Annotated in this window: 98 protein-coding genes, 1 tRNA gene and 1 pseudogene; 42 read left to right on the top strand and 58 right to left on the bottom strand. The window is 48.2% G+C overall.

What is annotated here, in order from left to right; genetic code table 11:
• Nucleotides 1-169 precede the first annotated feature (169 nt).
• The 3 genes from brnQ (EKM73_RS03530) to EKM73_RS03520 all read right to left on the bottom strand — a co-directional run bounded on the left by brnQ (EKM73_RS03530) (nucleotide 170) and on the right by EKM73_RS03520 (nucleotide 4,757).
• Nucleotides 170-1,549, bottom strand: coding sequence for a branched-chain amino acid transport system II carrier protein (gene brnQ, locus EKM73_RS03530; protein ID WP_125700607.1), 1,380 nt, complete (start codon nucleotides 1,547-1,549; stop codon nucleotides 170-172).
• 353 nt (nucleotides 1,550-1,902) lie between these two features.
• The gene (locus EKM73_RS03525; protein WP_125700606.1) at nucleotides 1,903-3,162 is read right to left on the bottom strand and encodes a Fic family protein; all 1,260 of its coding nucleotides are present in this window, start codon (nucleotides 3,160-3,162) and stop codon (nucleotides 1,903-1,905) included.
• Between the two features lie 266 nt (nucleotides 3,163-3,428).
• Nucleotides 3,429-4,757, bottom strand: coding sequence for a replication-associated recombination protein A (locus tag EKM73_RS03520; protein ID WP_125700605.1), 1,329 nt, complete (start codon nucleotides 4,755-4,757; stop codon nucleotides 3,429-3,431).
• Nucleotides 4,758-5,081: 324 nt separating this feature from the next.
• Between EKM73_RS03520 and EKM73_RS03515 the strand changes: the two genes are divergently transcribed.
• A complete protein-coding gene (locus tag EKM73_RS03515) occupies nucleotides 5,082-6,005 on the top strand; it encodes an exonuclease domain-containing protein (protein WP_125700604.1) in 924 nt (307 codons plus the stop codon).
• A 134-nt stretch (nucleotides 6,006-6,139) separates the two neighbouring features.
• Here the strand turns inward: EKM73_RS03515 and brnQ (EKM73_RS03510) are convergent, their stop codons facing one another.
• On the bottom strand, nucleotides 6,140-7,513 hold the full coding sequence (gene brnQ / locus EKM73_RS03510) for a branched-chain amino acid transport system II carrier protein (RefSeq protein ID WP_382387192.1): 1,374 nt from the start codon (nucleotides 7,511-7,513) through the stop codon (nucleotides 6,140-6,142).
• 415 nt (nucleotides 7,514-7,928) lie between these two features.
• On the opposite strand from brnQ (EKM73_RS03510), the gene EKM73_RS03505 reads away from it, so the two are divergent.
• The 3 genes from EKM73_RS03505 to EKM73_RS12740 all read left to right on the top strand — a co-directional run bounded on the left by EKM73_RS03505 (nucleotide 7,929) and on the right by EKM73_RS12740 (nucleotide 8,979).
• The gene (locus EKM73_RS03505) at nucleotides 7,929-8,117 is read left to right on the top strand and encodes a type II toxin-antitoxin system HicA family toxin (RefSeq protein WP_318531130.1); all 189 of its coding nucleotides are present in this window, start codon (nucleotides 7,929-7,931) and stop codon (nucleotides 8,115-8,117) included.
• 46 nt (nucleotides 8,118-8,163) lie between these two features.
• Nucleotides 8,164-8,559, top strand: coding sequence for a type II toxin-antitoxin system HicB family antitoxin (locus EKM73_RS03500; RefSeq protein ID WP_125700602.1), 396 nt, complete (start codon nucleotides 8,164-8,166; stop codon nucleotides 8,557-8,559).
• A gap of 255 nt (nucleotides 8,560-8,814) precedes the next feature.
• The gene (locus tag EKM73_RS12740) at nucleotides 8,815-8,979 is read left to right on the top strand and encodes a hypothetical protein (RefSeq protein ID WP_164508845.1); all 165 of its coding nucleotides are present in this window, start codon (nucleotides 8,815-8,817) and stop codon (nucleotides 8,977-8,979) included.
• 187 nt (nucleotides 8,980-9,166) lie between these two features.
• Here the strand turns inward: EKM73_RS12740 and EKM73_RS03495 are convergent, their stop codons facing one another.
• The 5 genes from EKM73_RS03495 to EKM73_RS03475 form a co-directional block, all read right to left on the bottom strand.
• Entirely contained in the window at nucleotides 9,167-10,204 is a 1,038-nt protein-coding gene (locus EKM73_RS03495) for a hypothetical protein (protein WP_125700601.1), read from the bottom strand.
• 124 nt (nucleotides 10,205-10,328) lie between these two features.
• Nucleotides 10,329-11,273, bottom strand: coding sequence for a helix-turn-helix transcriptional regulator (locus EKM73_RS03490; protein WP_164508844.1), 945 nt, complete (start codon nucleotides 11,271-11,273; stop codon nucleotides 10,329-10,331).
• 28 nt (nucleotides 11,274-11,301) lie between these two features.
• On the bottom strand, nucleotides 11,302-12,555 hold the full coding sequence (locus EKM73_RS03485) for a hypothetical protein (RefSeq protein WP_125700599.1): 1,254 nt from the start codon (nucleotides 12,553-12,555) through the stop codon (nucleotides 11,302-11,304).
• 86 nt (nucleotides 12,556-12,641) lie between these two features.
• Nucleotides 12,642-13,199: a hypothetical protein gene (locus EKM73_RS03480; RefSeq protein ID WP_125700598.1), complete on the bottom strand. Its 558-nt coding sequence runs from the start codon at nucleotides 13,197-13,199 to the stop codon at nucleotides 12,642-12,644.
• A 32-nt stretch (nucleotides 13,200-13,231) separates the two neighbouring features.
• On the bottom strand, nucleotides 13,232-13,429 hold the full coding sequence (locus EKM73_RS03475) for a hypothetical protein (protein ID WP_125700597.1): 198 nt from the start codon (nucleotides 13,427-13,429) through the stop codon (nucleotides 13,232-13,234).
• Between the two features lie 315 nt (nucleotides 13,430-13,744).
• Between EKM73_RS03475 and EKM73_RS03470 the strand changes: the two genes are divergently transcribed.
• The gene (locus EKM73_RS03470) at nucleotides 13,745-14,872 is read left to right on the top strand and encodes a GGDEF domain-containing protein (RefSeq protein WP_225421262.1); all 1,128 of its coding nucleotides are present in this window, start codon (nucleotides 13,745-13,747) and stop codon (nucleotides 14,870-14,872) included.
• A 115-nt stretch (nucleotides 14,873-14,987) separates the two neighbouring features.
• On the opposite strand, the gene EKM73_RS03465 is transcribed toward EKM73_RS03470, so the two are convergent.
• Both EKM73_RS03465 and EKM73_RS03460 read right to left on the bottom strand, forming a co-directional pair.
• Nucleotides 14,988-15,059, bottom strand: a tRNA-Arg gene (locus EKM73_RS03465).
• 46 nt (nucleotides 15,060-15,105) lie between these two features.
• On the bottom strand, nucleotides 15,106-15,432 hold the full coding sequence (locus tag EKM73_RS03460) for a hypothetical protein (protein ID WP_125700595.1): 327 nt from the start codon (nucleotides 15,430-15,432) through the stop codon (nucleotides 15,106-15,108).
• A 136-nt stretch (nucleotides 15,433-15,568) separates the two neighbouring features.
• On the opposite strand from EKM73_RS03460, the gene EKM73_RS03455 reads away from it, so the two are divergent.
• From EKM73_RS03455 to EKM73_RS03445, 3 genes are all read left to right on the top strand, one after another.
• Nucleotides 15,569-16,021, top strand: a complete 453-nt coding sequence (locus EKM73_RS03455; protein ID WP_020089135.1) for a MarR family winged helix-turn-helix transcriptional regulator — start codon at nucleotides 15,569-15,571, stop codon at nucleotides 16,019-16,021.
• A gap of 34 nt (nucleotides 16,022-16,055) precedes the next feature.
• A complete protein-coding gene (locus tag EKM73_RS03450) occupies nucleotides 16,056-16,706 on the top strand; it encodes an NAD(P)H-hydrate epimerase (RefSeq protein ID WP_191988611.1) in 651 nt (216 codons plus the stop codon).
• A 589-nt stretch (nucleotides 16,707-17,295) separates the two neighbouring features.
• The gene (locus tag EKM73_RS03445; RefSeq protein ID WP_125700593.1) at nucleotides 17,296-17,868 is read left to right on the top strand and encodes a M15 family metallopeptidase; all 573 of its coding nucleotides are present in this window, start codon (nucleotides 17,296-17,298) and stop codon (nucleotides 17,866-17,868) included.
• 141 nt (nucleotides 17,869-18,009) lie between these two features.
• Here EKM73_RS03445 and EKM73_RS03440 read toward each other — a convergent pair whose 3' ends face one another.
• A complete protein-coding gene (locus tag EKM73_RS03440; protein WP_125700592.1) occupies nucleotides 18,010-18,654 on the bottom strand; it encodes an LVIS_2131 family protein in 645 nt (214 codons plus the stop codon).
• Nucleotides 18,655-18,892: 238 nt separating this feature from the next.
• Between EKM73_RS03440 and EKM73_RS03435 the strand changes: the two genes are divergently transcribed.
• Nucleotides 18,893-19,849, top strand: coding sequence for a linear amide C-N hydrolase (locus EKM73_RS03435; RefSeq protein WP_125700591.1), 957 nt, complete (start codon nucleotides 18,893-18,895; stop codon nucleotides 19,847-19,849).
• A gap of 158 nt (nucleotides 19,850-20,007) precedes the next feature.
• Nucleotides 20,008-20,484, top strand: a complete 477-nt coding sequence (locus EKM73_RS03430; RefSeq protein ID WP_125700590.1) for a C40 family peptidase — start codon at nucleotides 20,008-20,010, stop codon at nucleotides 20,482-20,484.
• 158 nt (nucleotides 20,485-20,642) lie between these two features.
• Here EKM73_RS03430 and EKM73_RS03425 read toward each other — a convergent pair whose 3' ends face one another.
• The 3 genes from EKM73_RS03425 to EKM73_RS03415 all read right to left on the bottom strand — a co-directional run bounded on the left by EKM73_RS03425 (nucleotide 20,643) and on the right by EKM73_RS03415 (nucleotide 25,326).
• Entirely contained in the window at nucleotides 20,643-20,999 is a 357-nt protein-coding gene (locus tag EKM73_RS03425) for a helix-turn-helix domain-containing protein (RefSeq protein WP_125700589.1), read from the bottom strand.
• 544 nt (nucleotides 21,000-21,543) lie between these two features.
• Nucleotides 21,544-23,154: an oligosaccharide flippase family protein gene (locus tag EKM73_RS03420; protein ID WP_125700588.1), complete on the bottom strand. Its 1,611-nt coding sequence runs from the start codon at nucleotides 23,152-23,154 to the stop codon at nucleotides 21,544-21,546.
• Between the two features lie 198 nt (nucleotides 23,155-23,352).
• The gene (locus EKM73_RS03415; protein WP_125700587.1) at nucleotides 23,353-25,326 is read right to left on the bottom strand and encodes a S9 family peptidase; all 1,974 of its coding nucleotides are present in this window, start codon (nucleotides 25,324-25,326) and stop codon (nucleotides 23,353-23,355) included.
• Nucleotides 25,327-25,499: 173 nt separating this feature from the next.
• Here EKM73_RS03415 and EKM73_RS03410 point away from each other — a divergent pair, with 173 nt between their 5' ends.
• The gene (locus tag EKM73_RS03410) at nucleotides 25,500-26,432 is read left to right on the top strand and encodes a ketopantoate reductase family protein (RefSeq protein WP_125700586.1); all 933 of its coding nucleotides are present in this window, start codon (nucleotides 25,500-25,502) and stop codon (nucleotides 26,430-26,432) included.
• Nucleotides 26,433-26,613: 181 nt separating this feature from the next.
• Nucleotides 26,614-26,901, top strand: coding sequence for a hypothetical protein (locus EKM73_RS03405; RefSeq protein WP_125700585.1), 288 nt, complete (start codon nucleotides 26,614-26,616; stop codon nucleotides 26,899-26,901).
• A 243-nt stretch (nucleotides 26,902-27,144) separates the two neighbouring features.
• Here the strand turns inward: EKM73_RS03405 and spx are convergent, their stop codons facing one another.
• Nucleotides 27,145-27,543, bottom strand: a complete 399-nt coding sequence (gene spx / locus EKM73_RS03400) for a transcriptional regulator Spx (protein ID WP_125700584.1) — start codon at nucleotides 27,541-27,543, stop codon at nucleotides 27,145-27,147.
• 544 nt (nucleotides 27,544-28,087) lie between these two features.
• On the opposite strand from spx, the gene EKM73_RS03395 reads away from it, so the two are divergent.
• Together EKM73_RS03395 and EKM73_RS03390 are read left to right on the top strand one after the other, a co-directional pair.
• Entirely contained in the window at nucleotides 28,088-30,043 is a 1,956-nt protein-coding gene (locus EKM73_RS03395) for a cation:proton antiporter (protein WP_125700583.1), read from the top strand.
• A gap of 871 nt (nucleotides 30,044-30,914) precedes the next feature.
• Nucleotides 30,915-32,489 (top strand): bifunctional metallophosphatase/5'-nucleotidase, encoded by a 1,575-nt coding sequence (locus EKM73_RS03390; RefSeq protein ID WP_125700582.1) that lies wholly within the window; start codon nucleotides 30,915-30,917, stop codon nucleotides 32,487-32,489.
• A gap of 463 nt (nucleotides 32,490-32,952) precedes the next feature.
• Here EKM73_RS03390 and rny read toward each other — a convergent pair whose 3' ends face one another.
• The 3 genes from rny to EKM73_RS03375 form a co-directional block, all read right to left on the bottom strand.
• A complete protein-coding gene (rny, locus tag EKM73_RS03385; RefSeq protein WP_125700581.1) occupies nucleotides 32,953-34,557 on the bottom strand; it encodes a ribonuclease Y in 1,605 nt (534 codons plus the stop codon).
• Nucleotides 34,558-34,655: 98 nt separating this feature from the next.
• Nucleotides 34,656-35,348: a YoaK family protein gene (locus tag EKM73_RS03380; protein ID WP_191988610.1), complete on the bottom strand. Its 693-nt coding sequence runs from the start codon at nucleotides 35,346-35,348 to the stop codon at nucleotides 34,656-34,658.
• A 154-nt stretch (nucleotides 35,349-35,502) separates the two neighbouring features.
• Complete coding sequence (locus EKM73_RS03375; RefSeq protein WP_125700579.1) at nucleotides 35,503-36,447, bottom strand: alpha/beta hydrolase; 945 nt, start codon at nucleotides 36,445-36,447, stop codon at nucleotides 35,503-35,505.
• A 203-nt stretch (nucleotides 36,448-36,650) separates the two neighbouring features.
• Between EKM73_RS03375 and EKM73_RS03370 the strand changes: the two genes are divergently transcribed.
• From EKM73_RS03370 to EKM73_RS03360, 3 genes are all read left to right on the top strand, one after another.
• Nucleotides 36,651-38,459, top strand: a complete 1,809-nt coding sequence (locus tag EKM73_RS03370; RefSeq protein WP_125700578.1) for a M3 family oligoendopeptidase — start codon at nucleotides 36,651-36,653, stop codon at nucleotides 38,457-38,459.
• Between the two features lie 73 nt (nucleotides 38,460-38,532).
• Complete coding sequence (locus EKM73_RS03365) at nucleotides 38,533-38,958, top strand: helix-turn-helix domain-containing protein (RefSeq protein WP_125700577.1); 426 nt, start codon at nucleotides 38,533-38,535, stop codon at nucleotides 38,956-38,958.
• Nucleotides 38,959-39,292: 334 nt separating this feature from the next.
• Nucleotides 39,293-40,144, top strand: coding sequence for an SAM-dependent methyltransferase (locus tag EKM73_RS03360; protein ID WP_125700576.1), 852 nt, complete (start codon nucleotides 39,293-39,295; stop codon nucleotides 40,142-40,144).
• Between the two features lie 297 nt (nucleotides 40,145-40,441).
• Here the strand turns inward: EKM73_RS03360 and EKM73_RS03355 are convergent, their stop codons facing one another.
• The 9 genes from EKM73_RS03355 to EKM73_RS03315 form a co-directional block, all read right to left on the bottom strand.
• Nucleotides 40,442-41,509: a YdcF family protein gene (locus EKM73_RS03355; RefSeq protein ID WP_125700575.1), complete on the bottom strand. Its 1,068-nt coding sequence runs from the start codon at nucleotides 41,507-41,509 to the stop codon at nucleotides 40,442-40,444.
• A gap of 104 nt (nucleotides 41,510-41,613) precedes the next feature.
• Nucleotides 41,614-42,204 carry a TMEM175 family protein gene (locus EKM73_RS03350; RefSeq protein WP_125700574.1) on the bottom strand — a complete coding sequence of 197 codons (591 nt, stop codon included), beginning with the start codon at nucleotides 42,202-42,204 and terminating at the stop codon, nucleotides 41,614-41,616.
• Between the two features lie 408 nt (nucleotides 42,205-42,612).
• Nucleotides 42,613-44,412 (bottom strand): oleate hydratase, encoded by a 1,800-nt coding sequence (locus tag EKM73_RS03345; RefSeq protein WP_125700573.1) that lies wholly within the window; start codon nucleotides 44,410-44,412, stop codon nucleotides 42,613-42,615.
• A 190-nt stretch (nucleotides 44,413-44,602) separates the two neighbouring features.
• Entirely contained in the window at nucleotides 44,603-45,157 is a 555-nt protein-coding gene (locus EKM73_RS03340; protein WP_125700572.1) for a TetR/AcrR family transcriptional regulator, read from the bottom strand.
• Nucleotides 45,158-45,293: 136 nt separating this feature from the next.
• Entirely contained in the window at nucleotides 45,294-45,722 is a 429-nt protein-coding gene (locus tag EKM73_RS03335; protein ID WP_125700571.1) for a DUF5776 domain-containing protein, read from the bottom strand.
• A gap of 548 nt (nucleotides 45,723-46,270) precedes the next feature.
• Nucleotides 46,271-46,753 (bottom strand): hypothetical protein, encoded by a 483-nt coding sequence (locus EKM73_RS03330; RefSeq protein WP_125700570.1) that lies wholly within the window; start codon nucleotides 46,751-46,753, stop codon nucleotides 46,271-46,273.
• Entirely contained in the window at nucleotides 46,750-47,175 is a 426-nt protein-coding gene (locus EKM73_RS03325) for a hypothetical protein (RefSeq protein ID WP_125700569.1), read from the bottom strand. Before EKM73_RS03325 ends, EKM73_RS03330 begins: the two co-directional genes overlap by 4 nt.
• 135 nt (nucleotides 47,176-47,310) lie before the next feature.
• Entirely contained in the window at nucleotides 47,311-48,324 is a 1,014-nt protein-coding gene (locus tag EKM73_RS03320) for a lipoate--protein ligase (RefSeq protein ID WP_125700568.1), read from the bottom strand.
• Nucleotides 48,325-49,023: 699 nt separating this feature from the next.
• Complete coding sequence (locus tag EKM73_RS03315; RefSeq protein ID WP_020089097.1) at nucleotides 49,024-49,485, bottom strand: RrF2 family transcriptional regulator; 462 nt, start codon at nucleotides 49,483-49,485, stop codon at nucleotides 49,024-49,026.
• A 433-nt stretch (nucleotides 49,486-49,918) separates the two neighbouring features.
• On the opposite strand from EKM73_RS03315, the gene EKM73_RS03310 reads away from it, so the two are divergent.
• The 9 genes and pseudogenes from EKM73_RS03310 to EKM73_RS03275 all read left to right on the top strand — a co-directional run bounded on the left by EKM73_RS03310 (nucleotide 49,919) and on the right by EKM73_RS03275 (nucleotide 59,307).
• The gene (locus EKM73_RS03310) at nucleotides 49,919-50,932 is read left to right on the top strand and encodes an ABC transporter ATP-binding protein (protein WP_020089096.1); all 1,014 of its coding nucleotides are present in this window, start codon (nucleotides 49,919-49,921) and stop codon (nucleotides 50,930-50,932) included.
• The gene (locus EKM73_RS03305; RefSeq protein WP_125700567.1) at nucleotides 50,929-51,903 is read left to right on the top strand and encodes an ATP-binding cassette domain-containing protein; all 975 of its coding nucleotides are present in this window, start codon (nucleotides 50,929-50,931) and stop codon (nucleotides 51,901-51,903) included. Before EKM73_RS03310 ends, EKM73_RS03305 begins: the two co-directional genes overlap by 4 nt.
• A complete protein-coding gene (locus EKM73_RS03300) occupies nucleotides 51,903-52,862 on the top strand; it encodes an ABC transporter permease (protein ID WP_125700566.1) in 960 nt (319 codons plus the stop codon). Before EKM73_RS03305 ends, EKM73_RS03300 begins: the two co-directional genes overlap by 1 nt.
• A 16-nt stretch (nucleotides 52,863-52,878) precedes the next feature.
• Nucleotides 52,879-53,829 (top strand): ABC transporter permease, encoded by a 951-nt coding sequence (locus EKM73_RS03295; protein ID WP_020089093.1) that lies wholly within the window; start codon nucleotides 52,879-52,881, stop codon nucleotides 53,827-53,829.
• A gap of 144 nt (nucleotides 53,830-53,973) precedes the next feature.
• Nucleotides 53,974-55,800, top strand: a complete 1,827-nt coding sequence (locus EKM73_RS03290) for an oligopeptide ABC transporter substrate-binding protein (protein WP_125700565.1) — start codon at nucleotides 53,974-53,976, stop codon at nucleotides 55,798-55,800.
• Nucleotides 55,801-56,477: 677 nt separating this feature from the next.
• A pseudogene (locus tag EKM73_RS03285) lies at nucleotides 56,478-57,179 on the top strand (cation diffusion facilitator family transporter); the annotation flags it as partial.
• A gap of 30 nt (nucleotides 57,180-57,209) precedes the next feature.
• Nucleotides 57,210-57,443 (top strand): cation transporter dimerization domain-containing protein, encoded by a 234-nt coding sequence (locus EKM73_RS13060; RefSeq protein WP_449824921.1) that lies wholly within the window; start codon nucleotides 57,210-57,212, stop codon nucleotides 57,441-57,443.
• A 416-nt stretch (nucleotides 57,444-57,859) separates the two neighbouring features.
• Nucleotides 57,860-58,315, top strand: coding sequence for a universal stress protein (locus EKM73_RS03280; protein ID WP_020089089.1), 456 nt, complete (start codon nucleotides 57,860-57,862; stop codon nucleotides 58,313-58,315).
• A gap of 101 nt (nucleotides 58,316-58,416) precedes the next feature.
• On the top strand, nucleotides 58,417-59,307 hold the full coding sequence (locus EKM73_RS03275; protein WP_125700564.1) for an RluA family pseudouridine synthase: 891 nt from the start codon (nucleotides 58,417-58,419) through the stop codon (nucleotides 59,305-59,307).
• Nucleotides 59,308-60,624: 1,317 nt separating this feature from the next.
• On the opposite strand, the gene EKM73_RS03270 is transcribed toward EKM73_RS03275, so the two are convergent.
• From EKM73_RS03270 to EKM73_RS03255, 4 genes are all read right to left on the bottom strand, one after another.
• Complete coding sequence (locus tag EKM73_RS03270; RefSeq protein WP_125700563.1) at nucleotides 60,625-61,950, bottom strand: signal transduction protein; 1,326 nt, start codon at nucleotides 61,948-61,950, stop codon at nucleotides 60,625-60,627.
• A 4-nt stretch (nucleotides 61,951-61,954) separates the two neighbouring features.
• Entirely contained in the window at nucleotides 61,955-63,286 is a 1,332-nt protein-coding gene (locus EKM73_RS03265; RefSeq protein ID WP_125700562.1) for a GHKL domain-containing protein, read from the bottom strand.
• 15 nt (nucleotides 63,287-63,301) lie between these two features.
• Nucleotides 63,302-64,075: a response regulator transcription factor gene (locus EKM73_RS03260; RefSeq protein WP_225421261.1), complete on the bottom strand. Its 774-nt coding sequence runs from the start codon at nucleotides 64,073-64,075 to the stop codon at nucleotides 63,302-63,304.
• Between the two features lie 543 nt (nucleotides 64,076-64,618).
• Nucleotides 64,619-65,038 carry a hypothetical protein gene (locus tag EKM73_RS03255; RefSeq protein ID WP_125700561.1) on the bottom strand — a complete coding sequence of 140 codons (420 nt, stop codon included), beginning with the start codon at nucleotides 65,036-65,038 and terminating at the stop codon, nucleotides 64,619-64,621.
• 75 nt (nucleotides 65,039-65,113) lie between these two features.
• On the opposite strand from EKM73_RS03255, the gene greA reads away from it, so the two are divergent.
• Nucleotides 65,114-65,593 carry a transcription elongation factor GreA gene (greA, locus tag EKM73_RS03250; protein WP_125700560.1) on the top strand — a complete coding sequence of 160 codons (480 nt, stop codon included), beginning with the start codon at nucleotides 65,114-65,116 and terminating at the stop codon, nucleotides 65,591-65,593.
• A gap of 93 nt (nucleotides 65,594-65,686) precedes the next feature.
• Here greA and EKM73_RS03245 read toward each other — a convergent pair whose 3' ends face one another.
• Nucleotides 65,687-66,277, bottom strand: coding sequence for a TetR/AcrR family transcriptional regulator (locus EKM73_RS03245; protein ID WP_125700559.1), 591 nt, complete (start codon nucleotides 66,275-66,277; stop codon nucleotides 65,687-65,689).
• A 93-nt stretch (nucleotides 66,278-66,370) separates the two neighbouring features.
• On the opposite strand from EKM73_RS03245, the gene EKM73_RS03240 reads away from it, so the two are divergent.
• The 7 genes from EKM73_RS03240 to EKM73_RS03210 all read left to right on the top strand — a co-directional run bounded on the left by EKM73_RS03240 (nucleotide 66,371) and on the right by EKM73_RS03210 (nucleotide 73,363).
• The gene (locus EKM73_RS03240) at nucleotides 66,371-67,753 is read left to right on the top strand and encodes an MDR family MFS transporter (protein WP_125700558.1); all 1,383 of its coding nucleotides are present in this window, start codon (nucleotides 66,371-66,373) and stop codon (nucleotides 67,751-67,753) included.
• Nucleotides 67,754-68,189: 436 nt separating this feature from the next.
• Nucleotides 68,190-69,386: an ABC transporter substrate-binding protein gene (locus EKM73_RS03235; protein WP_125700557.1), complete on the top strand. Its 1,197-nt coding sequence runs from the start codon at nucleotides 68,190-68,192 to the stop codon at nucleotides 69,384-69,386.
• Between the two features lie 23 nt (nucleotides 69,387-69,409).
• The gene (locus EKM73_RS03230) at nucleotides 69,410-70,288 is read left to right on the top strand and encodes a branched-chain amino acid ABC transporter permease (protein ID WP_125700556.1); all 879 of its coding nucleotides are present in this window, start codon (nucleotides 69,410-69,412) and stop codon (nucleotides 70,286-70,288) included.
• 10 nt (nucleotides 70,289-70,298) lie between these two features.
• The gene (locus EKM73_RS03225; RefSeq protein ID WP_125700555.1) at nucleotides 70,299-71,258 is read left to right on the top strand and encodes a branched-chain amino acid ABC transporter permease; all 960 of its coding nucleotides are present in this window, start codon (nucleotides 70,299-70,301) and stop codon (nucleotides 71,256-71,258) included.
• Nucleotides 71,251-72,033: an ABC transporter ATP-binding protein gene (locus tag EKM73_RS03220; protein ID WP_125700554.1), complete on the top strand. Its 783-nt coding sequence runs from the start codon at nucleotides 71,251-71,253 to the stop codon at nucleotides 72,031-72,033. Before EKM73_RS03225 ends, EKM73_RS03220 begins: the two co-directional genes overlap by 8 nt.
• Nucleotides 72,033-72,737 carry an ABC transporter ATP-binding protein gene (locus EKM73_RS03215; RefSeq protein WP_125700553.1) on the top strand — a complete coding sequence of 235 codons (705 nt, stop codon included), beginning with the start codon at nucleotides 72,033-72,035 and terminating at the stop codon, nucleotides 72,735-72,737. Before EKM73_RS03220 ends, EKM73_RS03215 begins: the two co-directional genes overlap by 1 nt.
• A gap of 2 nt (nucleotides 72,738-72,739) precedes the next feature.
• Nucleotides 72,740-73,363 carry a CBS domain-containing protein gene (locus EKM73_RS03210; protein ID WP_125700552.1) on the top strand — a complete coding sequence of 208 codons (624 nt, stop codon included), beginning with the start codon at nucleotides 72,740-72,742 and terminating at the stop codon, nucleotides 73,361-73,363.
• 275 nt (nucleotides 73,364-73,638) lie between these two features.
• On the opposite strand, the gene EKM73_RS03205 is transcribed toward EKM73_RS03210, so the two are convergent.
• Nucleotides 73,639-76,023, bottom strand: a complete 2,385-nt coding sequence (locus tag EKM73_RS03205) for a phosphoketolase family protein (protein ID WP_125700551.1) — start codon at nucleotides 76,021-76,023, stop codon at nucleotides 73,639-73,641.
• 361 nt (nucleotides 76,024-76,384) lie between these two features.
• Nucleotides 76,385-77,110: a GntR family transcriptional regulator gene (locus EKM73_RS03200; RefSeq protein WP_020089496.1), complete on the bottom strand. Its 726-nt coding sequence runs from the start codon at nucleotides 77,108-77,110 to the stop codon at nucleotides 76,385-76,387.
• A gap of 152 nt (nucleotides 77,111-77,262) precedes the next feature.
• On the opposite strand from EKM73_RS03200, the gene ybaK reads away from it, so the two are divergent.
• The 3 genes from ybaK (at nucleotide 77,263) to EKM73_RS03185 (ending at nucleotide 78,996) form a co-directional block, all read left to right on the top strand.
• Entirely contained in the window at nucleotides 77,263-77,766 is a 504-nt protein-coding gene (gene ybaK, locus EKM73_RS03195; protein ID WP_125700550.1) for a Cys-tRNA(Pro) deacylase, read from the top strand.
• Nucleotides 77,767-77,769: 3 nt separating this feature from the next.
• Nucleotides 77,770-78,573, top strand: a complete 804-nt coding sequence (locus EKM73_RS03190) for a hypothetical protein (protein ID WP_125700549.1) — start codon at nucleotides 77,770-77,772, stop codon at nucleotides 78,571-78,573.
• Nucleotides 78,574-78,780: 207 nt separating this feature from the next.
• Nucleotides 78,781-78,996, top strand: coding sequence for a type II toxin-antitoxin system Phd/YefM family antitoxin (locus tag EKM73_RS03185; RefSeq protein ID WP_164508843.1), 216 nt, complete (start codon nucleotides 78,781-78,783; stop codon nucleotides 78,994-78,996).
• 29 nt (nucleotides 78,997-79,025) lie between these two features.
• Here EKM73_RS03185 and EKM73_RS03180 read toward each other — a convergent pair whose 3' ends face one another.
• Entirely contained in the window at nucleotides 79,026-80,432 is a 1,407-nt protein-coding gene (locus EKM73_RS03180) for an MFS transporter (RefSeq protein WP_125700547.1), read from the bottom strand.
• Nucleotides 80,433-80,676: 244 nt separating this feature from the next.
• Between EKM73_RS03180 and EKM73_RS03175 the strand changes: the two genes are divergently transcribed.
• Nucleotides 80,677-80,856, top strand: coding sequence for a hypothetical protein (locus EKM73_RS03175; RefSeq protein WP_020089501.1), 180 nt, complete (start codon nucleotides 80,677-80,679; stop codon nucleotides 80,854-80,856).
• A gap of 69 nt (nucleotides 80,857-80,925) precedes the next feature.
• Here EKM73_RS03175 and EKM73_RS03170 read toward each other — a convergent pair whose 3' ends face one another.
• The 16 genes from EKM73_RS03170 to EKM73_RS03095 all read right to left on the bottom strand — a co-directional run bounded on the left by EKM73_RS03170 (nucleotide 80,926) and on the right by EKM73_RS03095 (nucleotide 103,547).
• A complete protein-coding gene (locus EKM73_RS03170; RefSeq protein WP_125700546.1) occupies nucleotides 80,926-82,176 on the bottom strand; it encodes a hypothetical protein in 1,251 nt (416 codons plus the stop codon).
• A gap of 136 nt (nucleotides 82,177-82,312) precedes the next feature.
• Nucleotides 82,313-83,776: a glucuronate isomerase gene (uxaC, locus tag EKM73_RS03165; RefSeq protein WP_125700545.1), complete on the bottom strand. Its 1,464-nt coding sequence runs from the start codon at nucleotides 83,774-83,776 to the stop codon at nucleotides 82,313-82,315.
• A 51-nt stretch (nucleotides 83,777-83,827) separates the two neighbouring features.
• Nucleotides 83,828-85,411 carry a tagaturonate epimerase family protein gene (locus EKM73_RS03160; RefSeq protein WP_125700544.1) on the bottom strand — a complete coding sequence of 528 codons (1,584 nt, stop codon included), beginning with the start codon at nucleotides 85,409-85,411 and terminating at the stop codon, nucleotides 83,828-83,830.
• 73 nt (nucleotides 85,412-85,484) lie between these two features.
• Complete coding sequence (locus tag EKM73_RS03155) at nucleotides 85,485-86,969, bottom strand: glycoside-pentoside-hexuronide (GPH):cation symporter (protein ID WP_125700543.1); 1,485 nt, start codon at nucleotides 86,967-86,969, stop codon at nucleotides 85,485-85,487.
• Between the two features lie 227 nt (nucleotides 86,970-87,196).
• Nucleotides 87,197-88,204 (bottom strand): LacI family DNA-binding transcriptional regulator, encoded by a 1,008-nt coding sequence (locus EKM73_RS03150; RefSeq protein WP_125700542.1) that lies wholly within the window; start codon nucleotides 88,202-88,204, stop codon nucleotides 87,197-87,199.
• 184 nt (nucleotides 88,205-88,388) lie between these two features.
• Entirely contained in the window at nucleotides 88,389-89,348 is a 960-nt protein-coding gene (locus tag EKM73_RS03145; protein ID WP_125700541.1) for a sugar kinase, read from the bottom strand.
• A gap of 15 nt (nucleotides 89,349-89,363) precedes the next feature.
• Complete coding sequence (gene uxuA / locus EKM73_RS03140; protein ID WP_125700540.1) at nucleotides 89,364-90,431, bottom strand: mannonate dehydratase; 1,068 nt, start codon at nucleotides 90,429-90,431, stop codon at nucleotides 89,364-89,366.
• Between the two features lie 29 nt (nucleotides 90,432-90,460).
• Nucleotides 90,461-91,306 carry a 5-dehydro-4-deoxy-D-glucuronate isomerase gene (gene kduI, locus EKM73_RS03135; RefSeq protein WP_125700539.1) on the bottom strand — a complete coding sequence of 282 codons (846 nt, stop codon included), beginning with the start codon at nucleotides 91,304-91,306 and terminating at the stop codon, nucleotides 90,461-90,463.
• Nucleotides 91,307-91,705: 399 nt separating this feature from the next.
• Nucleotides 91,706-92,410 carry a GntR family transcriptional regulator gene (locus EKM73_RS03130; protein WP_125700538.1) on the bottom strand — a complete coding sequence of 235 codons (705 nt, stop codon included), beginning with the start codon at nucleotides 92,408-92,410 and terminating at the stop codon, nucleotides 91,706-91,708.
• Between the two features lie 337 nt (nucleotides 92,411-92,747).
• Nucleotides 92,748-93,467 (bottom strand): MIP/aquaporin family protein, encoded by a 720-nt coding sequence (locus tag EKM73_RS03125; protein WP_125700537.1) that lies wholly within the window; start codon nucleotides 93,465-93,467, stop codon nucleotides 92,748-92,750.
• A 347-nt stretch (nucleotides 93,468-93,814) separates the two neighbouring features.
• The gene (gene uxaC, locus EKM73_RS03120) at nucleotides 93,815-95,245 is read right to left on the bottom strand and encodes a glucuronate isomerase (RefSeq protein WP_125700536.1); all 1,431 of its coding nucleotides are present in this window, start codon (nucleotides 95,243-95,245) and stop codon (nucleotides 93,815-93,817) included.
• Between the two features lie 82 nt (nucleotides 95,246-95,327).
• Nucleotides 95,328-96,725, bottom strand: coding sequence for an MFS transporter (locus EKM73_RS03115; protein ID WP_125700535.1), 1,398 nt, complete (start codon nucleotides 96,723-96,725; stop codon nucleotides 95,328-95,330).
• Between the two features lie 66 nt (nucleotides 96,726-96,791).
• Nucleotides 96,792-99,287 carry a glycoside hydrolase family 31 protein gene (locus tag EKM73_RS03110; protein WP_125700534.1) on the bottom strand — a complete coding sequence of 832 codons (2,496 nt, stop codon included), beginning with the start codon at nucleotides 99,285-99,287 and terminating at the stop codon, nucleotides 96,792-96,794.
• A 533-nt stretch (nucleotides 99,288-99,820) separates the two neighbouring features.
• Nucleotides 99,821-100,723 (bottom strand): phosphogluconate dehydrogenase (NAD(+)-dependent, decarboxylating), encoded by a 903-nt coding sequence (gene gnd / locus EKM73_RS03105; RefSeq protein ID WP_125700533.1) that lies wholly within the window; start codon nucleotides 100,721-100,723, stop codon nucleotides 99,821-99,823.
• A gap of 116 nt (nucleotides 100,724-100,839) precedes the next feature.
• Nucleotides 100,840-102,378, bottom strand: coding sequence for a gluconokinase (gntK, locus tag EKM73_RS03100; protein ID WP_125700532.1), 1,539 nt, complete (start codon nucleotides 102,376-102,378; stop codon nucleotides 100,840-100,842).
• 176 nt (nucleotides 102,379-102,554) lie between these two features.
• Complete coding sequence (locus tag EKM73_RS03095) at nucleotides 102,555-103,547, bottom strand: D-isomer specific 2-hydroxyacid dehydrogenase family protein (protein ID WP_125700531.1); 993 nt, start codon at nucleotides 103,545-103,547, stop codon at nucleotides 102,555-102,557.
• 101 nt (nucleotides 103,548-103,648) lie between these two features.
• Here EKM73_RS03095 and EKM73_RS03090 point away from each other — a divergent pair, with 101 nt between their 5' ends.
• Nucleotides 103,649-104,320 carry a histidine phosphatase family protein gene (locus EKM73_RS03090; protein ID WP_125700530.1) on the top strand — a complete coding sequence of 224 codons (672 nt, stop codon included), beginning with the start codon at nucleotides 103,649-103,651 and terminating at the stop codon, nucleotides 104,318-104,320.
• On the opposite strand, the gene EKM73_RS03085 is transcribed toward EKM73_RS03090, so the two are convergent.
• The 4 genes from EKM73_RS03085 to EKM73_RS03070 form a co-directional block, all read right to left on the bottom strand.
• The gene (locus EKM73_RS03085) at nucleotides 104,317-105,198 is read right to left on the bottom strand and encodes an aldose 1-epimerase family protein (protein ID WP_125700529.1); all 882 of its coding nucleotides are present in this window, start codon (nucleotides 105,196-105,198) and stop codon (nucleotides 104,317-104,319) included. The two genes, EKM73_RS03090 and EKM73_RS03085, sit on opposite strands and share 4 nt — an antisense overlap.
• Before the next feature lie 49 nt (nucleotides 105,199-105,247).
• On the bottom strand, nucleotides 105,248-106,876 hold the full coding sequence (locus EKM73_RS03080; RefSeq protein WP_125700677.1) for a mannitol dehydrogenase family protein: 1,629 nt from the start codon (nucleotides 106,874-106,876) through the stop codon (nucleotides 105,248-105,250).
• Nucleotides 106,877-107,272: 396 nt separating this feature from the next.
• Nucleotides 107,273-107,932 carry an HD domain-containing protein gene (locus EKM73_RS03075; protein WP_125700528.1) on the bottom strand — a complete coding sequence of 220 codons (660 nt, stop codon included), beginning with the start codon at nucleotides 107,930-107,932 and terminating at the stop codon, nucleotides 107,273-107,275.
• Between the two features lies 1 nt (nucleotide 107,933).
• Entirely contained in the window at nucleotides 107,934-108,581 is a 648-nt protein-coding gene (locus EKM73_RS03070) for a TetR/AcrR family transcriptional regulator (RefSeq protein WP_164508842.1), read from the bottom strand.
• 174 nt (nucleotides 108,582-108,755) lie between these two features.
• Here EKM73_RS03070 and EKM73_RS03065 point away from each other — a divergent pair, with 174 nt between their 5' ends.
• A complete protein-coding gene (locus tag EKM73_RS03065) occupies nucleotides 108,756-109,655 on the top strand; it encodes an ABC transporter ATP-binding protein (protein ID WP_125700526.1) in 900 nt (299 codons plus the stop codon).
• A 5-nt stretch (nucleotides 109,656-109,660) separates the two neighbouring features.
• On the top strand, nucleotides 109,661-111,301 hold the full coding sequence (locus EKM73_RS03060; RefSeq protein WP_125700525.1) for an ABC transporter permease: 1,641 nt from the start codon (nucleotides 109,661-109,663) through the stop codon (nucleotides 111,299-111,301).
• 395 nt (nucleotides 111,302-111,696) lie between these two features.
• Here the strand turns inward: EKM73_RS03060 and EKM73_RS03055 are convergent, their stop codons facing one another.
• Both EKM73_RS03055 and EKM73_RS03050 read right to left on the bottom strand, forming a co-directional pair.
• Entirely contained in the window at nucleotides 111,697-112,884 is a 1,188-nt protein-coding gene (locus tag EKM73_RS03055) for an acetate/propionate family kinase (RefSeq protein ID WP_125700524.1), read from the bottom strand.
• A 91-nt stretch (nucleotides 112,885-112,975) separates the two neighbouring features.
• Nucleotides 112,976-113,557 carry a TetR/AcrR family transcriptional regulator gene (locus tag EKM73_RS03050; RefSeq protein ID WP_125700523.1) on the bottom strand — a complete coding sequence of 194 codons (582 nt, stop codon included), beginning with the start codon at nucleotides 113,555-113,557 and terminating at the stop codon, nucleotides 112,976-112,978.
• A 252-nt stretch (nucleotides 113,558-113,809) separates the two neighbouring features.
• On the opposite strand from EKM73_RS03050, the gene EKM73_RS03045 reads away from it, so the two are divergent.
• The gene (locus tag EKM73_RS03045; RefSeq protein ID WP_125700522.1) at nucleotides 113,810-115,204 is read left to right on the top strand and encodes a YhgE/Pip family protein; all 1,395 of its coding nucleotides are present in this window, start codon (nucleotides 113,810-113,812) and stop codon (nucleotides 115,202-115,204) included.
• Nucleotides 115,205-115,343: the final 139 nt, after the last annotated feature.

The following is a 115,343-nucleotide window of genomic DNA, read 5'->3' as shown; positions in this document are numbered from 1 at the left end:
ACCATGACTCGCTTTCAGCAAATATCGAACCGCTCCAAAATTACCTCTACACTTACTACTAATGTAAAATCCCCCAAAATTGTCTCACTTTTTTCGCAGCCTTTAGGAAAACTAAAAACATCGCACCGGAAATTAATCCGTGCGATGTCTAAATCTTCATTTACATTAACTACTTTTCAACCACCGTAGACTGTTCGTTCGCCCAGCGAAGATGACCCCAGACGATACCCAGAACGAAGCCCACGAATGTTGGCACCAACCAGCCGAGTCCCAGACTGGCAAATGGGACAACCTGATGATAGAAGCTCAGGACACTGGCGACCGGACCAAAGCTGGTGACCACCTGTGGTGAATTTGCCAACATATCCAAGACCGCTGGCACTACCGTAAAGGCAATCGTCAACTTGTAGACAATTCCGGCGTATGGCCGCTTGGCAACGGTCAATGAGGCTAAGATCAAGGCCAAGGACAGTGGGTATAACAGCATCAATACGGGCAACGACCAGGCAATGATGGTGTTCAACCCCGCATTAGCGACCAAGAAGGAAACAAACGTGGTCACCCGCAACCAGTTGAGGTAGCTGACCTTGGGGAATAATTTATGGAAGTCTTGGGCAAAGGACGTAACCAAACCCAGTGCCGTGGTGAAGACCCCTAACGTGACTAGAACACCCAGGAAGGCCGTCCCAAATCGCGTGAAGTAGTGACCGACAATTTGTGAGAGGGCCACCGCACCGTTGGCGGACAACGTCAATTTACTCAAACTGAACGCTCCCAGCAAAACCAGTCCAAAGTAGATCAGGATTTCCAAGACGATACTCAGTGTCCCGGCCTTTGCCGTCAGTTTAGTCAGCTCGCGATCGTGGTATCCTAAACCGCGGACGGCGTGGACAAACGTGACACTCAAAGCTAACAATGCCACAGCATCCACCGTGTTGTAGCCTTCCAGGAACCCACTGATCGTCGCGTTACTCTGGTAAGCCGTCGTGGCCGCATGATCCAAGCCACCCATCGGATCGATGAACGCCACAACGAAGATGACGGCCAACATCGCCAAGAATCCGGCGTTCAAATACTTACCGACAACCTTGACCAGATTATTTTGATGCGTTGCCAGCAAGTAAGCCGCGCCGAAGAATAATCCGGTGAAAACTAACATTCCTACCGTGTCGAATCGTTTAGGCAAGAATGGTTGTAACGCCATTTCATACGCCGTGGCGGCCGTCCGGGGTGTCCCGAAGAAGGGGCCGATGGTCAGGTGAACCAAGACCAGGAACAGCGCGGCGTAGTGTCGACCTACCGGCTTGGCCAGATCGTAGAGGCCGTCACTCTTGGTGACCACGACCGCCAGAATTGCCAATAACGGGAATAATGACCCGGAGATGGCGAACCCGAGAGCTGCGGTGAACCAGTGGCCCCCTGCCATTTGCCCCAGATGTACAGGGAAGATTAAGTTGCCGGAACCAAAGAACATCCCAAAAATCAGGGAACTTACCACTAATAATTGCCCAAGATTTCTGCGCGGTTTGCTAGTTACTGTCTTATCCATATTGATTCCTCCACAACTTAATTTTAGTTTTAAACGTCAAAAGAGCCCTTCTCCCACTACGGGAAAAGGGCTCTACAAGTAGAACGGTACCACCTTTTTGTGACGGTTGCCCGCCACACTCATCGCGGACTAACATCCGCTAGCCAAATAATGGTGGCCACCACGATTACCTACATATCAGCATCGAACTCGGAAATGATCTTCGTCCCCGCTTGATGGCCACTTTCCACTAACCGTGACTCACTACGCATCGCTACGGGAACTACTTTTTTCCTCAACGTTTTTTAAGTATTGATTGTATTATAGGTGGGTGGAAATGAAAATGCAATGGTAATTTTAATTATTTTCTCATTTTATTTTCTGAATTGCTTACTTAGGACATGTTGTAGTGGTCGACTCTTAACACGAACGATGATGTTTTCATCCTCTAATTGATTGATGATCCGCTTAATCACTGCGCGTGAGAACTGACGACTATTCCGTTTATTTAAGACTTCAATTAGTTCAGTGTCTTTGATCCCCAGCTCCTCATTTCCTGCGAATAAACTGGACTGTGCAAAAATGTAAGCCACTGGGAAGGCCTCTTCAGAAACAACCTGCTGTAGTTGCGCACTCACTGCTGTTAATTCATCTGACAAGTCCTGCAGTGCTCGAATAACATGATCCTGGCCGCTTTCAATTATTTCCAACATTGTTTTAACAAAAAGTGTCACATCTGCCCGATTTTCAGCATCATCTGCATCTTTAAATACCCGATAATAAGTATCACGTTGCTGATGAATTGCACCAGAAATTGATAGTCCGGTGAAAGGATCTAGCTTATTAGCTATATACGACGCCAATAAATAGCGACCCATTCGGCCATTACCATCGTTAAATGGATGGGTATTTTCAAACATAAAATGCGTCACGACGGCTTTAGTCAAATAGGCCGTCTGGTGCGAATTCATGAATGTTATCAGCGGTACCAAAGCCTCAGTAATAGCATCCTCATTCATAGGCGGCACATGGACTCGCCTCGACGCCGTTCCGATATAAACCTCATCGTTTCGAAAAAGTTCACCATCTGGCAATTCACTTTGAGCAATCTCGCCTTTCAGCAGCTCATCATAGATCCTTCTGAAATCTGCTAAAGATTGAATATTTTCAGATGTTCCCTGCAACACGGTAGCGTATTGATGAACAGTCGACTCTAAACGACGCGGTTTATGCGCCACTAACTGCTGTTGTCTTTCCGCTACGACCGTTCCAATCTCTACTCTGTCGGTCTTTACTCCTTCAATTTCATTAGTAAAATAGATTTCGGAAGTCAGTAAACGATTGCTATAGCTGGTCTTAGCAATCCCAGGAAGTTGCTTCATAATTTGACGAATCTGCTGAGAATTCCTTTTAATAATATCATCTAACTGGATGATCTCATTGATCTGAACAAAAAAGAGTGGAAAACGATTAGTCTGCTGACCCTCTCGATTCACTTCTAGCATAGGATGAAGTGCTGTCACGATGGTTGAATAGCCGTTCAGCCGATTCTGATATTCAAAATCAACTTCAGCGGCTGAGTATCGCGGACCACTGCCATTATATTTATATTTTGCTAATAATTGATAGTCCACGATATCGCTCCATTCCAAATTTTCTTATTATTGCAAATCATACCATTTTTTTGAATATAAAAGATGTAGTTTGACTTTATAAATCAAAAAAAGAGCGATTTTCGAATAAACAGCGCGTTTATAAGTACTGTTTATTTAAATATCGTTCATTTTTCAATAAACAGAACAAAATATCCTCTGATTATTCAAATATCCTCTATTTTTCAATAATCAGTATTAAATGATCCCTGTTTATTTAATATCTCATCAAGCCTTATTTAACTACCTTACTTTTTCCCATCATCCGCATGCTCACGCCGCCACTCCTTCACATAGTCCAAGCGCTTCTTGAACAAGTCTTCCCGACCCTGATCCGTAGGCTGGTAATATTCATGACCCACCAGCGAGTCCGGCAGCGTCTGCATCGTGGTCAACTTATCCTTGGTATCATGGGCGTACTGGTAATCCTTCCCGTAATCTAAGTCCTTCATCAGTTTGGTCGGGGCATTACGAATCTGCAACGGAACCGGTTCATCGCGCGTCTCCTTGACGTCCCGTTTAGCCGCTAGCCGGGCCTTGTAAATGGCGTTAGACTTCGGCGCCAACGCCAGATAGGTCACGGCTTCCGTCAGATGCACGTCACACTCCGGCATCCCCAGAAATTGACACGCTTGAAAGACGTTGACCGCCACGTTCAGGGCATTCGTATCGGCCAGACCAATGTCTTCGCTGGCAAACCGCACCAATCGCCGTGCAATGTAAAGCGGGTCTTCGCCACCTTCCAGCATCCGCGACAGCCAGTAAATGGCGGCGTCCGGATCACTGTTACGCATAGATTTATGCAGCGCGGAAATAATGTTGTAGTGCTCTTCGCCGGTCTTGTCGTAAAGCACAAACTTCTGCGAAATTAGCTGCTTCAGATCCGCCAGGTTGACGGTCACCTGGTCGCCTTGCTTGTTGCCGTTGAGCACCGCCATCTCCAGCGTGTTCAAGGCACTTCGCGCGTCCCCATTGGCAAATTCGGCAATCGCCCGCAACTCATCGTCACCAATTTTGACGTTGCCCTTAAACCCATCCGGACTCGCCAGCGCATTGGTTAGGAGCTGTTCAACGTCCTTAGTTTCCAACGCCTTGAGCACGAACACCTTGCAGCGAGACAAAAGTGCCGAGTTGATCTCAAACGACGGATTTTCAGTCGTCGCCCCGATCAACACAATACTCCCACGTTCCACATACGGGAGAAAAGCGTCCTGTTGGGCTTTGTTGAAACGGTGGATTTCATCGACAAACACGATGGTCTTCTCGCCGATTGCCATGTCGCTTGCCGCCTGCTTCATGATTTTCTTAATCTGGCTGATACTGCTATCGACGGCACTAAAGCGTAGAAACTTAGCCTGCGTCTGCCGCGCGATAATCTCCGCCAACGTGGTCTTGCCGACACCCGGTGGTCCCCAGAAAATCATCGACGAAACTTCATCATTTTCAATCAGCTCGCGAAGAATCTTGCCGGGCCCCAGTAAGTGCGCCTGACCCACGAAATCCGCAAGCGACCGCGGACGTACTCGACTGGCTAACGGCCTATTCTGTTGATTGTCAAATAACGACTCCTGCTCCACGAGAATCACCACCCTTTTAGGTCAATCATAACCCGTTTAGCCATTGAACAAAAGGCATTAAAACTAATCTCGCCACCTGCCAAATCGTAACGCGCGCTACATCAGGCTCGCTTTTAAGACCTCCTGTCGACCATCACGCCCCACCAACACTTCTTAATCCACTACCGTCCCACACTCCCTAATCGGGCAACCATATTACCCAATAAGGTCACCGTGAATTGTCTAGTATTTCTTAACTTTATACCGTATGATGGAGAAAATGTCCAGTCCGAATCTGCTAACTGTGGGTTACATTTACTGGCCAATCAAAGGAGCCTCATAACTATGGAAGACTACGTTGCAATCGATGTCGAAACGGCGAACGCCTCGCGCGCCTCAATTTGTGCCATCGGGATCGCCCAATTCAAAAATGGCCAACTGACTAACAGTTTCTACAGCCACATCAACCCACACGAACCGTTCGCCGCCCGCAACACTACCATTCATGGGATTGACGCCACCACAGTCGCCACTGCCCCAACCTTCAGCGACCTCTTGCCGCTCCTCCATCGCTGGCTCGACCACCAGTTGATCGTTTCCCACACCAACTTTGACATCTCAGCCTTACGTCAAACGTTGGCAAAACACGGGCAACCACAGCTGGCTTTCAAATACTTCGACAGCTACGTCGTCTGCCAACAACTCATCGACTACCCACATCATCGGCTCACCGACATGGCCGCCTACTTCGGCATTCATAACCCCCACGAACACCACGCTCTCAGCGACGCACAAACGTGTGGCCACATCGTCGCCGCGTTGGTCGCTCAGCTCGAAGTTCCCACGCTCAACAGTCTCCTGAACGCGGCTGGCTTTCACCAACTGGGAGTATCCTCACAACTGGAACAGAAGAAGTTTCAACGGACCAGCGTCCTCGATCTGATGGACATCTCGCATGACGTGAAAACGGCAACCTTCGAAAGGTTCACGCCCGCCGCACTCTTCTATCAACGAAACGTGGTGCTCACCGGTAATCTCCAACTCATGACCCGCGCTACCGCGTTTCAAAAAATTACCGCGGTCGGTGGCACCCCACAGCACACACTGACGGCGACCACTAACTTTCTGGTGGTCGGTCACACCAATCCACAGGTCGTTGGTAACGACGGTAAGTCGCCCAATATTCGTAAGGCTGAGGAGCTCAACCGCGTCTTTCCCGTCATCACCATTATCGGCGAATCCGACTTTCTCAAGGCCGTCGCCCAATAGATTTGGTCACTAAAAACAGAGCCCGGGAATTTATCCTAGGCTCTGTTGCTCTCTAATGTTATATGGTAGAAACGTGCACCAAAGGTAGTCGGTTCCGCTTAAAACTGCTAACCGCCTTTTGCCCCACTCTTCTCCTAACGATCACTCTCCGGCACCGTCCCGCGTTGGCCGACCCAGCGTAGACGCCCCCAGATGATGCCGATGGTAAAGCCAATCAGTGTTGGTACCAGCCACCCCAGGCCGAGGCTCGCAAACGGAATTGCTGTGTGATACAGCGTCAATAGGCGCTGAATCGGTGCCAAGCCAGAGATGGTAGCCGGTGTATTGGCCAACATATCGAGAACCGCTGGCAGAATGGTAAAGGCAATCGTGACCTTGTAGACGGTACCAGCGTACGGCCGTTGCGAAATAGTCAGCGACAACAGAATCAGTGCCAAGGCCAACGGATACATCAGCATCAGAACGGGGAGTGACCAGGAGATGATGGTATTGAGACCCGCATTAGCCACCAGGAAGGACAGAATGGTCGTTGTCCGTAACCAAGCGCGGTAACTGACCTTGGGGAACAATTTATGAAAATCTTGGGCAAACGAACAAACTAAACCGATGGCGGTGGTCAACACACCCAACGTGACCAGTGCACCCAACAACAGCGTGCCCACGCTACTGAAGTAGTGCCCCACGATCTGAGACAGCGCGATGCCCCCATTTGCAGATAACTTGAACCGATTCATGCTCAAGGCACCTAACATGACTAACCCGAAGTAGATCAATACTTCCAGTGAAATGCTGATCAGACCGGCCTTGGCCGTCAGCTTGGTCAAGGCACGACCCCGGTAACCCAAACCACGAATGGCGTGAATCAACGTTACGCTCAGCGCCAATAAGGCTACGGCATCCAGCGTATTGTAGCCCTCCAGCAACCCACCAATTGTAGCATTTGCCTGGTAGGCGGCGGTCGGCGTCTGACTGAGGTTACCCATTGGTTTGATAAAGGCCACTAGGAAGACGATGGCTAACAGCGTCAGAAAACCAGCGTTCAGATACTTACCCACAATCTTCAATAAACTGTTCTGATGGGTCGCGGCCAAGTAAGTCACCGCAAAGAATAAACCGGTAAAGAGCAGCATCCCCAGTGTCGAAAAATGCTTGGGAATAAAGGGTTCCACCGCCATTTGATAAGCCGTGGCGGCCGTCCGTGGCGTGGCGAAGAACGGGCCAATCGTCAAGTGAACCAGTACGAGGAAAATGGCGGCGAAGTGGCGTCCCAGCGGTCGCGCGAAGTCGAGCAGACCATCGCTCTTGGTCACCACAACGGCAAGAATCGCCAGTAACGGGAACAGCGAGCCGGAAATCGCAAAGCCCAGTGCTGCCAAAAACCAATTCGATCCGGCCATCTGGCCCAAGTGCACGGGAAAGATCAGGTTACCGGAACCAAAGAACATCCCGAAGATCAACGAACTGACGACTAATAATTGCCCCAAATTTTTCTGTGGTGTTGCGTTAATTTCTGCCATCTTCAATTCCTCCTGAACTTAATTTTTTACCCGTAAACGTGAAAAAGAGCCCTCTCCCATACGGGAAAAGGGCTCTACAAGTAGAACGGTACCACCTTTTTGCGGCAGTCACCCACCACACTCATCGCGGACAAACATCCGCTAGCCAGGTAATGGTGGCGACCACGACAGCCTTAGCAACTGCCGAACTCAGAATTAACCTTCACGAACGCGCGGTGGTCACTTTCCACTTCACATGACTCCCTAGGCACCAACGGATTCGCTACTACTTTCTTCAACGTTTTATAAGTATTGTTGCTTATTATAGCTAGTCGATTATTAAAAATCAATGGGTAAATTAAAAAAAGATGAGAAGCCCAGTTATCGTTACTTAACACGTGCTATACTCAACCTATTCTAAGAGGAAATCCCTATCGATTCCCGTGAAATCATCAAAATACTTCAAAAAGACGGCTGGTACCTTGCCAGAGTTACCGGTGACCATCGTCACTTCAAGCATCCGGTCAAGCCTGGCATTGTGACCGTTCCTCATCCTCGAAAAGATATTCCTAAAGGCACCCTCAACAGCATTTTGAAACAGGCTGGACTAAAGTAAGCTACAATAACCGAACGAGTTAACCACACAATTGGAGGTCCCACACATGAAATACCTATATGCTGCACTCTTTTCTCAAAATTCAAACGGGCAGGTGGAAGTTACCTTTCCCGATTTGGCACCCAATGCCGCAACCTTCGGCGAGAATATTTCAGACGCCCTGCACATGGCTAGTGACGCATTAACCGGCTATTTGCTCACCGCTGAGGATACTCAGGAACACCTACCCCAACCGTCAGACCCAATTAGCATTTCCCACACAGCACAACAATTGATTGTCCCCATCGAAGTCGACACACGAATTGCCCGCGAACGGGAAGAAAACCGGAGTATCAAAAAAACTTTGACGATTCCAAAATATCTCAATGATCTAGGGGTTGCCGCTCAAATCAATTTTTCGGCAACATTGACCGATGCTTTGCGTGCTAAATTAGAGGCCTGATTCTCTTATGCTGCGAACAAAGGCAGTCTGCAAACGTGGTAAGCTCAGCATGGTTGTACATGAATGAGCAGCTGATCTGATTGGCAAATTTACTACTTAATCATGCATCGGCTCTTTCTATAGACATAATGTGTCCATCTCTAATGCTATACTTTACTTGATTGATCGGTAATCCTTTTCAAAACTAAGCTAGGAGTCAAACAGATAACAAATGAACTCAAAAAAATTGAGACTATACTGGAGGAGTTTATTACGATGAAAGTTAAGATTACGACGACTCATATTACTGATAACGGAACTACAAGTGACTACAAAATTTTGAATATTGAAGATATGTCTGATTTATTTGAAGAAGTCGATAAACTTCAAAAAGAGCAAGGCGTTGACGATGTTGATTGGGAAATTCTTGATATTCAATAATCTATAAGGATGTTTATTGATAATAGATAAAAAACGAAAACAAGTAGAACCCTTGCTAACCGCCATAGCCAATCCTATGGCGGTTTTGTAAGCCTAAGATAATATCCATTATGAAAGAGCCAGATGATGCATAACCAACACGCATCATCTGGCTCCTATAAAATTATCGTACTTATCAGCAACTAATCTATTCGTTCACTGCATCGACATCCGTTTTCTTCAGTAACGTTTGCAGATAATTCATATAATCTAACGTGGAAGTTTTTTTGCCTTGTCTGCTGTAATGTTGTGCTTCAATCAAGGTATCCGCCAATCTGGCAACTTCCGGATTATTTTCAAAAAGCCCATCGGCTCGCATGTTTTGAACAACCTGTTGTGCTTTTTTACCTAACACAATCAGATGTTTCGGTTGGATAATCTGGTACTCTTGGATAAATAATTCGGCACTTCTACGATACTTTTGTTGATTCTCTCTGACTACGGCTTCATAGTCCTCGGAACTCTCGATAAAAGTATCAGCGCCAACATTTCGGAGATCTCGGGTATATCTGCTAATGACTTTACCATCCTCAACAACCGTTTCAACGCTGTCTGCATTCTTTACCAATTCCGATCGATACCGCTTTACGTATTTAGGATAACCTTTGACTGCAAGTTTCTTAACATTTTCATCGCTCTCGTCAAGGAACATTCCAGGCTGTTTCTCCTCCATATCCACAAAGTAATCATCGCTAATATTTGCCGAACTGCTATCCACGGTATTCTTCAAAATATCAGTGATATAACATCCCCGGAAGCGTTTGTCATTCGTCATAAAAGCAAATTTATATGTAGGCGTTTTAAACTCCATGTCATGGAACTGGCCCCAAGCACCATCAGCGTCAGGTTCCTTTTTACGAGCTGCAATATTTAACCCAACGAACATGTAGTCTGAATTAAATGGTTGGTCTCTCTGGCTCTTATCGGTAAAAATTGTGTCATCTACGCTTAAGTCGATATCAATAGACTTCTCAATATTAGTTGGCGTTACGCCATCCACTTTTTCATTATGAGCAACTGCCACTTTAATTGCATCATTAGTCGGCAGCTTTTTAAATGCAATAATTGAGCTCATATACTTTAACTTTACCTCAATTGGATTTCCTGACTTATCTTTACTACCTGGAATGAAAAAGCCTGTTTCAACCCCTTCCAATCCATTTAATACTTCACCATTAGTTGGCATAAGCGCAGCTCCTTCTATATTGAAAAATAAGTAACGGACAACTTGAAACTTTTATAATCATTTATTCTTGCCGACCACTTTCTTGAAATCAGCAATAACCACCTCCTAAACTTATCCGTTTCTATCAATACAGCGCCGCCATCTTCTTAATCTCTTCCTGAACCTCATCAACCAGAGATTTTGGCCTAATCACTTGAATATTGGAGCCTTGGCTCAGTATCCACAGGACCAATCCTTGTGAAAAGGCTTCTCCCTTAATTGTGACACTACCGTCCTTATTTGGCGTGCATGTCGACTTGGGTAATCGATCCAACGCCGTTTGAGGAAAATTCCAGTACTTGAACTCGTAATTAACCACGGTGCCACCACTTAACAAATAAGTTTTATTCAGCGATTCACCTTCATCTAGCTTCTTAGCACGTGGAACATTACTATTTTGATCCACATCTGGAACCACGTCATCCCCGAAGCGATCCAATCGGTAGAAATGGGTTGTATCATTTTTCTCGCTATACATCACCACGTAGTAATAAAAATCGGCAAACGTTAACCCCATTGGTAAACCCGCGTCTTTATTTGTCCCCTGAGTACTACTGCTGTAGGTAAACTTGATGGGCGTCCTGTTTTGAATATAACCAGCGAATTCAGCAAGCCGGGGCAACAAGTCTTGTCCTGCATTAACTGGCGTATAAGCCGTGACCGTCGTGGTAATCAGTTTCTTAGCAAGATTTTGTTTCTTTTCCGACAACAAATTCAGCAAGTGATCCTTCACTTGTGTCATCTCAGCTTGATTTAGTGACCGCGTGCCAATCAAGATTTTCAGCAATGCCAGTACTTCCTCAAAGCTCATCGTATTTATTGTAATCCAGAAGCGCTTGTTTTCTATACCAACGATTTCTTGATGAAATTCACAGTCCGGAAGCTCCTCAACCATTGACCCAATAGCTCTCATATCGCGTTTCACTGTTTGGGAAGAACGTCCAGTTTCCGCCGTCATCTCCTGAGTCGTTAACTTTTCTCCCTTCAACATCCGTATCATAAAATCCATGTTACGCGCCATCGCTGTCATTTCCTGATCCTCCATTTCCCGTATTAATTTACTTGAATTGGTCAAAGAAGTTTGCATCATTCTTCACTGCCGCCGTCAGCAAGGTCGTGACTAGATCATTGAATGGCAGATCTTGCGCCACTACCTTTCCACTTTCATCGCGAATTTCAAAAACGGTTTGCGTCACGTAGACACGCTCCGGCCCACGTGACACTGCACTCAGATCTATAATTTCATCATTTTCAATTTTGAAGTTCTCAATGTCACAAACGTTGACTTGACGGCGTTGTCGACGATAGAGATGCCAACCCATTTGATTAGCGCTTGTCACTAGCCAGTCAGACAACCGTTGTTGCCGACGAAGACGTGGTGTCAGCCCGCCACGCGCCGTTCGCTTTAAAACATCAACAATATCACTTGCTGCAAATGGCACACCCAACGTCTGACCGTTGCGACGACCATCAAAGAACCGATAGCAATAACTGAGGCCATCCCCTGGTTGGATTGGGTCATCCGCCAGCGTATCAAGATCGGGAAGCGACTTCATCTCTCGGGGCAGTGAGGTCTCACACCGTTCATAAATCAAGTCGGCCGCCGCTAACACTTCCTGTGATAAATCGGGCCACAAGAACAACTGACGAATCGTCCGGGACTGCATTCCGTATAAAGTACAGAGTAAGACAATACCGAGTTGTTCAGCGGGCACTGCCACCAATTGAAACCCATCCGGCCCTTGTAAGTCGTAGTACACATCGTCAAGCCCTATTCGCCCCACAATTGTTTGATCACGCACCAGCACTTCTTCGCGCTGTAAATTAACCAGTAGTTGTGAACCGTCTTTCCTTTGAATAGGAATCAATTGGGCACTCCGTGTCGCCAAGGGTTCCCGAAGCACCGCCATCAAGCGCCGATCATCGGGAACCTGCCAAGTATCTCGACAAACTCGGCGGCGACCAGTTATGGTCACGCCCTGGCGATTGGCGGCCTGAATCATTTGGCTAATGACCATTAGATTAGGTACTTCATACGTGACTGGTGCTAAATGGTTTGTCGCTAACATTCGCCGCAATGCGGACTTGAGCTTATCCAAATCTCCTCCATCAACAAAACAGATACCGTGTTCATCGTAGAGCTGGTAACGTCCCAGCGACTCCGTCAGCCGGCGGGCCGTTGCGGACAACAACGTTTCAGCCTGACCCACGACAATCTCATCAGCTGAACTATACTCATAAACGAGTAAATTTGCGCCCAAATTATTAGCTTGCATATACCGATTCAACGCTTGCATTCCCTGCTTTGTCACGTGATCCACTCCTTACTGTCCCTGAGCGACTCCACTTTATAAAGTGAGTATAGCACCCTATTAAGACATATGATGACTAAAATTTGTTACCAATTTGAACGATAAACTTGCTTGGTATAAACCATGGTCTTGATGACTTTACCCGCCGGATTTTTAACCGTCAACTTAACTGGAGCCGTCTCGCTCTTAATGATATAGGGCACGGCAACCTGAACGGATTCATTGTCCGTATAATCAAAACCACTCTGGTTATCTTCCTTAGTGAACGATGCAATACTCAGCTGTTGACCCTGCTGTGAGACTGAAACATATTTCTGATACTTTTCCCCCCACTTGTCTTGGGTCGACGCCTTCTTTGGCCAAAAATCGACGTCCAAGATGAATACTGGCTGCTTTCCCGTATAATTCCGTGAAGAATCACCGTCCTGACGCGGATTCTGTCCGGGTTTCAGGATTCCCCAATTCGCAATGTCCAATTCATAAGTGGCATTCTTAATCACGACTTTTTGATTTCGTCGGCCCAAATTATTTACCGTGTGGCTACTCCCGTTAGTGACGTGCGATGGGCTCTTTGACTGGCTAGTGCAGGCAGCTAGGCTCCCCACTGCCAATATAGTGCTAATCACAACTAATAATTTTTTCATCATTACTTCCTCCTATGTTCTGTCTTAAGCAATTACGCTTCAATACCAATTTCCGGAAAATTTCGGGTGACGGCCACCATAAGTTCCGGCGTCCGATCCAAATGTAACCGGATAAGGCTCTGTTCAAATTCTGTAGCAGTCGGTAATTCCCCCGAAAGTTGCTTTGACAAGGTCAACATAGTCAGCACTAACTGAATACTATCCGAAGTCTTCACGTAGACTGGATTCACAATCGACGCCTCCTTTAAGTACGCTTTATCGGTTAAGCTATATTGATAGCATAGCACCTCATTTGGACACATTATGTCCATAAACGTTTAAAAAATAAGAATCTAAAATTTAATTTCAGCTCTATACCATTTCATTGACATCGCTTCATTAACCCTATGCACAGCGTTTTATGAATTTATTTATTAATCAATGAAACCGTTACCCCCATTTATGGTATGCTTATCTATATACTTAGAACAGTAAGATGAGTAGGTGAATCCATGTACCTCTTTGAAAACTTTTTTCAAGATATCTTTAATATAAAATCAATCATCATGGCTTTAATTACCGTTGGCCTCATTGCGATTATGATGGCAATGACCTATCTCCTCTCACAACGGGCGGCCCAGCGGTCACGGTCGACCACTGTAATTTTGGAACTAGTGGAAGGCGTCATTGTCATCGCTAGTGTCGTGATTCTCCGACAAACCTTCTGGGTCCTGAATGGTGGTAATGTCCTGAGTTGGGGCTATGCCATTGCGCAATTAATGATTCTGTTATACAGTCTCTACGCCATGCATAATTTTGCGGTGACCTTGGTCAACTTGGCCATGCCGCTATTCTTCTACGGTCAGGCACTCTATCTGGGTGCCAGCCTGCAACACTGGTGGGTCTTTGCCATCGCAGCGGCTACCTTGTTTGGCGTCATCCTCTATATCAGCCACCATCAAGCACTGGCGTTGGATTCCGAGTGGCGCTTTCTACTCTTGCAACTCCTATACGGCCTTGCATGGTGTATGGTCATCTGGTCCGTGCGGCCGTTTCTGCTCTTCTACACAGTCAACGTCCTCGTGGTCTTTATCATTTACATGTGGATCATTCGCTTCTTCGTCACGCGGGTCAACCGCGTGATCAGCCACTTCGAGCGGTTGGATCAGGAAGCTAACTACGACGAACTGACCGGTGTCCGCAACCGGGCCAACTTTGATTCGACCACGGTTGGGGTCTTTGGCGTTTACCGTCAGCACCCCACGACACCGATTACCATGGCGATGTTTGATATCGACCATTTTAAACACTTCAACGACGAGTATGGCCACCTGACTGGTGATGCCGTGCTCAAACACGTGGCTCAACACTTCAACGCAGAGCTGACGCGCCAAACGAATAACGGCGAGCTTTTCCGCTACGGTGGCGAAGAATTCGTTATCATCTTTAAAGACACTTCCCCCACTGACGCCCAGCACATCGTCACATCGATTCGCGACACGCTACAGCAGCATCCCGTAAAAATAAATGGCAAGCAGCTAGTTGTGACCGTCTCCATCGGTATCTCGGCCTTACAAGCGGACGATGCCGACTTCGACAATTGGTTCAAACGGGTCGACCACTACCTCTATCTCGCAAAGGAAGCCGGTCGTGACCGAATTACCGTTGAGGGTGACACACGAGAATTTCAATAAATCGTTATTTATACTTAATACAGGCAGGTCCCAGTTGAATGGGCCTGCCTGTATTTTGGCAAAAAGAAAAGACGCCACGTAACCATGGCGTCTCACACAACACTATTTTTCAAGATGCGTCCCCGGGGAGTCGAACCCCGATCGAAAGGACCGAAATCTCTCGTGCTATCCATTACACTAAGGACGCCTAACATCCCTAGTGTAGTTCAAAATTAGTTACAATACCAAATAATTTAGCGCGCACCCGATGCTCGGACCGCCTCTTGTTCCAAATACAGCTCGAGTTTCTCGGCACTCTCCCGGAAATCGGCATTGAAACTGGCCCCCTGCGCGGTCACCGTGGCCGTTTGCTCGCCGTCGATATCCGTCACGATTAGCGTTTCACCCTGCCAACTGGCAGTATCGTAGTGACCATCCTCCACTTGATCCAAGAATCCTTGGAAGATATCCAAAACGGCTTGACTGATAATCTCATCCTCAGTCTTGTCTTCACCGTGCTGCTTTAATTGTAATTGGCGCAGTTGCACCTCGTCCATATCGGTTGGTATCTGAATAAACATTGGAATGCCTCCCATAATTAGTTTTACTGCTATTCTAGCACTTCCTCGCAAAGAAACGAGTGCGAATGTTATCCTCTATTCAAATCTGGTGTAAACTAGGGGTATGCAAACATTCTGACTACCTAGGAGGTGGCTCATGGAAGACTCGATACTAGACTTTACTACGAACCTGGCCATTCTCCACCGGCAATTTCAGCGGGCAATGAATCAGATTCTTGAAGCCGATGAAATGCCGGTAAATATCACTGAATTTTATTTGTTAGTGCTGGTCTCTGAGACCAGCCACCTGAACCAACGGAAAGCCGCCTGGACGATGGCTGTGGACGAAGGTCTTATGGCCCGGATGGTGCAGCACCTGGTTAAGCTGTCCCTATTGCAAAAGGAAACGGACCCGCGTGATCGCCGTAACCGTCGCTTAAAGTTAACCACCGACGGTAAACGTTTGGTAAAACAAGCCATTGAGGTCCTCCACGATTGGTGGCAACAAGCCACGCCGACCGATGCCGACTTCGACTACGCCAGCATCACCGCCCAACTGCAATTACTTTCCAGTAGCGTCCTGCAGGATCAGCAAACGGAACATTCATAATTAACCTTGTTTTTCCCCATCTAAGGAGGGATTCATGATGAGTAAAGCCATTACCATTGCCGAAGCCCAACGTTATGACGCGCATACCATCAACGAGATTGGTATTCCCGCATTAGTTCTCATGGAGCGCGCCGCCTTGGCAACGTTTAATAACCTGTTAAATGATGATTTTGATTTGAGCCGCGTCGTGGTTGTGGCTGCGACCGGCAACAACGGTGGCGATGGGATTGCCGTCGCCCGGTTGCTGCACATTCGCGGTATCGACGTTGAGGTTTACCTCCTGGGCGATCCGGCCAAGGCCACTCCGCAGACGACACAACAACTTAAGATTGCCAACTACTATCACATTCCGTTCACGACCGACCTCAATCACGTGGTCAACGCCACGCTGATTGTCGACGCCATCTTCGGCGTTGGTCTGTCGCGTGACATCACCGGTAAATTTGCCGATGCCATCAACGCGATTAACGCGGCCGACGCAAAGACGGTTGCCATCGACGTCCCATCCGGCATCAACGCGGACACTGGTGAAGTCATGGGTGTCGCGGTCGTCGCCGACAGCACGACCACCATGGCCTACAACAAGATTGGTCTCCTGACGATCACCGGCAAGCAACACAGCGGCACCGTCCACGTGGCCGACATTGGCATCTACGCGCAAGACCATCTCGAGCACGCCCGCTAAACTAAGGTCGCTGACTGAACCAACCGTGTCATTCGCCACAAGCAATTTCCCATTAAAGCGTAAACTAAAAGTTACGAAAGCTAGAGTGACTTTCGTGTTTCTTGACTGCGACCAGACCCCCTCCTGAGGCTCTGGTCGTTTTTTTTGTAAAGAGTGCGGAACAAGGCGCTTAGGTCCTGAGCATTAACGTCATTAAGTCAAAAAGCCCGGGCCTGGCTTTTAGGCTTAATGGGGTTAAGCGCAGGGACCTGCCTTGTGGAGCACGTTTCGGCTGTATAAAATTAGAGAGCATGCACCAAACCAACTAGAAGTCCCAAAGACCAGTCCCTTACCTAGTACGAATTAACTCAAAGACCTAGCCCCGTCCAACGCCACAAAAATAAAAGCATCCCCTGCAGAACGAACACTAACCTAACAAACGACTCCCCTAAAAAACCACCCAGCAATCTCCCAACCAAAATCCATTCCCCCAGAAAGCACATCACACCAGTTCACTCCCCAAACCATCCCCATCCATTCAAGCCACTTCACAAGCTTTCTCCCGGCAAACCCGGTATACTAGCACTAACTATATTGGGAGGTGCCCCACATGTCACAACTAGAAACTGGCTTCACCAACGTCCAAGCGCTGGATCCCAGCATTATTGTCGACCTGCGCTACGCCACCACGGATAACTTTACCCACCAAGTCATTTACGATTTCGCCACCGCCATCGCCCGTACAGGAACCGCCAAGAAGTTAGCCAAAGCAAGCGAACTTCTGCGGGCACAGGGCTATCGGCTGAAAGTCTGGGATGCCTACCGCCCCGTCACCGCGCAAGAGCGGCTCTATGAAGTCTACCCCGATCCGTCATTCGTTGCCAAACCCAACCCGAACTTTTCCCATCAAAAGGGCGTTACCTTCGATGTCACATTGTGTGATGCCACTGGCAGGGAATTTGAAATGCAGACGGAATTCGACGACTTCTCAGTTGCCGCTCACCGGGACTTCACTCGAACACCACTTCAGGAAAAAAATTACCAAATTCTCGACGAAGCTATGCAGTCAGCCGGATTCTTTGGCTACGAAAACGAGTGGTGGGACTACCGCGACACGCAGATGGATGATTATCCACCAGCAACGGCTGATCCTAACGATTTTCAAATCGCAGAACATGCATAACTAAAAAATTGGAACTGACTTGCTGAGCGAGTCGGTTCCAATTTTTTAATTACAGTCCATTCATGAAGGCAGCGCAGACTAAAAGAACTATCAAAAAAAAGGCCCCAAGCACTCGCTCAGGCCCTCTCATAAATTGTTCAACTAATTGGTGTAACCCGAATCCTTCAACATAAAGGAATGATCCGGAATCCGAATCAACGTGAAGCGGTTCGCCAGCCGACCCGCGTGTAGGCCAAGTCCGTTAACGAATGACTTCTTATAAGTCGTTTCGATGACGCCGACCCACGCCTTTTGATGGCGCTGGTCATACTTGGCGACCTTCTTTTCATCCCATTTGTAAGCAGAAGCCGGCAAGTTAATCGGCTTCTTGCCATCCGAAACGGTGGCATCGGTGCTGCTGACCTGATACTTCTCGCCTTCGGTCAAGTACGTATAGCGTTGTACCGGCTTCTTACCGTCACTGTTGTCGACTTCAACGTAGTAGGCCGAACCGGACGACGCGCCCGTGTTGATGACCAATGGCTCGTAGCGGGTCGTTTGACTGACCCGATTACTCCCCAGCTGATTCACGTTTTGGAAGAAGGTCGTGTAACTCATGCCACCAAAGAACAGTAGCCACACCACCAACTCAATCGTTGAGAGCGTCAAGTTCTGCCACGAGAAGCTGCGGTGTTCTTTCACGATCAACCGAATGCGCCGAACCCGCATGTCGTGGACCATCCACACGAGTGTCACGAGGACGACCAACCATAGGCCCATCCCCACTAAGTTCCATGCTGATTTCATAGTTCCCAATTCCCTTCCAAGAAACAAACCTCTTACGGGTATTTCTGTTCTCTATTAGCTTACGAGATTCACGGTGGGAATACAAGCGCTACTTCTTGAAAATTATGGCATCACCGCCCGAAAACACTGTCATCCGCTCGTAGGGTGTTATAGGCATTTTCATCACGCCCGGGTTTGACTCTCCTCAGGCCTAAGCTATACTAAAATTAATTCTTTTATATCCGAGGAGGACTCTCTCGTGTGTACCAGTCTAACCTATACATCAGCCGCTGAACATCACTTTTTCGCCCGCACCATGGACTTTCCCACGACCACGCCCTGGCGACCAGTCTTCTTGCCCCGCAACTATCACTGGCAAACCGCGCTTCATACGCCACGAACGACCCGCTATGCCTTTCTCGGCGGTGGTCGACCAGCCGCAGACTTCTCGACCTATCTCATGGCAGACGGCATCAACGAGGGCGGTATCACCTGTGCCGAGCTCTACCTGCCTGGCGTCGTCAACTACGCCAGTGATCCCGTTGCCGGGCGCATTAACCTCACGCCACAGGATTTCATCAACTGGGTGTTAGGCGAACACGCAACGTTAGCCGAAGTCGTGGCCGACCTTCCTCAGGTCACATTGGTGGCACGCCGCTGGGGGAACGACCCCTACGTCTACCCCTTCCACTGGATTCTCAGTGATCGTAGCGGCCAAACATTGGTGATTGAACCCACCGGCGGTCCCCTGAAGGCCCAACTGAATCCGGTCGGGGTTCTCACAAACACGCCTATTCTAGCCACACATTTGCAGAATTTAAATGATTTTCTGAAAGTCCCAGGCACAGAGTTCACCGGCCAAACGGTCACGGCCGCACGTGAATATCTTCAGAGTGGCGCACCACTCCCCACTGGAACCATTCCCACAACGCGCTTTATTCACATGGCACTGCGGCGCTGGGGTACCCTGCCAATGACCACAACGGCCGCTAGTTTGCATCAGATTTTCCACTGGTTAGCCGAAGTTAGCCTGCCTTATGACCCGGTTCGACGTGACAAATTGAACCATAATTACACCCATTACCGGGCAATCATCGATATTTCCACCGCAACTTACAATTTTATTTCACGAAAATCTGGGCGTTTGCAACAAATAACATTAACGCCAGAAATGGCGGCCTACCGGCATTATCCACATGCCTACTCCCCTGAATAATTCGGAATGTTGCAAACCTTAATCTCACCTTTAATCCGATTGATATTCGTTTGAGACATTTCTGTAACAACTCCCTGATAGTATTAAGCATGTTGAATCGAACGAAAGAACATTTAATACTAAAAATTAATTGAAATTAAAGGAGTTTGTTTACATTTATGAAGAAGACGTTGACTAAAATTGTATTATCATTAATCGCTATGGTGGCTTTCACGGTTGCCGGCATCGCCGTTAACCAACCTGTTAGTGCATCCGCTGCTAGCACCGTTTCTTACAGCAAGTTACATAAGGTCGCAAAGGCCCAATTAGGTAAGCCTTACGGTTGGGGTTCTACTGGTCCTTCCCGTTTTGATTGCTCTGGCTTTACCGGTTACGTTTACAAGAAGGGTGCTTCCAAGAAGATCCCTCGTACCGCCCAAGCACAATACAACAAGTACAAGCACGTTAGCTACAAGAACATTAAGAAGGGTGACTTGGTCTTCTTCGGTGGTTCTAAGCACTCTATCTCCCACGTTGGTATGTACGTTGGTGGTGGCCGGATGATCGATTCCCAAAACCGTGGGGTCGTTACTGAAGCCGTTCACGCACCTTGGTGGCACGCCGTTGGTTACGCACGGGTCGCAAACGTTAAGTAATAATCTCGTCTAACCTTCATAAATGAAATAAGTTCTAACCCTCGCCGTTACGTCGCAGCGAGGGTTTTTGTTTTACCTGAAAATAGCTAAAAGCGGTCGCCCCACAATTGAGATGGGGCGACCGCTTTTCAATTCATCCATATTAATCTAGCTGACAGCTAATGTTGAAACATTCCAACAACCCAGCTGAGCGTAGCCAGTAGCGGAAAAACCATCCACCAATTTTTCGAAAGAAATTCCCAACCATTCATCGGTCGTTGTCCCTCTGGCAAAGTTTTGACTGCCTTGTAAGGCTGTGCCTTGGCCTCTACGACTTGACCCCCGATTAGCTCATTCAGATCCACTTGTAAGAGATTGGCGAGCTTCACAACCGTATCCAAATCCGGTGACGTTTCACCCTGCTCCCACTTTGAGATCGACTGCCGAGACACAAATAGCTCGTGAGCGAGTTGCTCTTGTGATAAATTCTGCTGACGCCGCAATTTTACCAATTGCTGACTAAACACATTCTCCATGCTCTCATCCCCTTTGATTTAATTTATCATACTCGATACACCTCGGGCTTCCTAGCGAACAAAGTCGAACATCACGCACTTTGCCCGGGCTAGTTGCGCCCGTCATGGTTGCATAATAGGTTGCGAACGCCCAGGCGTCAAGCGTTAGCCCTGTATAGCTAATCATTCTGAAGACTTATTTCCAAAATAAAAAGTCCAGGCAATTTGCCTAGACCCATTCCTAAAACGCAACCTAAATAAGCGCCATTTTTCTAACGTTGCTTGTGTTTTCTATCAAAATAGCAAATTCCAACAATGCCTAAAATAGTGTATATGACGACAATCCACTTAGGTACCGAAAATGCCATGAAAATAACAAATCCGCCAAAAAAACAAAGATAAAACAGATTTTCAAATCGCATCCGATCCCCCATTTTTCCTCTCCAGAACTTTCCGATAATTCCTTGGGTTAGCTCCTTTTGCCTCCTATAGCTGATTATCCCCTAATACCTATCAATTCTAACAAAAACAAAAAGTCCAGGCAATTGGCCTAGACTTCAATACCTTAACGCCGAATTTCTAATTTAAGTGGTCGCTTGAAGACCAGCTGGGCCACACCCAGTCGATTAGCCAGCCAGACGTACAGACCGACCGCAATCAACCCGAGAACAGCTGCATAGCCCATCGTGAGCAGCTTCCCCGTAAAGAAGATTCCGCCAAAGAGCCACTGACAGCCATCCACCAGAATCGTTGCGAGTACCGCAAAGACCAGATTCAGCCGGACAATCGGCTTGATATCGCCAAGGGTTACCGCATAACTCCGCCGAATCAGACGCCAGCTAACGATGGTGATCCAACCAAAGGCAATCCCTGTGGTCAGCAGTGCCCCGTAACCTTGGAACAGGTAGACCAGTGGCAACTGCAGGACCAGCTTGATACCCAGTCCGGTCAGCAGGTATGTTGTGGCCTTCTTACTCATCCGTAACGCCTGGAGCACTGTCAATAAGTCCAGCGCCAGTGCCAGAACCAAGCTTTGCCAGACGTTGGCCACCAGATAGGTTGCCCCGGCACCGTCAAAGTTGAAGAAGATTCCGTAGATGGGATAGGCAAAAGTGCTCACCAACACCACCAGCGGCAAGAGGACAAACGTCAGTAGCTGAACGTTGTTAGTCAACAGCGCCCCAATCTCTTGGCGATTCTTCTTGATGTCGGCTAACTTCCCCGCCAACAACGGTAGCGACGTCTCTGCCACCGCCATCGCCAACGACACGATCACCGTGGTAATCTTGTTGGGATTGGCCGAGAAGATCGTAAAGACATATTGTGTGGCCGCCGCCGACTGGTGCAGGAGGCCCTGCATGATCTGCTTGAAGAAAAGCTGATCAATCAGCTGACTCAGGGTAATCCCCGAGCCCACAATAACAAACGGAATCGACTCATAACCAATCATCCGCAGGAGCTTGCCCGCGGCATGCTGCTTGCCAGTCTGGCTCGCGGCCGTCATTTGACGGTAAACGCCGCGCTGACGCCACAAGTGCCCTAATAAGTAGAGGTAACTGGCCACGGCACCCACAAAGGCCGCCGCGACGCTCAGAAAGACTGCCTGTACATAGCCCTGGTGGCTGACTTCAATCAACCAGTAGGTCCCGCCGAGAATCACAATGATCCGGATAAACTGTTCCCAAAGTTGCGAAATTCCAAAGGGCTTGAGGTCCCCGTTCCCTTGAAACCAGCCGCGGAGAATACTCATCGACGGGAGAATCACGATAGCTGGAACCAAGCAACGAATAGCAATCGTCGCGTTGGCCACCGATCTAACGGGACTGTTGGCGGCTAGGATTGGTGCGAGGCCGTATAACAACGCCCCGCAGATCACACCGGACACCAGCATGAAACCAAAGCCCGCAAACGCAATGTGTTTAGAGTTAATGAAGCTATCTTCCCCATTAAAGAAAGCTACCCGCCGAGCAATCGCGGACGGAAAACCCGCCGTCCCCAGCGCAATGAACAGCGCGTAAGGTGTGTAGGCCGTATTGAACAGCGCCTGCGCCACGGTCTGATGCTGGGGCGAGCCAATCATCGCCAACCAGGGAATCAAGTAGACGACGCCTAAGATTCGTGAAAAAATGCTCCCAAACGAGAGCCAAAATGATCCTGAAATAATTTTTTTATCCATTAAATTTGCACACACCAATTTAGTCTAGTGCTAAAAGCACCACTCGCAAGGATACTCCTCTGTTTGGCCGCTGTATATGGTCAATGCGGCAACACCGGGGAATATCACCCACGCCAAAAAGGCCGACGCCCTTTACAGACCCGACCTCCTCAACTAAGGTTAAATTTTCTTTACATCATCTTAAAGTGGCATTTCAAACTAGCCCCGGTTCACTGAAGGATGGGCCGTGAACCATGCCGTCATGTCATCGATCCGCTGAATGCGTAGACTAGGTAACCCGTTCCGCGAGATACCGTGGAAACTCTGCGGGTAGCGAATGAAGTCCGCATCGACCCCGTTACGTTTGACGGCGGTAAAGAATTCCTCCGATTGACTGATTGGGCAACGCATGTCCCACTCCCCGTGGAGCAGGCGAATTGGGGTCGTCACGTTCTGGGCATAGGCCAATGGTGACTGCTTCCAGTAGGATTCAACCCCACCGTCCGCGAACAAGTCGATTGCCAATTCTTCCGGATTGAAGTAAAACCCAATATCACTGATACCAAAGAGACTGATCCAGTTCGTCACCGACCGCTGTGAGACAGCCGCCGCAAACCGCTTCGTGTGGCCAACCGCCCACGTCGTCATAAAGCCCCCATACGATCCACCGGCAATGTACTGGCGATCCGCGTCCAGCTGGGGGAACTTGGCTAACGCCGCGTCCAGCCCAGTCATGACGTCATCGTAGTCATCCTCGCCGTAGTGGCCATTCACGTTGCTTTCAAAGGCTTGGCCATAACTGGTCGAGCCCCGTGGATTGAAGAAGACTACCCCATAGCCACGACTCGCGTGGACTTGGAATTCATAGAAGAAGGCCTCACCATAGTTGGCATGCGGTCCCCCGTGAACGTAGAGCAAGACCGGTTGCTTCGGCGCGTTGGTTTGCGCTGGCAAGTACCACCCCTCCAGCGTCTGGCCGTCCGCAGACGTGTAATCGAAACGTTGGGGATGGGCGAACTCGTGGGTGCCCTCATAGGCCGCGTTGGGATTATAGCTGACGGCTTCAGTCCCATCGGCCACCGTAAACGTCCGGAGCTGACTCGGTTCATCTTGATAGGAAACACTCAGTGCCAACGTCTCGGCATCAATCACGTCAAGGTCCACGATTTGGCGAGCCGTATCGTCAATCAGGGTAATCCCTCGGGCATCACCTACGTAGAGTTGGCTGTGTCCGTGAAAGGCCGTGACGAAGACAACGCGATCGGCATCCAACCAACGCACGAGCTTACTCCCAGCCTGCTGAACAAAGTCCCCCGCAAATTCGGGATTCGGATCGGCATCCAGGTCATCGGTCAGACTAGTCAGGTCACCACCAGTGGCAGAGACGAGGTAGACGTTGGCCACGGTATGCCGGCCAGCCGCACCGTTGTCCCCGACCAACGCCACCTGTTGGCCATCGGGCGACAGCGTGGCATCCGCAAAGTGGCCGTGAATCAGGCTCGCCGTCAGGTCTACTGTCTGACCCGTTTGCGTATCCAGACAATACGCGCCGTGGGCAAAGTTACGGTCGTCATCGGGTTGATCATCTTGAAGAATGGTGACGTAGCGCCCGTCCTGACTGACCGAGGTCAAGCTGAAGTCGGCACCTTGTTGGGTGATTTCTTCCACCACACCGGTTGCCGGCAAATAGCGTCGCAAACGATAGGTCACGTCCTGTGGTAACCAGCCGTAACCATCGGCTTTATTCACTAGCCGAGTAACGTGACGGGTCTTAGGAAACTTTTCTTGGTTCGGTAACTTGGGGAGCTCAGCGGTCTCAGTCGTCTTGAAATAAACGCTTTGGCCGTCCGCAGCCGCAATCACCGTATTCACGGCCTCACCTGGCGTCGTCGTGGTTACCAACGTCGGTTCACCACCACTCACGGGCACCGTAAACAGTTGCGGCTTTGCTGTGCCAACCTTGGCCGCATAGAACAACTGCTTGCCGGCAACGGTAGGTTGTAAATTCAGTTGACCGTTGACCGCCATGTCTTGCGTGTGACCAGCTTGGTCAACACGCTTAACGCGGGCCAAATACTGATTATTTGCCTCATCAATACTGTTTTCGACGAAGAAAATCTGATGATCCGCCGCTGATGCTTGAGACACCGATTTTAATCGATAAAGATCTTGTGCACTGACCCCTTGGGACATACCGCATCGCTCCTAGCTATTTATAAATTTTCTCATTATTTTCTCATCAAATAATTGGTTTAATGTTAATCCAGCACTTGGGCGATGTCAATTGCCAATCCAGAGATTGACCCGCCGCTCCCACCGAAACCTGCTACACTGGAAGTAACGCAAACAGAAGGAGTGAGCTTGAAATGAAAATTGCAATTGCCGGCGCGGGTGCCATGGGTAGCCGTTTTGGCGTAAAACTTCAATCAGCTGGTAACCAGGTCACCTTGATCGATAACTGGGCCGAGCACGTTACGACCATTCAGCAACAAGGTCTGACCGTTACGACCGATGATGGCACCAACCACGTTTACCACATGACGGCTAAGCGGCCTGAAGATGTCACCGAACAGTTTGACCTCGTCATCCTCTTTACCAAAGCTATGCAGATGGATCAGATGCTCCAACAACTCAGCGGTGTGCTGGGCAATCAGCCCGCCGTGTTGACGCTGGCCAACGGGATTGGGAACGTCGAGACCATTGAACGCCACGTGCCAAAGGATCACGTCGTCGCGGGAACCACGGTTTGGTCTTCTAGCCTTACCGGACCCGGCCACATTACGGTCACGGGAACCGGGAGTATTTCCCTGCAGGCCATCGTGCCCGAAAAGTTCCCAGACTTACCCGGACTGATTACCACCTTAAATGGTGCCAGTCTCAACGCCAGCCCAGCCGAAAATGTCCTAGCCGCCATCTGGAAAAAGGCCGGTCTAAATAGTGTCCTCAATACTTACTGCACCCTGTTCGATTGCAATATCGCCGAGTTTGGAAGTCTTCCTAATTGGCGGACACTGAACGATGCCGTCCTGGACGAGTTCGAAGCCGTTGCCACAGCATCTAAGATTCAATTCAGCGCGGCCGATGTAACGGCATTGATTGCCGCACAGTTCGATCCTAGCAAAAATGGTGGCCACTACCCGTCGATGCACCAAGATATGGCCAAGAAGCGGCCAACTGAAATCGACTTTCTTAATGGCTACGTTGCCAAACTCGGGGCTAAGCTCAACGTGCCTGCCCCAACCAACGCGCTGCTCGCTCAACTGATCCATAGTCAGGAAAGTCTAAAGGGCATCAAGTAACAGAAAAATTAGAGGGCCACGATCTGTGGTCTTACTACCATATGTAGAAAAGTCTCACACATTCGTACTATATCTAGTTGTAATTTTCTGAAATTCATCGTAACATAGACCTATACTCATTTTGACCGGTCGTTAGAAATTCTGATTAACGGGTTCGGCAAACCTAGGAGGGCTAGAGACGATGGACGTTTTAAGAAGATCACAGACCACGATGCATCCAGGTGGCCTAACCGTGGAAAATTTGGCTGGAGAGCACGTACCGTTTAATTCCCGTCAGATTCACGCGGCATTATCGGCGCTGACCAACGACCCAACCGTTGTCCACCGTGTGGAAAGCCTCATCGTGGCCCAACTAGCAGGCTTTGACGTCGTTGCTACGGGAACGATCGAAGCCACCGTAGTTGACACTCTGGAACAGCTCGGCTATACCAATATGGCCCGGAGCTACCGGAAGCAACAACACGCTTAGTTAGTTGCAGGTTAGCTACTGGCAACACTAATTCTTAAATTTACTGTATTCGAAAAGTACTGAGCAGATGGCCCAGTACTTTTTTATCCTTCGTGAAGAAACTATGCAAAACTGACAAACCGAAAAAAGCGACTACCCCTTCAACTCAAAAGTTGACTCGGCAATCGCTTTATTTATTCGTTTATATTTAGTGTTCTCCGCAAAAAACCGACCAGCACTCCCCCGAGAACTGATCGATCCGGTCTATGAGCTTAATTGTGATTCTAAGTGGTGTAATTCGGCCGTCCGCACTTCACGTGGTAAAAACCGGCGAATTTCCTCTTCGTTGTAACCCACTTCAAGTCGTTTGTCATCAAAGATGATAGGTCGCTTGATTAAATCTGGGTACTTAACAACTAAGTCAACAAGTTGGCTAACTGAGAGACTGTCTAAATCAACGTGTAATTCTTTAAATACATTGGACCGCGTTGAGATGATGTCCTCACTGCCATTTTCCGTTAAGCGCAGAATCTGCTTAACTTCGGCGGCATTTAGTGGCTTGGACTTGATATTCCGTTCGTTAAACGCAATGTCGTGTTCCTTCAGCCATGCTCGTGCCTTCCGACTGGATGCGCTACTTGGCGCAATATACAAATTGATCATATCTAAGCACTTCCTTATCGTTGGATTGAGTAACGATAGAAAAAACAACTGACTCGTTCTGGTTCCCCCCGAATATTTCACTGAACTATCTAGTAGAACCAATTTATATGTTACCACAATTGAATGAATAATCAACCCTTTTTGGAAACTTTCTAAATAACCGCCAACATTTTTTGGTGGGTTGGTTGTCCTTCCCAACTATTTTCTCAATCATCCATCCACTTGTGATAAGTCGCAAGAATCCTTGAAAACATTGCCGCTTAAGCTTCCACAAAGTTAGGGTAGTTATTCAACTATCTCGTGATAGGGCCACAATTAATTGTCAGAAACGGTCCAGGCGTCTCTTTTGAGTTGAAATGTATTAATATTCATTTGATTCGTTTAAATATTCATTTATTTTTTGACTCGGTTCGTAAAAACGCTTACTCAAACTAACCAAAATGGTTAGTCCTTTTCTTTGACAAGGGATTTCTCCCCACTTTTTATCCCTAGAAGCGTAAAATGAAGGCATCATAAATTTCGTTTTTGTCGGGAGGAACCCGCTTTGCTAGCCTTTTACGCTGTTGTTTTACTGATTGTCGCGACCATCGTCGCCAATACAGTCTATCCCTATTTTCCTGTGATTCCGAAAGCTTTCTATCAGATTTTTGCCGGAGCCATCCTTTCACTGGTGCCGATGTACCACCACTTCGTTCTCGAACCCGAGATGTTCATGCTCATCATCATTGCGCCCCTCATGTTCTATGACGGAAAAAACGCCAATGCCGGTGAGCTCCGCAAAAATATGGGATCAATCATCTCAATGGCCATTATTCTAGCTGTCTTAACAGTGGTCGGTATGGGTTATCTAAGTCATGCTGTTATCGCCGGGATTCCTTTAGCCTTAGCTTTTGCGCTCGCAGCGATCGTCACCCCAACCGATGCCGTTGCCGTCTCTTCCATTACCAGTAACATGGCCGTGCCGGAGCGCGTCATGGGCATGCTGGAACGTGAATCGCTCTTCAACGATGCTTCTGGATTGGTTGCCTTCAATCTGGCACTCGTTGCTTTCACGACTGGTCAATTCTCCTTGGATGCCGGCATCAAGCACTTCTTTGTAGTCTTTCTTGGTGGTCTATTAATTGGACTCGTTTTAGGAATTGCCTCCGTTATCATCCGGGTCTTTCTAGTCCAGAGCGGGAAAGACTCCTCAAGCGTGATTATCCCTTATGATTTAATTATGCCATTTCTAATCTATTTGGCTGCAGAACACCTTGAATTATCCGGGATCTTGGCTGTCGTTGCCGCGGGCCTGATCTACAGTGCCTCCAGCAATCAACTGCGCCTATCCAGTACGCAATTACAGCTCGTCTCACGCTCCACCTGGGATTTCTTTACCAGTATTTTAAATGGATTCGTCTTTGTCCTGTTGGGTGTCTCTCTGCCAACCGTATGGGTAAATATTCAACGTGATGGCACCAAGTCATTGCCTAGCTTTCTTCTGCTGGCCGTCATCCTTTACTTGGTCATGTTAGCCTTGCGTTACCTCTGGATTCGTTTCGACTGGGCACTGATTCGCTCTGATAAAAAAGACAGATCGCGGAACGCCTTGATTGGCGCCCTCTCCGGTGTCCACGGAACCATTACACTGGCCATGGCCTTTTCACTCCCGTTAACACTCCATGGCGCAGCCTTTCCCTTCAGAAATACCCTAATCTTCGTGGCCGCCATTGTCATCATCTTGAGTCTACTGGTTCCAACCATTATCTTACCGTTTATCCTTCCTAAGAAAACGACTGCTGTAGACCCCGATACTCTCGTCCAAGAACGTAAAGCGTTAGTGGCTTACGCTGCGGAACGCCTCGCGCAAGAAAATCCGAATGACACTGCAGTTGCGCAATCCGTGATTGAAACCTTGAGTAGTCAAGCTACTGACATCCGACCAGACCGTAAAAAAGTCCGGATTCTCCTCAATCGAGCGGCTCAGGTAGAGGTTCAGACCGTCCAAAAAATGGCTGATAATCATGTCATTTCTAACGGCTTTGCCAACCGCTACGTACGAATTCTGGTGATGAAGTCACAGATGAGCAGTCATAATCCTTTCGTCAACCTGTCGTTATGGTTCCGGTTCATTGGCCACCGGATAACATTCATGTTCAGTCACGATTGGCGCCGCGTTAAGCATGTTGCCAGACAACAACAACGTGAAAACTATTTAAAAATTGAAGCTGACATTTACACAAGCGTCATTAACTTTTTAACTGAAATTTCCACGGTGGACAACCAGACTGAGGTAAATTCCGTCCGCAATTACTACAATGCCCGTCACAGCCGCTTCATGGCCAACAAATCAACCGACCAACAGAATGACTTATTTATCCAGGCTTTCCAATACGAATACACTTACATTCAGCAGCGACGAACGACCGGCGCAATTCCCTCAGAACTGGCGGATGAACTCTACCAGCAAGTTTCAATGGACCAGATGCTCTACACCCAAGAAATTGCTGGCACCGATTAGATTATTTTCCCGCCGTCATATTTTCTTCACAATTACCTGTTATAGTTGACCTCATAACTTACGAATTTACGAACGAATAAGTTAATAATTTTACTCCTCCAAAGTAAAAATTACGGTCGATCCGCTATGGTATCGACCAACTCCAAACGTAATAAACGTTTTTTCTTCAAGCAGCGATGCGGACAATTTGGTCCGGTCGCTGTTTTTTTGTTAAAGAGAGTGAAGCAAGGCGATTAGGTTCTGAGCATTAGGGAGCTAAGATCTTCTGTTCGGCCTCGCCGGACAGGAGGGCTTAGCTTTCTAAGCGGAAGAACCTGCCTTGCGTAACTCGTTTCCGAAGCTGCATATTTTCCAAGTATCATGGCGAGAGAAAATCTAACGAACTAAACCAAAATAATCAGCAACGGCCTCGTCGGACAGGAGTTCCTTATTTTGCTAAGCGGAGGAGTCTGGCTTGCGGAACTCGTTTCGACCAGAGAGTGAAGGCGGGCGGTAGGTCCTGAGCATTAACGTAGATAAGTGCCAGCTTGGCGGAGCCGAGCCGGTGCTTATCTGGGTTAAGCGCAGGGACCTGCCCGACTGAACGCGTTTCAGAGGCCGCATATTTCCCAAATATCCTGGCGAGAGAAAATTTAGCGACCCAAACCAAAATACCCCATCTCCAAAATTTTCCAACAAAAAACATCCCCAAAAGAAACCGGTTCCCACGCCCTTTCCTCGTCCAATTGTGAGAAAACTCCTCATAATTTAAGAGAATTTGCCATCGTAAATTTACACTCGGTACAAACTAGCTTATAATTTCTTTAACACGTTATAGATTCGGCGGCTGTTCGCTAGTGATCTGTTAGACGTTATTGGAGGGTGAGATCTAATGAAGCTGACAATTTTATCGACAAGCGATACCCACGGGTACGTCTTCCCCACGAACTACGTGAAGAAGGGCACCCAACTGGGCTTCGGACTGGCCCGTGCGGCCACGGTCATTGCTCAAGAGCAAGCCGCTGCCAAGGAACAGGGTCCGGTCGTCACCATTGAGAATGGGGATTTCCTTGAGGGGTCACCCCTCGCCTATTACGTGGCGCGGGTAAATCCCGACCGCGATCCTCAACCCTTAATGAACATTTATAACCAAATCGACTATGACTGTGGGATTCTCGGTAATCACGAGTTTAACTACGGCCAAAAATATTTACAAGCTGCGATTCGTGATGCTAAGCGAACTATTTTATGTGCCAACATTTTAGACAATAATGGGGATCCCGAATACGGCCAACCTTACCGTATTATCGAAAAGGAAGGCATCAAGATCGGCGTGCTGGGGCTCACCACCCAAGCCGTCTACAAGTGGGAAAAGGCCACCAATATCAGCGGTCTACAGTTTGAATCGGCCTACATCGCCGCTAAGAAATACGTGCCCATCATTCGCGAGCAAGCTGACATCGTCGTTGTATGCTATCACGGTGGCTTTGAACGCGATCTGACTACCGGTAAGCCTAACGACATTCACGTCGGCGAAAACGAAGCCTACCACATCTTAGAGGCCATTCCCGGCATCGATGCCCTGGTCACCGGTCACCAACACCGGCAACTGGCAACGGACGTCTTTGACATCCCCACCACGCAACCCGGTTTCCGGGGCCAAGCTATCGGTAAAATCACGCTGGACCTCGACCGTGACGCCAATGGCAAGGTCATCGTCGTCAATCACGACTCTGAACTGGTCTCAGCAGCCGAAGCACCACTGGACGAAAAGGTTCTGAAAGCCGCTAATGGATTGAACGATGAGGTCGGCCACTGGCTAGATCAACCGCTAGGCCATATCAAGGGCGACATGACCTTCACCGACCCCTTTGCAGCCCGCATCGACGAGACACCCTACATCGAATTTATTCAAAAAGTTCAAATGGCCACGATGGGCGCAGACATTTCCGCAACGGCGTTATTTAACGATGAAGCCCGTGGATTTGAAAACCCCATCACCATGCGAAATATTATGACTAACTACGTCTACCCGAATGGTCTGTCTCTCCTGAACATTACCGGTGCGGATTTGAAAGGCGCGCTAGAAGTGACTGCCCGTTACTTTAGTTCGCAAGACGGTAAGATTATCGTTAACCCGGCGTTCATCCACCCCAAGCGCCGCCAATACAATTACGATATGTACGAAGGCGTCGACTACCGAATCAACGTGGCCAAACCGATGGGTCAACGGATTGAAAATCTCACCTACCACGGCCAACCAATCGAAGACGACCAACGGCTCCGCATTGCACTGAACCAGTATCGTGCGGTCGGTGGCGGTCATTATCCGATGTACAGCGCCGACAAGATTCGCGCTGAAAGCCAGGGTGCCATGAGTGAAATCATTGCGGATTACCTGCAAGAACACCCGACAATTGACGCCACTGCAAATAAGAATTTTACTGTCGTTTACGATCCTGAATAATTTTTGCGTTGCTTAAAGAGCAGTTATCACTGTTATCTCCTTACCTGAGATGCTAGTGATAACTGCTTTTTTGTTAAACTGGTGTTGCCAATGCCTTCGGGATGGTGAAAATGGGCCGTGACACTGAGGGCGGACGCCTAAAGCCAAAGGACGGTCTTTAGGCTTGCGGGTGAACCTCTGAGAACCGAGTTTCACCCGCACCAATTACCTAAGCGGCGTAACTCACCGCTAAGATAATTCCCACAGTTGAGCCCATTTTCACCATCCCTACGGCTTTACATCAACTTAACCCGCCAGTACTATCACGCCTCACTTCTTGTCCGCATACTTCTTCCACCATCATCTAACTCTAACAAATTTAAAATCATTTCACATCGGCCAATAGACATAATAAACGCGCATCAAAAAAAGGTAACCAACCCGTATCACTACCGGTTGACTACCTTCAGGTCATCCGCAACGCCTAAGCATTAGCGGCTTTTTTCTTTTTGTGTTTCTTCTTTTTCTTTTCATCGCCAACGTATTCGACCGCCGTGGACGTTCGAATCGTGGTGACCTTGATCTTGCCGGGATACGTCAGCTTGGCTTCAACCTGCTTGGCCACTTCTTGGGTCAACTTGGCTGAAGCACTGTCGTCCAGCTCTTGTGGCTTGACGATGATCCGTAGTTCCCGACCAGCCTGAATGGCGTAGCTTTCTGAAACACCAGACTGCTCATTGGCAATCTGTTCCAGCGCGCGTAGTCGGTTGATGTAATCTTCAACTGACTCACTCCGGGCGCCAGGCCGCGCACCAGAAATGGCATCGGCCGCAGCAACTAGGTCAGACAGTGGTGACGTCTTCTCAACGTCGCCATGGTGGGCCGCAATCGCATTGATCACAACGTCCTCTTCACCATATTTCTGAGCGAATTCCGTTCCGATTTCCACGTGGGTGCCCTCAACTTCATGGTCGATGGCCTTCCCCAAGTCATGGAGTAAACCAGCACGACGCGCTAAGCGGGTGTTGTAGCCCAGGCGTGCGGCCATGGCCCCGGTCAACTGGGCGACTTCAATCGAGTGAAGCAACACGTTTTGACCATAACTGGTTCGGTACTTGAGACGGCCAATCAGCTTCATCAGGTCGGGATGCATCCAGCCCACGTGAAGCAGGCTCACGGTCTGCTCCCCGGTCTCCCACAAGCTGTGGTTGACGTCACGCTGGGCATTTTCGACCTGCGTTTCGATCTGTGTCGCGGAGATTCGCCGGCTGGCAACCAAGTTGGTCAGAGCCACCCGTGCGACCTCACGGCGAATTGGATCGTGTGTGCTAATAAATAACGTGGTGTTATCATCCGGCACGAAAATCAAATCAGTCCCGGTCAACGTCTCGAGCAGGCGAATGTGCTGGCCCTCGCGACCGATGATCTTACTGCGAATCTCACCATTAGGGACGGTGACGGTGTGTTCCAAATGTTCCTTCGGCAAATCTTGGGGACCACTTTCGGTGGCAGAAAGCACCACGTCCTTGGCCCAACGTTCGGCGCTCGCCACGGCGTTATCATTCAACGCCTTGATCTCAACGTCGCGGTCGCGCTTCAATTCCAACTCGGTGTTTTGAACCACCGTGTCTTGCGCGGCCTTCGCGTCCATCCCCGCCTGTTCAGCCAGCGTTTCCTCACGTTTTTCACGCAATTCTCCTGCCTGGTCGCGACGCAAATGAATCGCTTGTCGTTGATCCCGGTTAGCCTGGCTGCGCTCATCTAACATGGCCGTCTGGTCGTCTAAGCGGACGGCCATCTGCCCCATGAGCTGTTCACGCTGCTGGCGCCGTTGTTCTCTTACCTGAATGTCACTCTGCTGTTCGGTCAATTCATCTTTTACGGATTGTTGATAGGCCAAGGTATCGCGCCGGCTCTTTTGGTTAAGCTGGTCTACCTTTGCTTTGGTCTGCTCGGTCGCCTGGGCAATAATCTCGCGGGCTTTTGCTTGCACCGCCATTAATTCTGCGCGGTGTTGTCGCCGTCTGATGAGGTAGCCGAGCACCAGCCCGATCAACAACAGACCGATAATTAGTCCTGTTATTAACAATATGCTGTGCTCCTTAGTTTTCAGTCCCGAAAGGCTCTCGGGTGGGTTGGTCACTTATCTCGTTAATTATACGCTATTTGCGGCCACAACCCAACCGTTCACGTGCGCGGTTTTTCCATCGCCATCGGCACAAACAGCCAGCACAGTAGGGCTAGCTTGAACCCACTGGCTACCCATAAAACATCGAGCGCTGCTAAATTTGCGAGACCAACGCCCAACCCACACCCCAACAGGAAGGTCAGCAGGACGAGAATGAACCGGAAAAATCGTTTGCGAGCAGCCCGATTCCCATCGATCAATGCTTGGTAGGCACTGGTTGCCATATTTTTTGTATTCCCGGTCATGATGCCATTATTAATGGCGATCCCACCAACCTGTCGAAAGGTGGTCAGCTCAAAGCCAGCCATGATTCCTAAGGAAAATAGCAGCCACTGCTCGGGCAGACTACGCTGCAATCCGGCCAATGCAGCGTAAGCCACCACATCAATCAGCATTAGCCACCGCATTTGCCGGCGATGATCATGCTCACTCACGTGTTCGCTCAGGCCCTGTGCCACGAAACACCCCAGAAAGTAGCCGACCCACACGAATCCGTTGACCCACGCGGCTTGCCAACCAGTCGTGACCAGCTTGACCACCCCCACGATCAGGTTCCCCGTCTGGGCGCTGACCAGGACCTCGCCGTGCTTGAGAAAGGTGTCGGCATCGATGGCCCCCATCAAAAGGGTCGCGCCCAGGCCCAGCACCGTGTCGGTCACCGGGCGAAATTGCCGCGTTGTCTCCATTTCCATGTGCGTCACCACCCTTTCCTGTTCGAAGTTGTCGCTTGCGGCTGCCAGAGATTCTGCCAGCTAGCATAGTCTTTACCCATGGAAACTAGCCGAATATCGCCGCCGCATACCCTTTAAAAATTACCAATCCTTATAATTCTTTCACTGAACCCAATTACTTAATATATTCCGCCAAAAATGCCTTAACCTTGCGTTCGTACACTGCTGGACTGTGAGACAGTGCTGCTGCGTGCTTGGCACCCGGTACAATCAGTAATTGCTTAGGTCCGTTGTCGGCCCGATAGACTTGGTAGACCATTCGCGTCGGCACGAAGGTATCCGCCCCGCCGTGAATGAATAGCATTGGTTTATGGTTTTTCTTAACCGCGGCGACGGCGTTGGCATCCTTGAAATGGAAGCCGGCCTTGACCCGCGCCACCGTACTGGTTAACGGCACCAGCGGCCAATAAGGAATGTTGTACATCTGCTTGGCCTGGTAGGTGATTTCTGACTGGGCATCGGTATACCCACAGTCTTCAATGTAGGCTTTCAGCTGACTCGGCGTCTTCAGGCCACTGGTCATCATGGTCGTGGCGCCCCCCATGGAGACCCCGAATAGAACGACCTGCGACTGCTTCCCCTGCTTGGCGATGACCTGATTGACCCATTTCAGATAATCTTTACTCTCATAGTAGCCATAACTGATGACTTTCCCCTGGCTCTGGCCCTGACCGCGCGTATCCGGAATCAGCGTGTTGTAGCCCAACTGATGGAACATGGCGACATAGCCCCCCATGGCTTCCTTGTTGGACCCAAAGCCGTGGACCAGCACGACTGTCTTCTTGGTGGCCTTGGCCGCTGGAATGTAGTCAGCGACTAATTTCAAATTGGCCCCGGCGGCCTTCTCCGTCCACCGTTGCTTCTTCACATCCTGATACCACTTTTTCTGGCTGTACATCGGGTCGCTCTTCTTCAGCGTTGTCCCACTTGCGACAAAGTCCTTCTTGCCGCTAGCCACCGTCATGTTGTAGAAGTACAGACTCGCACCCAGCAAGCCCCCCGCAATCAGCACGACGATGACGCCGAGACTGATCAGTCCCCATTTTTTTCGTTTACTCACAATTGTTGCCTCCCAATTCCCTGCGCCCGCCGCGATGGGCCTGCACACAATTTCTCTCTTCCGTTAGTATACGGAGTTCTTCCGGCAAGCGCAATCAATACGAAGTTTGCTATAATAGGCACAACATGCGCCGTTTACATGCGACTTCACCGCGTGATATCACCTTAATTTCAAGCTAAAACATTGCCTAGGAGGGCCTGCTTATGAAATATTCTTTGAATTGGGATCTCGATTCACTCTTTAGTGGCGGCATCAACTCCGCTCAATTGAAAACGAAATTGGCACAGACCAAGACTGCCATTGCGGCCCTCGGCGATCTCCTGGACCGCTGGGATGCGGCCAGTGACGCCCCACAGTATCAGCAATTTCTGAAACTGATCACCCAGCTTCAGGCCATCAACAACGCCATCGGCCAGGCGGGTATCTTCATCACCGCCGTAGGTTCCGCCGACGTCAACAATCCCGACGTGGCCCCGATGGAAGCCCAACTGCGAGACCTCGGCACCCAGGCCGACAACGTTAGTGGCAAGCTCAAAAAGGTTCTGGTCCAAGTTCCCGACGCTAACTTTGCCGAGATGTTAGCCCAACCCGACCTTAAACCAATCGCCTTCAACCTGAAGGAAATGCGCGAGGATGGGAAGGAACTGCTGGACGACAAGACCGAGGCCCTCATCAGCCGGCTCAACCTCGATGGTAAAGCCGCCTGGAGCTCGCACTACGACTCCCTGGTCGCCACGGTTACCGTGCCCTTCCACGATGCGGATGGTAACCCCGTCACGCTATCCGCTGGGCAAGCCGACAACAATCTGTTGGGAAACGCCGATCCGCAATACCGGGCCGACCTCTTACCCGCGTGGGAACAGGCCTGGACGGACAAGGAACAGCTCTTTGCCGACACGTTGAACCATTTGGCTGGCTTCCGATTGACCGAATACGCTGCTCATGGCACCACTGATTTTCTGCGTGAACCTTTAAAGGACAATCGGTTAAGTGCCGAAACTCTGAATACCATTTGGCAAGTGGTCGACGACAATAAGCAATTTCTCCTCGACTACCTCGACCGCAAGGCGGCACTGTTAGGCAAGAAGCATGCCGGTTGGCAGGACGTGGAAGCACCGATCAACCTGCCGGGTAGCCAACTCCACCACTTCACTTACGACGAAGCTGCAGCCTTTATTATCAAGCACTACGGTGAGTTCTCCCCGAAGATGGCGGCACTTGCGCAACGGGCCTTTGAAAACCGTTGGATCGAAGCCGAAGACCGCGCTGGCAAGGCGCCTGGTGGCTGGATGGAAAGTGCCCCAGAGACCAATGAATCGCGGATCTTCATGACCTTCACTGGCTCACCAAACGACGTCTCCACCCTGGCACATGAGTTGGGCCACGCCTTTCACTCCAGCGTCATGGAAGACTTACCTCAGTTGCGGCAAGACTACGCCATGAACGTGGCAGAAACGGCCTCGACCTTTGGTGAATTGATCGTGGCGGATGCCAACGTCAAGGCCGCTAAGACCGACGCGGAGAAGATTACGCTGATCAACGCCAAGATGGATAATCCACTAGCCATGTTCCTGAATATCCGCGCACGGTTCCTCTTTGAAACGCACTTCTACCAACTCCGACAGAAGAAGCTGGTTACCCCAGCCGAACTCAACGAGCTGATGTTAAACGCCCAGAAGGAAGCCTTCGGTCACGACCTGTCGACCTACTCGCCACACCTGTGGGCCAGCAAACTGCATTTCTACATCGACGAACCCGCCTTCTACAACTTCCCCTATGTCTTCGGCTATCTATTCAGTCTGGGTATCTACGCCAAGGCTCAGCAGGAGGGTGACTTTGAGGATAGCTACATCGCCTTACTCCGGGACACGGCGAACATGTCCACTGAAGAGCTGGCCCAGAAGCACCTCGGAGTCGACCTGACCAAGCCGGACTTCTGGTCGGCCGGTGTTAAATTGATCAAACAGGATGTTGCAGAATTTATGCGGCTAACCGATTCACTGGTGAAATAGTCAACTTTCGGTTAAAAGCAACGCTAAGTGGTATAATAAGCGTAAAGACTATCGAAAGAAACGGGTGAGTTGAATGTTTTCTGAACGACTTCGGGCTTTACGGCGCGGTCAACACATTACATTGGAACAACTGGCAACGGGCTTAAACGAACAACAGTCCGTGGGGCCGGATGACCATTCCAAAAACACGGCTTCACAGATTGGTAATTGGGAACGGGGTATCCGGACCCCTTCATTTATCGAGGTCCGTAAGCTCGCGGAATACTTCGACGTCACCATGGACTACCTCACTGGGAAGGCCGAACGTGACGAGTACGATCTCGGGCGGTTATTCCTCTCCGGTAAACAACTCAGCTTCAACCGGGAACTGCTGAGCGGTCGCGATCGTTATGAAATCTACCAATTGATCGATGGCTACCTGCACGGCCGGGAAAACCGAGTTACGCCGCAGGATACCAACCAGCAAGAAGAATTGGATCTGCATTTAGACGACCATTAAATATGATGAGTCGGCCGGTTCTCGCCGGTCGACTTTTTATTGGTTCTTGGGGCTAAACCGGTGTCCATTCGCCTTACCGGGTGATGAAAATAGGCCGTGACGCGGTAGGCGGACGCCTAGAGCCAAAGAACGGTCTCTAGGCTTACTTTGAACCACTGAGAACCGAGTTTCAAAGATACCAATTATCTAAGTGGCCCAGCCACTAAGATAATTCCCACGGCTGGGCCTATTTTCACCACCCTCTCGGCTAACACCGGTTTAGCCCATAGACCAATCAAGCTTCCTCTTAGTTTCTCTTTAAATTACAAATTCACTTTCGAAAGGACCCTCTCCCTTGAATCCTAAAAAACTCAAAAAGCTCAAAAAAAAGATTCGCCATCAACCCTTAACCCAGCGGAAAACCACCTATATTGCGCGAATGACGGACTATTATCATCAATTCAATGACTTTCCTGCCGTTAAGATTCTGATCAGTAATATTCTGCTGGCCGACCGGATGCTGGCTGCTGGCGATTTGCCACAACAAGTCCCCCTCCTTCAGCTGCCGGATGATGTGCAGGACCAAATTTTTAAGAAGTTGGGCGAAAAGTATCCCGCTGGCGATGCGACTGGGGATAAGCTCTGGAATGAGCTGACTGCCGCCCTGCCCGACTTGGACCATGACTTGCGGTCCTTCCGCGATTACTTGGAGACACACTACGGGATGTGGGCCTACACGTCTGCCCCATTCGTGACCGATCTCGCGAAATTCGTGGGTGACCGGGCCGTGCTAGAAGTGATGGCTGGCAATGGCTACATTTCCAAAGGCCTTCGCGACGCCCACAAGACGGTCTACGCCACGGATAGTCAGGCGTGGACCAGTGAAAACGAAACGGGTCGGCACCCGCTGACAGCCATCGAACCGTTGGCCGCCGTCGACGCCTGGGAAAAGTATCAAGATGAGGTCGGCGTGGTCGTCATGTCTTGGTCTCCCGACGGCTTACCACTGGATTGGGAGCTACTGCAGGCCATCCGCGCCGCGAATAAGGATGTGGACTTCGTCGTCATTGGAGAACCCCACGGCGCAACCGGTTCCGAAGACTTCTGGAATCACTCCGAGCTTCTGGAAAACAAGGATACCCGCGCGTTGAACCACCACTTCACGCCGATTGACTTGGTCAAGGACCACGTTTACCTCGTGAAATAGCCCGCCAAATATTACAAATTAACAAACTAGCCGCTACCGGTTTACCCGATATTAACCTTTTGATATTATATTAGAGGTTAATCGACATAGGGAGGGCACCATTTATGGTAGCACTGGGGAATATCTTATTTTACGGTCTGGGAACTTTGCTGGCCATCGCATTAGGTTACGCGGCGTTCGCAAGCTATCAGGCCCATCGTGATGAGTAACTAAAAGCAGGAATTTCAGAGTTCTCTATTGTGGAGAAACCTGAAATTCCTGTTTTATTGATGCTTCATGGTTGCTTACAATACAATTTTATTGATATTCCGCCCAAACGAGAACCAGACTCAGTACGAACATCAACCCAATGGCGATGGCGTGCCAACGCTTATTGCCAACGAAAATGGCGATGTATTCGCGAATGATGGCGTTGGGTAGGAAGAACTTCGCCGTGTGGGCACCAATACCATTGGCTTTCAGACCAGCCTTGCGGGCAATCATCCCCGCGCGGAAAGTGTGGTAGCCATTGGTCACAAACGTTATCCGTGGTTGAACAGTGCCTCGGTCAGCGATGATCTTCTTGGAAAAGACCATGTTCTCATAGGTGGTCCTCGATTGATCTTCGGCAATCGCCTGCTCAGGTGGTAAACCATGGTCAATGGCGTATTGGCGCATAGCCACCCCCTCGGGCACCGTTTCGTCACCACCTTGACCTCCGGAGAAGATGATCACAGGGCCTTGGCCAATCTTACGCAGTTGCTTGCGGTAAAATTTTAAGGCGCGATCGATCCGTTGACCCAGTAGCGGAGAAACCTCATTTCCATTTAGCAGGCCCGCCCCCAAAACAATCAGGTAATCCTGCCGGTAACGCGGATGGTTGAACTGATAAATCACCAGCATCGTTAAGTAGTTGTAGAACCAAAAGAGCACGTAGAAAATAACCATGCCAGGAAATAAATTAATGAACGTCGCCAGCGGCAATGGCAGGTAAAGCGAGGTCAGCCGCATGATAAACGGAGCTAGCAGAATTGCGATACCCAGAAATAACGTCAGCATGTTCGCCAGCGTATGACTCTCGCGGCGCCAGACAATCCACGCATTCCACAGCAAGAGGAAGGCTTGGAGCACGAACGCCAGCCCAATCAGTAGGATCACCCCGATGAAGGCAATCAGACTAAAACCGAACAGGAGCTTGTTGCCATATCCCATAATTGAGACAGCCAGCATGACCATGGTGCTGTAGAAGAACAGTGAAAACCAGATGCCATTGCTCAGTCGCCGTTTCTCGATGGCATAGCTGGTAAAGAAGATGGCGCCGAATAAGAGCGGCACCAACCAGCCCCAATAAACGACTGGGGGGATACTAAATAATTCATCTTGCATGAGACTCCTCCAAAACAATTGATACGTTTAGGATACCACGTCCGGCCGGTTGCGCCAAAAAGACCCATCTGTATGTTTTGATGGGTCCTTTAGTGTCCATTATTTTAAAATAATTTATCACTATCCGCCGGCGTCAGAACGGCCATCAGCACCAACTCCGCCGTTGTGAAGACCAATGATATTGGTGGCCAGTAAAAGATGAGGGCAATCACACCCGCCCAGATCAGCCAGAACCAAACATTCGCGTGTAATCGGTAAGCCGGTATCTTTCGAATCTTCTCGGCGATTTCCGGATGGTCCTTCCGGTTGGTTCGCATAACGGTATAGGATAGTGCCGCGTAAGCCAAGGCCCACAACGTGAAAATAAAGAAGTAGAATAACTCCGGTTGAACATCGTTAATAAACCGTCCAGCCCAAGCTGTCGAGACCGGCAACATACTCATGGTCAGAATCCAGAGATTATTGACCCAATAGATTTTCTTCGTCACCCGTTTGGTCAGACTAAACATGTAGTGATGGTTGTACCAAGCCACACCGATAAATAGAAAACTAATCAGATACGCCACGAGATAACTCCAGTTCGCCATTAGCGCCGTAAACGTCGGTTCCTCCGGCGTCTTAAATTCCAAAATCATAATGGTCAGCGCAATTGCGATCACAGCATCCGTGAAAGCCTCCACGCGTCCTTTGTTCATCCAAAATCCCCCTCAAAACATTATGATAGTTTTAGAATAGCATAACTGTTTATAGGCGGGGTAGATAAGGCCTCACATGATGTTGGACGGCTATTAGCAGGACTTCGAGTTTGAAGAAATTATTTTGAGAATTTGAAAGCCGATAGCCCCAGTCACGCGCCGTCCTTTTATAAATCCCCTTATTTTAGGGGGCTAGCCAAACTTCTGGCAGTCCCGTATACTACGCAAACCATCTGAATTTGGTGCCAGGACTTGTGGCTTAAATTCGTTTGCGCTGACCATCATTCTCACCCCATATTACAATACGGATAGGAGTTATCTTGATCACTTAACAACGCAAAAAAAGGCCGCCATGACGGCAGCCTTTTTCACAAACATCACACAGGATCTACGGGGGTAAAGGGTCGATTATTTGCTGTGTGGTGCCTTAGGATGGAGCACCGCGGCCTTTTGGGGGATTGTTTGGTCACGGCCAAGATACATCTGGTAGTACGGTGGTACGGCGTTGACGACCTTCAGGAGTTTCTCCGTCAGAGCGGGCAACTCTGCGGGGTCAACCTGTGGCAAGTCCGCGACCGTCACATCGCCATGGATACCTTGGAATCGCTTGAGCCGTTCCAAGAGGTACCGGATGTCGTAACGCGAGGGGTTGACTTCCAGTGGCTTCTTGTCAAAGTTCAGCAGTTGGTAAACGGCTTCTAACCCGGTCCGGACGGAAGTTTCTACCGTGAAGACCACGTCATCGTCAATTTCCACAAACTGCCCTAACAGGCCCAAGTTGGTGCATCCAGCTGGCACGCCCAGCGGACGATCGCCCGCCTTACGTGGCATGAACTGGCTGGTACAGTATGGCATCATCGCCGTCGACATGTAGGTGTGGGCGAGAACTTCATCCTTGATGTCGAGCATTCCCAGATGATAGAGCAGTTCCGTCAGGATCTCATCTCCGGTACAGTCCCACATCCGTTTCTTGATGTAGTTCCCTTCGTTCTCACCGTACAAGCCGTAGCCCCAGCCAACTTCTTCATCGTCAGCTTGATACGGGAAGAATGGCTTGTGGTGAATTTCAAAGGACAGGTCCCAGTTGGAATCCTTGAACGTCATCAGTCCACCCGTACCAGCCGGACTGCCAGACATCTCTTCAATCCGTTTGAAGAATTCGGGATAATCCTTAACCGTTGGGAAGAAGGAGATCCACTTGGTCTTGTCAATCTGACCTAAGAACTTCTCAGGATGACCAAACTTCGCATCCTTCTTTGCTAAGTTCTGCCAAATCGTGAAGGTTCCCATATCCTCAGTATCGCGGTTCGTCGGCGCCACGGTGTGGTTGTCGCCGAAGGTACTGTTTTCACTGATGGAACCGGTCGTGACGAAGACCAAGTCCTGCCGGTTCACATGAACGTTGGCAGCGTTGCCGTCACGGGTTGCGATAATTTCATTGACCGTGTTGTTGGCGTCGGAGAAGCCCAAGTCGGTCACGTTAAAGTTATTTTCAAAGTGGACACCCTGGTCGATCAACCAACGTTCGATTGGCAGGATGATGGCATCGTATTCGTTGTACTTCGTGTGCACGAAGCCTTCCAAGTACTCGTGCCGGGAAATGAAGGTGAACCGTTGCCAGTAACGCCGGCATTCGATCGCACTGTGGTAGTGTTTGAAGGCCAGTTGGCTGTGGAAGCAAGTCCAGAAGTTGGTGCGGAAGAAGCCGGGGTCGAAGAATTCGTCCAACCGTTTGTCGGCCAACTCCTCTTCCGTCGAGTTCACGATCAGTTGCATGGTTGCCGCATATTCCGGCTTTAATTTGTAATCGTGGTAGTGGCTGTCGATTTCACCTTGGTTGATGATGACCCGCGCTTCACTGTGAATGGGTTCATCACGGTTAAAGTCGACCACGTCATCCAACACCGTCCGCCCGGGATTCTCCAGTGATGGAATCTTACTGCAGAGGTACCACAGACATTCCATGTAGGGTTCCAGTTCACGTTCAGCCCGACACAGGTAACCTTGGCTATCCTTGGTTCCGTCCATCGAGCCTCCCATAACGGGTTTCTTCTCGAAAATCGTAATGTTACGCGCTGGCATCTGTGCGTCGTCAATCAGAAATACCGCAGTTGCCAGTCCAGCAATCCCACCACCAACAATATTTGCACGTCGATCGTCAATCCCAGCCGGTTTTAGCGGCCGATACATCGTTTGATAGATATTCATGGAGATGACCTTCTTCGTTTTGGATTTCTTGCTTGTCTCAACGATAAGGCCAGAAGAAAGCGGAAACAATTGACAGAAAAAGCGGGTTGTCAAGATTTTGACAGCTCGCTGGAAATGTAAAAATTCAATTTAGTTTATTCTTCACCAGATAAAATGGCGGCAACGTGGTCCCAGAGATTGCGTCCGACGCCTACTCTGCGTATTTATGTAATGCTTTTTTAAAGTCTCCCTGAATCAGCACGCCGGTCTGTTCAACGATGTCACCGGGATCCTCTTTGAGTCCATCCTTGACCCACTCAAAAATCAACGCAATAAAAGCCAGACTATAGAAATGTGCAATAAAGTCCTTGTGCTTCTGCGCCACTTGCATGCCCACTGCCTGGCGCTCAACGACGGCTATGATGTACTGATAAAGCACGGTGTAGATGTACTTCTCCAGCAGGTCACGGTACGCCGACTGGTAGGTATTCTCCACCAGATAACGATTGGCCTTGATGGTCACCATCACATTGTAGAAACCGTGTTGCCAATTGTCATAATCCGCGACGTTCTTGAGTGATTCCGCCGTGGCCTCCTTGGCCGTCCACTCAACTAGCTCATAGATGTCACTGAAATGATTATAAAAGGTCTGCCGTGTCAGGTCACAGGCATCAACGATCGATTTGATCGTAATCTTGTCGACCGGCGTCCGCTGTAACTGAGTCACGAGCGCCGCCGAAAGCTGTTGCTTGGTATTCTTTCCCATAGGTCATCGCCCCTCACATGGCTAGTATATAATGATTAGCCAGTGGGAACAATGGCTGAACGGTGTTACCGGCGGGTTTCCGTGGGCAATTGTGGGGAATCAAAAAGCCGCCATTGCTGGCAGCCTCTGGGGAAATCTATTTAACCGCTGTGACGTATTTACTGTTGGCGGTAATGTAGCCACCAGCCACCTTGTAGCGCTTGGTACCAGAAGCCGTATGGGCGTAGTCCCAGCCCTTAACCGTGAAGACCGTCCCCTGCTGGTAAGCTTGCACGACTTTCGTCAGGTTAACGTCCTCATAACGGCGAATCATGGTCTTGGCCCGAACGTATTTGATCGTCTTGGGTTTCGAATTAAGTTGCTGATCCTCACTATTGGTTTGATCCAATACGGAGTCATGCGTCATCTCGCTAGGCTTGACGTATTTTGCCGCATCCGCCCTAACCGACGTACTCGGTGACAGTATGTTCTTCTGATGACTACTCATTGACCAGACAAAGTTCCAAGCCACACCAACACTAATGACAATCGCTAAAGCCAAGATACCCTTATACCATTTCTTCATAAATTATTTTCCCCTTTTATTTATCGCCTTCATTTATTAGTTTTTCTATATAAAAACTATAACATTAAATAGATAGAAAATGATACCACACATTTGCCATTGTGGTTAATAACGTTAATGTGTATGGCTATTAAATTCATTGCTATCATAGAAGAAGCTTCATCTTGTCAAAGCTGCGTTATTTCTAAATATTTCGTCTACACTATAAAATTAACCGCTTACAATTCAAAAAACAAATCACGCAGTTCAAATTCTTTTATTTCTGGTTGCCTTATTTGAACGAACTATTCTCATGAACGCAAAAAAAACGCCCAACCGGCCCAAAGGCCAATCAGACGTTTTTCACACAGCATTCGCCGAAACGAATGGATTTATCTCGGAATCCACATTCCCTCAAAATCAAGCACGTCACAATACGGTGACATATGTGCCCTGCTGACAAATTCACCTAGCCGCTTGCGCGGACGCCCCTTGCAAGCAAGGAACGCGTGATTTCTCGACTCATCGCATAGAAACAATACTACCACAGCTATTGCCCCAACGCAAGGCTATTTCTTCTTTACATCAGTTTCTTCTTTGTTAGTCGCAGCGGCTTGAAGCTTTTCAATCTGCAGCCCTAACCAGTCATGCAGACTTTGATCGGCCGTAGCCGCTTGATCCACATAGATTGTGGCTGGCGCCAATGCATCGATTCGTAGGCCAGAAACGTTGATGTCTGGCGTTTCGATCACAGCATAGACGTTGAGCTCACGTTCCTCGTCCGTTTCCATGATCTTACCGATGGTCTTGGTATCTTGCAATGGTAAGTTGATCACGCTCAGTTCCAACCGCACAGAAACTTCCGTATCGGTCACGTTCAACTCAGCTTGCGCCAACTTGTCCGCACTAATCTGTTGCCGGATGAAATCCGCCAACGGAGCCATCGCGCCATCTGGGTTCCCAAAGAACTTCGCTTGCGTGGTCTCCGCTGTGAAATGTTCTAGTTTATCATCCGCTACCGCGTCAATAAACGTTTGTACTTCTCGCTTCATTTACCCACCTCGTTTTGATGCTGAAATCTTTCTCGGTCGTGCTTATCTCGCTCACGTTTCCGTAACCGTAGCGCCAGAACTAACCAGTAGGCGTTGATCACCATCACGGCGATACTCCCCGCCGACATCAGCACCCGAATCATGAAGGTTGCCTTGTCGTAGCTCCACATCGTGATCAGCACGCTAATTAGAGACAGTGTGTAGAGCGCAATGACCAGCCCCATCAGGTAAAACGAAGGCTTCCAGTCCAATGCTGCCAACACAATGGTCACCGCATACAGGGCGATTGCCAAGAAGGTGGATCGCCAAAATTCGCTCATGGACGTGGTTAAACCGGCAAACGTCCGGGACATCAGAAAATTAATCACTAGGAAACCAAACATCGAGATGATGGCCCAGGAAATCACGTTACGATCTTTCATTTAGAATTAAACTCCTCAATAAGTGCTAAGTAATTAAAAACGTGGCCACAATCGACCACGCTTTCGTCAATTTCATTTTCTATTCTAACGTATCTAGCCTATAAAATCAGCAAATCCGCCAATCTTAGACGATAATTAATCGACTAACAGGTCCAGCACGTCTTTGGTATCGATCCCGTTAAAGTACAACTGTGTGTTGGCACTGTTCAGGACAGCCCCCACATGTTCACGGTCGTAGCGTACGCCCTTGAGTTGATCCGCCAATTCCGTGGCATCACTTGGCCCAAAGAAGTCACCGTAGAACTTGATGTTCTCAATCTTCCCATTGTCAACCAACAGCCGAGCATCAATGGTCCCAGCCGTGAAGTGTTGCCGCTTCTTGACCGTAAATTCAGGAGAATTGCCGTAAACCCAGTCCCAGTTGGCATAGTATTCATTAAAGATTTTATCGATAGCCGCCTGTTCGCTGTCGGCAATCTGAACTTCTTTGTCGGCAATCGCATCGAGGCTGTCCACGTGGAACAGTTCTTTCAGCAAGGTATCCCTGAATTCAGGAACCGTCAGATTTTGATACTCTGGTGCTAAGTAAGGCTTTAAGTTTGTAACCCGCGAACGGACGGACTTGATTCCCTTTGACTTCATTTTATCTTCTGGCACATTCAGCGTGTGAGCGATAACGTCTTGATCCACGTCAAGCATCAACGTCCCGTGAGAGAAGGTCTTGCCACTATGCGAATACATCGCGTTCCCGGAGAACTTCTTACCGTCAACCAAGATGTCATTTCGGCCAGAAACTTCTACCGTCTTGGCTCCCATGGCGTGCAAAGCATCCACGATGGGTTGGACAAAGGATTTGAAATCGCCAAATTCTTCACTGTCGCTATCAACCACGAAGCTAAAGCAAAGATTACCGAGATCTTGATAGACCGCACCACCGCCCGATAACCGACGGGTGACCGTGATGTCATTTTCCTCCACGTATTTTTGATTGATTTCTTCCAACGTGTTTTGATTCCGACCAACGATGATGCAAGGCCCTTCGTAGTAGAACAAAACCAGTGGTTCATCGAACTTCTTATTGTTCATTAAGTACTGTTCGGTTGCTAAGTTGTGACGAATATCATGTGACTTCATGGCATACCAATACATAACTCAAAAACCCCTTTCGAATTAACCAACCGCCGGGTAACGACCCCGACTACGATAAATGATAGCACGCATTGGAACCGATTACAATTTAGCGTCAATATAATGGAAAAGAGTGTGTAAACTGTCTCATCTTGATGCGGTGAAAATAGCTTAGGGACCGGGTAATATGGGGACTTATGAAGATACTTGTAACGTGTGAAAATGTTGGTTTCACTCTCGTAGAAATTTGGATGGTAAATTAACTATCTCTTGGAAGACTTTTGTGGATTTTTGCTGGTTCAGAGTCTTTACCACTAACCTCATATTGGTGAAACGTGCTCCACAAGGCAGGTCCCTGCGCTTAACCCCGATAAGGAAAAATCCAGACTACTATTTTTTTTACTGGTTCAGAACCTTGCTCTCTAATTTTACGTTGCCGAAACGTGCTCCACAAGGCAGGTCCCTGCGCTTAACCCCAATAAGGAAAAATCCAGGCCCGGGATTTTGCCCTTATTGACGTTAATGCTCAGGACCTAACCGCCTTGTTCCGCACTCTTTTTACAAAAAAAGATCCACACCCAGCAGAGTGTGGATCCAGCCCCCGTCAGAGTTCACCTCTGGCAGTTATGACTGTTATTAATGATGGCCTTAGTCACCATTCGATTTTGTACCTCTATTATAACGCCGCTAACTAAAGTTTAGTAGCATTTAGCTCACAAACTAGTCGTTAATTAGACGCCGGAAATAACCGTGGGCGTGGAGGTCCTGCTTGAGGTCAGTCATCGTGAATTGATGATAGAACTTCCGGTAGTCCTCATCGGCCAACGTGAACAGATCGGTCAGCGTTTGCGAAATGTTGGCAGAAATATCGGTCGTATCCGTGGCCTTCGTACCCTTAGAATCGCCCGTAATGAACCGCGCGTAGCTAATTGTCGGTGGAATCGTCAGGTCGTAAAGCTCCCCCACGTTGATTTCATCAAGGCTTCGAATCAATTGGTACCCGCCATTTTTCCCAACGGAACCCTCAATGTAGCCTTGCTTGTGCAACACGGAGAGAATATTGCGGATCATCACCGCATTTAATTGTAGTGACGTTGCCAGTTCGCGGCTCGCAATCTTCCGGGGGCGATTCTCGTCCAGGTAGAGCAAGCTGTGCACGGCAACGGAAAAGTCTAATCTCATCGTCTAGCCATCGCTTTCAAAAAGTCTGTAATCAATACTGGTATCATACCACATTCCGTGACGTAACATGTCGTTCTCTGGCAATCCATGAGCAAATTCTCATCTCGAATATACATGCATAACTTTTCAAAAGTTTGTATACATTAGCACCGTTAATCATTGGTTCAGCAAGCAAATTGCCCAACTTAACACATTTAGGTTAAATTTTTTATCATTTTATTAGTTATCTGAGAAGATTGATATAACAAAGTTTATGAGGATTTTATGAATAAATTATGACCACTTTTAAGAATTAAGGGGTTGTAAATGAGAATTTGATTAACTATAATCAAAAACAATTATTGTTCAGGAGCGAATTGAATACGCAAATGCGTTTATTCATCGGGCTTCATCTACAAATGAGAGGTAGATTAGAACATTGGGAGGGATTTCCGTGGAAACCGCATCAAACTTTCTAAACATTAAGGACGTCAGCACGGCTTTCAAGATTAATGGCCAGTACTACGACGCCATCTCCCACATTAACCTCCAGGTCCAACACGACGAAATTCTCGCCATCGTTGGTGAATCAGGTTGTGGTAAAAGTACCCTGGCCACTACCATCATGGGTCTCCATGATCCGGCAGAAACTAAGATTTCCGGCGAAGTAGACTTTGAAGGCACCGACCTCCTCAAGTTAGATGAAAAAGGATACAACCAATTTCGAGGCGCTAAGATTGGGATGATCTTCCAAGATCCCCTGTCAGCCTTGAATCCATTGAAGAGAATTGAAGAACAAATCAGTGAAGTCATGGACTATCACACCGACTTATCCGCTGAAGACAAGCACAACCGCGTCATTGAACTGTTAAACCAAGTTGGGATCGTTAATCCCCAACGGACGGCGCGTCAATTCCCCCATGAACTTTCCGGTGGGATGCGCCAACGAGTCATCATTGCCATCGCGATTGCCTGCAAACCAGACTTAATCATCGCCGACGAACCAACCACGGCGCTGGATGTTACCATCCAAGCTCAGATTCTGGATGTGCTTCGTGACATTCAAAAGGAAAACCACGCCGGTATCATCCTCATCACTCATGATTTGGGTGTCGTTGCTGAGACGGCCGACCGGGTTGCCGTGATGTACGCCGGTCAAATCGTCGAACAAGGGACGGCCGAACAGGTCTTCAACACCCCTGAGCATCCTTACACGCGTTCCCTATTACGGTCAATGCCACAACGGGACAACGAAAACGATGACCTCTACGTCATTAAAGGCAATGTGCCTTCCTTACAGAAGATGCCAGCCAAGGGCGACCGGTTCGCTCCCCGAATTCCTTGGGTCCCTGCCGAAGCTCACGAAGAAAATCCAACAATGCACGAGGTCGCACCGGGCCACGAAGTCCGTTGCACCTGCTACAAACATTTTCAATTTCCAGATGAGCAAGGGAGCGTGACGGTATGAGCTTAATCGAAATCAAAGATTTAAAAGTCCACTACCCGATTCGCTCCGGGTTCTGGAATCGGATCACCGATTCCGTTCGGGCCGTGGACGGCGTCAGCTTCAACATTGAAGCCGGCGAAACCTACGGACTGGTTGGCGAATCCGGTTCCGGCAAGTCCACCACGGGGAAATCCGTGGTCGGTCTGGAAAAGGTAACGAGCGGTTCCATTATGTACAAGGGCCTCGATATCACTAAGGCTGAGAACCGGCGTAAGTTGGATTATAACCACGATGTTCAGATGATTTTCCAAGATTCCCTATCCAGTTTGAATCCCCGGAAGCGCATCGAAGACATCATCGCCGAACCCCTCCGCAACTTCGAGCACCTCAGCAAGGACGATGAAAAATTACGGGTTTTGCAATTATTAAACATCGTCGGGCTGGATGCCGATGCACTCTATAAGTACCCTCACCAATTCTCCGGTGGACAACGGCAACGGATCGGGGTTGCCCGTGCGGTGGCTACCAACCCTAAGCTGATTATCGCCGACGAACCCGTCTCCGCGTTGGACCTTTCCGTTCAAGCTCAGGTGTTGAACTTCATGAAAAAGATTCAACGGGAATTCGGTATCTCCTACTTATTCATTTCCCATGACTTAGGGGTCGTGCGGCACATGTGTAATAACATTGCCATCATGAACCGCGGTCGGCTGGTCGAGATTGGGACCCGGGATGATATTTACAACCATCCCCTCCACATCTACACCAAGCGTCTCTTGGCTGCCATCCCTGAAACCGACGTCAACTCGCGTGAGGCCCACCGGGCTTCTCGGCTAGCCGTTGAACAGGTCTACCAGGATCAACAGAGTAAGTACTACGACGATAACGGTGCGGCCTACCCTTTGGTGCAGGTCACCCCAACGCACGCCGTGGCCTTACCACAAACTATCGCGCAACAACTCGCTAGCCAGGAAGGGGAGGTGCAGGCCTAATGTGGAAAACGATTCTACGGCGTTTCTTGATCATGATTCCCGAAGTCATTGTCCTAAGTATTCTGGTCTTCCTCTTGGCCAAGGCGATGCCCGGTGACCCATTTACCGGCTCCATTAACCCTAAGGCGGACCCCGCACAGATTCATCATTTAATGAAAATCAATGGGTTGTACGACCCTTGGTACCAACAATACTGGAACTGGGTCGTTCACTTGTTCCACGGAAACTTAGGGAACAGTTACCAATACCAGGAACCCGTCACCCGTCTGATTGGTGGCCGGGCTGCCAACACCTTATGGCTGGCCCTCTTTACCATGATTCTGACCTACGCCTTCGCCTTACCAATGGGTGTCTACGCCGGTCGGCATGAAGGTAAATTACCCGACACCATCATCCGGGTCTACACCTACGTCACCTACTGTATTCCATTCTTCGTTATCTTAGTTATCGGAATTTGGATCTTTGGTTACGTTCTGGGTTGGTTCCCCACGACCGGATCAATATCGTCGGACGCAACCGGTTGGCTACATACCTTCGGATCGCGTTTCTACCATATTCTGTTACCTGGTCTTCTCGGTGCCTTGTTCGGGACCGTCAACATTGTCCAGTACTTGCGTTCCGAAGTTATTGATTCCAAGCATTCCGACTATGTACGGACGGCGCGTTCAAAGGGTGTCCCAAGCAAAGACATCTACCGTCACCATATCTTCCGGAATTCCTTACTTCCAATCGCCGCTTTCGCTGGTTACTCGATCACCGGTTTGTTAAACGGGTCGATCTTTACCGAAACGGTCTTCTCTTACCCCGGGATGGGCTTGCTCTTCGTGAACTCCATCAGCTACCGGGACTACACGGTTATTACCGCACTGGTCCTGATTTACGGGATCTTGAACCTGATTGGGACGTTACTTTCAGATATTATTCTCAGCATTGTCGATCCACGAATTCGAATCCAGTAAAGGAGGCTAAAACAGAATGGCAGAAAATTTCGAACAACACTCAGACATTTCCGCAGCTGATTTAGCCCGGCTGACGCAAGAGGCTCAGGCGGAAGCCACCCCTTCAACGGCTAAAATCATCTGGAGTGAATTCAAGGCGGACAAACCCGCCATGGCAGCACTCATTATCATTGTCGGCTTCATCCTCTTCGTCATGATTGGGGCTTTGTTCATCAATACCCCGAAAATGATGGAGACCAACATCATGGGTTACTTCAACCAACCCTTTACCGCAGACTTCTGGCTCGGTGCCGATTCCGCTGGTCGTTCGGTTGCTAAGCAATTGATCGTCGGTTCACGGAACTCAATCGGGATCGCCATTGGTTTGACGGTCATCTCATCCACCTTCGGGATCTGTTGGGGCCTGATTTCCGGGTACTTCAACGGTTACATCGACTGGGGGATGCAACGGATCTACGACTTCATGATGATGTTGCCAATGACGATGATGATCATCGTTCTGGTCACTATCATCCCGCACTACAACTCCGTCACCTTAACGTTCATCTTCTCCATCTTCTACTGGGAAGGAACGTCACGGCTGATCCGATCACGGACTTTAGCCGAATCGGAAAAGGATTACGTGGCCGCCTCTAAAGCTTCCGGGACCAGTCATTGGAAGATTATCTTTAGAGAAATTATGCCGAACATTTCGTCGCTGATCATCGTGGATTGTACCCTATCCTTCGCCGAAAACATCGGGGTTGAAACTGGGCTTTCCTACCTGGGCTTCGGGCTGCCAAGCCAGACGCCTTCCCTAGGGACCATGATTGCCAACGCCAACGACCCTAACAACATCACGCAGTACTGGTGGACGTGGTTACCGGCCGCACTCGAAATCATTATTCTTTGTTTATCAATTAGTTACGTTGGCCAAGTTCTGCGTCGCGCTGCGGATTCTTCACAACGGCAAGGTTCCGTCAACTAGTCTTAAAAGTCATATCCCATTTGAGGAGATGGTGTCCACTCAAACAGTGCCTTTGTAGCCCAGCGTAGTAGTGACGAGTGATCCTGAGGAGAATTACCCGCCTGTCTCATAAGAGGATTTTTAAAATCAAGGGGGAAACATAGTATGGATAAGAAAAAGCTCGCATTGTCTGCGATGGCGGTCCTCGCAACCGTTAGCCTCGCAGCATGTTCCAGCAAAAGTTCATCCAGTTCTAAGAGCGGAACCAGTGGTGCTTCCGTTCAATTAAAGGCTGCCTACAAGAACACTAAGGCAACCGACAAGACTGCGACGAAGAACAGTACATTAAAGCTTGCCGAACCAAACGACTCGCCGTTCCAAGGGATTGCTGATCCCGTTCTGTCGACCAACGCTGAAGATGCCGACGTCTTCTCACCTGGTGGTGACCAACCTGGTAGCATCAATGGTCTGTTCCACACCGATAAGAACTTCAAGATCATCAAGGGTGGGCTGGCTAACCAAACCATCAACCGGAAGGCTAAGACCGTTACGATTACCTTGCGTAAAGACGCCAAGTGGTCAAACGGTTCTGCTGTAACCGCTAAGGATATTGAATATCCATATGAAGTTATCGCTAACAAGAAGACGACTTCTCAACAATACTCCGCTGACTACAACGCCATCAAAGGGATGGCCGCCTACCATACTGGTAGCGCCAAGACCATCTCTGGGATCACCTTCCCCGATGGTCAAAAGGGTCGGACTGCCGTTATTCACTTAACCAAGGTCACCCCTGCCATGAAGTACGTTGGTAACTCATTTATCTGGAGTTCCGTTGAACCTTATGAATACATCAAGAACGTACCAATTGCCAAGTTAGCTTCATCCACACAAGTTCGGAAGAACCCACTCTTCACGGGTCCTTACAAGCTGGATAAGGTTGTCGAAGGTGAATCCACGACTTGGTCACCTAACAAGTACTACTATGGCAAGACACCACAGGTCAAGCACATTTCGATCAACGTGGTTTCTTCCAACAACATCGACAAGGCTATCCAATCCAACAAGTACGACTTCACTGTGCCTAACAGTGTCATGCATGGGACTGACTACAAGCAATTGAAGAGCGTCAAGAACTACAAGATTGTCGGTCAACCTGCCTTGTCATACGACTACTTTGGCTTTAACGTCGGTCACTACGACACCAAGACCCAAAAGAACGTCATGGACAAGAACAGCAAGATGGCTAACAAGAGCTTGCGTCAAGCTATGATGTACGCCTTGAACCTCGATGCTATCAGCAAGAAGTTTGGGAACGGGGTTACTTGGCGTGCCAACACCTTGATTCCACCAATCTTCGGCAAGTACTGGGATTCTTCATCAAAGGGTTACCCTCTGAACATCAAGAAGGCTAACAAGTTACTGACTGACGCCGGTTACAAGAAGCGTGACGGTAGCAAGTGGCGTACTGATCCTAATGGCAAGAAGTTAACCATCTACTTCGGTGCCATGACTGGGACTTCCGCCCAAGCTGCTGAATACCAAGACTACCTGCAACAATGGCACAAGGTTGGCTTGAACGTTAAGTTTACCGGTGGTAAGACGATGGAAATGAACAGTTTCTACTCCACTCTGCAAGCACCAAAGCAAAGCAAGATTGATGTCTACGCCGCTGCTTGGGGCTTATCATCCGAACCTACCCCTACGCAAATCTACGGTGAAGACGCTGTTTACAACATGGGTCACTTCGTATCCAAGAAGAATACGCAATTGATGGCTAACATGAACAACAGTAAGTCTTGGAACGATGCTTACCGTGCTAAGGCCTTCAAGCAATGGCAGAAGTACATGAACGAACAAGCTGCCGTTGCACCAGGTTCCTTCAGTTACAACTGGGGTCCTGTCAACAAGCGGGTTAAGGGCTTTGACATGGGCGCTGCTAACAACAACTTCTGGACTAACCTGTCATTAACTTCTTCAAGCATGAAGTAAGCTAATGTATCGTTAGGTTCACTGGAACCGTCGCTTCCTTCGGGAGGCGGCGGTTTTGTTGTCCTTACGGTTAGGAGATTGTCGCCTGCGGCTGCCAGGGATTCCGTCTGCTGTGGGGACCGCCTTCAGCCTGAAGAGCAGGCTTCCGGCTTGCCTTGAAGCCACGCAAAACCCACGTGTCCTCAAGGTCATCCCATGTTGTAAGACCGGGGAGAACCAATCGCCCGGCCTAACAACATCGACACAGCTGACTGCATCCCTGGCCTCCTCCGGATACGTTAGCTTTAACCCTAAGGACAACAGCACCAAATGGGGCATCTCTATCTCTATGCCGATACACGCCACTCCTCAATTATCACAATCGCCATACATGTTGTAACAGCTTTCTTCTCCTCCTATCTCAGCTTCTGTATTCGCCACTATACGCGAATACCCGACAAACACCAAGCATTAAATCTCCGCCGCATCGGCCTTTATAAGCATTTTAATAACGCTGAAAGTCACGGGGCACTAACCAGCAAATCTCAAATTATCCCGCTGAAATACCACCCCGATATTTATTTTGTTATAGTACCTGCCATCAGTTAGCCTACTTCCCCAACCTAGTCACCAGAATGGCGCTAGCACCTGTTAGGTTCGATACTAGGGCTACTTTTAACTAGACGGGAGATGTTACCATGACTACTGCCAATCCCCACTGGGACCAAATTCAACACGCTGCCGTTGACCGCTTGCGCCGCGCCCACCATCACCTCTGGGAGAACGTCAGCATCTACCTCAGCCTCTTCACCGTGGAATTTTTCTGCGCACAGGTTGGCCACTCTCAAGTGCTCCAGGCCGATGCCTTCAATAACCTCTCTGGCATCTTCTCCACGGGTCTCCTCATGACCGGGCTGTACATCGCCGCTAAGACCAAGGACGATGACCTCTGGGGCGCGCCCATTTCCAAGGAGGAACAGACTACCTTGGGGCCCCGCATTCAGCAGTCTCGCTTCCGCTTTGAAACGATCTACACGTTGATTGCCGGTCTAGTCATGGTGATCATCGCCGCCGATATCATTTACAAGGCCCTGCTCGTCTTGATTCAGCGCCCGACCTACCACCTAGAACAAGGCGTTGCCATCGTTGGCGCCCTGATTTCCGGAATTCTATTGACTGGGTTGTGGCTCTCCAACCGCCACTGAGCCAAGGTACTCGCCAATACTGCGTTAACAGCGGCGGCGCGAGATTCCCTGACGGACGCGTTGACTAGTGCCGTGACCGTCCTGACCATCATCAGTGTGGCGTGGTTGCGGGCGACTTGGCTCGATGGCCTGGCCAGTCTGATTCTGGGCTGCTACATTCTATATACCGGAATTAAAATTTTTCGAACCAGCAGCCTAAACCTCGTCGACTACTTCGATCCGCAATTGGAGCACCGTTACCGCCAACAGATTGCTGCCTTCCCAGGCGTCCGCTCGGTAGTCTTTCTCAAAGCCTACTACGATGGCAACCTCATCATGGTCAGCGTCACGGTTGCCGTCGATCCGCAGATGACGGCCGCCACGATTTACGACCTGACCCGCCAGATTGATGGCGTCATGCAGCACCGCTTCAACGTGGCCGCAACGGCTCTGATGGTCGTACCGCGTGACCGCGTCTAACTCTGTCACGAAAGAAGCTATCCCGATGAAGATAAAACGTGCGTCAATTTCCACCACGCTTCTCGTATGGCTTGGTATGCTAGGTGTCATTTCGCCAACGATTTCATCATTTTAGCGGGAACGGGATCTGTCGTTCAGACCGCACCCAACTGATTTACCATCAATTTTAGTACCCTTGAATTTCTCGTCGAACTGGCTGCCGTCTTCTGGTTATTACGACCAAATCAGCGGAAAAGTATCGCCACGCATTTTCAATTGTGAGCGGCAGATTTTTTTACAATCCGTCAACCCCCTTAATTGCGGCTTTTTCACGTCCTTTCACTGCGGGACGTGCAATTAAGTGCTTACACATTCGCCAATAAATGATATAGTATAGGTAAAGTATCAACATGTCTCGTGAAGGGGTGGCATTCTTTATGTTACAACAATACAAGAACATTCTGGTTCCCGTTGACGGTTCTAAGGCAACCCAACCAGTTTTAGAAAAAGCAATCGAAGTCGCTAAACGTAACCAAACACATCTTGATATCTTAAACGTCCTCGAAGTTAACCAATTCAGCGATACTTATGGTGGCGCTGTGAGTGGCGATGTCATTTACAAGCTCTCACAAGACGTTCAAGACCGGTTGGAAAGCTTGAAGCAACAAGCAATCAACGCCGGTGTTCCCGATGTCAGCATTCACGTGCGTTTCGGAAATCCTAAGCCAGTTATTGCGCGGGAATTCCCTGCGGACCACGGTTCAGAATTAATCGTGATCGGCTCAACTGGTCTGACCGCCGTTGAACGGTTAATGGTCGGCTCAGTTACCAACTACGTCAGCCGTTCCGCTATCTGCGACGTGCTGATCGTCAAACCAGAACTTACGAAATAACAGCTAACTTAAAATGGCCCGCCGCTTTTGCGGTGGGTCATTTTGTCTGGTCAGACTGCATTTTCAAGTCGACTGCCGACTTTTTTAGAAAGGAGCTTCCCATGGACTGGACTTACACCATCGCCATTCCCAATAGTCAGGCATCGCTGCCCCTGCGGCAACTCCTGAGTGCCTGGCTGATTCCCAAACACTTGATTCACGACTTGCGCATCAGCCAACGGGTGCTGGTGAACGGTGCCTACCGCTCGATGAATCAACTCGTCATAGCTGGAGACATCGTTCATCTAACCTTTCTGCCGGCCGACTTCGCTGAACCCTTTCCCAATGTGGACCCGGACAGCGCAGCAACGGTCGCAGTTCTTTATGAGACGGCCGACCTGCTCATCATCAACAAAACTCGCGGCAGTAAGACCCACCCCAACCAGCCCGGCGAGCGCGGAACCACCCTCAATCACGTAGCCGCTTACCTGGGCGACGACGAACCGGGGCCCTACATTCTGAGTCGGCTGGATCAGGAGACCACCGGTGCCCTGATGATGACGAAGACGCCCGCCGTGGTCCCCATCATGGTTCGCAACATTGCCGAGAAACGCGTGCAACGAACCTACCTGGCCTGGGTTCACGGCCAGCTCACGGGTAATGGCACCTTTACCGACCCCATCGGCCGTGATCCCCACGACAAACGTAAGCGTCAGGTGAACGGGCTGAATGCCCAATCCGCCGTGACCCACTATGAAGCCGTCGACCACCAGGCCAATGCAACGCTGGTCAAACTTTGGTTGGAAACGGGCCGGACGCACCAACTACGTGTGCACTTGGCGGCCGTGGGACATCCCTTGATTGGCGACCCGCTATACGCCCCCGCCAGTCAGGACCGCTTACGGCTTCACTGCTGGCGTTTAACCTTTCCACAGCCATTTACCGTAGATGGGCCTCTAACGACCGTGACGGCGCCCGTACCGGCTGATTTTGCCGTGTTCTCGGAGAAGTAATCCCCCGTGACACTAACAAACTCGTAAACGTCAATTTTTCCACGATGAGGACGTTTGTGGTTGTTAATCATTGAATCCAGCTATACTGTAGTCAGTTGATATGGCTAGGGGGGATTTGATGCGCTGGCAACAAAAACTAGCCCTAATCATTCTTGCGGGGATGTTGGCCATCTTATTGATTTGGGGATTAGTCAACTTAAGTTAGTATCGTTTGATAAAGTTTAACATCGCGTAACTCTGGATGCGGCCGGGGTTACGCGATGTTTTTTGTTGTCTAGGGCTGTGTAAGCTGGTTGCGGCTATTGGGAAATGTTTAAGATTTTATTGGATTTGGCGGATTTGTGCGACTCATTTTGGGATTTTTACATTAGTAGTAAGTGTAGGGATATCCTCCGTTAGCGGGAGTTGGTGCGTACAGCATGGATTGAAGACCTATTGACCAGTACTACTGAAATTACTGACTATTTCGGTTTAACTACTAGTGATCACTCTGGTTTGGAGCATTGAATTTGCTCTCGCCAAGATGTTCGAAAACTTGCGGCCTCCGAAACGTGTTCAGTCGGGCAGGTCCCTGCGCTTAACCCAGATAAGCACCGGCTCGGCTCCGCCAAGCGGGCACTTATCTACGTTAATGCTCAGGACCTACCGCCCGCCTTCACACTCTAGTTGAAACGAGTTCCGCAAGCCAGATTCTTCCGCTTAGCAAAATAAGGAACTCCTGTCCGGCATGAGTTGTTACTGGCTACTTCGGCTTAGAGAGTTAAACTCACTCTCGCCAGATTACTTGGGAAATATGCGACCTTTGAAACGAGTTACGCAAGGCAGGTTCTTCCGCTTAGAAATCTAAGTCCTCCTGTCCGGCAAAGCCGAACAGAAGACCTTAGCTCCCTAATGCTCAGAACCTAATCGCCTTGCTCCACTCTCTACACAAAAAAACCGGAGTAACCAACTCCGGTTCCCAGCATCATTGAGTTTTACAACATCCTCGAGGTGTAGTCAGGAAAACGCTGTTTACTCAGCTTAGCCATAATCTCAATATGTAGTTTATTGAGCAACCTGATTGAGCCAGTCTGGGTCACTAACTCAGTCTGCAAAGGTAACTCTAATCCTTACGATAAGAGCTACTTTCACAAAGTCGAGAACCCGTCAAACTGCCGGATTATTCGGAATTCTCTGAAAGATTGATTGGTATTACATGTCCCAGTATATCAGATGGCAGTAGAATTGCAAGCGTTTTCAGGAAGGGCCTTATTGCTAACATTACTTTTTAGTTAATTGTTTCATCAAACAAACTTTGTGAAACTTCCAATGGTTGAACTACCCTTTTGGTAACGCAATAATGAGCTGACCCCAGTGCAACTTGATTTTTAGCGTACTGGTCGCTGTTTGAGGTAACGAACGCTGGAGTTTGGAGAAATCTAGCATCCCCCGTTCAGCGACGACACGGTTCCTACCGTCGACCTTGGCGTCCAGTGGCACTGGAAAAGTCAGTGATAGGCGCAAGGACTGGGTAGTCTCCGCCAATTCCAGCGTGATCATTGATGGTGTGATATGGCTAATCGATGGAATAATTGGTGGTAACGTCTTGTCGATTGCCGCAGCCATTTCCTTGAGCGTTGCCACGGTAGCCGTCAACGGTTCTGGCACCTTCACAAAGAGCTGGACCCCCTGATCACGCGCCATCAGATAGTTGTGATAGAGGCCGTAACGGAGACTTGAACTGGGAATGTTGGACAAGTCGTCAATCGTCAATTCGGCCGCATTGCTAGTTTCCCAGCCGGAACGAATGTCGATGTAGAGTTGCCGAAAACCATCGTAATCCTTATCCTCCAGGTAACCGCCCAGTCCCAACAACATATTTTGATAGTCGTGACTGAATTTACGCACGGTGGCCAGCTGCCGATTGAGTTCGGTCGTATACTGCTCCCGAAAGGCCTGTTGTTGCGTCTGAAGTTGCGTGTGTTCCTCTTGTAAATGGGTCTGCATCAGCATGTATGTGCTCAGCGTTAACCCAATGAGTAGCGTTCCAGAAATTCCTGCCAAAAAAATCAGGTAGTGATCGGAATCCGCTAAACTCTGTAGTGAATATTCGAAGAGAATGTATATCAGCCCCAAGACCGCCATGAAGATGAGAAAGAGGTACTCCGTAGTCCGCCCCAGCATGGACTGAATCAAATTTTCCATCGGCGCCCGCGTGAACCAGATACCCATCGCAATCATCGCAAAAATCACACTATCGATAGTCAGCTCAGTAAGGGTTCCCCAAACACTAGCCGCAAACCGGACACTGGTCAACCGAATCGTCCCAGCAATAACCAGCATATCCACGAATTCCGTCAGCAGATAGGCGAGAATCGACACGTCTATGAAGGCCGGTAAGAACTGCCAGTTATTTTGAACTGCCAGCAGTCCAACCTCTAGGACCAGGAGCACGATAATTGGCAACATGCCGAGAAGCTTACTGGTCGCCGTGAAGGGATTCAACAGATCCAGCGCCATGAAGCCCAACCCAGCCAACGCACAGTAAAGTAAGAACTTGTTCTTCACGTGCAAGCCTGGAAACCAGTAATATTGAAAGTAGACAAACCAAAAGACCAACGAAAAATCCGCCAAACCAAAACTAACCGCATTTACCGTAATCACATGCTCACCTCCCCGGCTTCGTCAGAATCACTGTGAAATACAAGCGACCGCGCTTAATCGCAATCTGTAGTGCGGCGTTCTCTGTATGGTCAACGATTTCGTGGACCGTACTCAATCCAAGACCATGGCTACCGCCTTTAGTGGTGTAACCCGCCCGCATGAATTGATTGATCTGTGGCGGATTCTCTCGTGAAACGGGATTGGCAACGGCCAATTCGACGGCATCGGGATAGTCTAGAATGGCGCAGTAGATTGTGGAATTATCCCCAACGGCCGGCGCTTCAATCGCATTGTCCAACAGAATTCCCATGATACGCAGAAGCTCCATGCTATTCATGGGTAACGTCTTGACCGGCGTGGGAATTTCCAATCGTATATCACGATCTTTATTTTGGGCCGCCAATAATTTCTGAAACAAGAGACTCTTTAACGGTGGATCGTTTAACTGCTGCAGCCCATCGGCTTCAATACCAACCAGGTGGTGGGTCGCCGACCAGCGGGAACTCAGCGTTTCGTAATAGATCGCCAAGCCCTCATAGTCTTCAGCGTCTAGATAATCGCCGAGTCGCAGCATCTGCTTTTGATAGTTTTGTTTAAATTGGCGAATGGCCCGCACTTGATCGGACATGCGTCGATCATAGCGCGTTCTGATTAGGCTCTCTTGATAATTGGCGCGGACCCGCTGCCGGTGAAAGAAACTTTGGAAAAAGGCAAATAAGCTGACCGTAATCAACAAGATCATCACCAATTCAATACTCAGGGAAAAGGTCAACATGGCGTGCGTGATCTGCAGGTGGTGAATAATCAGTGAAGACATTTCCGCTAGAACGGCGAGGCTTCCCAATAGCGCCATGACGGTCCACTGTTCCTTGCGGCTGAATTCCAACGCGTCTAAATTTCCGGGTTGCACCCGCATCCCAGAAACGCCGACCGAGATTAAGATGTAAATAAAGAACTGAAAAATTAACCGGGCCGTCAACCCGGAAACGCTGTTGGTAAAGGTCAACCCCCACAGCTCAATAAAAACCTGACGACAGACATCGTTGATCAACACCACCACGAGAAAAATCACGATGGTGGCGTTGACGAAGATCAATGTTGATTTCCGTCGGTGATGAATCAGATACGTTAATGCACTGATCGGTGGAATCAGGAGGGCCCACGATTCCCCGATAAAGGCTGGAATCAGACCCCAACCGATCCACTTGAGTGGTAATTTCCAGTTCTGCGGCCGAATGACCCCGACCCACAGCGTGATGAACCACTGCATGGTCACGGCCAAGGCTAGGTTTACCCAGAAATGTCGACCAAAGATTTGAAGTAAGTCCACCATCATTTTTTGTGCACCCTCTTAGGACTTTAAATGTTTTTGAACCAAGGTTTTGACCTCATGAAAACGACGAGTAGCAACATCGGTGGTGTCTCCATTTGGGAAAACTAACCGCCGCGTCGATTCATCAATGCCACTAACATTATCTAGATTAACGAGAAAGCTCTTATCCGTTCGATACAGTTCCGGATATTGATCGGCGATATCCTTCAAAAATCCCGGAAACTCAACCAGCTGACTGGCCGCATGCACCGTAACCTTGTGAGGCGTTTCCGCGGTCGCCACAAAATAAACGTCGCCCATGGGCAGGCTGAAGGTGCGACCGCCAATATTATAGCTAAATAAATTTTCAGTATTCCCTAAGTAATCGGTATAGCGTTGATACCCGTAGTCAACATTCTCCCGTAATTTCTGATCGATCTGTGCGCGGCCCAGGTCCTTAACCACGAAGTCCATCGGCTCCACTTTCCGTTCGAAGGTCAGTAATGCCATTTCGGAGTGGGTCGTGACGAAGACGATCTCCGCAAACCCGAGTTGCCGACGAATGGCAATGGCCGTTTCTAGTCCCGTCGTGTCCTCGGCTGGGAATTCAATGTCGAGAAAGAACAGGGCATACTCCGGTGGATTGTCCGCCAAGTCCTTTAATAATGCCTGTGGACTGGGCGTAGCCAATCGAATTTCCATATCATAATCATTGATCATGATGTAGCGCTTCACCACGTCCGTATAGTGCGCCAATTGTTCCTGATTATCTTCACAAAGATACACGGCTAACACCGAATCACGTCCTCTCATTAATTTTCCCGTAATTAAAAAAATGTTACTGTCACAACTCAATTATACCGTAACCCTATCACTCATTAATGTACCTTGATTTCCGGACGGTTGCAATCGTTTTTGTCCATAAAAAAAGAACCATCCCCTCAGATGATTCTCCTTTAATTGGATTATTTAATTACCGGTGCTGGCTAAATTAGCACTCCCCCAAGTTCTAATTAAGTCGTGAAAGCCTTAGGTATTCCGAAATAACCCGTTTCGTGCGCTTACTCTTCAGCCGATCGCTGAAATTCTTGCTACTAGTCGTCCTAAAGTTTCCGACCAATTCTATTCTGCCAAGCTGACCTCTTGATTAGATAATCTCGGGGTACGAATCCGGTTAAGGTCTCCCCCAAAGTGTGACCTTAACTACGCATACTTTAATTAGTTGATTCGCAACATCAGTCCTGTGAAAACTGACCCCTTCCAACTGTTATAACTTTAACATGATTTCGGTTTATCAGGCGTTAAGTCGCAAAAACGTCAATATTTGCACGTTAAAGCAGTAAAAATCAGCACAATTTAATTGTGTCGTAGCGAATAAGTGACGAATCCGCCTAAGATTAGGGGCCCAACGAAGACCAGAACAATGTCGATCAAACCGCGCCAGTACCACTTTAGCGGCGCTTTGGGCGCAGCCTCAAGCCGTGGCTCGCGCTTAGGTTGCTGCATTTGCTCGTACACGGACGCCGTCTGGTCAGCCGCCCGGCGTTTCCGTTTCCGCCGAATCGTGGGTGCCTTGACGTCACGCTTGTCTTCTAGGATCACCCATTTGGCGAACGGGAAGCACAGCCAACTGAATAGAAAATACCAGTCAGCACCGGTCATGCCAAGTAGTAAACGCCATTGTGTGTAATTTAAGTGACCGAACGTGGCGATGACTAGGGCAAAGACTAAGCCAATGCCCGCCTGCCGTAACCAGTACCGTACGGATAATTTCATGGGGAGAACTCCTTTTCTTTTTCGCAAAAATTGGTAAAATTGGGGGTAAATTCTAAGGGAACGAGGTGTTAAACCATGGCAGGAGATTTTAATCCCATCACGGCAGCGGGTTATCACGATTTACAAGCAAAGATTGCCGTGTTGGAGGCTGACCGACCGGAGAAAATCGCAATTCTCGCGGAAGCCCGGGCCCACGGAGACCTTTCGGAAAACGCCGAATACTCGGCGGCCAAACGGGATCTGCGTCACTTGGAGAGCCAATTGCGCTTCTTCAATAAACAGTTGCAGTACGCCAAAGTTGTGGAACCCAGCAAGGACGACAAAGTTGAATTGGGAAAATGGGTCACCGTCAAGTTCATGGATGATGACGATCAGGTGAGCTACCAGCTGGTCGGAACCCAAGAAGCCGACCTGGATGCCGGCAAAATCACGCAGGTCTCGCCATTAGGTAAGGCCTTATTGGGACATCGCCCCGGCGAGACCGTCACCATTCAGGCGCCCAACACCAGCTACCAGGTGCAACTCATTGCCGTTACCCGCCACCAGCCCGAATAATATTAATCACATTATACCATTTAAAAAATGACTGCTTGGAATCGTCCAAAACGATTCTCAGCAGTCTTTTGGTGTGGTCAAAAATATTCGCGGTTATTCCCCCGCTGATTGGAACACGGGGAGTAAAATATCATCCACCATCTCATTACGCGCCGTCTGACTCAACTCTTGGCGGCTCACAACTTCATTGATGAGGAGAATTCCGACCAAATTAATGACCCGATCCGGCCAATCCGTCCGGGTAATCTCGCCCCGTTCAGCCGCACGGTCAAGCATCGGCTGCATGATGCCGCGGATAGCCGCGTTGCCATTGGCTCGAGACATCAGCTTATCCAGCTCCAAATGTTGAAGGCGTTCCGCCAGTAGTCCTCGGAAGGTCTCACCCTTTAATTTCTCGAGAAAGTCCGCAATTTGCCCCATGAGATCCAAGAGGTCCGTTCGCAGGGTACCGGTGTCCGGGACCACGTAGCCCGTAAAGTTATCATACTTACTCAAGGCAGCCAACACCAAATGCGCCTTATCTGGCCAGCGACGATACAGGACAGTCTTGGTCGTTGCTGCCGCCCGCGCTACGCCCTCAATGGTTAGCGCCCGATAGCCCTTAGCCTGTAGCTGTTCCCACGTCGCTGCAAGGATCGCATCCACCAAATCCTGCCCTCGACGCCGGGTCTTTTTTTCTGCCATTACCGTCAATCTCCTTGTTTTTTGCTGTGAGTGGGTGTAGTATTCTTGACTATAAGATACGGCCGTATCTAATTATAGAATTCAGGTGATTCCATGTCCACTCAAAAATCAACGCAAAACGTTATTCAAATCGCGCTGTTCCTGGTCGTCGGAGCCATTGCGCCCCTACTAGACACCACTATGACCAACGTTGCCTTAGATACCATTATGAAGTCCTTGGGGGTTTCCGTCAACGCCGTTCAGTGGGTCACGACAAGTTACGTCTTAGCCTTAGGAATCGCCGTACCAGTTGCCGGTTGGGCCAGCAACTGGTTCGATGGCAAATACCTCTATCTAGGGGCACTGGTCATCTTTCTTATCGGTTCAGTGCTGTCTGGCTGGGCATCAACGTTGCCCCTGCTAGTCATCGGTCGGATCGTCCAAGGGGCCGCCGCCGGTGTGATTATTCCATTGATTACGACCCTAGTCGTCCAAGTCGCCGGTAGCGGTGGCCTGGGAAAGTTAATGGCTGTCGTTGGCATGCCCGCCGTCCTCATCCCTATCTTGGGCCCAACCATTGGCGGTTACTTGATTCAAGCACTCAACTGGCACTGGATCTTCTTCATCAATATCCCGCTAGTTCTGATTGCTTTAGTATTATTGACCTGGAAAATGCCCGCCTTTCCGGCACCCAAGCGGGGCAAACGACTCGACTTTCCCAGCCTGGCACTACTCGCCGGCCTCTTCATCTTTGCCATCATCGGCATCACGCGTTTCAGTACCGGAGACGGTCTGACCTCGACCAAGGTATTGATGCCGTTGATTGTGGCGCTCACCTGCCTCGTAGTCTACGTGCTCTACGCCACCTACCGACCAACTAAGGCCCTGGTTAGCCTTCAATTATTCAAATCACCAACGTTTGACGCCTCGGTCATCATCCTGATGCTCTCTGGAATCGCGGTCAATGGTGCGATGTTCTTACTCCCCCTCTACCTGCAAAATAGTCGCGGATTGAGTGTGGTCTGGTCGGGAACCTATCTCATCGCTCAGGGAGTTGGCCTATTGGTCTCTCGAAGTCAAATTGGCAAGCTGACTGATAGCATCGGCGCCCGGTGGGTGGTTCTCGGTTCCATTGCGATTGCCGTGGTTGGGACACTACCATTCGTCTACTTCACGGCCACGACTAACGTATGGTGGATTTTAATTGCCCTCTTCGTGCGGGGCATTGGCCAGGGTGGTCTGACGATTCCAGTGATGGCCGACAGTTACACGGGCGTTCCCAAGCCCTTGATTGCCGAAGCCACAACGGCCACGCGCATGCTGCAAAACATTGGTGGGGCCATGGGAACCGCCGTGCTCGCCACGATTATTCAACACGAAGCTCCACATGTGGGGATGAACGCCGCTTATCAAACCGCCTTCATGTGGTCTGTCGGCTTCATCGTGGCCACTGCTATTCCGGCTTGGTTCCTGAGTCACGGAAAAGTTAGACATTAATCTCAAAATTCAATGACGTGCTAATGCCTGATATGACGGCACCTACAGAATACCGTTAAATATTAAATTAAAATTAGGCTTGACATCTCATCTAATTTTAATTATTGTAAGACACATCAACTAAACCAAAACAAAACTTTTTTGAAAGCGAGGGATTTTCATGATGACAATGCAAACAAAACAACCAACCAAAATGATGAAGACCCTCGCTATTCAAAATGCAGCCTTATTATTAACGAAGAAGGACCCGGTTACTTGACCTTGAGCTAATACTCAAAATTCAAGTTCTGAGCCCTTCTTTCCCGTGTGGTAATGAGGGCTCGGTACACGTGTAAGACCTCATTCACCCAGTGGATGAGGTCTTTTTGTTAGTCCGAAGGAGGATCGTTAGCCAGCTTGCACCATCAAAACACAATTTAGAAAGTGGGAATTACATATGATCAAATGGCAGAAAAACATGGTAAAAATCGGGGCCCTCGCAACAATCGTTCTGGCCCTCGCAGGTTGTAGCACCGCCAAATCTAACGGTAGTGGGCAAGGCAACAATCCCGGTAAAACGATCAAAATCGGAGTCAACATGGAACTTTCCGGCTCAGCCGCTGGCTATGGTCAACAACAGAAACAAGGGATTCAATTAGCCGTCAATAAGATCAACAAAACCGGTGGTATCAAGGTCGGTAACACCAAAAAGAAGATTCAATTGGTGGTGCGTGACAACAAGACGTCCAACACCACCGCCGCATCGGTCGCCGCCCAACTGGTTAATAATGACAAGGTCGTCGCCGTGGTTGGCCCAGCAGCAACCAACGCCGGCACTGCATCGATTCCCAACATGACCAAGGCGCAGGTCCCATCCGTTAGTCCCTCCGCAACCGATCCCGGTTATACGTTGCAGAAGAACGGGGATGTTCAGAAATACATTTTCCGGGCTTGCTTCCAGAACAACTTCCAAGGTTCATCCGCAGCGAAATTCATGACCAGCAATTTGAAAGCTAAGAATGTCGCCATTCTGACGGATAACTCTAGCGACTATGGTACCGGACTGACCAAGGCATTCAAGAAGACTTACACCGGCAAAGTCGTCAGCAGTCAGACCTTCCAAGAGGGCGATAAAGATTTCAACGCCATCCTGACGTCACTGAAGCACAAGAAGATCGATGCCATTTACGCGCCCGGTTACTACTCAGAATTGGGATTGATCATCAAACAAGCTCGCCAAGCCGGTATCAATGTTCCAATCGTTGGGAGTGACGGCATGGCCGATGCCAAGTTGGCCAAGATTGCTGGGAATTCAAATACCAACAACGTTTACTACACCACGCCATTTTCAACGAAGTCCGGCGAGACCAACACCCTTGCGGCAGCCTTCTTGAAGACGTATCAGGCTAAGTACCACACCACAGCCCCAACTTTCTCCGCACTCGCTTACGACTCCGTCTACATGATCAAGTCCGCGATTGAAAGTGAAAAGTCCGCCAACTCCGTGAAAATCACCGCTGGTTTGGCTAAGATCACCGATTTCAAGGGTGTCACGGGAACCATCACCATGAATAAGAACCACAATCCCGAAAAATCAATGACTATCGAAAAGTTGACCGACGGGGCGGTTTCACAGGCATACACCATTAAATAACCAACTAGATACGGAGGGATTCCATGCAGACATTCGGACAACAATTGATCAACGGCCTCTCACTCGGCAGTATTTATGCCCTGCTGGCATTGGGTTACACCATGGTTTACGGCATCATCAAGTTGATCAATTTCGCTCACGGTGACATCTATATGCTGGGTGCCTTCTGGGGCTACTACGTCATCAATCAGTTACACTTTAATTTCATTTGGGCCATGCTTTCCGCCATGGTCTTCTGCGCCCTACTCGGCGTCATCATTGAATACTTCGCCTATCGGCCACTCCGTCACTCTCCCCGGATTACCGCGCTAATTACAGCAATTGGGGTTTCCTTCCTGTTGGAGAATGGCATGACCTATCTGTTTACGGCCAACACCCGAAGCTTTCCACAGGTCATCAAAACCGTGACTTATCACCTTGGCGGCCTGCGCATCTCCAACATCCAGCTTCTGATTCTGGGTACCGCCTGCCTCTTGATGTTACTTCTCGAGCTAATCATCAAACGCACCAAGATGGGCCGCGCCATGCGGGCGGTATCGGTCGATCCTGAAGCCGCGCAATTGGTTGGGATCAACATCAATCACACGATTTCCTTTACGTTTGCCCTGGGATCCGCGATGGCGGGTGCCGCCGGCGTTCTGATCGGGCTGTACTACAATTCCATTGACCCATTGATGGGGATGACCCCCGGCATCAAAGCTTTCGTCGCCGCCGTCATCGGTGGTATCGGTTCGGTGCCCGGCGCGTCAGTCGGTGGCTTCCTAATTGGTCTGCTAGAGACCGGCGTTCAAGCCATTGGCCTATCAGCCTACAAGGACGCCGTGGTCTACTTCGTCCTGATTGTCATTCTACTGGTCTTGCCAGCCGGAATTTTCGGGAAAAAGACGAAAGAGAAAGTGTAGGTGTACCATCATGAAAGCAAATTTCAAATACAATATTTCCTGGCTAGCAGTCATGGTTATCGGGTTTGTGGCGATTGATGCCTGCGAATTTCTCGGGATCATCAACACCTTTATCGAAAACATGCTGGTCACCATCGGTATCAATATTATTCTAGCAACTGGCTTAAATTTAATTATTGGTTTCTCTGGACAATTTTCACTCGGTCACGCTGGTTTTATGGCGATTGGGGCATACGCGACCGGAATCATGACCCAAACTATCGCCACACCCTTGGGCTTCTACCTCTCAATGGTCATCGGTATCGTCATCGCTATGATTGCCGCCCTAATCGTGGGGATTCCTACGCTACGACTTCGTGGTGACTACTTAGCAATTGCGACCATGGGGGCTGCCGAAATCATTCGCATCCTAATCAACAACTTAAAAATCACAAATGGTGCGGCAGGACTCTTTAACATCCCCCCACTAGTGACCTGGGCAACCGTCTACGTTCTGATGTGTCTCACCACGATTGTGACGGTCAACTTCATCCACAGCCGCAATGGCCGCGCCATCATGTCAGTCCGTGAAGATGAGATTGCCGCCGAAGCCATGGGCATCAATCCCACGCGCTGGAAGCTAGCCGCCTTCGTCTTTGGAGCCGCCACCGCCGCTATCGGTGGCTCGCTCCACGCCGCCTACATCCAAACGATTGCCCCTGGTGATTTCAACATCATGGCCTCCATCGCCATCCTGATTATCGTGGTCCTCGGCGGTGTCGGTAGCATCACGGGAACCTTCGTTGCCGCCATTGTTCTCGGGGCCCTCGATACCATTCTGCAGAACTTTGGCACGCTACGAATGATCATCTATTCGTTGGCCTTAATTCTGATTATGATTTTCAAACCATCGGGTCTCTTAGGTAACTGGGAACTGTCCTTCAAGCATCTCGGCATCCATCAACGAAAGGAGCAATCCATTCATGAGTAGTCCCTTACTAACCGCACAACAAATCGTGAAGAACTTTGGCGGTCTGACTGCCGTTGCCAATGTCTCGGTCCACTTCGACCAAAACGAACTCATCGGTCTGATTGGCCCCAATGGCGCGGGAAAAACGACCCTGTTTAATCTGCTCACCGGTGTTACCCCCGTGACCTCCGGCGCCATCAGCCTCTACACCGATCAGGGTGTTCAATCCTTAAACGGCAAGCGGCCCGCCGAAATTGCACAGGCCGGCCTCTCACGAACCTTTCAAAATATTCGTTTGTTCAAAGAACTCAGCGTCCTCGACAATGTGCGCATTGCCATGACCAATCACTACCAAGAAGGATTCCTCGCCAGTATCTTTCGCGTCCCCAAGTTCTATCGCACTGAAGCCGACATGACGCTTGCCGCACAGAAACTGCTTGCCATCTTTGACTTAACCAGCGTCGCCGACCAACCGGCAAAGAACCTGCCCTATGGGATCCAGCGGCGACTAGAAATCGTCCGTGCCCTGGCGACGAAACCCAAACTACTTTTCTTGGACGAACCGGCTGCCGGAATGAATCCAGAAGAAACCGCCGACTTGACGCGCTTGATTCGCCAGGTTCAGCGTGATTTTCACATCACGATCGTCCTGATCGAACACGATATGTCCCTGGTCATGAACGTCGTCGAACGCCTCTACGTATTGGAACACGGTGCACTATTGGCTGAGGGTACCCCCAACGAAATTCAACACAACCCCGCCGTTATTAAGGCCTACTTAGGAGATGAAGCTTAATGTTGTCAGTCAAAGATCTTGTTGTTAACTACGGCGCCATTCAGGCTATCAAAAAGGTGAGCTTCGAAATTCACACCGGCGAAATCGTGACCTTGATTGGTGCAAATGGTGCTGGCAAATCCACGATTCTCCATACCATTTCCGGCATCATGCGACCTGTCAGTGGTCAAGTCACTTACTTAGATCGTCAGATTCAAAAGGTTTCAGCGCCTAAGATCGTTCAAGCCGGCATTTCCCAGGTTCCCGAGGGTCGCCATATCTTCCCTGGACTCTCCGTACAGGAAAATCTACAGATGGGGGCCTTTCTCCGCAAAGACCGGCGCAACATCGCGCAAGCCTACGAAGACGTCTACAACTACTTTCCCGTTCTCAAGCAACGGCGCCACCAGGACGCAGCCACGCTATCCGGGGGAGAACAACAGATGTTGGCCATGGGCCGTGCCCTAATGGCCGCACCGAAACTGATGTTGCTCGATGAACCCTCGATGGGCTTAGCCCCCATCTTCATTAACGAAATTTTCGACATTATCCGAGCCATCAACGCTGCTGGAACCACGGTTCTATTGATCGAGCAAAATGCTAACAAAGCCCTTTCTATCGCTAATCGCGGTTACGTCCTCGCGTCCGGCGAAATCAAACTCAGTGGCACCGGTCAGGAATTGTTGGCCAATACGGCCGTACAAAAGGCCTACTTAGGAGGTTAACTATGAGTGTAGCAGATTACATGAGCACCAAATTAGTCGTCATTACGCCGCAAACCACGGTTAGTGTTGCAGTCGAATTGATGAAAACAAATGATATTCACCGGCTTCCCGTCCTCGATGGCAGCACCTTAGTCGGTATCGTGACCCAAGGTATTATCGCCCGCGCGCTACCGTCGCAAGCCACCAGCTTGTCGGTTTACGAAACCAATTATTTACTGGCTAAAACGACCGTCGCAAGTATCATGGAACGCCACGTTCAGACCATCCCCGCCACCGCCCAGCTGGAGGATACCATCTATCAAATGCGCCAACACAAAATTGGCGTGTTACCGGTAATACAAGCTGAACAAGTGGTGGGCATCATCACCAATAACGACATTCTCGACGCCTTTCTCAACATTTCAGGTTACGGTGAACCCGGCGTTGTTTGTCGGGTTAAGGTCGACCACGACCACACGGGGGTCATCTTCCGTATCGGCCAAGTCCTAGCCGAACACGATCTCAGTATTCAAACGTTAATGGTGGTTCGCGAACATCAGGAGCGTGTCATTGAGCTCCACATTGACAGTGACCAAGCAACGACCGTGAATCAGGTGTTAGCAACTGCCGGCTTCAACGTTATTTAGCAGTTTCACGCTTCCACTTTCTTTTGACCCATACTACAGGAAACGTCTACCGATTACCTTAGTTTTCCGAAAATCGTCAGAAGTATCGTACCTACCCCGTAAGTAGTCACTGGCCGCAACAACTATTTTAATAACAGTTTCCCACTAACTAAAGGGACCATTCCCCATCAGAAACGGTCCCTTTTCGTCACAAAAAGAACGCCAATCCAACTCTAATGAGTCAGATTGGCGCTCCATTTTAATTCGGATTAATCACCGATTAAAGTAATCTAGGACTACTTCAATGGCTTCCATTGCCAAGCGTTAACTTCTGGCAAGTCAGTCCCAACTTCACGGATGTAAGCATTGTGCTTAGCAACCATGTCGTCCATCCGTTGTGCGAAGTATGCGCCCTTAACAGCGTATGCATCGATGTCATCAACGGCTTCCTTAGCCAAGTGGTAACGGTCCAAGTGGTTCAGGACACGCATGTCAAATGGCGTGGTGATATCACCGTTTTCACGGTAACCATGAACGTGTAAGTTGTGGTTATGACGGTCGAAGAATAAGTCCTTAACTAAGCCTTCAAAGCCATGGAAGGCAAAGATAACAGGCTTGTCCGTCGTGAAGAGACGGTCAAATTCGTCATCGGAGATACCACGAGGGTCCAACTTAGGAGAACGCAACTTCAACAGGTCAACCACGTTGATGAAGCGAATCTTCATGTCTGGGAATTCGTCGTGCAATAATGAAATTGCGGCTAATGATTCCCAAGTTGGTTCAGTACCAGCGGCAGCGAAGACAACGTCAGGTTCTTGACCTTGGTCAGTAGATGCCCAGTCAACGTAGCCCAAACCATTGTGGACCAGGTTAGTGGCTTCATCAATGGAGAACCATTGTGGACGTGGGTGCTTAGACGTAACGATCAAGTTGATCTTTTCGCGACTCCGGAATGCAACGTCACCAACGGCTAACAAGGTGTTAGCATCGGCTGGCAAGTATTCACGGATGAACGCTGGCTTCTTTTCAGCCAAGTGGGTCAACATCCCAGGATCTTGGTGGGTGTAACCGTTATGGTCTTGCTGGAAGACAGTTGACGTGTCAACGAAGTTCAAGGATGGGTAATCATGACGCCATTCTTGTTCCGCAGCCTTACGCAACCACTTGAAGTGTTGGGTCAACATAGAATCCACGACCCGACCAAATGATTCGTAAGTTGCAAAGTAACCATGACGACCAGTCAGAACGTAACCTTCCAACCAACCTTCAGCTTGATGTTCTGAAAGTTGAGAATCGATGATCCGGCCTTCGTGAGCCATGTTTTCATCGTTAGGTTCTTTGATACCTTCCATCCATTGACGCTTACCATAATCCAAGGCAGCGTACAGACGGTTAGACTTCGTTTCGTCAGGACCAAAGCCACGGAATGTTTCTGGGTTCAACTTCATGACATCAGCCAAGTAATCGGACCATACTAACATATCTTGAGCAATCGTCTTGCCGTGTTCAGTCGTATCAACGGCGTACTTCTTGTAGTCAGGCAACTTCAATGGTTGTGGCTTGATCCCACCATTAGTGATAGGGTTCATAGCCATCCGTTGTTCACCCTTAGGTGCCATGTCACGGACTTCTTGCTTAACAGAACCATCTTCGTTGAATAATTCTTCTGGCTTGTAAGACTTCAACCAGTCGACCAACATGTCGGCGTGTTCCATGTCGCCAGCGGCAACAGGAATTGGCACTTGGTGAGCACGGAATGAGCCTTCAATAGGGTTACCATCCAAGTCAGCCTTTGGACCAGTCCAGCCCTTAGGTGAACGGAAGATGATCATTGGCCACTTAGGCAACGTTTCATCATTGTTTTCACGGGCATTCTTTTGAATAGCCTTGATCTTACCAATGACTTCGTCCATCGTCTTAGCCATGTCTTCGTGAACACGCATGAAGTCAGTGTCACCGACTTCAATTTCAACAAAGTGAGGATCCCAGCCCATACCTTCGAAGTACTTCGTTAAGTCTTCGTCGGACATCCGTGACAGGATAGTTGGGTTAGAAATCTTGAACCCGTTCATGTTGATGATTGGTAAAACAGCACCATCTTTGATTGGGTTAATAAATTTGTCAGAGAACCATGAAGCAGCCAGTGGGCCAGTTTCAGATTCCCCATCACCAATTTCAACAGCGGCAATAACGTCTGGATTATCTAAGATAGCACCAGTACCGTGTGAAAGGCTGTAACCAAGTTCCCCACCTTCGTGGATAGAACCTGGGGTTTCAGGTGCGGCATGGGATGCAACGCCACCTGGGAAGGAGAATTGCTTGAATAAGCGCTTCAAGCCTTCTTCATCTTGGGAGATGTTAGGATAAATTTCACTGTAGCTACCATCAAGATATGAGTTAGAAACCATAACTTGGCCACCGTGACCTGAACCTTCAATATAGAACATGTTCAAGTCATACTTCAGGATAGCCCGGTTTAAGTGGGCATAAATGAAGTTTTGAGAAACGATAGTTCCCCAGTGACCAATAGGCTTAATCTTAACATCGTCAGAGGTTAAGTCACGCTTCAATAATGGGTTGTCACGCAAGAATAACTGACCAACTGACAGGTAATTTGCTGCACGCCAGTACTTGTCAACGCCTTCCAAGTATGCCTTGGAGTCGAAGTCTGCATTTGCCATGTAATTAACACTCCTTCTTTGAATTCGTAACTGCACAATCTAGTTGATAGAAAATGTTGTAAAATTTATCTCGTAATGAATACCGGGATGATTTTTACAGTTCTATCATAACGTTTTTAATATAAAAGTCAACCTTTTTATAAATTGGACCGTATCAATTATTATAAAAATAGGACCTCATTATCAAACATTGATATAACAATAGTTAAAGCGCTTTAAATATCCGAATGTCAATCCTTGATTTGTGAATATCAGTGGTATAAATTATGACAACATAAGTAAATACAATGGCATTGTTCGGCTTTTCAGATTATGCGTTCAAAAAAAGATGACGCCCACGATGAGCGTCATCTAAAATTCTTTATTCTTCATCTAATGAAACAAAGGTGTTATAGTTCAAATACTGATAGTGTAATCGCATGTTAGAAACTTCAAACGGTGTCCCATCATCCAGGAAGAAGACCCCTTCCATAATACCAACGGGCTCAACAGGTTTCAGATGTAAGAGCTTCTGATCGTCTGCTGTCGAAGGCTGGGTACGAATGGACATGAAGGACTTGGTCACGACTTTACCCTGTGATTCCAAATAATTAAAAATGGAATCGGCAACGGTCTTCTGAGATAAGTTTGGTGCAATTTTGATGGGGATATAACCCGTTTCGATCATAAAGGGTTTGTCCTCAAACAATCGTAGCCGCTTAATCTCGTAAACAAAGTCGCCCTCAGCCAAGAAAAGATCCTGTTGGATTTCCTTGCTAGCTGGAATAACATCGAATTTGAGCAAACGAATACCCGGTGTCGTCCCTGCTGACTTCATACTGTCAGTAATTCCTAAATTTGAGCCCTCATATTGAAAAATTGATTGGTTTTTCATATATAATGGGTTAATGAAGGTTCCTGAACCACGCTTTTTAAAAATAATCCCCTGGTTGGCGAGCACACTGAGGGCCCGCTTAACTGAGCTACGACTTACCCCGTACGCTTCGCTCAAGCTCCGTTCATCAGGCAGCCGCTTATTGGGAAATTCATTTTGATGGATGCGTTGTTTTAAATCCCGCATTACCTGTCGATAAACTAAATCTGCCATGATATCTCCTCATAACTCTTCAACTTGACTTCTACTGTGATAGAGTATAACAGGTTTTGGCGGCGGTGTCTGCTTTTTATCAGGAAACAACCGTTCCATTTGTTTTTAAAGTGCGGTCCAATTATTAATTTTGATGGTGAAAGGTGAGTTAAATGGCTAAGAAAAAGAAAGGCAAACGGCTTCACAAAACCTTGGTTGAACAGATTTTAGATAAGAACAAGGTTGCCTATAAACAGTTTGAATTTGCAACTCACGTTCAGGGTGACGTTGCCCAAATGGACGTTGATCACGCAGATGTTGACGAACATCACATCTATAAAACGTTGGTGTTGAGCGGCCCGACGACCGGTCCAGTCGTTGGGGTTCTGCCCATCGACGAACACCTGAACGAGAAAAAATTGGCAAAAGCCTCTGGGAATAAAAAAGTTGATATGGTCCCACTCAAGAACTTAGTGAAGACCACGGGCTATGAACATGGCGCCAACACCCCCGTTGGTATCTGGGAGAAGAATCACTTTCCCATTTATTTTGACAACACTGCCAAGGAACAGGGAACAATTCTTGTTTCTTCCGGGCAAATTGGTCGCTCAGTTGAATTAGATGCTACGGATCTAGCTAACTTGGTCCACGGTACCTTCACCGACCTACTGGAGTAGACGATGAATACTAACCTCACCCTGATTTTTAAAAATCTCGGTATCGTGGGTTTGGACCTCTTGGTTATTCCCTTTATCTTTGTAACCCTGCTGACCTACCTGAATCGTGATACTAAAAAATACTTGGCAAATGGCCTTGGCTTAAACAGTGAGCTCTATTTGGGCTTTATTGGTATTTTTCTCCACGAGCTCAGTCACCTGCTGATGGCCATTCTCTTCGGTCATCGTATCGCGCGGGTCCGTCTGCTTAAACGGCCACACCCTGCTCGGATAGGTGCAGATGGGAAGCCAGACTTGACCCTAGGCTACGTCAATCACACCTGGAATCAACGCAATTGGTACCAGACGACTGGCAACCTATTTATTGGGGTAGCCCCAATATTTGGTTGCGCTCTGGTCCTGTTAGCACTAACAGCTCTTTTGATTCCCAGCCTATTCAATGGCATGCTGGCACTCGTTGCTGACCCGTTCAATCTTAATTGGACTGGTTTTGCCGCAGCTCTGGGCGGCGATAATTATCCCTGGATTCGCTGGAGCATTATGATTTTACTGTCTCTTAACGTCAGTATTGGTGGCTTTGATCTCAGTGCAGCCGACTTTGCTAATTCGCGAATTGGACTGATTGGCTTTATTATTGTGATCGTTGCTTTGACTGTGCTCCTAACCATGGGCAATATCGCTGCGGGCTACCTGCGTGTGATCACAGCGGCCGTAATTCTATTGGCCTTAATTTTAGGATATGCACTCTTGGTTTCTCTGTTGACGAACCTAGTCATCCGACTAGCCTTCCAAATCAAGGAACATTAGCTGGTTACACTTGTCAGCACTTAACTTTCCGTTGGGTGCTGGCTTTTTTATTGAAATATTTATTTAAATTGCCCCCGAGTCAGTGGACACCTGGAGGAAGACGCCATCAAAATTTTAATACGAACATTTGTTCTATCTATTTTTCATCAGACCTGCTATACTACGATTACTGCTTAAGTCATGCCACTTTCAGCCTGGAGGAATTCAATGAAAACTTACCCATTTACGCAACTCCACACCAATCCTAAACGCCTCTTCACGCAGGTCATTCAAACCAATCATACGCTGGAGATCACTGTTCATCCCCATCAGAGCGTCATCGTTCTCAGCAAGCAACGTTACGAGCAGTTGCTGGAGCTTAACTACCTCTGGTCTGCCGGAACGCTTGCGCCAATTATATCGCAACTGAATCATCCAAAATAAAAAGGCTTCGCCGACATCGACGAAACCCACTATTTATCAGTCTTTTGATAATGGAACACAATAAAGTAGAGACCAAAGTTGATGACACTTAACGTCAGAATTAGTCCAAACGCTAACCGACTCCCAATCGCGGTCTCCTGGGCATAGGACATCCCATGGATTTTGACCGAGGACATCAGTGCAGCCAGGATTGTCGTCCCGACCGACCCCGCGAACTGCTGTCCCGTATTATAGATGGCATTGGCATCGGCCCGCTGACTAAAGTCAACTTCCTTCAGCCCATTAGTCATGGTATTCCCAAACGCCATCGAACGACCGATACTGAAAACCACATACAGTGCGGCAATAATAATGACCGTCAACCGTTGCCCAATCACGGTGAAACACAGCGCCGCGACAAAGAACAAACTACTTCCTAACAGGATTGGCAATCGTGCACCATGTTCGTCCAGTAGATGACCGAACCACGGCTGTAGGAGTGCCGTTACCAGGCTCCCCGGGAACAACATCAGCCCACCGAATAGTGAACTTGCACCAACAACGATTTGCGCATAATTTGGCAAGGCAAAGTTGATTCCGATATTACAGAACTGCAGAATTACGTAAGCCACAAAGCTAAACGTGAAAACCGGATTTCGAAAGATCTCAAGTTTCAGTAACTGATTTTCACTGTGCTTAGATACCTGAATATAGCCAGTCAGCGTCAGTGCTGCCAGAATTAAGCCACCCAAGAACTGCCAGCTTAGCCACCCTGCCGTTGTCAAGCTGTTTAGTCCCATCGTAAAGCTCACAAATGATACCGCCAAAAGAGCAAATTGCCCCCAGACGAACGAAACCTTTTTAACCGGTGAGAATTGCTTCATCACACCAAAACCTAAAAGTAAAATAATTGCTTCTACTGGTAAGGTAGACCAAAAGATCAACCGCCAGTTGCCTAACGACGCCATGATTCCCCCAAAGGTTGGCCCACTAGCTGGGGCAATCATCAAAATCAGACCAGCCATCCCCATGTAAAAACCAAGACGAGAACGTGGCACACTTTCCAAGACAACATTAAACATCAATGGAATGGCAATACCAGCACAACCAGCCTGAACCAGCCGCCCAAATAATAACACTGGAAAAACCGGTGCCAGCGCACAGATCAAGTCACCCAGGATAAAAAGTGACGCTCCGGCCACAAAGAGTTTCCGGTTCGTAAACCGTTGCTTCAGGAAGGCTGACGTGATCATCAGCAATGCCACCGTCAATAGATATCCCGTCGTAATCCACTGAACAGTGCTTAAAGAAACATGCATCGTCTTCATTAATGTTGGAAAAGTAACATTCATGGAGGTCTCTACTAAAATTCCTAGGAAGGCCATCATGGCGACCGCGAAAATGGCAATTAAGTTCTGCCGTGAAATTTTATCCGGGTCATTTTGTACCTGTGTCATTTGAACATCTCACTTTCATAAAACTTTCTATGTTCTATCATACTCACTTTCAAAATTATTTTCATGGGTAAAATGCCATTAAATCGGTTACAGAGACCCTAAATACCAGCTATTTGACAAAAAAATAAAAAAGTTTTCAATGAAAACCATTACATTGAGTTTCACCCCTTGACTCTGCTTTCAGAAAATTATACTATGTTCACGTGAACAAAAGAGAAGAGAAAAAGAAAGAGGTACTTATATAATGCATGTATTCAATCGAGTTTTAGCTGTCGTCGCTGCTGTTGCCGTATTTGGTTCAGGCGTCTTCGCTACCCAAGCCATTGCTTCTACCACGTCAAACCCTGACGGTGTTGCAACGCACCAAACCTTAACGAGTGCTTACCAACAATTAATCCAAAAGCAAACTGAACCTCTTAAGTAGTTCGGTTTTACGAAAGAAGCTCCCCCGAAGTTTTCGGGAGAGCTTTTCTTTTACAATACCTTTTATAAATTATTCGATAACTGTGGCACCAATCGCAGCTTCAGCAATGAAGTCCTTGATGCGTGAAATCATATCATGAATGACGACCCGACCAACCTGAACCTCATCGGTCGTCCCAATCATGTTAAACCCAAGATTCAATTGCCCTTTGAATGTACTGCAAGCCACCTGGAACATTGGTGCATAACGGAAGGATCCCGTCATTAAGCAGTCCGTTACCGGCGCACCTTCAAAGACTAACCGTGAATCGTCAATGATGCCGAAGTTCGTGAAGGCAATTGCCCGGACGTGGTAATTGTCTTCCACAATTTGTTGCAGCTTCTCAATAGGCTCCGACTTGTACTGAGCCATCAGTGACCGTACTGAATCCAAGAATTGATCATGATCCTTTAGTCGCTGCATTTCAACGTGCATCTTGGCAATAGCTGTGGTAATTGGCTCGTCCTGTGGTGAGTGAATAGCTGGGTTAAACCGAGCTGTATGGTTAGCAATCCGCAACGCTGCATGTTCCTTACCAATCTTCTGCCGCATATCAGTTGGACACGGAATGGCTAACTCATCCCCATCGCGATCATAGGCTTGAACGGCTTTCCCAAAGGTTGTCAGACAAACATCATTGACCGTAACACCCTGACTGTGAGTTGCTTGAATCAATGTCTTTGTCAACTCTGGCGTTAACTGCCAACCGCTGACATTATGCCGCGGTTGTTCACCGGTTTCATTCGTTAACTGCGGTAAGGCCAACGGTTTGGCCGGATGATCCACGTCGCCATGCTTGGCTGCGGCCGGATGGGACTTTAACAAGTCTTCCAACCAATCCAACTTGACCACGTTCTCGACCCCTGTAATGGCCTCTGCACCACGATTGTAGCAATCACTGAGTAAGTAGAGGTACTGCTTAAACCCGCTACCATCGGTTAAAATATGGCTCATAGTGATAGTCACCTTATTGCCCCGACCATCGGCTTGAATATCAAACCGAATTTGCGCATTTTTCTCCCAATCTGGCGTTTCATCAACATCCGCATCAGCATCAACCGTTTTGACAACTTCACTGGCATCCTTAACCGCTGATTGCCAGCTGTTGTCTCGCATTTCATAGCGACAGAATAGTTCCGGCACAACTTTAGCAGTCAAGTTGACGGCCTTGATGAGCCGATCACTATCGATTGGCATTTCAAACTTCAACTGGCAACGAATCATTGGATAGAGTTGATCGAAACCAATCGTGTGTAGAATGTTTAACGGATTTTCATTCATATTCTCAGAGTCCTCTCGTAAAATCAGATGCTTAGTTTTATCTTAGGCGGTCATGATGCCTTACACAAGAAAATTTAGAAACAAAAAGCCCCGCAGGACTCCCAAACGGAAGTTCATGCGAGACTCTTTCATTCGCCTAGTTATTGACGGTTAACTTACCGAAAATCTCATCTGGCGTCTTGTCTGGGAAGAACTTGAAGAAGTTGTAAGCATTGTTGTAGCAAATATTTTGTACAACCTTACCCAACATTTCTTCGTCGTCTGGTACCCGACCTTGTTCTACCAAGTTCCCATAGAAGTTGCAGAGAACCCGACGGAAGTATTCATGACGTGGGTATGACAGGAAGCTCCGTGAGTCAGTCAGCATCCCAACAAAGTTAGGCAACAGACTTTCTTCAGCAAAGACCCGCAATTGTTCGTTCATACCTTCGGCAGTATCGTTGAACCACCAGCCGGCACCAAGTTGTAAGCGTTGTTTGCCACCCTCTTGGAAGGCACCCATCATCGTAGCTAATTGCATCCAGTCATTGTCATTCAAAGAGTAGAAGATCGTCTTTGGAATGTCATGAGTGATTTGCATCTTAGTGTAAAGTTTAGCAATTTGGTCAGCAATATCAGGTTGTGTCCCAACGGCATCATAACCGGTATCAGCACCTAACTTGTCGAACATTGGCCGGTTAAGGTCACGGATAGAGTTGATATGGAACTGCATCGTCCAATCAAATTCCTTGTTCAACTTCATTAAGTTTTCCAATAAGGCGGTCAAGTATTGGTCGACTTCCTTAGGTGACAATTCTTCGTTGTTAACACCTTTATCAAAGATAGCATTCAGCTCGCTGTCTGAAGCTTCAATGAAGTGGTAAGTCAACAGAGAATGGTCAGACAGGCGGCCACCCATTTCATTAAAGAATTCAAACCGTTGCTTAACAGCATCGATCATCGTCTTGAATGAAGTGATCTTGACACCAGAGATGTCACCCAATTCCTTTAGGTAGTCAGCGAAGCCATCACGATCAACTTGGATCAACTTGTCAGGCCGCATAGCTGGTAAGGTACGGAAGCCGTTTTCAGCTTCAGTTTCCTTCAACAGTTTGTGGTAGTGCAAGTCAGAAGCAGGGTCATCGGTGGTGCAAACAGCCTTAACGTTGGAGTTCTTGATTAAATTCCGTGGTTTGAAGGCATCAGTTTGGAGTTCAGCGTTAGCTTTCTTCCAAATATCTGGTGCGGTCTTCCGGCTTAATACTTCATCGATGTGGAAGAAACGCTTGAGTTCCAGGTGAGTCCATTCGTAGAGTGGGTTCCCCAAAGCACTTTCAATCGTTTCAGCCCAGGCCAAGAATTTCTGATATTCATCGCCGTCACCGGTGATTAATTCTTCAGGAACCCCGTTGGTCCGTTCTTGACGCCACTTGTAGTGATCGCCATAAACGCCTTCGTTTAACCAAATCCGCGTAATGTTAGGGTAGTTCTTGTTTTCATAAATTTCCTTTGGGTTCAAGTGACAATGGAAGTCAATGATTGGCATACCCTTGGCATAGTCATTGAAAAGTCTCTTGGCCATGTCGTTGCCGAGTAAGAAATTGTCGTCCAATAAAGCCATCAGGATATTCCTCCTTTGAGAGTTAGTGCTAACTAAGCAATTTGACTTAGATTAGTCTTCGTTGATCTTTGGTTCGTACTTAGCTTGAACTTCAGCCTTGGACTTAGCCAAACCTTGGAGTAAGTCGAGATGTTCTGAAATGTGAATGTTCAAGTACTTGTCATAAAGGTCTTGGTTTTCCTTCAAGATCTTGAAGAACTTGTCACGGTATACGTACTTGTAGCTCTTTTGAGCGTTCAAGAGTGAACCATACATCGTGTGAAGAACTTGCCGTGAGTCATCACCATCAAGCAAACTCATAACATTGGATTCGTTGATCGTTTCTGGCTTTGGAGCAGTTCCATCGGTTTGGGCGTTGAATACGTAGAATGATGCAACGTCATCCAAGTTTTCGTAAGCAAACTTGTAAAGTTGAACCATGAACTTAGGATCGACATGGGCAATAACACGGAGAGCTTCCAACCAGTTAGTCCCAGCGGTCTTAACGTGCCAGCCATGTTGCTTGGAGATCCGGCCAATGATTTCGTATACAGAAAGCTTGTCGGAACCTGAGTGAATACTCAACTTGTAACCAAACTTTTCAGCAATAGCTTCATGTACAACGTATTCACGTTCGAAGCGCTTTACATCACCGATGTAGTCAATAGCCTTCTGGAATTCACCATAGAACTTAGGTGCAATGGTTTCAGGAGTGATACCTTCGCGATGTAATTCGTTAGCAAAGAAGTAGTGGTTTGCAGGCGTCGTAGGAACAATCGTTTCATCCATAGAAATTTCGAAGTCCAAGTTGTAAGGTACGATGAACTTGTGGTAGATGAAGATAGCGTACTTAACAGCTCCATAGAAGATCAGAACTGATTCTTCAACGTCACGCTTGGAGAAGTGAACGGAAGCATCGTCGCTGATTTGGAACGTCTTGTCCAAGTAAGTCTTGTTGAAGCGTTCTACTAAGTCGTCATCCAAAGCGTTGAACTTAGTGTCCAATTCTTCATCAGAGAACTTAGCAACTTCGTTATGAATCTTTTCAGTAGCATCCAAAGTAATCATGGTGCAACCGGCCTTAACGGCGTAGTCAACTTCATGAGGATTCTTAACGTGGTCACCATCGTCAACCCAGCCATCAGTGTAACCTTCTTCAAAGACAGCCCAGCCGGCATCCAATAAGACATCGGTTTCGGTACGGTTCATCAATAGTAACTCACGAATTGATTGTTGTGCTAAGACTGGGACAATGCCACGGCCTTTGAACAAACGTAAGTGAGCGTTAGAAGCGTTGCCTAAACGGTCACCTAAACCAAAGGTGTACTTGTAACCATGACGTGAAGTAGGCTTGATCCAAGCAAAGCGCTTAGCAAGTGCACGCCAGTTGATTTCGTTTAAATCACCAGTAATTAAAGTCTTGTTGTGGTCAACAATGCTTTCCTTGGCGTCAAAGTCTTTGACGTCGTCGCGATCTTCGTAAACAACCAAAGTCTTGGCAGTTTGCTTGTTAACGGTTTCATGCAAGATGAAGTAGACGTTGCGGCGATCCACTTGAATTGAAGGTGCATAAACTTCTTTATCTGATAAGCTGTCATAATTGCCTTGGGCAGCGATAATCTCATAGACATCTGAAACTAACTTTTGTAAGTCCATTGATATAACCCTCCATAATGTAAGTTTGATAAAGTTTTTAAAAACCGTGATCCCAAATTATTTAGTATGACGACTAGTTCTTATCCTTGTCGGTAGCTTTGCTTTCACCGATCTTGCCGCCTTCCCAACGACCATGGTCAAGGTCATTGGCAATTTCGCCGAAGCGCTTGTCATCCAGTTTGTATAAGAAACCGATTACAATAGCAGCAATGATTAAGCAAAGGCCAGGATACAACGTCATAGCGGCCTTGATACCATTTAAGGCACGAGGAGTTTGCGTTGCATTGGCAACGTAACCCGTTAAGGCCAAGACACCGGCACTAACTAAAGCAGCCAGTGATTGTGCAATCTTCCGTGAGAAGTTAAATGCAGCGTATGTAATAGCTTCCTTACGGACACCTGAACGCCATTCACCGAAGTCGATAGCGTTGGAAACCATGGCCCAAGTAATCCCGTTAGGAATAGCTAAAGCCGTGTAACCAATGGTAACTAAGACAACGAATGTAATCACGTTTGAAGGCAAGAAGTAGTTCAACAGGTTAGCCACGGCACCAACAACGAAACTCCACATTGCGGTACGCTTTTGACCAAAGTGCTTAGTTAACGTAGGAATCATGAAGACCCCGACGATTGAGCAACCCATCATAACGGCGTTAATGATTGGCTGAAGACCAATGTTACCTAAGTTGTATTGTGCGTAGAACACCATCATTTGGTTGTTCGTGTTCATGGCAGAGATGGTAAACAAGGTCATCAGAATCAAGGCACCTAAAGGACCGTTCTTGAAGATAACTTTGATGTAATCTTTGAAACCTTCCTTTTTAGCTGCTTCACCAGTAGCACGGTGGACCTTAACGTTTTCCTTAGTACCTAAGTAACATACGGCAAACATACAGATCCCGATAACAGCGAAGACTGCGGCTGCCCAGAAGTAACCATGTTCTTCTTTGACACCAGTGTTCCCGTTAGCAATCAAACCCATCAAAGGAATAAATGCAACCCCGGCAATGAATTGGGCACCGACAGAACCAACTTGACGAGAAGTCGCCATGAAGCTCCGGTCTTGCGAATTCCGGGACATAACGGAAGCTAAAGAACCGTACGGGTCATTGGTAAATGAATAAACCAGGCCCCAGATCATGTATGCAGCATATGCGTAGATAATCTTTTGGACACCGGTAAGACCAGATGGCATCGTAAACGTTACGACGGTCATAATCCCTAAAATGATGGCTGAAATCATCATGACCGGACGGAACTTACCACGTTTACCGATATTCTTCCGGTTATCAATTACTGAACCGGCGATAGGATCCATAAACGCATCGAAAATCTTGGTGAAGGCGAAAATCCCAGCGACAGCTCCGGCACCGATACCACAAGCATCGATCCAGAACTTAGTCAGGTATGCCTGCCCAAGGTCAAACATGAAGCCGTTACCAAAGTCCCCAAACCCATAAGCAATTTTTTCACGGGTAGGAATCCGCTTAGACGAGTCATTCATCATTTCCCCATCTTTTACAGCGGGTTTTGGACTTGTTGCTGCCTCTTCACTCATTCGAGCACCTCCTTGAATCTGCTACGAACCTTTAAGAGAAATCGCTTACAATTTCGATACACACGTTAACACAATTATTAGTGTGGCTTCGCTACTGCTCGCTGACTTCTGAATTATTTGTTAAACGTCAGGGCTTAAGCTATGTACTAGTAAGCGCTTTCCTTTAACAATGTCTATACTATCACAAAGTCATGCACACGTTAACAATTTTTTTAATAAAAAAAGGATTATTTTCTCAAATCCTTCACGGAATCCCGTACTATCAACGTTGGGACAATCACTTTTTTTATTGGATCCGTCATCGATCCATCCAATAATTTCGTCAAAGCATCGATTCCTTCTTGAACGATATCATCGGTTGGTTTGCGTACCGTCGTCAAACGTGGCACTAAATATTTCGCATAACTCATATCATCATAGCCGATGATCGACACATCATCGGGTACAGAATACCCCAGGTCTTGACAGGCCCGGACAGCCCCGGCCGCCATATCGTCGTTGGAGGCGAAGACACACGTTGGGGTCTCGATTGCGCCGAGAATGTTGCGCATAGCCTCGTATCCGCTGTCTGGCAGGTAGGTCCCTTCTTGGACCCATTCCGGCTTAACAATGGCGTCACTAGCCGCCGTAACGTCCACAAAGGCCTGTTGCCGATCGTGAGACGACACGAAGTCGCTAGCCCCTTTGATCAAGCCAAACTTCTGATGGCCCATCCGCACAGCATATTCCATTAACTTCCGTGCACCCAAATAGTCATCCGTCGTAAAGTTCGACACATCTTCTCTGGCAATCTTTCGGTTCAAAATGACCACGGGCAAGCCCCGCTCAATCATCATGTTGATAAACGCGTCATCGTTAACACTTTGACTGACCACAATAGCCCCATCGTACTGATGACGGCTCACTGCGCTCGTTCCGTCGAGGGCTTCGATACTATCAATAGAAATCGAATAGCCTTCCGGTAAGGCTTCCTTTGAGCGATTGATAACATCCACTAAGAAACTAGGTGAGGTCCCGGTATCCAGTTCAGAAAAGAAGATGCCAATAATGAAGGAGCGTTTCTCAACGAGCCCCTTGGCATTAATGTTTGGCACGTAGCCCAAGTCGTCCGCAATCTTGCGAATCTTCCGTTTCGTTTCTTCTTTGACTAAGGGACTATCGTTCAACGCACGTGAAACCGTGGTGTGTGAGACGTTAGCACGCTTAGCAATCGTCAAAATCGTTACTTCTTCCAATGTCGTTGCCTCCTGTTACGATCATCAATTGCTCGACTCTCTATTTTTGCAGTTAAACGGGCTAACTTAAGTACGCCTTGCGACTTTCTAAGGTGTTAACGTTATCTATCTAGACTGCCTGATAAACCTACTATAACAAAACCGTCAGCCAAATACATTGTTTTGGCCGACGATTTATCTTAATTTATACTAATCCATGATCTGCGTAAAATTGGTCTAGTTGCGGTCTGGTTGGGTAACCATCGTTGTCACCCGGGCTCTGAACAGCCAAGGCACCAATGACATTAGCGCGTTGCAAGGCGGCTGGAAGCGGTTGCCCTTCTAGCAAGCTAGAAATCAAGCCAACCGCAAATCCATCCCCCGCTCCCACAGTATCAACCACCCGTGGTACGGTAAATCCCGGAACCGAAAACTTTCGCCCATCTGCCAACTTAGCGAATGCTCCTGCTGCTCCCAACTTGACGACCACTGCTTTTGTCGTGACCCCACGTTGTAGGTAAAAGTCAGCAATCTCCTCGGGATCCTGCTTGCCAGTCAACGTTCGTCCTTCACTGAGTCCGGGCATCACGATCGTTCCGTAGCGTGCCAAATCGTTGGTTACCCGCACCATCTCGGCTTGGGAATCCCATAGCGTTGGCCGCAGATTCGGATCAAACGTCACCGGAATCCGGTTATACACCAAGTCGGCGTTCAACTGTCGGTATGCCGCTAAGCAGTTCGGCGAAAGCGCCGCGAAAATGCCAGAGAGGTGGGCGAAACGCACGCCAGTCAGACTCACCGTCTGGAGGTCCTCCGGCTGGTAATTGGCTGCTGCCGACCCTTGCCGAAAATACGCTACAGCTGGGTCGCCATGGCTAACACGTTGTTTCAAATAAAAACCTGTGGGTAATCCCGGCTTCGTTAGCATCGCTGCATCAGCCACACCATCGGTCCGCAAGACATGGCGTAGATACACGCCAAATGGATCGGCACCGACCGCCGAAACATAGTCGACTGGGTGACCGAGACGGGCCATCCCAATAGCAACGTTGAGTTCGGCACCGGCAGAAAATTTTTGGAACTTCTGCGCTTTGGCCAGATCAACATCGCTCTCTTGCGCTTCGAAAACCACCATGGGTTCCCCAATCGTTAGGATCTCTCCCATCTCGTCACCTTCCCTCTAAGACTTGCTGATTGCTTCCCAAAGACCATTCAGATACGTTAGCCCCAGGGCCCGGTCATATAGCCCATAACCGGGTCGACCAGCTTCACCCCAGATGTCTCGACCGTGGTCGGGACGGATAACGCCATCAAAACCGGTATCATGAAGAGCTTTCATAATTTCATACATATCTAGTGATCCTTCGCTGGAGAGATGAGCTGCCTCACGGAAATCGCGACCATGCTCAGCATACTTGATGTTTCGAGCGTGGACAAATGGCACACGACCCTGCACAACGAACTCACGAATAATCGCCGGAATATCATTGTCCGGATTCTCACCCAGACTGCCCGTACAAATCGTGAATCCGTTAGCCAATGACGGGTTCATTGCGACAATCGACCGCATATCAGCCGCATTTTTGAAGATCCGTGGCAAACCGAATAACGGCATTGGCGGATCATCGGGATGGATGGCCATCTGGATGTGACACGCCTCGCAAACGGGGAGAATCGCATCCAGAAAGTACTTGAGATTGGCCCTCAACCGAGACGCATCAACGTCCGCATAGGCTTTAAAGAGCTCCTGAACCTTTGCCAGCCGCTCGGGTTCCCACCCTGGCAAGCTAAAGCCATTGTCGCCCTGCTGAATCTTCTGGATCAAAACTTGCGGGTCTTCAGCCGTATAGCGTTCTTGGAACGCCAACACCTTAGAACCATCGGCCAGCTGGAAATGCAGGTCGGTCCGAATCCAGTCAAAGATTGGCATGAAATTGTAGCAAATCGTTTTGACCCCAACTTGTGCGAGGTTTCGAATGGTCTGTTGGTAATTTTCAATGTACCGGTCACGCGTTGGCAACCCAATCTTAATGTCATCGTGAATATTGACGGACTCGACAATCGTAAATTTCAGCCCAGCAGCTTCAATCTGAGCCTTCAGGGCCTTGATCTTAGCCAGCGGCCATACTTCCCCGACCGGCACGTCAAAGAGCGCCCCGACGACCTGCTTAGCCCCCGGAATCTGCCGAATATCTTGGAGCTTAACGGCGTCCTCATCAGGGCCGTACCAGCGAAATCCCATTTCCATCTCTTAGTCTCTCCTTTTAATTGCGGTAATTAACGCAGATCACCCATGGCAACTTGATCCATGTCATCGTAGGTCTGGTTTTCACCACACATTGCCCAGATGAAAGCGTAGTTCGTTGTCCCGACCCCACAGTGAATGGAGTAGCTTGGGTTCACAACGGCTTGGTCCTGCTTCATCCAGATATGCTTGGTGTTTTCTGGAGTCCCCATAAAGTGAGAAACCCGAGTATCAGCGGCGCCAAATTCGCAATACAGATACGTTTCCATCCGCCGTGCGTGGGTGTGCGCTGGCATGGTGTTCCAGGAATTACCTGGTTCCAAGACGGTGTAGCCCATCTGCAGCTGACACGTCTGCATGGTTGAGGCGTCAATATACTTGTGAATGACCCGCTTGTTCATATGTTCTTGATCACCCTTAGGCATGGCAATCGCGTCCTTATAGACCAGCTTCTTATTGGGGTAGGTCTTGTGCGCTGGCGTCGAAACGACGTAGAACTTAGCAGGATTGGCAGGATCGATGGAATTGAAGACCACATGTTGCGTCCCCATACCGATGTAGAAGCCATCATGCGGTGCAATCGCACTCTCATCGCCATCAATCGTGACTGTCCCGGCACCCCCGATGTTGATAAAGCCTAATTCGCGGCGTTCCAAGAAGAACTTCACACCAAGCTCCTTATCCAGCTTAATTTCCAATGGTGCATGCACGGGCGTTACCCCACCAAAGATCATCCGGTCATTGTAGGTGTAAGTCAATAAAATATCGTCCGGACTAAAAATCTTTTCCATTAAGAATTGTTCGCGCATCTGATCCGTATTGTAATGGTCAATATCCTCAGGACTGTGTGCGTACTGCGTGGTCATGTTGAATGCCATGGTATTACCTCCATATGTAATTTATTAATCTACTAATGAACCCGTTTCTCTCAATCTGTATGTCTTACGTTCCCAGCTACCAGTTTAGCACATGCCAGGGAAAATTCCCCTTCATATATCACCGGCTGAGACGGCTGATAAACCTAATCATAGCCGGCTTGTAATAACTTTCACGTTTGAACAAGGAAATGAAGCCTGTTGAAAGTCCAGTCAGCCCTTTAACCATCGCGTTTATGGAACATGCATGCTCATTGGGTTGTAAACGTATTCATCAATAAATGTTAACGTGTTCATTATAATAAATTCAATGACCTTTTTCCAGTCACGCCCCTATCCCATGGCGCCAAAAAAGTCGTCGGCACTGATGAACGTACTCATCAATGCCAACGACTCTATGATTTAAATATCCAGGTCTGTTTTATCACTCGGACTAACGTTCATAAAGTACCCCGGGAACTTATCCAGCAAGTACTTACGTTCCTGTAACATCAGCCGTAAGTGGGCCGTGGTCTGGAAGCGTACATCCTCTAAATCCCGGCGATACACAACATCCAGTAAGCTTTCATGCTGCTGTAAAATCGTTTGCCAATTCAGGCCGTTGACCTTCAAGCGAATCCACCGGAACCGGTTCAATTGCATATTGACCGTCTGTAACCAATCCCAAATATTATCGCGATCGGCAATCATATAAAACTGACGGTGGAAGGCCTCATCGAGATCAAAGAAGGTATCCGGATCCTCCTTCTGAATTGCAACCGCCTGTTCACGCAAGTTTACCTTCTGTTCCCGATACGCCGCGTCCGTCATCTTTGCTGTAGCTTCCAGCATGATTTCAACTTCAACGTTCTGCCGCACGAAACGTGCATCTTTAGCTTTTTCCATATCGATCTGGGAAATATACGTCCCACTTTGCGGAATCACATCAATCAAGCCATCCCGTTCGATTCGAATAATAGCTTCCCGCACCGGCGTCCGGCCAATTCCTAACTCCTCAGAAATCGTCTTCTCAGAGATTTTCTGGCCGGGAATAAACTTATTATGCATAATCCGATAGCGAAGCTCAGAGTACGCCTCATTCCGCATATTCTTCGTCATTTGTTGCATCTCAACTACACCTCCTTGCTTACCTCTCATTTACTTGTATATTAGTTTAACACAGGTTCACTCGCATTTCTCTTGCTTTTTAGCTGGCCACTTCCCCGAAATATCTAGGTAAAACGATTGACTCGTCCGTAGAATACGCTTTCATTTTAATGTACATTTAGTAAAAAATATTTAATTGAGCCGATTTTACTAACATCTTAATGTTTCAGTTCACTTACCTAAATCAGTTAAAGACTACTAAACAATTCGATTACTTTTGCGCAACACCCTCGAATCACGACTAAAAAAATGCCCTCATACTCTGCATGAAGGCATCCATTTTTAAGCATTTATGCAATTAAAACACTAGTTTATACAACACTGCTGCGGCAATTGCGCCGGCAGTTGGGGCAACGATTGGCACCCAACTATAGTTAAATTGGGAACTCCCCTTATGTGGAAATGGCCAAACGGCATGAAGCAGTCGTGGTCCGATATCTCTGGCTGGGTTCAGCGCAGGTCCAGTTGGTCCCCCGAAGGAAATGACCAAACACATCACTAAGAATCCTAACCCAATAAAATCGGCACGGGGATCGATCTTGTCGACCGTCATACTAACAGCGCCCAGTACCAGCAAGAACGTTCCCACAAATTCGTTAATAAACCCGTTCAATTGGCTATTAGCGGCGTCAATGGTGGAGAACGTTCCCAGGATAGCCTCCGTGTCCGTTGTCCGGTCGTAGTATGGCTTATAAGCCAGTACAATGACCAACTGACCAATGATTGCCCCTACCGTCTGTGCCAAGATGTACGGCACGACCTCTTGCCAGGGGAAGCTTCCGGTCACGGCCATGGCTACCGTCATGGCTGGATTGATCTGTGCGCCCGAAATCGTGGCAAACATCAAGGCTGGAATCATCACCCCGATGCCATACCCGAACCCGATTAAAATCCAGCCACCATGATACCCTTTGGTGCCCTTCAACTCAACGTTGGCAACCGACCCGTTACCCAGGGCCACCATGACGGCTGTCCCGATCAATTCGGCCATACACCGAACGAATAAAGAATAATGCATGAATTCATACCTCACTAATAATATTTTCTCTTCTATACCTGCCGTAAATGTTCACGTTTATTCCCAATGCAATCAACGCTTAGAAAACAGCAGCATTAATATCATACCCCTATCGCAGCCTGCTTTCAGCAATATTTTCATGATTTCGAGCTATAATTGAAAATTTATTCTAAAATTAGCCATTAATTACGCCAGTCACTTGGTCAAAAACTGTAAATACCGAACTATTTTTTCATTGTTCGGTATTTCAGCTCATCACCACAACGTTTTCAGAAACAAAAAAACGTGGTGCACCTCCCAAAAGGAGGGTACATCACGTTTATAAAATTATTTTTATTCAGTTAACCCTAGTCCTTCTTGTCGAAGAAACCAAAGTAGTCGTGGGCGTTGTTGTAAGAGATGTCTTCAACAATCTTACCCAGGTAATCGTAGTCTTCTGGTACTTGACCAGTCGTGACCCATTCGCCGATTAGGTTGCAGAGTACCCGACGGAAGTATTCGTGTCGCGTGTAAGACAGGAAGCTCCGAGAATCGGTCAGCATCCCCACGAAGTTTGGCAATAAGCTTTGTTGGGCCAAGATGTTCAATTGATCATGCATCCCATCACGGGTATCGTTGAACCACCATGCACAGCCCAATTGTAGCTTTTGAACGCCGTCGCCTTGGAAGCTTTGCATCCCAGTAGCCAATTCCATCCAGTCGTTAGGGTTCGTGGAGTAGAAGATTGTCTTAGGAATGCCGTCTTCTTCGGACATTGCACTCATCAACTTCATCATTTCACCGGCGATACCTGGTTGTGAACCCATGGAGTCCCAGCCAGTATCGGCACCTAACTTACGGAACATTGGGCCGTTGGCGTTACGCAGGACATTCATGTGGTATTGCATCGTCCAGCCAAACTTTTGGTTCAAGCGCATCAAGACCTTCAACAACTTCGTTTGGTACTTGTTGATTTCGTCATCAGTCAGTTGTGAGTTGTCCTTGCGCGCCTTAGCCATGATGGCGTTGAATTCGTCATCGGTTGCTTCGGCATAGTGGTACGTGTTCAGACCATGGTCAGACAGGCGTCCACCCATTGAGGCGAAGAAGGTAAAGCGTTGTTCCAGAGCCTTAGTCAAGGAAGCCAAGTCACTGATTTGAACGCCAGAGACGTCGCTCAACTTGTCCATGTATTCGCCAAAGTTACCTTGGTTGATACGAACTAAGTTGTCTGGCCGCATTGCTGGTAAGACCTTGAAGCCATTTTCCTTTTCTTCAGCCTTTAACAGCTTGTGGTAGTGCAAGTCAGAAGCGGGGTCATCCGTCGTGCAAACAACCTTAACGTTGGCGTTTCTGATCAAGCTCCGTGGCTTGAAGTCATCGGTTTGGAGTAAGGCGTTGGCCTTCTTCCAGATGGCTGGCGCACTCTTCTCGTTGAAGACTTCGTCGATACCGAAGAAGCGCTTCAGTTCCAGGTGGGTCCATTCGTAGAGTGGGTTCCCAATAGCCCGGTCGATTGTCTTAGCCCAAGCCAAGAACTTCTGGTATTCGTCACCGTCACCAGTGATCAATTCTTCGGGAACACCGTTAGCCCGTTCCAGACGCCACTTGTAGTGGTCACCGGCGTTGCCATCGTTCAGCCAGATTCGCGTAATGTTAGGATAGTTCTTGTTTTCGTAGATATCCTTAGGGTCTAGATGACAGTGATAGTCAATGATTGGCATCTTTTCTGCGTGTTCGTGGAATAATTTCTTAGCTGGTTCATTAGTGAGTAAAAAGTCTTCGTTCAATAAAGCCATTTCAAAAGTCTCCTTTAATTTTTTTAAAATTATTGGTCATTACTTCTGATTACAATTGTTCTCTTGTAGTCATTGAGAAACGTTAATTCTTAGCATTCTTTTCCCGTAAAATTGCCGCGTTACTTTCAACCCGCTTCTTGTTCAGTGGGTAGAAGAACAGCATCACGATTGCGGCCAGCCCACAGCAGACAGCTGGAATCCCTGATGCCAAGTAGTAGATGCGGTCAATAACTTGCTGGGATTGTTCGGCCCCACCAGACGTGGAGGAAACGTAGCCGATCATGGTCAACATGAAGGCCCCGAAACTTCCACCTAAGGCTTGGGCGACTTTCCGAGCGAAGGAATTCACCCCATAGATCGTCCCGTCTTCACGAATCCCGGTCGTGACCTGTTGGTTATCGATAACATCGGTGATGAAGGCCCAGACCATCAGGTTAAACATCGCTGCCCCCAAGCTCCCGAAGAACAGGAAGACCAGGTAAACCATGGCACTACTGGTGTGGATAAAGACCAAGGCACCGTACACGATGCTGGCAAAGAACAGAGAAACTACCGTTACTTCCTTACGGCCAAACTTCTTCGTAAAGTATTGGGCGAATGGCGCAAGCAACAGCACCGTCGCAAAGTTGAAAATCAACGCGATCGACATGGCACTACTGTTCTTAAAGTAGTCGTTAAACAGGTAAGAAATGTTGGTCCCGGACAGGTTCTGATTGATGACCAGAATGATATCTAAGACAACCAGGATAACTAAGGCGCGGTCCGTAAACATATCCTTCATGACCGTTCCCAGTGGCACCGACTCGCTTCGTTGGGTCCGCACCCGTTCCGTTGGCAGCTTACTGGTCAGGATGTAACAGCCAAACCCTAAGATTGCCATGACGGAGGCGACTAACCAGAAACGCACACCGTCAATTCTTTGCGTAGCGCCAACGTACATGAAGATTGGCACAACGAAACTGACGATGGCACTCCCCGTTGCCGACCCTAAACTCCGCCAAGTGGACAGGGAGGTCTTGTCATTGGGCGAATCGCTTAACGCGGACGCCATGGAGCCATAAGGAATGTTAACCGTGGAGTAGAAAATCCCCCAGAGTAAGTAAGTGATAAAGACATAAGTTATCTTGATTGGAAACGCCAAATCTTTAACGAATGGCACAAAAACCAAGATGGTCGCGATGAGTAGTGGGTACTTGAAGCGGGCAATCCACGGAATGAATCGACCACTCTTGTGGAGCTTACTACTATCGACCAACCGACCAACAGTGATATCAGCAATGGCATCAATAAACCGGGCAATCAGGAACAAGAGTCCCACGGTCACCCCTGACAATCCCAACACGTTGGTGTAGAAGATCATCAAGAAGGTATTCACAACAGCGAATGAGAAGTTGTTCCCAACATCCCCAAGAGCGTAACCAAAACGGTCAGCCCAACCAAACGGCTTTGAACGATCAATACTTGTTTTTTGTGTATCCATTTTTCCAACCTCCGGCGAATTGCCTAGATAATTTTTAAAGTGAGATTCCGCAAATTTAGCAAATTATTAGATTGAGATTAAGTCCTTTACACTAGACTCAATACTCAGCTCAATGTCTGAATCGCTTACATTATTAAATTTAATGATAACTTGACGCTTTTCGCCATCGAAGAACCAGCCTTCAGTGGCGGCATTGAACTTGTCAAACTTAAGGAATTGCGCCAACGGTTTGCCTTGAAGTTCAATCGTTAATGGGGCAATGTCTGGGCAACAAACACGGAACGTGTAACTCTTCAGCTTGGAATCGTAAGTTCCTTGCTTATGCAAGTTAATTAACGTTTGGTGCTTACTTGGCTTAACCGAAATATCAGTGGTCAAGAATTCCCCTTGCTTGTAGCTCATCGTCTTCCCATCATCTTCATACAACTGGAAGTCGCTCGCCGTTGTTGGCTCAACTAAGACATCCAAGTTCTCTACCGTATCGTTGTGAATATTCATGAGGCCCTTGCTTTCAGGAATAATACTCCCGGTCCGCAAGAACATTGGAATACTCCCAAGGTCGACGGGAACTTCGATGGTTTGACCCCCATTGTAGTAGTGATAAGTCGTTAAATCATACCAATCGGCACCTTTTGGTAGGTATACTTCCTTGGTCGTTTGACCCTTATCAACCACGTTTGCAACCAGTAATGATGACCCCAACATGAACTCAAAGCTTTCTTCGAAAGTCTTCGGATCATTTTGGAATTCGTAAACCAGTGGCCGCATGATTGGTGCCCCTGACACTGATGCTTCATGCAACAGTGAGTAGAAGTAAGGAATCAATTGGTAACGCAACTGAATGGCATCGCGAATGTACTTGGTGTAGCTCGGGTACATCCATGGTTCCGTGACCGTGTTGTCATCATTCGAGGAGTGAATTGAGAACCGTGGCTGGAAGATTCCGTTTTGAACCCACCGGACGAACAGCTCTGGTTCTGGCGCTGGGCCATCGAACCCACCAATATCACATCCTTGGTTGGCGACCCCGGAGAGTCCCATTCCTAAGATCGTTGGGATGTTGTACTTCACGTTTGTCCAACTCGTCCGGTTATCACCGGCCCAGGTCTGCGCATACCGTTGAATCCCGGCAAAACCGGCTCGGTTGATCAGATATGGCCGCACATTAGGGTCATAATCGGCGATTGCCTTTTGCGCCGTCTTGGCCATCATCGTTGGCATGATTGGCTTTACTTCACCAATGGTTGCGTGAACGCCATCCGCATCAACTTTGGCGGCGGTTTCATTAATTTCATACTCGTTGTTATCGTTCCAGATACTAGTGATCCCCAACGATAACAGCTGTTTCGTCATAAATTTCGACCACGTTGCCCGGCCACTTTCACTGGTGAAGTCAACGAAGTGCGCTGCGCCACCCCAGTATTGGTCTTCCTGGTCGGCCTTGCCATCCGGCGTCTTGATGTAGGCGTCAGCGTCGGCAAAGTCCTTGGCAAATGGATGGGTGACTAACATCCCTGGTTTAACGTTTGGTGCCAGTAAGACACCCTTTTCCTTCAGCTTATCCACAAAGTCTTGCGGATTAGGGAAACGATCCTTGTTCCAGTTGAAGACGTACCGTTTGCCATCATCACCGGTCGTGTAGCCGGATGACATGAAGAAGCCGTCACAAGGAATATCGTTCTTCTTGCAGGTGTCGACAAAGTCTAAGATCGCTTGGTCGGCGTCCTTATCCAGTTCCGTGTAGTACATGGTTGACCCCATGTAACCTAGCGAAGCTTTAGGCATCATCGCCGTCTTCCCGGTTAAGTCCGTGTAGTGTTTAACCACGTCTTTAATGGTTGGTCCGGCAATAAAGAAGACATCCAGGTCGCCACCGTCACATTCAAAATAGCTGTAACGGTGCCAGTAGTTACTGTGCTCGCTGTCCATATCGAACGTGGAGTCATTAGAATTGTTGTAATAGAGCCCCGAAGCGATGTCCATTTCACTATCGAAATCGATATAGAACGGAATCATCTTGTAGAGGGGATCGGATTTAGAGGCATTCCACCCTAAAGAATCCGTGTTGTGCATCCGCATCCGACGCTTAAACTTATTGAGTTCCCCAGATTTTTCACCAAATCCGTAGAAGAAGTTGTGGTCACCCATCGTACTGTAATGGTACGACCGGCCCAAATCATCTTGTAGGAAGGAACGCTTTGGCAAATCTTTATGTAACACGTTACCCGCCTTATCAAGAACCTCGAACCCAAACGGATTCCGGTTGATCTTCAAGGTTAAGTTCGCCGTTGAGACTGAGTAGCTGTCCGCGTCTTCCTTGAGATCGAGTGGCAGCGGCTTAACACGTTGCCGTTCACCCGCCATTAAATCATCCGTCTTATCTGCCCACGCAGTCTTGACTAGAGCATATGACGCTTCTGGAGCAAATTCATCCTTGAAAGTCCCCCGCATCCGGATAATATCGTTATCCAGCAGGTAAACTTGGAACTGGGCGCCATTGGTCTTGATGGCCAAATAGTCGCCGCAGTTTTCCACGGATTGAATCTTGCTGCTTAACTTCATTAATCTCACTCCTTGTCCAAAAAAACTGTCTTGTGCCCGATATATGTCAACAATTCTCAGTAATGGGACCTAACAATTGAAATAGTAATATATCAGTTCTGCCAACACCCATATCTTACTAGTTAGTGAAAGCGCTGTCAACGGATGTTTCCTCTTCTTCTATAGTACCGCCAGATCATAACTGCTTGAAAGCCCGACATATCAACATTAATTTAATAATGGCAATTTGTTATTTTAGAAAAATAAATTAATTTGGAACCTGAAATCACGTGAAAACATGACCTTCACATAGACTTTTACGCCTTATATTAGTTCATTACGTCAAAAAATATGAAACTAATTCGTTCCAATTCCCTAGACTTAAATACCAGTTTTACTGTTCCTTTACCAATCCAAAATTTTCACAGGCTCATATCGCGACATCCCAATCTCCAAATACCTTACGTCCATTTACCAGTGTCCTAGACCACTACAAAAAAAGCTCAGGAATTTTCATCCTGAGCTTCCGGTTTTCACCGTTTTAAAATTTAGACTTATTTGATCTTGTCGACCGCATGGCCACCAAAACCATTCCGCAAAGCTGAAACAACTTTACCCGTAAAGGTATCGTTTTCCATTGACCGGTAACGCATCATCAAAGCTAAGCTGATAACGGGAACGGGAACTTCTTGATTGAGGGCTTCTTGTAACGTCCACTTACCTTCACCAGAACTGTGCATCGTCCCACGAATTTCTTCAAGGTTGGCATCCTTGGAGAAGGCTTCTTGAGCCAATTCCATGAGCCATGAACGGACAACAGAACCGGAGTTCCAGAGTTGAGCGACGGCTTCGTTATCGTAATCGAAATCACTGTGTTCCAGGACATCGAACCCTTCACCGATAGCTTCCATCATCCCATATTCAATACCGTTGTGCACCATCTTCAAGTAGTGACCTGAACCAGCAGCGCCGGTGTACAGGTAACCATTCTTTTGGGCAATGCCTTCGAAGATTGGCTTCAACGTTTCAAAAGCTTCGGCGCTGGTCCCACCGATCATAAAGTTCCCATCATGACGGGCACCTGATTGACCACCGGACGTCCCACAATCGAAGAAGTTGATACCCTTGGCTTCAGCCTTCTTGGCATCTTCAACGGAATTCTGCCAGAAGGAGTTCCCGCCATCAACGATGTAGTCGCCAGCACTTAATACCTCAGTCAGCGTTGCAACAGTTGATTCAGTTGGCTTGCCAGCTGGCAACATCAACCAAACAATCTTAGGTGAAGGCAGCTTGCTAAGCAAGTCTTCCAGTGACGTAGCTGCTTCTGCGCCAAACCCAGCAACTTCTTTAACAAAATCTTTGTTCAAATCAAATCCAACAACTTCGTGACCGTTGTCCATCATATTTTGAGCTAAGTTGCTACCCATCTTACCTAATCCAACTAATCCAATCTTCATGGTATAAGTTCCTCTCTGCTTGAAAAAAGTAATATATCAGTTAACGACTTCTATTATATGAAAAACTTTTACAAATTTCAAGCGGTTTTTGTAAATAAATCATCAAAACTAACAATTTATTCCTTTGGTGCGCGTTTCCGTTGATATTCTGCGATACTATTGTACTCAGTTTGCAGCTTCCGACCCAGGCGAATGTAGATTGGCATAATTTCGCGGTAGTTTTCGAAAGTTTCTGGGTTTGGTTCGTAAGTGTTCATCTTCCCGATAAACTTCTTAACAACTGACAGGTCGTCGGCCAAGCCTAAACTGATCTGCGCAATCACCATGGCACCCAAGCAACCACTTTCAAAGGCTTCTGGAATCGTGACGGGTTCTTCAAAGATATCAGCCAACATTTGACGCCATAGTGGTGAGCGGGCAAAGCCCCCGGCAGCCAAGATAGCAGTTGGTTCCATGGCTTCCTTCAACGCTAATTCAACGGTGTAGAGGTTGTAAACAATCCCTTCCAGTGCGGCCCGAACCATGTGTGAACGGTTGTGTTGACGGGTCAAACCGAAGTAAGAAGCCCGCGCGTTACCGTCCCAGATTGGGGCCCGTTCACCACCTAAGAATGGGTGGAAGATCAAACCATCAGAACCGGCTGGTACCTTGCTAGCAATTTCAGTCAGTAAGTCGTATGGATCCTTACCTTCCTTTTTGGCTTGTTCCTTTTCAGGAGCAAAGAGGTTATCCCGAACCCAACGGAAGACGATCCCACCGTTATTCACTGGGCCACCAATGATCCACTTACCCTGCATAACTGGGTAGCAGTAAATCCGGCCTTTAGGGTCGATTTGCGGCTTGTCAACGAAAGTCCGGACAGCGCCAGAGGTACCGATCGTAACAGCCACCTCGCCCTTGTTAATAGCACCTAAACCAATTTCAGAGAGCGCACCGTCAGTCCCACCCATGATGAATGGCGTGTCAGCAGAGAAACCAATCTTCTTGGCAATTTCTGGGTGCAGGCCCTTCATTTGATAAGTGGTGTCAACGAGTTCTGGCAATTGGTCGCGGGTAATTCCCGTCAACTTCATGGATTCTTCGTCCCAATCCATCGTGTGGATATTGAAGAGACCTGTGGTAGAAGCCATGTTGGTTTCTTCCTTGAGCTGCCCAAAGTACCGGTACAACAGGTATTCCTTCAAGCCAACCCAGTATTGGGTCTTCTTGTAGATATCTGGGTGTTGTTCCTTGATCCAGAGTAACTTGTAAACGACACCCATTGGGTGGGTTGGCAAACCAGTCCGCTTGTAAAGTTCCAGACCACTACCGTCTTTAGCCATACGTGAAGCAACCTTTTCAGAACGGTTGTCGGCCCACGTAATAGCCCGCGTCGTTGGCTTGTAATCGGCATCCATCCCCACCAAACTGTGTTGTTGGGTTGACCAGGAAACCCCTAAGATCTTACCTTCCTTAGGGTCGGCCTTGGCCGTAACTTCCTTCAAAGCTTCAACGGAGGCGTCAAAGATAACGTCTGGGTCTTCTTCAGCCATGTCGGGGTTGTCTTGAATCAAGGGGTAAAGCTTGTTGGCATAGCCAAAGATTTCCCCGTCAGTGTTGTACAGTACGGCCTTGGTACTCGTGGTACCAACGTCAATTCCGATTAAATAATCCATAATTTTCAGCTTCCTTTTATTTTGGCGATTTTTGGATTTCACAATATTTACGTCTGCCCGATGGCGACCGGCCATTTAGACATAGCCGATAATCAGCACATAGTGTATAACTTCAGGATATAAACAGGGCCACGTGCCCACTGATTAGCAGCACATGGTCCCGTTCCGCCTGTTTACTAGGCTAAAGTACTCGTTAATTCACGAACCAACGGCTTGTTGGCAACAATATTCTTCACATCGCTGACACACTTTTCACCCATACCGTGAAGACATTCGTAGGTGTAAGCGGAGGTATGTGGCGTCAATAAGACGCGGTCGTTTTGCAGTAATGGTGAGGTTGCACGAACAGGTTCAACTTCAACAGCATCAGCAGCGTAACCAGCAACTTTACCAGACTTGATCCCGTCTAAGAGGGCCGTTTCGTCGATGAGGGCACCACGCGCGTTGTTGCACAGGTAAACACCCTTCTTCATCTTGGCGATCTTCTTAGCATCGATCAAATGGTAGTTACCATCGTTCAAAGAAGCATTCAAAGAAATGTAGTCAGCCTTTTCCAACAAAGTATCCAAGTCAACGCGTTCAACGTTGTGGCTCTTCAACCAGCCAGCTGGGGCCTTAGGATCTGGATCGTTAACCAGAATAGGACCACCGAAGACACTGAATAATTCAGCAACCCGGCTACCAATGTTCCCACAGCCGATAACCCCGAAGGTCTTGCCAGATAATTCATTACCCATGAATTCAGCACGGTCTTCGTAACGGTCATCACGTTCGCGTTCTGCGGATTGAACCGTCCGACGAACTAAGGTCATCAAGTTAGCCAATTCGTTTTCGGCAACGGAGTCACGTTCAACCAATTGTGGCACGATAGCCACCTTAGTCCCGTGTTCCTTAGCGGCCTTGATATCAACGTTGTTGAAACCAATCCCGTGACGGGAGATCAATAAGGTTTCGTCCTTGTTGTCGAAGAATTCCTTGTTAAACATTGGCGTAACGGAAGCGATGATAATGTTGTAGCCATCGAGTTCCTTAGCTAATGACTTACCATCGATGTCGGTTGGAAGCATGAAACGCTTAACTTCACCGATTTCTTCGATTTGTTGCCAGTGTTCCTTGAAGACTTGTCCAAAACTACTTGAGTTAACCACCGCAATTTTATATTGTGCCATTTTCCAAAAACCTCCAAAATAATTAAATTCAAATTCAATCTTACACCTGTAGCTTCCAAAGATGCGTATAATATTGATAGACATCTGCTAGGAGGCTAATTATGAAAACCATCACTATCGACTTCGTTCGCCACGGTCAAACCATCTTCAACACCATGGATAAACTCCAAGGTTGGGCTGATTCACCGCTAACGGCGGACGGCATCGCAACTGCCGATCAAGTCGGTCAATTGTTGCAAGATACCAAGTATCAAAGCTACCATTCATCCGACCTCAAACGCGCCATTGATACGGCTAAACATATCATCCAACCGAATCACTTCCTTCAGACAGAACCCGAACAACACGAAGATTTTCGTGAAGTATTCTTTGGTTCCTATGAGGGCTTGGACTTTCACCAAGCCTGGATGGCAGTCGGCAAGGATCAGCAGCTAGGCTGCAAGACCCAAGCCGAAATCATCCAGAGATACTCGTTTGACGTTGCCCGAGATGCCATGCACGCCGCGGACCCCCGTCATCTTTCAGAAGACGGCGCCACGTTCAGCAGTCGCGTCGACCGCGGGATTCAGGAATTACTCACTGAAGCTCACGACGGCGACCGCCTCCTCGTGGTGACCCACGGCACCTTGATTCGCTCGCTGGTGCTGCGGTATGGTCCGGACTTTGACGCCCTCGGCAATTACCCGGCCAATGGTGGGATTACCACCCTAGTCGCACAGGGAACGGATGCTGGTTTTACCGGCAAGGTCACTGCCTACAACCGCGTTAATTAAGCCTTGATATGCATGGTGTATGCCATGGTTGCCGTTTCACCAGCAGCCACGTGATGGTTGCCTTCCTTACTCTTCAGCTCACGTAAGTCCCCTGAAACATCTGGCAAACCATTGAATGGTTCAACACAGAGGAATGGTGCGTTGGCACCTTCCTTGGTCCAGAGCGTCACGTAGTCAAAGTCTTGGACATCCAAAGTAATGGATTGGCCGCTGACCTTAGACCGTAACGTCACATGTTCCAGGCCTGGTGCGTTCAGGATAATCAAACCGGCATCAAACATCGGATAGGTCAAATCAATCACGCCATCTTCATTCTTGAACGGTAAACTCTTGCCGCTCCGGAATGGATTTGGCGTTTTTACGATTTCAAAGTTGGTTAAGTCTTTAGGTGCCGGCGTTAACGCAACTTGGTAGTCCGTAAACTTCTCGCCATCTGCGAATGGAACGTTGAATGCTGGGTGAGAACCGAGTGAGAAGGAAAGGTCCTTCGAATCATGGTTCTTGACGTCGAACTTCAAGTGTAAGCCATCGGCCGTTAAGCTAAAGGTCACTTGCAGTTCAAAATCAAAGGGATACATTTTTTTCGTTTCGTCGGTTGCCCGGGCTGACAAGGTCACAGCCGAGTCAGTTTGATCCAGAACGGCGAAAGTCAAGCCACTAACGAACCCATGTTGAGGCATTTCGAATTTCTTGCCATCAATCAAGTAGCTGTCTTCGTTTGAACGACCAATTGCCGGGAATAATACCGGCGCATGTTTTGGCCAGAGATCGTTGTTCCACATTAAATCACGACCTGTAGTCTGATCTACAAAATGGGTTAACTCGGCTCCAACTTCATTAATCGCAACCCGAAAGCGACTGTTTTGAATGGTGATCATAAAAATTCACTCCTCATGTGTTCTATGTGTGGCGATCATTAATTATCTATTATTTAGCGTGCTTTGCTAAGGCGTCTTCGATGGTCTTAACGATAGCACCCTTACCAGCGATCATTTGGCTGAAGTAGTTTTCAACTTTTTCACCCAAACCAACAGCGTAAAGGTCTTGACCGAAGATAGACGTGTTGTTCAAGACATCCTTCAAGTGGGCGTGAACGTCAGTAGGTTCGCCTAACTTGATGTCACCAACGTACTTCTTCAAGTCATCCATCATAGGATCTGGACTTGGTTCGAAGGCTTCACCTTCATCGTTGACAGCCATCAGGTAACGGAACCAGCCGGCAATCGTCAATGGAATGAATTCCAAAGTCGAAGGATCAAAGCCGTCGCGGTCAACGTATTGCTTGATGGTTACCCCGTAACGAACTGGAATCTTCTGTGACGTATCGGTAGCGATCCGTTGTGGCGTATCAGGAATGTAAGGGTTAGGCAAACGCTTCGTAACCAATTGGTCGATGAATTCCTTAGGGTTGATAACCTTAGGATCCGTAACAACTGGTAAACCTTCAACGTAACCGATTTGCTTGATAACACCGACCAGGTCCTTGTTTTGTAATTCGTCAGAGATTGACTTGAATTGCAGAACACTACCAAAGATAGCTAAGGACGTGTGCAGTGGGTTCAAGCAGGTCGTAACCTTCATTTCGTCAGCTTCGCCAACCGTCTTACGGTCAGTTAAGATCACACCGGCGTCTTCAAACTTTGGACGACCATTAGGGAAGTTGTCTTCAACAACTAAGTAGTGGACTTCTTCAGTGTTGGTGAATGGTGCAATGTTGGTGTGCTTTGGTGTATGGATGATCTTGTAGTCATCGAAGCCAGAGTCTTTCAACTTAGCACTAACTGTTTCAGATGGGTTTGGCGTGATCCGGTCGATCATGGAAAGTGGGAAGCTAATCTTCTTGCTGTCTTGTAAGTAGTCTAAGAAGTCTTGGCCCACGAAGCCATTTTCTTTCCAGCCCTTGGCAATCGTCAAGACACTGTCCTTTAACTTATCCCCATTGTTGGAGAAGTTATCAGTACTCATCAGAGTCAATGGCGTTGCGCCGTTTTGGAAACGACCTAACAGTAAGGCAACTAAGCCAGCCATGTTCCCCTTAGGTGCTGCTGGACCAGCGGCCAAGTCAGCCTTGGTGATGTCATTCAAGTCACCAGCAACCGTCTTTAAGTTGTAACCCTTTTCAGTAATAGAGAAGGAAACAACTTGCAGTGAAGGTGCCTTGAAGATTTCTTGCATCCGTTTCCAGTCAGCTTCACGAGCTGGCGTAGCGAACAATGCTTCAGTAACTGAGGCAAACAATTCTTTGTCAAAGTTACCATCAGCCTTAGTAACGACCCGTAAGATCCGGTCGTTGAATGGCTTGTAGACACCATCAACAACTGAGTCATCGTAGGTATCAGCTACGATAACACCAGAATCCAATTCGCCTTTTTCAATTAAAGTGTTGGCGATGGATGCATGGAATGCCCGGAACAAGTTACCCCCACCAAAGTGAACCCAACGTGGGTGTTCGTTTGTTGCCGTCCGTAATTTGTCTTGATCATAAGTAGGAACCGTAATTCCGGCTGCCGCAAAAGCCGCCTTGTTGTTTAAGTAATCATCCGTTAATTTAACCATCTGAAACCGCCCTTTCATTTGTCAAAGTCTCGAACTGTCAAATTCAACTAATGGTCGAACCCATCAGCGCTGTCCAACTAATATACTAGTATGACAGTGTAACCGATTTCATAATACAATATTCTCAGGAATTGTCAACTATTTCAATTTAACTAAAGTGGGTTTAACCTTATTACACCGCATCTTCAAGAAAAATTGTAAAGTTTACGTCTTGAAAATATTTCTTTGGCACGAAAATATCTAGTACATTAGTTATGTACGCGTTTAAGTTAGCGCTACCAATTCAATCCTCATCAAAATGTTAACGTGAACATTGCGTACAGTCATAGTATATCACTTGCTATAGAATCTTTAAATCCCTAACTTTGACTTCCCGGCAAATAAAAACGCGAAAGCCTATGCCTCCGCGTTCCATTCTGCTTTATACTCTGCTAAAAAGTCTAACATCACCTGTTGCCGGTGTTCGGCAACATCTTTAGCCGCTGACGTGTTCATGAGGTCCTTCAGCGTGAGTAACTTCTCGTAAAAATGATTAATAATGGTTTCGTTATTTAGATTACGGTATTCGGCATGCGTCATCTCGGTCCGGGGCTTAACGTCTGGATCATAAATTTTCTCGCCAAAATGGCCACCGAAGTAGATGGCACGAGAAATTCCAATAGCACCAATGGCATCTAGTCGATCTGCATCCTGAACGATTTGGCCCTCGATTGGTAGTGGCTTGGCCGTGCCATCTAACGTTTTGTGGTAAGACATGTTATCCATGATCAAGAAGATCATATCGACTTGAGCGGTTGTAAACCCCTGCTGGGCCAAGAAATATCGTACTTCTTGACTAGCCTGGGCCGTATCGGCAACCAATTTTTCATCGATGACATCGTGGAGATAGGCCGCCGTCACCGTTACCACTCGGTTGGCTTCAGGATAGTACTGTACCAAGCGATCTGCTAGTCCCACGACCCGTTGGATATGATCGAAACCGTGGCCGGTCTCATCATCTCCCATTTTGGCCTGCGAAAACTCTTTAACGGCATTTAAAATTTCTACTTCTGTCATATCAGTTAGTCTGCTCCTTTGTGGGTTCATCGTCATTGGCAGGTGGATCGCCAATAAAGCCATAGAAAAACAAGTGCATGAGTTGATCCGCATACTTCTTGTACTCCGTGGCGCTGCCGACCAGTGGATGACTCGTCGGTGCGCTAAAGTATTGCACATACATATCCAAATACATGATCAGGGCTTTATCGGTCAGTGACGGCGCAATCATCCCCGCCGCACGACCGCGAGAAATAACGCTGTCCCAAAAACGTTGTTTACCATCCTGGTAGGCTTGATACGCCTCATCGTTACCCAATCGGCCGCCCATATCATCCGCAACGAATTGATAAAAGTCATCGCTCATCTCACCAGCATAGGTAGTCTTCGTGGTAATCATGAGCTGAATCAACTCCCGAAACGACCGTGAATGATCATCGACCATACGCTGATAGTCGGCGTATCCGGTCTCAATCAGTGCCAAGACGACTTGATGTCCCAAGGTTAACTTGCTATCAAAATACTTATATAAAGTCACCTGAGAAACCTGCGCCTCTGCCGCCACATCCTTAATGTGGGTCACCTTAAAACCATCCCGCATAAACAACTTGCCGGCCGCTTTTAAGATATTTTGTCGCTGCTGTTCTCGTCGCTGTTGATTCGTCGCCACATTTTTCACCACCCTTTTTAAAACATTTACTGCTGTTAATTTTAGCATACCTCATTTCAGAAGAGTTTTTAATTTTAGTGAACTATTTTAGAAAAATAGTTCACTTTTCTATTGACTTCCAGTAGACGGGGGCTTACGATGATAGCGATTTAGAAACCGTGAGGAGGGATTTATATGACGAACGAACCAGTCTTACAAATTAATCATCTTCAAAAAAAATTCGGCCACTTTGAGGCCTTAAAGAATATTACCTTCGATGTCCACGCCGGAGAGGTATTTGGCTTTATCGGACCAAACGGTGCTGGTAAGTCGACCACCATTCGGGTCTTACTCGGTCTCATCCGGGCAACCGACGGAAATGCCACAATCTTCGGCCAAGACGTTTGGTCGAACAGTGTCGCGATTCATCGCCGCTTAGCATACGTTCCTGGAGACGTCTACCTCTGGCCTAATCTCACCGGTGGGGAAATTATTGACCTCCTGCTAAAGGTGAATGGCACACAGCATTCCTCTAGAACTGATGAGCTAATCAAACAGTTTGGTTTAGACCCGACCAAGAAGGCCCGGACTTACTCCAAAGGAAATCGCCAAAAGGTAGCACTGATTGCCGCCTTTTCCCAGGACGCAGACTTTTACATTTTCGATGAACCCACGTCCGGCCTTGATCCGCTGAATGAACGACAATTCCAAATGGCCGTTCTTAATCTGAAGCAACAGGGTAAGGCTGTTCTCCTATCCAGTCACATTCTTTCAGAAGTTGAACGCATGTGTGACCGCATTGCCATCATTCGTGAGGGCACGATCATTGAAACGGGAAGTCTTGCTGAAATGCGGCATCTGACGCGAACTGTCATCAACGTTACCTTGAAGACACCACTTGATTTGACTCAACTTGCAGGCGTTCACAACGTTGAAGCCGGACAGCATCCAAATGAATGGCAATTTTCAGTCGAAGCTAAGTCTCTTCCCGCAGTCATGGCGGCCTTAACGGAACACCATATCATGGCTCTGCAAAGTACGCCACCAACCCTAGAAGATCTCTTCATGCACTACTACACAACGGAAAAGGAGTGAGGGCGATGACAACTCATTTTTCCCGTACCGGTCGCTTAACCGGACTGGCCCTACGCCGTGACCGCTTTAAGATTCTCATTTGGATTCTAGTTCTCGCTGGTCTTATGGTGGGTGTGGCTTACAAATTTACCGATATTTTTGGCACGCAACATGAGATTGCAGCCATCAAGGACACGCTGAAGAGTCCTGCCATGGTCGCGTTGTTGGGGGCATTTAAATTTACAAACAATCCATCGACTGCGCAGATCTTCTCTACCGAAATGGTCGTCTTCATGGCAATTGCACAAATCATCATGAACATTATGCTTGGCATTCACGCAACACGGGGCGAAGAAGATCAAGGCATTACCGAGTTAGTTCGCTCACGAGCTGTGGGGCAACTGGCACCATTGAGTGCTGCGGCCTTAGAACTTATCATCGTAAATGCGATTATCGCCGTCATCTATGGCGCCGGCTTAGGGTTCTCCGGAATGCATGGCATGACGACTGCCGGTAACTGGGCCGTGGGAATCGGACTAGCCGCTGTCAGTCTCGTCTTTGGACTACTAGGATTGGTCGCCGCACAGCTCGCCGATCATTCCGCTAGTGCTACGGGACTAACCTACGGATTGTTCGGTCTGGCCTACATCGTCCGGATGATGACCGATGTTCAGAATCCCGATTACACCTGGTGGTCACCACTTGGTTGGGTCGAAAAAATATCACCCTTCTATCATCTCAACTGGTTACCCATCGCCTTATCTCTAGTCACCGCCATAATCCTTTTCTTTCTCGCGGCAAGTATCAACCTGAATCGTGACCTTAACGCTGGTGCTCTGGCAACACGACCAGGTCGGCGCACGGCATCTAGCTTTCTACGGGACCCTGCTTCGCTACTGTGGCGGCGCGAACACAACGTTATTATCGGGTGGATCATCGGTATCGCTGTTCTTGGTATGACCTACGGTAGTATCTACAACACTGTTGGTGATATGCTGAAAACCAATCCGACAATGCAACAGGTATTTGGTGCCAATGTCTTACACGAAGCCAATCATGCGATGTTAGTCAACTTCACATCAACGTTAGTCGTTCTAATGGCCGCGGTGGCCGCTATTCCTGGTATTCAGCTCGTTTACAAGCTTTACAGTGATGAAACGAATGGCTGGTTAGAATCCCTATATGCGCGGCCGCTCTCACGAACCCGCCTTTTCTTCAGCTACGTGATCACTGGTATTCTGAGTAGTCTCGTTACCTTTGTTGGTGCCATCAGTAGCCTGATTTTCGTTGGAAATGCAACGCTTGATCATCCTAAAGATGGCTTGACGATGTTTGAATTCTGGCAGTCTATCTGGGGACAATTGCCAGCAATCTTGGTCTTTATCGGTATTGCCGTCACTATCATTGGTTGGTGGCCACGGATTCGTTCCCTGAACTGGCTGTACTTGGGACTCGGCTTCATTAGCATTTACATGGGTGGCATGCTCAAGCTGCCAAAGTGGGCGCAGCACCTGTCCCCGCTCGGTTGGATGAATAAAGTCCCAACCAATAAAGTCCCAACCCACGATGTGGAATGGGCCAACTTCAGCTGGATGTTAACACTCAGCCTAGCGCTGATTCTACTTGGTTGGTGGGGCTATCGCCGACGCGATCTACACATGAGTTAACTTTCAATTCTGCAATATTAGCGAACGGAATCCTCACAGTTGGATTCCGTTTTTATTTTGCTTGTTTTGGTAGACTAAGCATACGGGTTTTTACGCATGATAGCAAGGGTTAATTGTTCATAATATTATTTATATTTGGATATTATAATACTTGTCGTTCAAGCGGCTATTTCTATGCAATTTATATTTAAATTAGGATCATCTAAACCCCTAAATAGAATAATGAAATTGTTGTCGTATTTTCGGTAGCAATCAGTTATGCTGGGTCTATGCCATCCCATAGGCAAAATCCTCGTATCATCTTGGCTCTTAGTCCACGTCATGATACGGGGATTCCTTTACCCATAACCGTTACCCTAATACAAAAAGTCCGCCATTAAGCGGACTCACACTTATTAAGTTGTTAACCGTGTAACATCACGAACAATCATAAGTTCTTCATTCGTTGGCACCACGAGCACCTGAACTGGACTCCCCTCAGGACTAACAACCCGTTCTTTGCCCCGACAGTCGTTCTTAGTCGGATCAATTGTAATACCAAAGTAAGCCAACTTGTCCACAATGGCCTGTCGCATTTCGATTCCATTCTCACCCGATCCTGCAGTAAAGACAATTGCATCTACACCACCCAGCTCAGCAATATAGCTCCCCACGTACTGAACCACACGACTCACGAACATATCGAGAGCTAGTTTGGATTTGGGTCGGTCAGCCTGTGTTTGTTCCAAGTCACGTTGATCCGACGACAATTCTGATATACCCAATAGGCCAGATTTATTGTTCAAAATCGTAATCATTTCTGGCATTGTCTTCTGTAACTTCTCAGCTAAGAAGGCCACCAGTGAGGCATCAATGTCGCCTGAACGTGTCCCCATCATGACGCCTGCGAGCGGGGTAAAGCCCATCGACGTATCCAGAGCCTTACCATGATCAAACGCCGTGATGGACGAACCAGAGCCCAAATGGAGCGTAATCAGTTTCAAGTCAGATAATGGTTTGTCTAACAACTCCGCCGTTCGCATTGCCACGTACCGATGGCTGGTTCCGTGAGCCCCATACTTTCGCGCACCAAATTTTTCATAGTAATCATAGGGAATACTGTACATATAATTCACAGCTGGCATCTGCGCATACAGCGAAGTATCAAAGACCGCCACTTGTTGAGCCCTCGGCAACAGCTGTGTAAACACTTCAATATAATAAGCTTGTACCGGGTTATGCAGCGGTGCGTAATCCTTGAGTGCCTTGATTTGCCGTAACACAGTTGGCGTGATAACGGCAGAATCCTTGAAGACTTCACCGCCCGCAACGATCCGGTGACCCACGCCCGTAATTTCGCTCAGGTGCGACAAGATGCCATACGACTTTAAACGTGTTAACACCATTGCCGCAGCCAATTTATTGGTAATGTTGTCCTGCGTTTCCGTGAATTTCTCACCGTTGGCCAGTTTAACTTTAAACAACGATCCCGGTAAATTTAACCGGTCAACCATCCCCGAAGCAATCACTTGCTCCTCAGGCATCGAAAATAGTTTCCATTTCAGTGTGGAACTTCCCGCATTAATTGCCAATACTTTAGCCATGAGCCGCCTCCCAAGCGTGATTTATATCTTAACACTCACAGTTTAGCGAACCCCATAACCGTTTACAACCGAAACGCTGCAGAACTTTCACTCAGTCATTAGCCGTTCCGTGCATCAGCTGTTGCGGCGACAACTGGCGCGTTCGGGTAAAGAGCGCGTAAGCCTCAGCAGGTGACAGAATTGCTGGTTGGCCCAGCCAATAGACAACGTAATCGAGGACGCCCTGCGCCACGAGTTCTTGAGCAAAATCTGTTGGGACTTCTCTATCAGGCTGCCCCGTGACCGGACCGAGAACTTCCATGATCAACTGTTTCACTTGTTGATCCAATTGTGACGCGGGACTCTGAAAGAGGATAGCGACGAGCGTTCGTTGTCGATAGAGATACGCAAATAAGCGCTCAAAAGCATTCGGCATCGGTTCGGCCATTATTCCCAACACCGGCTTCGGATACTGACTAAATATCGTCCGAATCTGCGCAACAATTTCATTTTCATAATGCGCTAACAGATCGAACTTATCCACATAATGTAGATAGAAGGTTCCACGATTAATTTGGGCTTCTCGTGTCAGTAATTGCACGGTCAGTCGCTCGAAGCCAACACGTGTCATCACTTTAATAAACGCCCGTTGTAACTTAACTTCCGTTTCCAAACGCTTCGTGCTCGTTTCCATTTTCCATCACCTCAACAGTTTGTTGATTACCCTCCCATTAAAAAACTTCTTGGCCTCGACGACAATCAACATAACTCTTGATTCTGTCGCTAGTTATCTGAGTAACCTTAGTTTGGTCTTTACTGGCTTTTCAGAGTAATTTTGATCGCTGCCTCCCGACAACTGTCATCAAACTGTCGATTGAATTACCTTTTACATTTTCGTATTCTGAGGACGTTCAATCAACAGGTCGTTGATAAGGGGGAGATTTCAATGTTAATGAGTGAATGGCATTACCTACTACGCCATAAAATAAGCTTAGTGGTGCTCGTCATGATTGCCTTAATTCCGGCAATCTACTGTTACCTTTATCTGTCATCTATGTGGAATACCTACGGCCATACCGATGATATTCCAGTAGCCATCGTCAACCACGATCGTGCTGTCCACGCCCACGGCCAAACAATTGCCATTGGACAAAGACTGACTACCAACTTGAAGCATACTAAAGACTTAGACTTCCACAAACTTTCAGCTGCTACCGCCCATGATCATTTAAAATCTGGCAGGCTCTACCTCGTCGTCACAATTCCAGCTGATTTTTCTCATAACGCAATAACTCTACTCACACAGCATCCCCAACGCATGCAACTACACTACAGTTTGAATTCTGGCCAAAATTTCATTGTGTCTAAGATGACCACTGGCATAGCGAGTGCTATCACCACCAAAATCAATCGTGACGTTATCCGTTTGAATAGTCAAATTTTACTCACAGCGCTTCACAACGCTAGCGTTGGTATGCGTCATGCCGCACGAGGAAACACGCAGTTGGTTCAAGGAACGCAACAGCTCCAGCAAGGCAACCAACGATTACAAGCCGCAATGACATCCATTTCCAACGTTCCCTTAACAAAAGGTTTGTTTACCACAGGTGCCGGTCTCAATCATATTCAATTGGGTGCCTCCACCTTAGCAACCGCGTTAAGTCTCGGAAGTACCCATTTACAAGCAAACCACACGTCCTCTACGAACGCCAATGCCATTGCCCAACCTGTCACGTCCACTAGTCATGACATCGCTAAGGTTCCCAACAACGGAACTGGTATGGCACCATTTGCCATCGCCATTGGTCTCTACGTCGGTGGCATCGCGCTTGGCACAATGTACGATGCTGGCGAATGGCACCGCAAACCTCAACTGGCGATTACCTGGTGGGGGAGTAAAGCCGCTATTATTGGGGGTGTCGCTCTGATTCAAAGTAGTCTCTTGTTTGGTACGCTACGTTTAGCCAATAACTTAAAGGTTCAATCTCAGGCGGCTCTATTCTGTGCCATTCTCCTAGGATCACTGCTCTTCCTGTCACTAATCTTTTGCCTCCGAATTCTCTTGGGCGGGTTCGGCACATGGCTGATTTCAATCGTACTCGTTCTCCAATTGGCCAGCTCTGGTGGTCTCTATCCCACAGCACTCGTGAGTTCCCTAGCACAGCATCTCAATCCATGGCTACCCATGACCTATCTCATTGACTTGCTTCGTTCTGCAATCTCCACCAATGTTGATACCAACACGGCTTGGGGATTGATTCTACTCATGATTATTGGCTTCAATTTACTCATCATCCTAAGGTTCCATCTGCTACTCAAACGCGATCCATTAGCTAATTAGTTTCTCCAAAGTCTCCACTATTAGCTCCAGCCAATAGTGAGGACTCTGCCGTCAAATCCTCAAATAAAAACCACCCGTTGAACGGGTGGTTTTCTCGAGGGCTATAAGCCCTGGGTTACTGGCCAGCGTCTCAAGGCGC

This window comes from Levilactobacillus fuyuanensis (assembly GCF_003946395.1).
GTDB classification, from domain to species: domain Bacteria; phylum Bacillota; class Bacilli; order Lactobacillales; family Lactobacillaceae; genus Levilactobacillus; species Levilactobacillus fuyuanensis.
Note: the sequence above shows the minus strand (reverse complement) of the source record. Positions and strands in the feature narration are given on the sequence as shown.

What these genes read in the sequence shown, in the direction of transcription:
- brnQ (WP_125700607.1), bottom strand. Translation starts at nt 1,549, where the DNA reads ATGGATAAGACAGTAACTAGCAAACCGCGCAGAAATCTTGGGCAATTA.
- EKM73_RS03515 (WP_125700604.1), top strand. Translation starts at nt 5,082, where the DNA reads ATGGAAGACTACGTTGCAATCGATGTCGAAACGGCGAACGCCTCGCGC.
- EKM73_RS03500 (WP_125700602.1), top strand. Translation starts at nt 8,164, where the DNA reads ATGAAATACCTATATGCTGCACTCTTTTCTCAAAATTCAAACGGGCAG.
- EKM73_RS12740 (WP_164508845.1), top strand. Translation starts at nt 8,815, where the DNA reads ATGAAAGTTAAGATTACGACGACTCATATTACTGATAACGGAACTACA.
- EKM73_RS03495 (WP_125700601.1), bottom strand. Translation starts at nt 10,204, where the DNA reads ATGCCAACTAATGGTGAAGTATTAAATGGATTGGAAGGGGTTGAAACA.
- EKM73_RS03490 (WP_164508844.1), bottom strand. Translation starts at nt 11,273, where the DNA reads ATGACAGCGATGGCGCGTAACATGGATTTTATGATACGGATGTTGAAG.
- EKM73_RS03480 (WP_125700598.1), bottom strand. Translation starts at nt 13,199, where the DNA reads ATGAAAAAATTATTAGTTGTGATTAGCACTATATTGGCAGTGGGGAGC.
- EKM73_RS03470 (WP_225421262.1), top strand. Translation starts at nt 13,745, where the DNA reads ATGGCTTTAATTACCGTTGGCCTCATTGCGATTATGATGGCAATGACC.
- EKM73_RS03460 (WP_125700595.1), bottom strand. Translation starts at nt 15,432, where the DNA reads ATGTTTATTCAGATACCAACCGATATGGACGAGGTGCAACTGCGCCAA.
- EKM73_RS03455 (WP_020089135.1), top strand. Translation starts at nt 15,569, where the DNA reads ATGGAAGACTCGATACTAGACTTTACTACGAACCTGGCCATTCTCCAC.
- EKM73_RS03450 (WP_191988611.1), top strand. Translation starts at nt 16,056, where the DNA reads ATGATGAGTAAAGCCATTACCATTGCCGAAGCCCAACGTTATGACGCG.
- EKM73_RS03445 (WP_125700593.1), top strand. Translation starts at nt 17,296, where the DNA reads ATGTCACAACTAGAAACTGGCTTCACCAACGTCCAAGCGCTGGATCCC.
- EKM73_RS03440 (WP_125700592.1), bottom strand. Translation starts at nt 18,654, where the DNA reads ATGAAATCAGCATGGAACTTAGTGGGGATGGGCCTATGGTTGGTCGTC.
- EKM73_RS03430 (WP_125700590.1), top strand. Translation starts at nt 20,008, where the DNA reads ATGAAGAAGACGTTGACTAAAATTGTATTATCATTAATCGCTATGGTG.
- EKM73_RS03425 (WP_125700589.1), bottom strand. Translation starts at nt 20,999, where the DNA reads ATGGAGAATGTGTTTAGTCAGCAATTGGTAAAATTGCGGCGTCAGCAG.
- EKM73_RS03420 (WP_125700588.1), bottom strand. Translation starts at nt 23,154, where the DNA reads ATGGATAAAAAAATTATTTCAGGATCATTTTGGCTCTCGTTTGGGAGC.
- EKM73_RS03415 (WP_125700587.1), bottom strand. Translation starts at nt 25,326, where the DNA reads ATGTCCCAAGGGGTCAGTGCACAAGATCTTTATCGATTAAAATCGGTG.
- EKM73_RS03410 (WP_125700586.1), top strand. Translation starts at nt 25,500, where the DNA reads ATGAAAATTGCAATTGCCGGCGCGGGTGCCATGGGTAGCCGTTTTGGC.
- EKM73_RS03405 (WP_125700585.1), top strand. Translation starts at nt 26,614, where the DNA reads ATGGACGTTTTAAGAAGATCACAGACCACGATGCATCCAGGTGGCCTA.
- spx (WP_125700584.1), bottom strand. Translation starts at nt 27,543, where the DNA reads ATGATCAATTTGTATATTGCGCCAAGTAGCGCATCCAGTCGGAAGGCA.
- EKM73_RS03390 (WP_125700582.1), top strand. Translation starts at nt 30,915, where the DNA reads ATGAAGCTGACAATTTTATCGACAAGCGATACCCACGGGTACGTCTTC.
- EKM73_RS03380 (WP_191988610.1), bottom strand. Translation starts at nt 35,348, where the DNA reads ATGGAAATGGAGACAACGCGGCAATTTCGCCCGGTGACCGACACGGTG.
- EKM73_RS03370 (WP_125700578.1), top strand. Translation starts at nt 36,651, where the DNA reads ATGAAATATTCTTTGAATTGGGATCTCGATTCACTCTTTAGTGGCGGC.
- EKM73_RS03365 (WP_125700577.1), top strand. Translation starts at nt 38,533, where the DNA reads ATGTTTTCTGAACGACTTCGGGCTTTACGGCGCGGTCAACACATTACA.
- EKM73_RS03355 (WP_125700575.1), bottom strand. Translation starts at nt 41,509, where the DNA reads ATGCAAGATGAATTATTTAGTATCCCCCCAGTCGTTTATTGGGGCTGG.
- EKM73_RS03350 (WP_125700574.1), bottom strand. Translation starts at nt 42,204, where the DNA reads ATGAACAAAGGACGCGTGGAGGCTTTCACGGATGCTGTGATCGCAATT.
- EKM73_RS03345 (WP_125700573.1), bottom strand. Translation starts at nt 44,412, where the DNA reads ATGAATATCTATCAAACGATGTATCGGCCGCTAAAACCGGCTGGGATT.
- EKM73_RS03340 (WP_125700572.1), bottom strand. Translation starts at nt 45,157, where the DNA reads ATGGGAAAGAATACCAAGCAACAGCTTTCGGCGGCGCTCGTGACTCAG.
- EKM73_RS03335 (WP_125700571.1), bottom strand. Translation starts at nt 45,722, where the DNA reads ATGAAGAAATGGTATAAGGGTATCTTGGCTTTAGCGATTGTCATTAGT.
- EKM73_RS03330 (WP_125700570.1), bottom strand. Translation starts at nt 46,753, where the DNA reads ATGAAGCGAGAAGTACAAACGTTTATTGACGCGGTAGCGGATGATAAA.
- EKM73_RS03325 (WP_125700569.1), bottom strand. Translation starts at nt 47,175, where the DNA reads ATGAAAGATCGTAACGTGATTTCCTGGGCCATCATCTCGATGTTTGGT.
- EKM73_RS03320 (WP_125700568.1), bottom strand. Translation starts at nt 48,324, where the DNA reads ATGTATTGGTATGCCATGAAGTCACATGATATTCGTCACAACTTAGCA.
- EKM73_RS03315 (WP_020089097.1), bottom strand. Translation starts at nt 49,485, where the DNA reads ATGAGATTAGACTTTTCCGTTGCCGTGCACAGCTTGCTCTACCTGGAC.
- EKM73_RS03305 (WP_125700567.1), top strand. Translation starts at nt 50,929, where the DNA reads ATGAGCTTAATCGAAATCAAAGATTTAAAAGTCCACTACCCGATTCGC.
- EKM73_RS03300 (WP_125700566.1), top strand. Translation starts at nt 51,903, where the DNA reads ATGTGGAAAACGATTCTACGGCGTTTCTTGATCATGATTCCCGAAGTC.
- EKM73_RS03295 (WP_020089093.1), top strand. Translation starts at nt 52,879, where the DNA reads ATGGCAGAAAATTTCGAACAACACTCAGACATTTCCGCAGCTGATTTA.
- EKM73_RS03290 (WP_125700565.1), top strand. Translation starts at nt 53,974, where the DNA reads ATGGATAAGAAAAAGCTCGCATTGTCTGCGATGGCGGTCCTCGCAACC.
- EKM73_RS03280 (WP_020089089.1), top strand. Translation starts at nt 57,860, where the DNA reads ATGTTACAACAATACAAGAACATTCTGGTTCCCGTTGACGGTTCTAAG.
- EKM73_RS03275 (WP_125700564.1), top strand. Translation starts at nt 58,417, where the DNA reads ATGGACTGGACTTACACCATCGCCATTCCCAATAGTCAGGCATCGCTG.
- EKM73_RS03265 (WP_125700562.1), bottom strand. Translation starts at nt 63,286, where the DNA reads ATGATGGTGGACTTACTTCAAATCTTTGGTCGACATTTCTGGGTAAAC.
- EKM73_RS03260 (WP_225421261.1), bottom strand. Translation starts at nt 64,075, where the DNA reads ATGAGAGGACGTGATTCGGTGTTAGCCGTGTATCTTTGTGAAGATAAT.
- EKM73_RS03255 (WP_125700561.1), bottom strand. Translation starts at nt 65,038, where the DNA reads ATGAAATTATCCGTACGGTACTGGTTACGGCAGGCGGGCATTGGCTTA.
- greA (WP_125700560.1), top strand. Translation starts at nt 65,114, where the DNA reads ATGGCAGGAGATTTTAATCCCATCACGGCAGCGGGTTATCACGATTTA.
- EKM73_RS03245 (WP_125700559.1), bottom strand. Translation starts at nt 66,277, where the DNA reads ATGGCAGAAAAAAAGACCCGGCGTCGAGGGCAGGATTTGGTGGATGCG.
- EKM73_RS03240 (WP_125700558.1), top strand. Translation starts at nt 66,371, where the DNA reads ATGTCCACTCAAAAATCAACGCAAAACGTTATTCAAATCGCGCTGTTC.
- EKM73_RS03235 (WP_125700557.1), top strand. Translation starts at nt 68,190, where the DNA reads ATGATCAAATGGCAGAAAAACATGGTAAAAATCGGGGCCCTCGCAACA.
- EKM73_RS03230 (WP_125700556.1), top strand. Translation starts at nt 69,410, where the DNA reads ATGCAGACATTCGGACAACAATTGATCAACGGCCTCTCACTCGGCAGT.
- EKM73_RS03225 (WP_125700555.1), top strand. Translation starts at nt 70,299, where the DNA reads ATGAAAGCAAATTTCAAATACAATATTTCCTGGCTAGCAGTCATGGTT.
- EKM73_RS03220 (WP_125700554.1), top strand. Translation starts at nt 71,251, where the DNA reads ATGAGTAGTCCCTTACTAACCGCACAACAAATCGTGAAGAACTTTGGC.
- EKM73_RS03215 (WP_125700553.1), top strand. Translation starts at nt 72,033, where the DNA reads ATGTTGTCAGTCAAAGATCTTGTTGTTAACTACGGCGCCATTCAGGCT.
- EKM73_RS03210 (WP_125700552.1), top strand. Translation starts at nt 72,740, where the DNA reads ATGAGTGTAGCAGATTACATGAGCACCAAATTAGTCGTCATTACGCCG.
- EKM73_RS03205 (WP_125700551.1), bottom strand. Translation starts at nt 76,023, where the DNA reads ATGGCAAATGCAGACTTCGACTCCAAGGCATACTTGGAAGGCGTTGAC.
- EKM73_RS03200 (WP_020089496.1), bottom strand. Translation starts at nt 77,110, where the DNA reads ATGGCAGATTTAGTTTATCGACAGGTAATGCGGGATTTAAAACAACGC.
- ybaK (WP_125700550.1), top strand. Translation starts at nt 77,263, where the DNA reads ATGGCTAAGAAAAAGAAAGGCAAACGGCTTCACAAAACCTTGGTTGAA.
- EKM73_RS03190 (WP_125700549.1), top strand. Translation starts at nt 77,770, where the DNA reads ATGAATACTAACCTCACCCTGATTTTTAAAAATCTCGGTATCGTGGGT.
- EKM73_RS03185 (WP_164508843.1), top strand. Translation starts at nt 78,781, where the DNA reads ATGAAAACTTACCCATTTACGCAACTCCACACCAATCCTAAACGCCTC.
- EKM73_RS03180 (WP_125700547.1), bottom strand. Translation starts at nt 80,432, where the DNA reads ATGACACAGGTACAAAATGACCCGGATAAAATTTCACGGCAGAACTTA.
- EKM73_RS03175 (WP_020089501.1), top strand. Translation starts at nt 80,677, where the DNA reads ATGCATGTATTCAATCGAGTTTTAGCTGTCGTCGCTGCTGTTGCCGTA.
- EKM73_RS03170 (WP_125700546.1), bottom strand. Translation starts at nt 82,176, where the DNA reads ATGAATGAAAATCCGTTAAACATTCTACACACGATTGGTTTCGATCAA.
- uxaC (WP_125700545.1), bottom strand. Translation starts at nt 83,776, where the DNA reads ATGGCTTTATTGGACGACAATTTCTTACTCGGCAACGACATGGCCAAG.
- EKM73_RS03160 (WP_125700544.1), bottom strand. Translation starts at nt 85,411, where the DNA reads ATGGACTTACAAAAGTTAGTTTCAGATGTCTATGAGATTATCGCTGCC.
- EKM73_RS03155 (WP_125700543.1), bottom strand. Translation starts at nt 86,969, where the DNA reads ATGAGTGAAGAGGCAGCAACAAGTCCAAAACCCGCTGTAAAAGATGGG.
- EKM73_RS03145 (WP_125700541.1), bottom strand. Translation starts at nt 89,348, where the DNA reads ATGGGAGAGATCCTAACGATTGGGGAACCCATGGTGGTTTTCGAAGCG.
- uxuA (WP_125700540.1), bottom strand. Translation starts at nt 90,431, where the DNA reads ATGGAAATGGGATTTCGCTGGTACGGCCCTGATGAGGACGCCGTTAAG.
- kduI (WP_125700539.1), bottom strand. Translation starts at nt 91,306, where the DNA reads ATGGCATTCAACATGACCACGCAGTACGCACACAGTCCTGAGGATATT.
- EKM73_RS03130 (WP_125700538.1), bottom strand. Translation starts at nt 92,410, where the DNA reads ATGCAACAAATGACGAAGAATATGCGGAATGAGGCGTACTCTGAGCTT.
- EKM73_RS03125 (WP_125700537.1), bottom strand. Translation starts at nt 93,467, where the DNA reads ATGCATTATTCTTTATTCGTTCGGTGTATGGCCGAATTGATCGGGACA.
- uxaC (WP_125700536.1), bottom strand. Translation starts at nt 95,245, where the DNA reads ATGGCTTTATTGAACGAAGACTTTTTACTCACTAATGAACCAGCTAAG.
- EKM73_RS03115 (WP_125700535.1), bottom strand. Translation starts at nt 96,725, where the DNA reads ATGGATACACAAAAAACAAGTATTGATCGTTCAAAGCCGTTTGGTTGG.
- EKM73_RS03110 (WP_125700534.1), bottom strand. Translation starts at nt 99,287, where the DNA reads ATGAAGTTAAGCAGCAAGATTCAATCCGTGGAAAACTGCGGCGACTAT.
- gnd (WP_125700533.1), bottom strand. Translation starts at nt 100,723, where the DNA reads ATGAAGATTGGATTAGTTGGATTAGGTAAGATGGGTAGCAACTTAGCT.
- gntK (WP_125700532.1), bottom strand. Translation starts at nt 102,378, where the DNA reads ATGGATTATTTAATCGGAATTGACGTTGGTACCACGAGTACCAAGGCC.
- EKM73_RS03095 (WP_125700531.1), bottom strand. Translation starts at nt 103,547, where the DNA reads ATGGCACAATATAAAATTGCGGTGGTTAACTCAAGTAGTTTTGGACAA.
- EKM73_RS03090 (WP_125700530.1), top strand. Translation starts at nt 103,649, where the DNA reads ATGAAAACCATCACTATCGACTTCGTTCGCCACGGTCAAACCATCTTC.
- EKM73_RS03085 (WP_125700529.1), bottom strand. Translation starts at nt 105,198, where the DNA reads ATGATCACCATTCAAAACAGTCGCTTTCGGGTTGCGATTAATGAAGTT.
- EKM73_RS03080 (WP_125700677.1), bottom strand. Translation starts at nt 106,876, where the DNA reads ATGGTTAAATTAACGGATGATTACTTAAACAACAAGGCGGCTTTTGCG.
- EKM73_RS03075 (WP_125700528.1), bottom strand. Translation starts at nt 107,932, where the DNA reads ATGACAGAAGTAGAAATTTTAAATGCCGTTAAAGAGTTTTCGCAGGCC.
- EKM73_RS03065 (WP_125700526.1), top strand. Translation starts at nt 108,756, where the DNA reads ATGACGAACGAACCAGTCTTACAAATTAATCATCTTCAAAAAAAATTC.
- EKM73_RS03060 (WP_125700525.1), top strand. Translation starts at nt 109,661, where the DNA reads ATGACAACTCATTTTTCCCGTACCGGTCGCTTAACCGGACTGGCCCTA.
- EKM73_RS03055 (WP_125700524.1), bottom strand. Translation starts at nt 112,884, where the DNA reads ATGGCTAAAGTATTGGCAATTAATGCGGGAAGTTCCACACTGAAATGG.
- EKM73_RS03050 (WP_125700523.1), bottom strand. Translation starts at nt 113,557, where the DNA reads ATGGAAACGAGCACGAAGCGTTTGGAAACGGAAGTTAAGTTACAACGG.
- EKM73_RS03045 (WP_125700522.1), top strand. Translation starts at nt 113,810, where the DNA reads ATGTTAATGAGTGAATGGCATTACCTACTACGCCATAAAATAAGCTTA.